This is a genomic window from Streptococcus oralis (genome assembly GCF_001983955.1).
Lineage (GTDB): Bacteria > Bacillota > Bacilli > Lactobacillales > Streptococcaceae > Streptococcus > Streptococcus jiangnanensis.
This window is the reverse complement of record NZ_CP019562.1, coordinates 1,666,405-1,781,747: the sequence shown is the minus strand read 5'-3', so window position 1 is coordinate 1,781,747 and position 115,343 is coordinate 1,666,405. Positions and strand designations below refer to the sequence as shown.

107 protein-coding genes, 12 tRNA genes, 3 rRNA genes and 1 riboswitch (2 of these 123 only partly in view) are annotated in these 115,343 nt (G+C 41.3%); of the genes, 102 read left to right on the top strand and 20 right to left on the bottom strand.

Annotation, left to right across the window (positions count from 1 at the left end):
• The 7 genes from BWR56_RS08810 to gap all read left to right on the top strand — a co-directional run.
• Positions 1 to 14: the 3' portion of a ribonuclease P gene (locus tag BWR56_RS08810; RefSeq protein ID WP_076984829.1), read on the top strand. Its footprint begins 610 nt before the window's first position; the window shows 14 of its 624 coding nt (coding positions 611-624); its start codon lies beyond the left edge, outside the window; the stop codon is at positions 12 to 14.
• A gap of 117 nt (positions 15 to 131) precedes the next feature.
• Complete coding sequence (gene tkt / locus BWR56_RS08805) at positions 132 to 2,108, top strand: transketolase (RefSeq protein WP_076984828.1); 1,977 nt, start codon at positions 132 to 134, stop codon at positions 2,106 to 2,108.
• Between the two features lie 117 nt (positions 2,109 to 2,225).
• Complete coding sequence (gene yajC, locus BWR56_RS08800) at positions 2,226 to 2,546, top strand: preprotein translocase subunit YajC (RefSeq protein ID WP_076984827.1); 321 nt, start codon at positions 2,226 to 2,228, stop codon at positions 2,544 to 2,546.
• Positions 2,547 to 2,593: 47 nt separating this feature from the next.
• Positions 2,594 to 3,037: a low molecular weight protein-tyrosine-phosphatase gene (locus tag BWR56_RS08795; RefSeq protein ID WP_076984826.1), complete on the top strand. Its 444-nt coding sequence runs from the start codon at positions 2,594 to 2,596 to the stop codon at positions 3,035 to 3,037.
• Positions 3,024 to 3,437, top strand: coding sequence for an MORN repeat-containing protein (locus tag BWR56_RS08790; RefSeq protein ID WP_076984825.1), 414 nt, complete (start codon positions 3,024 to 3,026; stop codon positions 3,435 to 3,437). The genes BWR56_RS08795 and BWR56_RS08790 overlap by 14 nt, the downstream gene beginning before the upstream one ends.
• Positions 3,438 to 3,732: 295 nt before the next feature.
• Positions 3,733 to 6,384: a bifunctional acetaldehyde-CoA/alcohol dehydrogenase gene (gene adhE, locus BWR56_RS08785; RefSeq protein WP_061421821.1), complete on the top strand. Its 2,652-nt coding sequence runs from the start codon at positions 3,733 to 3,735 to the stop codon at positions 6,382 to 6,384.
• Positions 6,385 to 6,704: 320 nt separating this feature from the next.
• Positions 6,705 to 7,712, top strand: a complete 1,008-nt coding sequence (gene gap / locus BWR56_RS08780) for a type I glyceraldehyde-3-phosphate dehydrogenase (RefSeq protein WP_000260679.1) — start codon at positions 6,705 to 6,707, stop codon at positions 7,710 to 7,712.
• A 67-nt stretch (positions 7,713 to 7,779) separates the two neighbouring features.
• Here the strand turns inward: gap and BWR56_RS08775 are convergent, their stop codons facing one another.
• Positions 7,780 to 8,655 carry an RluA family pseudouridine synthase gene (locus tag BWR56_RS08775; protein WP_076984824.1) on the bottom strand — a complete coding sequence of 292 codons (876 nt, stop codon included), beginning with the start codon at positions 8,653 to 8,655 and terminating at the stop codon, positions 7,780 to 7,782.
• An 86-nt stretch (positions 8,656 to 8,741) separates the two neighbouring features.
• On the opposite strand from BWR56_RS08775, the gene pbp2a reads away from it, so the two are divergent.
• The 31 genes from pbp2a to BWR56_RS08610 all read left to right on the top strand — a co-directional run bounded on the left by pbp2a (position 8,742) and on the right by BWR56_RS08610 (position 35,313).
• The gene (pbp2a, locus tag BWR56_RS08770) at positions 8,742 to 10,937 is read left to right on the top strand and encodes a penicillin-binding protein PBP2A (protein ID WP_076984823.1); all 2,196 of its coding nucleotides are present in this window, start codon (positions 8,742 to 8,744) and stop codon (positions 10,935 to 10,937) included.
• Between the two features lie 52 nt (positions 10,938 to 10,989).
• Positions 10,990 to 11,142, top strand: a complete 153-nt coding sequence (rpmG, locus tag BWR56_RS08765; RefSeq protein ID WP_001809375.1) for a 50S ribosomal protein L33 — start codon at positions 10,990 to 10,992, stop codon at positions 11,140 to 11,142.
• Between the two features lie 9 nt (positions 11,143 to 11,151).
• Positions 11,152 to 11,328 (top strand): preprotein translocase subunit SecE, encoded by a 177-nt coding sequence (gene secE, locus BWR56_RS08760; RefSeq protein WP_000505776.1) that lies wholly within the window; start codon positions 11,152 to 11,154, stop codon positions 11,326 to 11,328.
• A gap of 57 nt (positions 11,329 to 11,385) precedes the next feature.
• A complete protein-coding gene (gene nusG, locus BWR56_RS08755; protein ID WP_000376728.1) occupies positions 11,386 to 11,922 on the top strand; it encodes a transcription termination/antitermination protein NusG in 537 nt (178 codons plus the stop codon).
• Positions 11,923 to 12,042: 120 nt separating this feature from the next.
• A complete protein-coding gene (locus BWR56_RS08750; RefSeq protein WP_076984822.1) occupies positions 12,043 to 12,516 on the top strand; it encodes a transcriptional regulator in 474 nt (157 codons plus the stop codon).
• 63 nt (positions 12,517 to 12,579) lie between these two features.
• Positions 12,580 to 12,651: transfer RNA gene (locus BWR56_RS08745), tRNA-Glu, on the top strand.
• Between the two features lie 230 nt (positions 12,652 to 12,881).
• Positions 12,882 to 14,428, top strand: a 16S ribosomal RNA gene (locus tag BWR56_RS08735).
• A 51-nt stretch (positions 14,429 to 14,479) separates the two neighbouring features.
• Positions 14,480 to 14,552: transfer RNA gene (locus BWR56_RS08730), tRNA-Ala, on the top strand.
• 122 nt (positions 14,553 to 14,674) lie between these two features.
• A 23S ribosomal RNA gene (locus tag BWR56_RS08725) occupies positions 14,675 to 17,575 on the top strand.
• Between the two features lie 76 nt (positions 17,576 to 17,651).
• Positions 17,652 to 17,767: ribosomal RNA gene (gene rrf, locus BWR56_RS08720) — 5S ribosomal RNA — on the top strand.
• The 16S, 23S and 5S rRNA genes sit together here with 11 tRNA genes alongside, the layout of an rRNA operon.
• 105 nt (positions 17,768 to 17,872) lie before the next feature.
• A tRNA-Val gene (locus BWR56_RS08715) sits at positions 17,873 to 17,945 on the top strand.
• Positions 17,946 to 17,947: 2 nt separating this feature from the next.
• Positions 17,948 to 18,020: transfer RNA gene (locus tag BWR56_RS08710), tRNA-Asp, on the top strand.
• 24 nt (positions 18,021 to 18,044) lie between these two features.
• Positions 18,045 to 18,117: transfer RNA gene (locus BWR56_RS08705), tRNA-Lys, on the top strand.
• Positions 18,118 to 18,122: 5 nt separating this feature from the next.
• Positions 18,123 to 18,204 (top strand) — tRNA-Leu (locus tag BWR56_RS08700).
• 12 nt (positions 18,205 to 18,216) lie between these two features.
• Positions 18,217 to 18,289 (top strand) — tRNA-Thr (locus BWR56_RS08695).
• A 27-nt stretch (positions 18,290 to 18,316) separates the two neighbouring features.
• Positions 18,317 to 18,388: transfer RNA gene (locus BWR56_RS08690), tRNA-Gly, on the top strand.
• Between the two features lie 7 nt (positions 18,389 to 18,395).
• Positions 18,396 to 18,481: transfer RNA gene (locus tag BWR56_RS08685), tRNA-Leu, on the top strand.
• A gap of 11 nt (positions 18,482 to 18,492) precedes the next feature.
• Positions 18,493 to 18,566, top strand: a tRNA-Arg gene (locus BWR56_RS08680).
• Positions 18,567 to 18,581: 15 nt separating this feature from the next.
• Positions 18,582 to 18,655, top strand: a tRNA-Pro gene (locus tag BWR56_RS08675).
• 178 nt (positions 18,656 to 18,833) lie between these two features.
• On the top strand, positions 18,834 to 23,225 hold the full coding sequence (locus BWR56_RS08670; RefSeq protein WP_076984821.1) for a PolC-type DNA polymerase III: 4,392 nt from the start codon (positions 18,834 to 18,836) through the stop codon (positions 23,223 to 23,225).
• 229 nt (positions 23,226 to 23,454) lie between these two features.
• Positions 23,455 to 24,744 (top strand): ABC-three component system protein, encoded by a 1,290-nt coding sequence (locus BWR56_RS08665; RefSeq protein ID WP_225893247.1) that lies wholly within the window; start codon positions 23,455 to 23,457, stop codon positions 24,742 to 24,744.
• Position 24,745: 1 nt separating this feature from the next.
• A complete protein-coding gene (locus BWR56_RS08660) occupies positions 24,746 to 25,459 on the top strand; it encodes an ABC-three component system middle component 1 (protein WP_001084021.1) in 714 nt (237 codons plus the stop codon).
• Between the two features lie 4 nt (positions 25,460 to 25,463).
• The gene (locus BWR56_RS08655) at positions 25,464 to 28,163 is read left to right on the top strand and encodes an AAA family ATPase (protein ID WP_000702254.1); all 2,700 of its coding nucleotides are present in this window, start codon (positions 25,464 to 25,466) and stop codon (positions 28,161 to 28,163) included.
• A 148-nt stretch (positions 28,164 to 28,311) separates the two neighbouring features.
• On the top strand, positions 28,312 to 28,575 hold the full coding sequence (locus BWR56_RS08650) for a type II toxin-antitoxin system RelB/DinJ family antitoxin (protein ID WP_000047858.1): 264 nt from the start codon (positions 28,312 to 28,314) through the stop codon (positions 28,573 to 28,575).
• Positions 28,568 to 28,846: a type II toxin-antitoxin system RelE/ParE family toxin gene (locus tag BWR56_RS08645; protein ID WP_000913062.1), complete on the top strand. Its 279-nt coding sequence runs from the start codon at positions 28,568 to 28,570 to the stop codon at positions 28,844 to 28,846. The genes BWR56_RS08650 and BWR56_RS08645 overlap by 8 nt, the downstream gene beginning before the upstream one ends.
• Before the next feature lie 20 nt (positions 28,847 to 28,866).
• Positions 28,867 to 29,019 (top strand): hypothetical protein, encoded by a 153-nt coding sequence (locus BWR56_RS08640; RefSeq protein ID WP_000776613.1) that lies wholly within the window; start codon positions 28,867 to 28,869, stop codon positions 29,017 to 29,019.
• 21 nt (positions 29,020 to 29,040) lie between these two features.
• Positions 29,041 to 30,282, top strand: a complete 1,242-nt coding sequence (locus tag BWR56_RS08635) for an aminopeptidase (protein ID WP_076984820.1) — start codon at positions 29,041 to 29,043, stop codon at positions 30,280 to 30,282.
• 9 nt (positions 30,283 to 30,291) lie between these two features.
• The gene (locus BWR56_RS08630) at positions 30,292 to 30,522 is read left to right on the top strand and encodes a GlsB/YeaQ/YmgE family stress response membrane protein (protein WP_000901578.1); all 231 of its coding nucleotides are present in this window, start codon (positions 30,292 to 30,294) and stop codon (positions 30,520 to 30,522) included.
• Between the two features lie 231 nt (positions 30,523 to 30,753).
• Positions 30,754 to 31,476, top strand: coding sequence for a pseudouridine synthase (locus tag BWR56_RS08625; RefSeq protein WP_076984819.1), 723 nt, complete (start codon positions 30,754 to 30,756; stop codon positions 31,474 to 31,476).
• Between the two features lie 109 nt (positions 31,477 to 31,585).
• Complete coding sequence (gene pepC / locus BWR56_RS08615) at positions 31,586 to 32,920, top strand: aminopeptidase C (protein WP_076984818.1); 1,335 nt, start codon at positions 31,586 to 31,588, stop codon at positions 32,918 to 32,920.
• A gap of 164 nt (positions 32,921 to 33,084) precedes the next feature.
• On the top strand, positions 33,085 to 35,313 hold the full coding sequence (locus BWR56_RS08610) for an HAD-IC family P-type ATPase (protein WP_076984817.1): 2,229 nt from the start codon (positions 33,085 to 33,087) through the stop codon (positions 35,311 to 35,313).
• Between the two features lie 57 nt (positions 35,314 to 35,370).
• Here BWR56_RS08610 and BWR56_RS08605 read toward each other — a convergent pair whose 3' ends face one another.
• From BWR56_RS08605 to BWR56_RS08590, 4 genes are all read right to left on the bottom strand, one after another.
• Positions 35,371 to 36,282, bottom strand: coding sequence for a PTS system mannose/fructose/sorbose family transporter subunit IID (locus tag BWR56_RS08605; protein ID WP_076984816.1), 912 nt, complete (start codon positions 36,280 to 36,282; stop codon positions 35,371 to 35,373).
• Positions 36,283 to 36,296: 14 nt separating this feature from the next.
• Positions 36,297 to 37,109 (bottom strand): PTS mannose/fructose/sorbose transporter subunit IIC, encoded by an 813-nt coding sequence (locus BWR56_RS08600; protein WP_076984815.1) that lies wholly within the window; start codon positions 37,107 to 37,109, stop codon positions 36,297 to 36,299.
• Positions 37,110 to 37,184: 75 nt separating this feature from the next.
• Complete coding sequence (locus tag BWR56_RS08595) at positions 37,185 to 38,174, bottom strand: PTS sugar transporter subunit IIB (protein WP_076984814.1); 990 nt, start codon at positions 38,172 to 38,174, stop codon at positions 37,185 to 37,187.
• A gap of 282 nt (positions 38,175 to 38,456) precedes the next feature.
• A complete protein-coding gene (locus BWR56_RS08590) occupies positions 38,457 to 39,269 on the bottom strand; it encodes a Cof-type HAD-IIB family hydrolase (protein WP_076984813.1) in 813 nt (270 codons plus the stop codon).
• Between the two features lie 187 nt (positions 39,270 to 39,456).
• Here BWR56_RS08590 and BWR56_RS08585 point away from each other — a divergent pair, with 187 nt between their 5' ends.
• The 7 genes from BWR56_RS08585 to BWR56_RS08555 all read left to right on the top strand — a co-directional run bounded on the left by BWR56_RS08585 (position 39,457) and on the right by BWR56_RS08555 (position 46,689).
• The gene (locus tag BWR56_RS08585; RefSeq protein WP_049520591.1) at positions 39,457 to 40,875 is read left to right on the top strand and encodes an NCS2 family permease; all 1,419 of its coding nucleotides are present in this window, start codon (positions 39,457 to 39,459) and stop codon (positions 40,873 to 40,875) included.
• Between the two features lie 53 nt (positions 40,876 to 40,928).
• On the top strand, positions 40,929 to 41,630 hold the full coding sequence (locus tag BWR56_RS08580; RefSeq protein ID WP_076984812.1) for a CPBP family intramembrane glutamic endopeptidase: 702 nt from the start codon (positions 40,929 to 40,931) through the stop codon (positions 41,628 to 41,630).
• Positions 41,631 to 41,739: 109 nt separating this feature from the next.
• Positions 41,740 to 42,690 (top strand): dihydropteroate synthase, encoded by a 951-nt coding sequence (gene folP / locus BWR56_RS08575; protein WP_076984811.1) that lies wholly within the window; start codon positions 41,740 to 41,742, stop codon positions 42,688 to 42,690.
• Position 42,691: 1 nt separating this feature from the next.
• Positions 42,692 to 44,014, top strand: a complete 1,323-nt coding sequence (locus tag BWR56_RS08570) for a bifunctional folylpolyglutamate synthase/dihydrofolate synthase (protein WP_076984810.1) — start codon at positions 42,692 to 42,694, stop codon at positions 44,012 to 44,014.
• Entirely contained in the window at positions 43,995 to 44,549 is a 555-nt protein-coding gene (gene folE, locus BWR56_RS08565) for a GTP cyclohydrolase I FolE (protein ID WP_000380931.1), read from the top strand. The genes BWR56_RS08570 and folE overlap by 20 nt, the downstream gene beginning before the upstream one ends.
• A 42-nt stretch (positions 44,550 to 44,591) precedes the next feature.
• Positions 44,592 to 45,413, top strand: coding sequence for a 2-amino-4-hydroxy-6-hydroxymethyldihydropteridine diphosphokinase (gene folK / locus BWR56_RS08560; RefSeq protein WP_076984809.1), 822 nt, complete (start codon positions 44,592 to 44,594; stop codon positions 45,411 to 45,413).
• Positions 45,406 to 46,689: a hypothetical protein gene (locus BWR56_RS08555; RefSeq protein ID WP_049505203.1), complete on the top strand. Its 1,284-nt coding sequence runs from the start codon at positions 45,406 to 45,408 to the stop codon at positions 46,687 to 46,689. The genes folK and BWR56_RS08555 overlap by 8 nt, the downstream gene beginning before the upstream one ends.
• A gap of 50 nt (positions 46,690 to 46,739) precedes the next feature.
• Here the strand turns inward: BWR56_RS08555 and BWR56_RS08550 are convergent, their stop codons facing one another.
• Complete coding sequence (locus tag BWR56_RS08550; protein WP_049505202.1) at positions 46,740 to 47,057, bottom strand: DUF960 domain-containing protein; 318 nt, start codon at positions 47,055 to 47,057, stop codon at positions 46,740 to 46,742.
• Between the two features lie 204 nt (positions 47,058 to 47,261).
• Here BWR56_RS08550 and ccpA point away from each other — a divergent pair, with 204 nt between their 5' ends.
• Entirely contained in the window at positions 47,262 to 48,272 is a 1,011-nt protein-coding gene (ccpA, locus tag BWR56_RS08545; RefSeq protein ID WP_044020171.1) for a catabolite control protein A, read from the top strand.
• Between the two features lie 53 nt (positions 48,273 to 48,325).
• Here the strand turns inward: ccpA and BWR56_RS08540 are convergent, their stop codons facing one another.
• Entirely contained in the window at positions 48,326 to 49,288 is a 963-nt protein-coding gene (locus BWR56_RS08540; protein ID WP_049505201.1) for an asparaginase, read from the bottom strand.
• 65 nt (positions 49,289 to 49,353) lie between these two features.
• Between BWR56_RS08540 and BWR56_RS08535 the strand changes: the two genes are divergently transcribed.
• Entirely contained in the window at positions 49,354 to 50,739 is a 1,386-nt protein-coding gene (locus BWR56_RS08535) for a Cof-type HAD-IIB family hydrolase (protein WP_049505200.1), read from the top strand.
• Positions 50,740 to 50,775: 36 nt separating this feature from the next.
• On the opposite strand, the gene BWR56_RS08530 is transcribed toward BWR56_RS08535, so the two are convergent.
• Entirely contained in the window at positions 50,776 to 51,228 is a 453-nt protein-coding gene (locus BWR56_RS08530) for a universal stress protein (protein WP_000079162.1), read from the bottom strand.
• A gap of 167 nt (positions 51,229 to 51,395) precedes the next feature.
• On the opposite strand from BWR56_RS08530, the gene BWR56_RS08525 reads away from it, so the two are divergent.
• The 3 genes from BWR56_RS08525 (at position 51,396) to rpmH (ending at position 53,333) form a co-directional block, all read left to right on the top strand.
• Complete coding sequence (locus BWR56_RS08525) at positions 51,396 to 51,695, top strand: hypothetical protein (RefSeq protein WP_049505199.1); 300 nt, start codon at positions 51,396 to 51,398, stop codon at positions 51,693 to 51,695.
• A gap of 144 nt (positions 51,696 to 51,839) precedes the next feature.
• Entirely contained in the window at positions 51,840 to 53,054 is a 1,215-nt protein-coding gene (locus BWR56_RS08520; RefSeq protein ID WP_000666454.1) for a pyridoxal phosphate-dependent aminotransferase, read from the top strand.
• A 144-nt stretch (positions 53,055 to 53,198) separates the two neighbouring features.
• Complete coding sequence (rpmH, locus tag BWR56_RS08515; protein WP_000831905.1) at positions 53,199 to 53,333, top strand: 50S ribosomal protein L34; 135 nt, start codon at positions 53,199 to 53,201, stop codon at positions 53,331 to 53,333.
• A 181-nt stretch (positions 53,334 to 53,514) separates the two neighbouring features.
• On the opposite strand, the gene BWR56_RS08510 is transcribed toward rpmH, so the two are convergent.
• Positions 53,515 to 55,359, bottom strand: a complete 1,845-nt coding sequence (locus tag BWR56_RS08510; protein ID WP_071851912.1) for an APC family permease — start codon at positions 55,357 to 55,359, stop codon at positions 53,515 to 53,517.
• Positions 55,360 to 55,738: 379 nt separating this feature from the next.
• Between BWR56_RS08510 and BWR56_RS08505 the strand changes: the two genes are divergently transcribed.
• A complete protein-coding gene (locus BWR56_RS08505) occupies positions 55,739 to 56,110 on the top strand; it encodes a hypothetical protein (protein WP_070480161.1) in 372 nt (123 codons plus the stop codon).
• Positions 56,103 to 57,287: a hypothetical protein gene (locus BWR56_RS08500; protein ID WP_070480162.1), complete on the top strand. Its 1,185-nt coding sequence runs from the start codon at positions 56,103 to 56,105 to the stop codon at positions 57,285 to 57,287. The genes BWR56_RS08505 and BWR56_RS08500 overlap by 8 nt, the downstream gene beginning before the upstream one ends.
• A gap of 78 nt (positions 57,288 to 57,365) precedes the next feature.
• Here the strand turns inward: BWR56_RS08500 and BWR56_RS08495 are convergent, their stop codons facing one another.
• Entirely contained in the window at positions 57,366 to 57,698 is a 333-nt protein-coding gene (locus BWR56_RS08495) for a helix-turn-helix domain-containing protein (protein ID WP_070480163.1), read from the bottom strand.
• A 144-nt stretch (positions 57,699 to 57,842) separates the two neighbouring features.
• On the opposite strand from BWR56_RS08495, the gene BWR56_RS08490 reads away from it, so the two are divergent.
• The 20 genes from BWR56_RS08490 to pflA all read left to right on the top strand — a co-directional run bounded on the left by BWR56_RS08490 (position 57,843) and on the right by pflA (position 74,784).
• A complete protein-coding gene (locus BWR56_RS08490; protein WP_070567721.1) occupies positions 57,843 to 58,286 on the top strand; it encodes a hypothetical protein in 444 nt (147 codons plus the stop codon).
• Between the two features lie 54 nt (positions 58,287 to 58,340).
• A complete protein-coding gene (locus tag BWR56_RS08485) occupies positions 58,341 to 59,294 on the top strand; it encodes a hypothetical protein (protein ID WP_071851910.1) in 954 nt (317 codons plus the stop codon).
• A 191-nt stretch (positions 59,295 to 59,485) separates the two neighbouring features.
• A complete protein-coding gene (locus BWR56_RS08480) occupies positions 59,486 to 59,908 on the top strand; it encodes a LuxR C-terminal-related transcriptional regulator (protein WP_071851908.1) in 423 nt (140 codons plus the stop codon).
• 142 nt (positions 59,909 to 60,050) lie between these two features.
• On the top strand, positions 60,051 to 60,416 hold the full coding sequence (locus tag BWR56_RS08475) for a hypothetical protein (RefSeq protein WP_071851906.1): 366 nt from the start codon (positions 60,051 to 60,053) through the stop codon (positions 60,414 to 60,416).
• Positions 60,417 to 60,427: 11 nt separating this feature from the next.
• Entirely contained in the window at positions 60,428 to 60,994 is a 567-nt protein-coding gene (locus tag BWR56_RS08470) for a hypothetical protein (RefSeq protein ID WP_071851904.1), read from the top strand.
• 226 nt (positions 60,995 to 61,220) lie between these two features.
• The gene (locus BWR56_RS08465) at positions 61,221 to 62,072 is read left to right on the top strand and encodes a rolling circle replication-associated protein (RefSeq protein ID WP_076984808.1); all 852 of its coding nucleotides are present in this window, start codon (positions 61,221 to 61,223) and stop codon (positions 62,070 to 62,072) included.
• A 52-nt stretch (positions 62,073 to 62,124) separates the two neighbouring features.
• Positions 62,125 to 62,334, top strand: coding sequence for a hypothetical protein (locus BWR56_RS08460; protein ID WP_033585487.1), 210 nt, complete (start codon positions 62,125 to 62,127; stop codon positions 62,332 to 62,334).
• A gap of 62 nt (positions 62,335 to 62,396) precedes the next feature.
• Positions 62,397 to 63,536, top strand: coding sequence for a tyrosine-type recombinase/integrase (locus tag BWR56_RS08455; RefSeq protein ID WP_071851902.1), 1,140 nt, complete (start codon positions 62,397 to 62,399; stop codon positions 63,534 to 63,536).
• 133 nt (positions 63,537 to 63,669) lie between these two features.
• A complete protein-coding gene (locus BWR56_RS08450) occupies positions 63,670 to 64,449 on the top strand; it encodes a TatD family hydrolase (RefSeq protein ID WP_071851900.1) in 780 nt (259 codons plus the stop codon).
• Positions 64,446 to 65,021: a ribonuclease M5 gene (gene rnmV, locus BWR56_RS08445; RefSeq protein WP_000659980.1), complete on the top strand. Its 576-nt coding sequence runs from the start codon at positions 64,446 to 64,448 to the stop codon at positions 65,019 to 65,021. Before BWR56_RS08450 ends, rnmV begins: the two co-directional genes overlap by 4 nt.
• 49 nt (positions 65,022 to 65,070) lie before the next feature.
• On the top strand, positions 65,071 to 66,375 hold the full coding sequence (locus tag BWR56_RS08440) for a hypothetical protein (RefSeq protein WP_000790643.1): 1,305 nt from the start codon (positions 65,071 to 65,073) through the stop codon (positions 66,373 to 66,375).
• Positions 66,376 to 66,379: 4 nt separating this feature from the next.
• The gene (gene rsmA / locus BWR56_RS08435; protein WP_001216843.1) at positions 66,380 to 67,252 is read left to right on the top strand and encodes a 16S rRNA (adenine(1518)-N(6)/adenine(1519)-N(6))-dimethyltransferase RsmA; all 873 of its coding nucleotides are present in this window, start codon (positions 66,380 to 66,382) and stop codon (positions 67,250 to 67,252) included.
• 1 nt (position 67,253) lies between these two features.
• Entirely contained in the window at positions 67,254 to 68,132 is an 879-nt protein-coding gene (gene rsgA, locus BWR56_RS08430; protein WP_009013709.1) for a ribosome small subunit-dependent GTPase A, read from the top strand.
• A 10-nt stretch (positions 68,133 to 68,142) separates the two neighbouring features.
• Entirely contained in the window at positions 68,143 to 68,799 is a 657-nt protein-coding gene (gene rpe, locus BWR56_RS08425) for a ribulose-phosphate 3-epimerase (protein ID WP_042903152.1), read from the top strand.
• On the top strand, positions 68,762 to 69,424 hold the full coding sequence (locus BWR56_RS08420) for a thiamine diphosphokinase (protein WP_001001245.1): 663 nt from the start codon (positions 68,762 to 68,764) through the stop codon (positions 69,422 to 69,424). Before rpe ends, BWR56_RS08420 begins: the two co-directional genes overlap by 38 nt.
• A 1-nt stretch (position 69,425) precedes the next feature.
• Positions 69,426 to 70,682 (top strand): DNA recombination protein RmuC, encoded by a 1,257-nt coding sequence (locus tag BWR56_RS08415; RefSeq protein ID WP_071851890.1) that lies wholly within the window; start codon positions 69,426 to 69,428, stop codon positions 70,680 to 70,682.
• Positions 70,672 to 71,613, top strand: a complete 942-nt coding sequence (locus BWR56_RS08410) for a 3'-5' exoribonuclease YhaM family protein (RefSeq protein WP_071851888.1) — start codon at positions 70,672 to 70,674, stop codon at positions 71,611 to 71,613. The genes BWR56_RS08415 and BWR56_RS08410 overlap by 11 nt, the downstream gene beginning before the upstream one ends.
• Before the next feature lie 104 nt (positions 71,614 to 71,717).
• The gene (gene purR / locus BWR56_RS08405) at positions 71,718 to 72,545 is read left to right on the top strand and encodes a pur operon repressor (RefSeq protein ID WP_002874197.1); all 828 of its coding nucleotides are present in this window, start codon (positions 71,718 to 71,720) and stop codon (positions 72,543 to 72,545) included.
• Between the two features lie 66 nt (positions 72,546 to 72,611).
• A complete protein-coding gene (locus BWR56_RS08400; protein WP_049505191.1) occupies positions 72,612 to 73,868 on the top strand; it encodes a diaminopimelate decarboxylase in 1,257 nt (418 codons plus the stop codon).
• Between the two features lie 121 nt (positions 73,869 to 73,989).
• A complete protein-coding gene (gene pflA, locus BWR56_RS08395) occupies positions 73,990 to 74,784 on the top strand; it encodes a pyruvate formate-lyase-activating protein (protein WP_001288280.1) in 795 nt (264 codons plus the stop codon).
• A 73-nt stretch (positions 74,785 to 74,857) separates the two neighbouring features.
• Here pflA and yidC read toward each other — a convergent pair whose 3' ends face one another.
• The gene (gene yidC / locus BWR56_RS08390; protein WP_025168797.1) at positions 74,858 to 75,787 is read right to left on the bottom strand and encodes a membrane protein insertase YidC; all 930 of its coding nucleotides are present in this window, start codon (positions 75,785 to 75,787) and stop codon (positions 74,858 to 74,860) included.
• Positions 75,788 to 75,864: 77 nt separating this feature from the next.
• Positions 75,865 to 76,143 (bottom strand): acylphosphatase, encoded by a 279-nt coding sequence (locus BWR56_RS08385; RefSeq protein WP_001174609.1) that lies wholly within the window; start codon positions 76,141 to 76,143, stop codon positions 75,865 to 75,867.
• A gap of 33 nt (positions 76,144 to 76,176) precedes the next feature.
• Here BWR56_RS08385 and BWR56_RS08380 point away from each other — a divergent pair, with 33 nt between their 5' ends.
• The 11 genes from BWR56_RS08380 (at position 76,177) to BWR56_RS08330 (ending at position 84,966) form a co-directional block, all read left to right on the top strand.
• A complete protein-coding gene (locus BWR56_RS08380; protein WP_076984806.1) occupies positions 76,177 to 76,917 on the top strand; it encodes a TrmH family RNA methyltransferase in 741 nt (246 codons plus the stop codon).
• Between the two features lie 54 nt (positions 76,918 to 76,971).
• Positions 76,972 to 77,655: a Bax inhibitor-1/YccA family protein gene (locus tag BWR56_RS08375; RefSeq protein WP_001076863.1), complete on the top strand. Its 684-nt coding sequence runs from the start codon at positions 76,972 to 76,974 to the stop codon at positions 77,653 to 77,655.
• 109 nt (positions 77,656 to 77,764) lie between these two features.
• Positions 77,765 to 78,757 carry an aspartate--ammonia ligase gene (gene asnA, locus BWR56_RS08370; protein WP_000747998.1) on the top strand — a complete coding sequence of 331 codons (993 nt, stop codon included), beginning with the start codon at positions 77,765 to 77,767 and terminating at the stop codon, positions 78,755 to 78,757.
• Between the two features lie 64 nt (positions 78,758 to 78,821).
• Entirely contained in the window at positions 78,822 to 79,361 is a 540-nt protein-coding gene (rsmD, locus tag BWR56_RS08365) for a 16S rRNA (guanine(966)-N(2))-methyltransferase RsmD (protein ID WP_000706943.1), read from the top strand.
• Positions 79,351 to 79,839: a pantetheine-phosphate adenylyltransferase gene (coaD, locus tag BWR56_RS08360; protein WP_076984805.1), complete on the top strand. Its 489-nt coding sequence runs from the start codon at positions 79,351 to 79,353 to the stop codon at positions 79,837 to 79,839. The genes rsmD and coaD overlap by 11 nt, the downstream gene beginning before the upstream one ends.
• Positions 79,823 to 80,860 carry a SepM family pheromone-processing serine protease gene (locus tag BWR56_RS08355; protein ID WP_049501597.1) on the top strand — a complete coding sequence of 346 codons (1,038 nt, stop codon included), beginning with the start codon at positions 79,823 to 79,825 and terminating at the stop codon, positions 80,858 to 80,860. The genes coaD and BWR56_RS08355 overlap by 17 nt, the downstream gene beginning before the upstream one ends.
• Before the next feature lie 55 nt (positions 80,861 to 80,915).
• Positions 80,916 to 81,146, top strand: a complete 231-nt coding sequence (locus tag BWR56_RS08350; protein WP_076984804.1) for a DUF1146 family protein — start codon at positions 80,916 to 80,918, stop codon at positions 81,144 to 81,146.
• Positions 81,147 to 81,169: 23 nt separating this feature from the next.
• Positions 81,170 to 82,453, top strand: a complete 1,284-nt coding sequence (gene murA, locus BWR56_RS08345; protein ID WP_033629306.1) for a UDP-N-acetylglucosamine 1-carboxyvinyltransferase — start codon at positions 81,170 to 81,172, stop codon at positions 82,451 to 82,453.
• Positions 82,440 to 82,634: a DNA-directed RNA polymerase subunit beta gene (locus BWR56_RS08340; protein WP_000739700.1), complete on the top strand. Its 195-nt coding sequence runs from the start codon at positions 82,440 to 82,442 to the stop codon at positions 82,632 to 82,634. The genes murA and BWR56_RS08340 overlap by 14 nt, the downstream gene beginning before the upstream one ends.
• A 40-nt stretch (positions 82,635 to 82,674) precedes the next feature.
• Positions 82,675 to 83,499: a DNA/RNA non-specific endonuclease gene (locus BWR56_RS08335; RefSeq protein WP_061587302.1), complete on the top strand. Its 825-nt coding sequence runs from the start codon at positions 82,675 to 82,677 to the stop codon at positions 83,497 to 83,499.
• Between the two features lie 135 nt (positions 83,500 to 83,634).
• Positions 83,635 to 84,966, top strand: coding sequence for a hemolysin family protein (locus tag BWR56_RS08330; RefSeq protein ID WP_076984803.1), 1,332 nt, complete (start codon positions 83,635 to 83,637; stop codon positions 84,964 to 84,966).
• Between the two features lie 132 nt (positions 84,967 to 85,098).
• Here BWR56_RS08330 and BWR56_RS08325 read toward each other — a convergent pair.
• A tRNA-Cys gene (locus BWR56_RS08325) sits at positions 85,099 to 85,169 on the bottom strand.
• A 299-nt stretch (positions 85,170 to 85,468) separates the two neighbouring features.
• On the opposite strand from BWR56_RS08325, the gene BWR56_RS08320 reads away from it, so the two are divergent.
• The 5 genes from BWR56_RS08320 to BWR56_RS08300 all read left to right on the top strand — a co-directional run bounded on the left by BWR56_RS08320 (position 85,469) and on the right by BWR56_RS08300 (position 91,953).
• Positions 85,469 to 87,448 (top strand): peptide ABC transporter substrate-binding protein, encoded by a 1,980-nt coding sequence (locus tag BWR56_RS08320; protein WP_076984802.1) that lies wholly within the window; start codon positions 85,469 to 85,471, stop codon positions 87,446 to 87,448.
• A gap of 66 nt (positions 87,449 to 87,514) precedes the next feature.
• Positions 87,515 to 89,011, top strand: a complete 1,497-nt coding sequence (locus BWR56_RS08315) for an ABC transporter permease (RefSeq protein ID WP_049490242.1) — start codon at positions 87,515 to 87,517, stop codon at positions 89,009 to 89,011.
• Positions 89,011 to 89,937 (top strand): oligopeptide ABC transporter permease OppC, encoded by a 927-nt coding sequence (gene oppC, locus BWR56_RS08310; RefSeq protein WP_000103692.1) that lies wholly within the window; start codon positions 89,011 to 89,013, stop codon positions 89,935 to 89,937. Before BWR56_RS08315 ends, oppC begins: the two co-directional genes overlap by 1 nt.
• Positions 89,938 to 89,945: 8 nt before the next feature.
• Positions 89,946 to 91,013, top strand: a complete 1,068-nt coding sequence (locus BWR56_RS08305) for an ABC transporter ATP-binding protein (protein ID WP_076984801.1) — start codon at positions 89,946 to 89,948, stop codon at positions 91,011 to 91,013.
• Between the two features lie 10 nt (positions 91,014 to 91,023).
• Positions 91,024 to 91,953, top strand: a complete 930-nt coding sequence (locus BWR56_RS08300) for an ATP-binding cassette domain-containing protein (protein WP_001291308.1) — start codon at positions 91,024 to 91,026, stop codon at positions 91,951 to 91,953.
• An 88-nt stretch (positions 91,954 to 92,041) separates the two neighbouring features.
• Here the strand turns inward: BWR56_RS08300 and BWR56_RS08295 are convergent, their stop codons facing one another.
• Complete coding sequence (locus tag BWR56_RS08295; RefSeq protein ID WP_033629314.1) at positions 92,042 to 93,481, bottom strand: TrkH family potassium uptake protein; 1,440 nt, start codon at positions 93,479 to 93,481, stop codon at positions 92,042 to 92,044.
• A 3-nt stretch (positions 93,482 to 93,484) separates the two neighbouring features.
• Positions 93,485 to 94,834 carry a Trk system potassium transporter TrkA gene (trkA, locus tag BWR56_RS08290; protein ID WP_076984800.1) on the bottom strand — a complete coding sequence of 450 codons (1,350 nt, stop codon included), beginning with the start codon at positions 94,832 to 94,834 and terminating at the stop codon, positions 93,485 to 93,487.
• A gap of 400 nt (positions 94,835 to 95,234) precedes the next feature.
• Here trkA and BWR56_RS08280 point away from each other — a divergent pair, with 400 nt between their 5' ends.
• The 5 genes from BWR56_RS08280 to pheT all read left to right on the top strand — a co-directional run bounded on the left by BWR56_RS08280 (position 95,235) and on the right by pheT (position 101,214).
• The gene (locus BWR56_RS08280) at positions 95,235 to 95,738 is read left to right on the top strand and encodes a tRNA (cytidine(34)-2'-O)-methyltransferase (RefSeq protein ID WP_076984798.1); all 504 of its coding nucleotides are present in this window, start codon (positions 95,235 to 95,237) and stop codon (positions 95,736 to 95,738) included.
• A 40-nt stretch (positions 95,739 to 95,778) separates the two neighbouring features.
• Positions 95,779 to 96,013: riboswitch (FMN riboswitch) on the top strand.
• Between the two features lie 153 nt (positions 96,014 to 96,166).
• Positions 96,167 to 96,730 carry an ECF transporter S component gene (locus BWR56_RS08275; RefSeq protein ID WP_076984797.1) on the top strand — a complete coding sequence of 188 codons (564 nt, stop codon included), beginning with the start codon at positions 96,167 to 96,169 and terminating at the stop codon, positions 96,728 to 96,730.
• The gene (locus BWR56_RS08270) at positions 96,720 to 97,370 is read left to right on the top strand and encodes a phosphatase PAP2 family protein (protein WP_076984796.1); all 651 of its coding nucleotides are present in this window, start codon (positions 96,720 to 96,722) and stop codon (positions 97,368 to 97,370) included. Before BWR56_RS08275 ends, BWR56_RS08270 begins: the two co-directional genes overlap by 11 nt.
• A gap of 272 nt (positions 97,371 to 97,642) precedes the next feature.
• The gene (gene pheS, locus BWR56_RS08265; protein WP_076984904.1) at positions 97,643 to 98,689 is read left to right on the top strand and encodes a phenylalanine--tRNA ligase subunit alpha; all 1,047 of its coding nucleotides are present in this window, start codon (positions 97,643 to 97,645) and stop codon (positions 98,687 to 98,689) included.
• Positions 98,690 to 98,808: 119 nt separating this feature from the next.
• Positions 98,809 to 101,214 (top strand): phenylalanine--tRNA ligase subunit beta, encoded by a 2,406-nt coding sequence (gene pheT / locus BWR56_RS08260; protein ID WP_076984795.1) that lies wholly within the window; start codon positions 98,809 to 98,811, stop codon positions 101,212 to 101,214.
• A gap of 117 nt (positions 101,215 to 101,331) precedes the next feature.
• On the opposite strand, the gene BWR56_RS08255 is transcribed toward pheT, so the two are convergent.
• Positions 101,332 to 102,237, bottom strand: a complete 906-nt coding sequence (locus tag BWR56_RS08255) for an alpha/beta fold hydrolase (RefSeq protein ID WP_049505175.1) — start codon at positions 102,235 to 102,237, stop codon at positions 101,332 to 101,334.
• A gap of 327 nt (positions 102,238 to 102,564) precedes the next feature.
• Here BWR56_RS08255 and BWR56_RS08250 point away from each other — a divergent pair, with 327 nt between their 5' ends.
• The 4 genes from BWR56_RS08250 (at position 102,565) to rpsI (ending at position 105,722) form a co-directional block, all read left to right on the top strand.
• Positions 102,565 to 103,458, top strand: coding sequence for an ABC transporter ATP-binding protein (locus BWR56_RS08250; protein ID WP_049505174.1), 894 nt, complete (start codon positions 102,565 to 102,567; stop codon positions 103,456 to 103,458).
• The gene (locus tag BWR56_RS08245) at positions 103,455 to 104,654 is read left to right on the top strand and encodes an ABC transporter permease (RefSeq protein WP_049505173.1); all 1,200 of its coding nucleotides are present in this window, start codon (positions 103,455 to 103,457) and stop codon (positions 104,652 to 104,654) included. Before BWR56_RS08250 ends, BWR56_RS08245 begins: the two co-directional genes overlap by 4 nt.
• Positions 104,655 to 104,864: 210 nt before the next feature.
• Positions 104,865 to 105,311, top strand: coding sequence for a 50S ribosomal protein L13 (rplM, locus tag BWR56_RS08240; protein WP_001044624.1), 447 nt, complete (start codon positions 104,865 to 104,867; stop codon positions 105,309 to 105,311).
• 18 nt (positions 105,312 to 105,329) lie between these two features.
• Positions 105,330 to 105,722 carry a 30S ribosomal protein S9 gene (gene rpsI, locus BWR56_RS08235; protein ID WP_000075969.1) on the top strand — a complete coding sequence of 131 codons (393 nt, stop codon included), beginning with the start codon at positions 105,330 to 105,332 and terminating at the stop codon, positions 105,720 to 105,722.
• Positions 105,723 to 106,058: 336 nt separating this feature from the next.
• Here the strand turns inward: rpsI and BWR56_RS08230 are convergent, their stop codons facing one another.
• From BWR56_RS08230 to BWR56_RS08220, 3 genes are read right to left on the bottom strand one after another with little or no spacing between them, the layout of a single operon-like run.
• Positions 106,059 to 106,724: a hypothetical protein gene (locus tag BWR56_RS08230; RefSeq protein WP_049505172.1), complete on the bottom strand. Its 666-nt coding sequence runs from the start codon at positions 106,722 to 106,724 to the stop codon at positions 106,059 to 106,061.
• Between the two features lie 60 nt (positions 106,725 to 106,784).
• The gene (locus BWR56_RS08225) at positions 106,785 to 107,621 is read right to left on the bottom strand and encodes a VanW family protein (protein WP_049505171.1); all 837 of its coding nucleotides are present in this window, start codon (positions 107,619 to 107,621) and stop codon (positions 106,785 to 106,787) included.
• On the bottom strand, positions 107,605 to 108,141 hold the full coding sequence (locus BWR56_RS08220) for a YqeG family HAD IIIA-type phosphatase (protein ID WP_231110156.1): 537 nt from the start codon (positions 108,139 to 108,141) through the stop codon (positions 107,605 to 107,607). Before BWR56_RS08220 ends, BWR56_RS08225 begins: the two co-directional genes overlap by 17 nt.
• 156 nt (positions 108,142 to 108,297) lie before the next feature.
• Between BWR56_RS08220 and BWR56_RS10010 the strand changes: the two genes are divergently transcribed.
• From BWR56_RS10010 to BWR56_RS08195, 5 genes are all read left to right on the top strand, one after another.
• Complete coding sequence (locus tag BWR56_RS10010; protein ID WP_241012785.1) at positions 108,298 to 109,221, top strand: DUF6287 domain-containing protein; 924 nt, start codon at positions 108,298 to 108,300, stop codon at positions 109,219 to 109,221.
• A 239-nt stretch (positions 109,222 to 109,460) separates the two neighbouring features.
• Complete coding sequence (locus BWR56_RS08210) at positions 109,461 to 110,147, top strand: LexA family transcriptional regulator (protein ID WP_049505170.1); 687 nt, start codon at positions 109,461 to 109,463, stop codon at positions 110,145 to 110,147.
• A gap of 3 nt (positions 110,148 to 110,150) precedes the next feature.
• The gene (locus BWR56_RS08205; RefSeq protein WP_049505169.1) at positions 110,151 to 111,566 is read left to right on the top strand and encodes a Y-family DNA polymerase; all 1,416 of its coding nucleotides are present in this window, start codon (positions 110,151 to 110,153) and stop codon (positions 111,564 to 111,566) included.
• Positions 111,563 to 111,925 carry a hypothetical protein gene (locus tag BWR56_RS08200; RefSeq protein WP_049505168.1) on the top strand — a complete coding sequence of 121 codons (363 nt, stop codon included), beginning with the start codon at positions 111,563 to 111,565 and terminating at the stop codon, positions 111,923 to 111,925. The genes BWR56_RS08205 and BWR56_RS08200 overlap by 4 nt, the downstream gene beginning before the upstream one ends.
• A complete protein-coding gene (locus tag BWR56_RS08195; RefSeq protein WP_049505167.1) occupies positions 111,918 to 112,211 on the top strand; it encodes a DUF5960 family protein in 294 nt (97 codons plus the stop codon). Before BWR56_RS08200 ends, BWR56_RS08195 begins: the two co-directional genes overlap by 8 nt.
• Positions 112,212 to 112,570: 359 nt before the next feature.
• Here BWR56_RS08195 and BWR56_RS08185 read toward each other — a convergent pair whose 3' ends face one another.
• On the bottom strand, positions 112,571 to 115,343 hold the 3' end of the coding sequence (locus tag BWR56_RS08185) for an alpha-L-fucosidase (RefSeq protein ID WP_076984794.1). 3,197 nt of this gene lie beyond the right edge of the window; only the last 2,773 of its 5,970 coding nucleotides appear in the window; its start codon lies beyond the right edge, outside the window — the gene reads right to left on this strand; its stop codon occupies positions 112,571 to 112,573.

The following is a 115,343-nucleotide window of genomic DNA, read 5'->3' as shown; positions in this document are numbered from 1 at the left end:
TGACGAGGGAATAGAAAATCAAATGTGTTAGATGAACGCAAATTGTTTTATTGCTATTCTATGCATTTTTTCATATAATAGTAAAATAGGATGTGTGATTCATTAATCACCTCAAAGAGAAAGGAAATTCTATGTCAAATCTATCTGTTAATGCAATTCGTTTTCTAGGTATTGACGCCATCAACAAAGCAAACTCAGGTCACCCAGGGGTGGTTATGGGGGCTGCTCCAATGGCTTATAGCCTCTTTACAAAGCAACTTCGTATCAATCCAGCTCAACCAAACTGGATCAACCGCGATCGCTTTATTCTTTCAGCAGGTCATGGTTCAATGCTTCTTTATGCCCTTCTTCACCTTTCTGGTTTTGAAGATGTTAGCATGGATGAAGTCAAGAACTTCCGCCAATGGGGTTCAAAAACACCAGGTCACCCAGAATTTGGTCATACTGCAGGGGTTGACGCGACAACTGGTCCTCTAGGACAAGGGATTTCTACTGCTACTGGTTTTGCCCAAGCAGAACGCTTCTTAGCAGCCAAATATAACCGCGAAGGTTTCAATATCTTTGACCACTATACTTATGTGATCTGTGGAGACGGAGATTTGATGGAAGGTGTTTCAAGCGAGGCAGCTTCATACGCAGGCTTGCAAAAACTTGATAAGTTGGTGGTTCTTTATGATTCAAATGACATCAACTTGGATGGTGAGACAAAGGATTCTTTCACTGAAAGTGTTCGTGATCGCTACAATGCCTACGGCTGGCATACAGCCTTGGTTGAAGATGGAACAGACTTGGAAGCAATCCATGCGGCTATTGAAGCAGCTAAAGCTTCAGGAAAACCATCTTTGATTGAAGTGAAGACTGTGATTGGATACGGTTCTCCAAACAAACAAGGAACTAATGCCGTACACGGGGCTCCTCTTGGAGCAGATGAAACTGCAGCAACTCGCCAAGCGCTCGGTTGGGACTATGAACCATTTGAAATCCCAGCTGAAGTTTATGCTGATTTCAAGGAAAATGTTGCAGACCGTGGCGCATCAGCTTATCAAGCTTGGACTAAATTAGTTGCAGATTATAAAGAAGCGCATCCAGAACTGGCTGCAGAAGTAGAAGCCATTATCGACGGCCGTGACCCAGTTGAGGTGACTCCAGCAGACTTCCCAGCCTTAGAAAATGGTTTCTCTCAAGCAACTCGTAACTCGAGTCAGGATGCCTTGAACGTTGTCGCTGCCAAGTTGCCAACTTTCCTAGGTGGATCAGCTGACCTTGCTCACTCAAACATGACTTATATCAAAACGGACGGACTTCAAGACGACGCTAATCGCTTGAACCGTAACATTCAGTTTGGTGTTCGTGAATTTGCAATGGGAACGATTTTGAACGGAATGGCCCTTCACGGTGGACTTCGTGTATACGGTGGTACTTTCTTCGTCTTCTCTGACTATGTGAAAGCAGCGGTCCGTTTGTCAGCCTTGCAAGGACTTCCTGTGACTTATGTCTTTACCCACGATTCGATTGCAGTTGGTGAAGATGGTCCAACGCACGAACCAGTTGAACACTTAGCAGGTCTCCGTGCCATGCCAAATCTAAACGTTTTCCGCCCAGCAGATGCGCGTGAAACTCAAGCAGCTTGGTACCTTGCCGTGACAAGCGAAAAAACACCAACTGCCCTTGTATTGACACGTCAAAACTTGACTGTTGAAGAAGGAACAGACTTTGACAAAGTTGCGAAAGGTGCCTATGTTGTCTATGAAAATGCAGCAGACTTTGATACCATCTTGATTGCAACAGGTTCAGAGGTGAATTTGGCGGTCGCAGCTGCCAAAGAATTGGCTAGTCAAGGCGCAAAAGTCCGTGTAGTCAGCATGCCATCTACAGATGTCTTTGACGCACAAGATGCAGCTTACAAGGAAGAAATTCTTCCAAATGCAGTTCGCCGTCGTGTTGCGGTCGAAATGGGAGCAACTCAAAACTGGTACAAGTATGTTGGTCTTGATGGTGCAGTTCTCGGTATTGATACCTTCGGAGCATCTGCCCCAGCACCAAAAGTATTGGCAGAGTATGGATTTACAGTTGAAAATCTAGTCAAAGTCGTTCAAAACTTGAAATAATCACAAAAATCAGAGTGAAAACTCTGATTTTTTATAAGCATAAAAACAAGGCACAACCTTGTAAAAGTAGCTGAAATTTGATATAGTAGTCCTATGTAAAATACAAAGGAGAAAACAATGGATCCAAATATTACTTTTTTAATCATGCTTGTAGGGATGATGGCCTTGATGTTCTTTATGCAACGTTCTCAAAAGAAACAAGCACAAAAGCGTATGGAAAGCTTGAACAAGCTTCAAAAAGGCTATGAAGTCATTACAATTGGTGGACTTTACGGAACAGTGGATGAAGTAGATACTGAGAAAGGTACAATCGTACTTGATGTAGATGGGGTCTACTTGACTTTTGAATTGGCTGCTATCAAGACCGTTTTGCCACTCAAAGAAGCTGTGACACCAGAAGGAACAGTTGTTGACGAAGGCGGAGCAATCGAAGAATAAAACGGGACCTGTCACTCCCGTTTTTCTATGAGATGAGAGGAAAAGGGATGAAAAAAATAGTATTTGTGTGCTTAGGAAATATTTGCCGTAGCCCCATGGCAGAGTTTGTGATGAAGTCCATGACGAGTGATTATCAAGTTGAGAGTCGTGCAACTTCGTCTTGGGAACATGGTAATCCGATTCATAAGGGAACGCAAGGGATTTTCCAACAGTATCAGATTCCTTATGACAAAGACAAAACATCGCTTCAGATTGGCAGAGAAGACTTTGAGTCGTTTGATTATATTATCGGTATGGATGCTTCAAACCTTTCAGATTTGCGACAAATGTGTCCTCAAGAACAAGAGCACAAGATTTATGCTTTTGCATCTGAAAGTGTCCCAGATCCTTGGTATACAGGAGATTTTGAGGAAACCTATGCTCGTATTACAAGTGGATGTCAACGCTGGCTAGATCGATTAGAAAATGAGACTGACAATGGAAAAGCTTAAACAATTTTATGAGAAGTGTAGAGTTTACCTAACTCGTCCTAGGTTAGAACTCATTGCAGTTGTCGTAATGGTACTCTGTGCTCTTTCGATATTTCTGCTAAATACGCCTAAAAAGGGTGTCCTGACACTTGATGGTGGAGCTCTTGTTTATGATGGCACCTTGGTACGAGGGAAAATGAATGGTCAAGGGACCCTGACCTTTGAAAACGGAGACCAATATACAGGTGATTTCAATAATGGAGCCTTTAACGGGAAAGGAACTTTCCAATCAAAAGATGGCTGGAAATACGAAGGTGATTTTGTAAACGGTCAGGCTGAAGGTCAAGGGAAGTTGACGACAGAGCAAGAAGTTGTTTATGAAGGAATCTTTAAACAAGGCGTTTTTCAACAAAAACAGTAGTCTCCTAACTTGGAGACTATTTTCAAAATCTAAAAAGAAAACGCTTTCTGCTTTTGGATTCGATAACTAACTCTCAACTAGAAAAACTTTGTGAAATAAAAAAATTTTTTCCATAATTTCACAATCGTCTAAGCAAAACTCTGTTGCGTAGCCATATTGAGAAAAAAATCACAATCTTGGGGAATTTCTTTGTGAAATGTTTATGAAACTGTTTACAAAGCATAAAAAAAGAGTTATAATAAACTTGTGAAAAAATTAACAAAGGATAAAATCCTTAAAGGCTATGGAGGATAATATGGCTGATAAAAAAACAGTAACACCAGAGGAAAAACAACTTGCTGCTGAAAAGCATGTCGATGGTCTCGTGAAAAAAGCCTTGGTTGCGCTTGATGAAATGCGCAAGTTGAACCAAGAGCAAGTTGACTATATCGTGGCAAAAGCTTCGGTTGCAGCACTTGACGCACATGGTATCCTTGCACAACACGCAGTTGAAGAAACTGGTCGTGGAGTATTTGAAGACAAGGCGACAAAAAACCTATTTGCCTGTGAGCACGTAGTGAACAATATGCGTGGAGTTAAAACAGTTGGAGTTATCGAGGATGATCCAATTACAGGTTTGACAAAGATTGCGGAGCCTGTAGGGGTAATCTGTGGTGTCACTCCGACAACAAACCCAACTTCAACAGCGATTTTCAAATCCTTGATTGCTTTGAAAACACGTAATCCAATCGTGTTTGCCTTCCACCCATCAGCTCAAGAATCATCAGCACACGCAGCACAAATCGTTCGCGATGCAGCGATTGCAGCTGGTGCTCCTGAAAACTGTGTTCAATGGATTACAAAGCCATCTATGGAAGCAACTGGAGCGTTAATGAACCACGAAGGTGTTGCAACTATTCTTGCAACTGGTGGGAATGCTATGGTTAAAGCTGCATACTCATGTGGAAAACCAGCACTTGGGGTAGGTGCCGGAAACGTTCCTGCCTATGTAGAAAAATCTGCTGACCTTCGTCAAGCTGCTCATGACATCGTTATGTCTAAATCATTTGATAATGGGATGGTCTGTGCATCAGAACAAGCGGTTATCATTGATAAAGAAGTATATGACGAATTTGTAGAAGAATTCAAATCATATCACACTTACTTTGTAAACAAGAAAGAAAAAGCGCTTCTTGAAGAATTCTGTTTCGGAGTGAAAGCAAACAGCAAAAACTGTGCTGGTGCTAAACTAAACGCAAACATCGTTGGTAAACCAGCAGCATGGATTGCAGAACAAGCAGGATTTAGTGTTCCAGAAGGAACAAACATCTTGGCTGCGGAATGTGCAGAAGTAGGACCGAAAGAACCATTGACTCGTGAAAAATTGTCACCAGTTATCGCTGTCCTAAAAGCTGAAGATACAGAAGACGGTCTTACAAAAGCTCGTCAAATGGTTGAGTTTAACGGACTTGGTCACTCAGCAGCCATCCATACAAAAGACGAAGCTCTCGCTAAACGCTTTGGTACAGAAATCAAAGCAATGCGTATTATCTGGAACTCTCCATCTACTTTCGGTGGTATCGGTGACGTATACAATGCCTTCATTCCATCATTGACACTTGGATGTGGTTCATATGGACACAACTCAGTCGGTGATAATGTGAGTGCGATCAACCTTCTAAACATCAAGAAAGTAGGGAAACGTAGAAATAATATGCAGTGGTTTAAAGTTCCTTCAAAAATTTACTTCGAACGCAATTCTATCCAATACCTTCAAACATGTGAAGATATTGAACGCGTTATGATTGTTACAGACAAATCTATCGAAAAACTTGGCTTTGTTCAACGTGTTATCGATCAATTGAACGCACGTAGCAACCGTGTAACTATCCAAGTATTCTCAGATGTTGAACCAGATCCAGACATCACAACTGTAGAACGTGGTGCTGAAGTGATGAAAGCATTTGAACCAGATACAATCATCGCTCTTGGTGGTGGTTCTCCAATGGACGCGGCCAAAGTAATGTGGCTCTTCTACGAACAACCAGAAATCGACTTCCGTGACTTGGTTCAAAAATTCATGGACATCCGTAAACGTGCCTTCCGCTTCCCATCACTTGGTAAAAAAGCGAAGTACATCGGTATCCCAACAACTTCAGGTACAGGTTCAGAAGTAACACCATTTGCCGTTATCTCTGATAAGAAAAACAACCGTAAATACCCATTGGCTGACTACTCATTGACACCAACTATTGCCATTGTTGACCCTGCTTTGGTTGAGTCAGTTCCAGACTTCATCGCAGCTGATACAGGTATGGACGTCTTGACTCATGCTACTGAAGCCTACACTTCAAACTTTGCTAACGACTACACAGACGGTATCGCCCTTCAAACAATCAAACTTGTCTTTGAATGGTTGGAAAAATCTGTTAAGACAGCTGACCCGGAAGCACGTGAAAAAATGCATAATGCGTCTACAATGGCTGGTATGGCTTTCGCCAATGCCTTCCTTGGTATGAGCCACTCAATGGCCCACAAGATTGGTGGTGTTCACCATACTGTTCACGGACGTACAAATGCAATCTTGCTTCCATACGTTATCCGTTACAACGGTACTCGCCCATCTAAGACAACTACATGGCCTAAGTACAACTACTGGAAAGCTGATGAGAAATTCCAAGACATCGCGAAAATGCTTGGATTGCCTCACTCAACTCCAGAAGAAGCGGTTGAAGCGTATGCCAAAGCAGTTTACGATCTTGGTGAAGCAGTTGGAATCACAATGAACTTCAAAGGCTTTGGAATCGATGAAAAAGCTTGGAAAGACAGCTTGCATGAAATTGCCTTGCTTGCTTATGAAGACCAATGTTCACCTGCTAACCCACGCTTGCCAATGGTAGCTGACATGGAAGAAATCATGGCAGATGCTTACTATGGTTATGCAGAACGACCAGGACGTCGTAAATAATCGTTTATCAGCCTAGAGACAGGAGTTATCCTGTCTCTTTTTTTGTAAACTCTTAAAGAGTTGAAATTGGGGTTTCACCTTGATAATGAAGAGAATATGCAGATATTATAAAAGATTCTAGAGATATGCTTTGGAAATAAAAGAATGGATGAATAAAAAGGGGGAGAAAAAGTAGAAAAGCAGGAGAGAAAATCAACGCCCGTACTTGCAATTAAACTCAAATAGTTATATAATAGGTTTGTTGAAAGGTGATTTGTAGTGATTCAAGTTACTCTTTTCACAATAAAATTTTCATGATTTTCATAAGGAGGAAATCACTAATGGTAGTTAAAGTTGGTATTAACGGTTTCGGACGTATCGGTCGTCTTGCTTTCCGCCGTATCCAAAACGTAGAAGGTGTTGAAGTTACTCGCATCAACGACCTTACAGATCCAGTTATGCTTGCACACTTGTTGAAATACGACACAACTCAAGGTCGTTTCGACGGTACTGTAGAAGTTAAAGAAGGTGGATTCGAAGTTAACGGTAAATTCGTTAAAGTTTCTGCTGAACGTGATCCAGAACAAATCGACTGGGCTACTGACGGTGTAGAAATCGTTCTTGAAGCAACTGGTTTCTTTGCTAAGAAAGATGCAGCTGAAAAACACCTTAAAGGTGGAGCTAAGAAAGTTGTTATCACTGCTCCTGGTGGAAACGATGTTAAAACAATCGTATTCAACACTAACCACGACGTTCTTGACGGTACTGAAACAGTTATCTCAGGTGCTTCATGTACTACAAACTGCTTGGCTCCAATGGCTAAAGCTCTTCAAGACAACTTCGGTGTTGTAGAAGGATTGATGACTACTATCCACGCTTACACTGGTGACCAAATGATCCTTGACGGACCACACCGTGGTGGTGACCTTCGCCGTGCTCGCGCTGGTGCTGCAAACATCGTTCCTAACTCAACTGGTGCTGCTAAAGCTATCGGTCTTGTAATCCCAGAATTGAACGGTAAACTTGACGGATCTGCACAACGTGTTCCAACTCCAACTGGATCAGTTACTGAATTGGTAGCAGTTCTTGAAAAGAACGTTACTGTTGATGAAGTGAACGCAGCTATGAAAGCAGCTTCAAACGAATCATACGGTTACACAGAAGATCCAATCGTATCTTCAGATATCGTAGGTATGTCTTACGGTTCATTGTTTGACGCAACTCAAACTAAAGTTCTTGACGTTGACGGTAAACAATTGGTTAAAGTTGTATCATGGTACGACAACGAAATGTCATACACTGCACAACTTGTACGTACTCTTGAATACTTTGCAAAAATCGCTAAATAATTCTTGAGTCGATAAAAGCAAGGCCTTCTGGTCTTGCTTTTATTATATAGAAAAATGGATGATGCTATCATCCATTTTGTTTTAATTCTGTTTCGAAAGTATCTGAGAGGGCAGTAAAACTCAATTGTTCTAAGGTGAGTGGATGAGTAAAAGAAAGTCGAAAGGCATGAAGCATGAGCCTGCTTACTTTTGATCTAGAGTTATAGAGAGGATCGCCCAAGATAGGATGCTTGTGATGAGAAAGGTGAACACGAATCTGATGCGTTCGACCGGTCTTTAGTTTGCAACGGACAAGGGTAGTCTTGTTTGGAAATTGCTTTAATCGACTGATATGTGTTTCAGCATATTGTCCATTTTTGGCATCGACTATTCTTTTTCTACGATCGTGTCGATCACGACCAATTTTATCTCGAAAGACAAGTTCTTTACTCTCTACTCGCCCTTCTATAAGTGCCCAGTAATCACGAGCGATTTCCTTTTTTTCCAACAAACGATTGAGGATAGGTAAGATAAAAGGATTTTTAGCAAAAAGCACTAAACCGCTTGTTTCCATATCCAAGCGATGAACGACATAGCAGGTTTGGTCAACGTAGGCAGAGACGTGGTTGAGAAGGGCAATTTCACCAGGTTGATTTCCGTGAGTTTTCATTCCCTCTGGCTTGTTGACGATAATGAGATGTTGGTCTTGATAAACCTCTTGAACGAGGTCTGGGTTGCCCCAAAGGATTTCTTTTTTGGGATAATCTTCCTCGTCAAAAGTCAACTGACAAATGTCCCCTGGCTTGACTATCTCGTTCCAGTGAACTTCTTTGTGGTTAATTAAGATGTTCTTCTTTGTTCTCAAAAAATGGCGAATTTTTCTAGGGATGAGGAGTTGTTCCTCTAAAAATTGTTTGACCGTCATTTGAGGCAAGGATTCGGGTAGTGTAAATGTGAATTGCATACAGATATTGTAACAAAAAAAGCCCTATTTGGATAGGGAGTAGCTAAATTCTTGAGTTCCTATGGTGAAGATGATAAAATAAACGCATGAAATTAGATAAATTATTTGAGAAGTTTCTTTCTCTCTTTAAAAAAGAAACGAATGAATCAGCGGAGTCTGATTCGACTAGCATGCGTCGTTCACGGAGCGATAGAAAAAAATTGTCCCAAGTAGGCCCAATTCGGAAATTTTGGCGTCGTTATCATCTGACAAAGATCGTCATCATTTTAGGGTTAAGTGCAGGTTTGCTAGTAGGAACCTACCTATTTGCGATAGCCAAGTCGACCAATGTCAATGACTTGCAAAATGCCTTGAAAACGCGAACTCTGATTTTTGACCGCGAAGAAAAAGAGGCAGGAGCCCTATCAGGTCAAAAAGGAACCTATGTTGAACTGACAGATATCAGTAAAGACTTGCAGAATGCTGTCGTCGCGACAGAGGACCGTTCCTTTTATAAAAATGATGGGATTAACTACGGTCGTTTCTTTCTAGCCATCCTTACAGCAGGCCGTTCTGGAGGGGGGTCCACCATCACTCAACAGTTGGCAAAAAATGCCTACCTTTCTCAGGACCAGACCGTTGAACGGAAGGCCAAGGAGTTTTTCCTTGCCTTAGAGTTAACAAAAAAATACAGCAAGGAACAAATCCTTACTATGTACCTCAATAACGCCTACTTTGGAAATGGGGTATGGGGTGTTGAAGATGCAAGTAAGAAATATTTCGGTGTATCGGCTTCACAACTAACGCTTGATCAGGCGGCCACTCTGGCAGGGATGCTCAAGGGACCAGAATTGTATAATCCATTAAATTCTGTTGAGACTTCGACCAACCGTAGGGATACTGTTTTGCAAAATATGGTTGCAGCAGGCTATATTGATAAAAATCAAGAAACCGAAGCGGCTGGAGTAGATATGGCTTCTCAACTGCAAGATAAGTATGAAGGCAAGGTTTCAGATTATCGTTACCCGTCCTATTTTGATGCAGTTGTCAACGAAGCAGTTTCCAAGTACAATCTTACAGAAGAAGAGATTGTCAACAACGGCTACCGAATCTACACAGAGCTTGACCAAAACTACCAAGCAAACATGCAGGTTATTTACGAAAACACTTCGCTATTTCCAACAGCAGAAGACGGAACACATGCCGAATCAGGTAGTGTCGCTCTAGAACCCAAGACTGGTGGAGTGCGTGGAGTTGTTGGTCGTGTAGCTAGTGATGACAAACCAGGTTTTCGCAATTTCAACTATGCCACTCAGTCTAAGCGTAGCCCAGGCTCAACCATTAAACCTTTAGTCGTTTATACACCCGCAGTAGAAGCAGGGTGGGCCTTGAACAAGCAACTGGATAATCATACGATGCAGTACAACAGTTATCAAGTAGACAACTATGCAGGTATTAAGACATCTCCAGAAGTGCCTATGTATCAGGCCTTGGCGGAATCACTCAACCTGCCAGCTGTTGCGACTGTAAATGAATTAGGTATTGACAAAGCTTTTGACGCTGGGGAGAGATTTGGTTTGAATATGGAAAAAGTTGACCGAGTTCTTGGAGTTGCCCTTGGTGGAGGTGTGGAGACGAATCCTCTCCAGATGGCGCAAGCCTATGCAGCCTTTGCCAATGGAGGTCTAATGCCTGAAGCACATTTCATCACTCGTATTGAAAATGCCAGCGGCCAGGTCATCAAGAGTCATAAAAACTCCCAAAAACGAGTGATTGATAAGTCTGTAGCTGATAAAATGACCAGCATGATGCTAGGAACATTTACCAATGGTACAGGAATTAGTTCGTCACCAGCGGATTACGTTATGGCTGGTAAAACAGGTACGACTGAAGCTGTTTTCAACCCGGAATATACCAGTGACCAGTGGGTGATCGGCTATACTCCAGATGTTGTAATCAGCCACTGGCTAGGCTTCCCAACAACAGATGAGAGTCATTATCTAGCAGGTTCGACCTCAAATGGAGCAGCCCATGTCTTTAGAAGTATGGCTAATACCATTTTGCCTTACACTCCAGGTAGCACTTTTACAGTTGAGAATGCTTATAAACAAAATGGGATTGAACCTGAAAATACGAAAAAGCAGGTTGTTGAAAATGAGACAAACCAATCTGAGGACCCGATAGGAGATATTCGTAGTCGTGCACAAAATCTTGTAGATGAAGCAGGCCGTGCGATTTCAGAAGCTAAGATAAAAGAAAAAGCCCAGACAATATGGGACTCAATCCTTAATCTATTTCGTTAAGAGGCTTGTCAAAGCCTAGGTTTCTTGTTATAATAGATAAGATGGAGGCGTTATGGCACTAAAAAAAGCAAGCCTAGCTTGTGCAGTTTGTGGTTCAAGGAATTACTCAATCAAAATTAGTGGGAACCCCAAGCCAACACGACTAGAAGTAAATAAATTTTGTAAACATTGTGGAAAATATACGACACATAGAGAAACGAGATAGGAGAGAACGATGGGTTTTATTAAGGATATTTTTAAACTTCTTAAAGAAACAACTTGGCCAACTCGCAAAGAAAGCTGGAGAGATTTTCGCTCTATTATGGAATATACAGCCTTCTTTGTGGTCATCATTTACATTTTTGACCAGCTGATTGTATCAGGTTTGATTCGATTTATTAACATTTTTTAGAAGAAAAGTGGAGAACTTCTGCTAGCTTTCTTCTATATATGTATGAAAGGAAATATCATGGATAGTTTTGACAAGGGATGGTTTGTTCTACAAACTTATTCTGGCTATGAAAATAAGGTAAAAGAAAATCTATTGCAACGTGCGCAAACATATAACATGTTGGATAATATTCTTCGCGTTGAGATTCCAACACAAACCGTGCAAGTTGAGAAAAATGGAAAGAAAAAGGAAATTGAAGAGAATCGCTTTCCAGGTTATGTCCTTGTAGAAATGGTCATGACCGATGAAGCATGGTTCGTCGTTCGAAACACACCTAACGTAACAGGATTCGTCGGCTCACACGGTAACAGATCAAAACCAACTCCACTTTTGGAACAAGAAATCCGTGATATTCTGGTTTCAATGGGACAAACTGTTCAAGAGTTCGATATTGATGTTGAAGTTGGCCAGACAGTCCGCATTATTGATGGCGCTTTTGCAGACTACACAGGTAAAATTACTGAAATTGATAACAACAAAGTGAAGATGATTATCTCTATGTTTGGTAATGATACGATTGCAGAAGTGAATCTCAACCAAATTGCAGAATTATAACCCCAGAGAGGCTGTGCCTCTCTTTTTATGTGCCGTTGAGGGAGGAAGAAGTATAAAACAGAGGAAGTAGACCCATGGACTCGCGCATTTTGCTAAACTAAATGCAGAAAGGAGAGGTCTATGAATCTAAAAGACTTATATGAAGAAAGTAAGGGAATCGTCCATAAGTGTCGCAAAGATTATCATTTGCATCTGTGGGAGAAAGAGGACTGGGACCAGGAAGGCATGTTATGTCTGTATGAGCTGGTGAGTCGCAATCCAGAGTTACTAGAGGGGGAGCGCCATCGACTTTATGTCTGCTTTAAAACAAAGTTTAGAAATCGTATCCTAGATTACATCCGTAAACAGGAAAGCCACAAGCGCCGTTTTGACAAAGAACCCTATGAAGAGGTGAGTGAGATTAGCCATCGTCTAGGAGAAAAAGGACTCAGGTTGGACGATTATTATCTCTTTCACGAACTTCTAAAGAATTACAAATCAAAGCAGAGTATGGAAAAACAAGAATTAATAGACCGTCTCATGGGAGGGGAAGTCTTTAGAGGACGTAAAGCTCTCCTGAGAGAACTTTCCCCTATCTTTTCAGAATTTCGGTAAAGAGGAAAAAAGTCCTTGACAAAGGTAAAAAAGTAGGTATAATAGAAAGAGTTGAAAAGCTCAGGTCCGTTGGTCAAGGGGTTAAGACACCGCCTTTTCACGGCGGTAACACGGGTTCGAATCCCGTACGGACTATGGTGTATTGCGGTTAAAAAAACTTGAAAAAAGTTTAAAAAATCTGTTGACAGAGACAGGTAGCTGTGATATACTAATATAGTTGTCGCTTGAGAGAGAATGAGTGACAAAGACCTTTGAAAACTGAACAAGACGAACCAATGTGCAGGGCACTATAACTGAGGTTATAGTACTGAACAATGAAAAAACAATAAATCTGTCAGTGACAGAAATGAGTGAGAACTCAAACTTTTAATGAGAGTTTGATCCTGGCTCAGGACGAACGCTGGCGGCGTGCCTAATACATGCAAGTAGAACGCTGAAGGAGGAGCTTGCTTCTCTGGATGAGTTGCGAACGGGTGAGTAACGCGTAGGTAACCTGCCTGGTAGCGGGGGATAACTATTGGAAACGATAGCTAATACCGCATAAGAGTAGATGTTGCATGACATTTGCTTAAAAGGTGCAATTGCATCACTACCAGATGGACCTGCGTTGTATTAGCTAGTTGGTGAGGTAACGGCTCACCAAGGCGACGATACATAGCCGACCTGAGAGGGTGATCGGCCACACTGGGACTGAGACACGGCCCAGACTCCTACGGGAGGCAGCAGTAGGGAATCTTCGGCAATGGACGGAAGTCTGACCGAGCAACGCCGCGTGAGTGAAGAAGGTTTTCGGATCGTAAAGCTCTGTTGTAAGAGAAGAACGAGTGTGAGAGTGGAAAGTTCACACTGTGACGGTATCTTACCAGAAAGGGACGGCTAACTACGTGCCAGCAGCCGCGGTAATACGTAGGTCCCGAGCGTTGTCCGGATTTATTGGGCGTAAAGCGAGCGCAGGCGGTTAGATAAGTCTGAAGTTAAAGGCTGTGGCTTAACCATAGTACGCTTTGGAAACTGTTTAACTTGAGTGCAAGAGGGGAGAGTGGAATTCCATGTGTAGCGGTGAAATGCGTAGATATATGGAGGAACACCGGTGGCGAAAGCGGCTCTCTGGCTTGTAACTGACGCTGAGGCTCGAAAGCGTGGGGAGCAAACAGGATTAGATACCCTGGTAGTCCACGCCGTAAACGATGAGTGCTAGGTGTTAGACCCTTTCCGGGGTTTAGTGCCGCAGCTAACGCATTAAGCACTCCGCCTGGGGAGTACGACCGCAAGGTTGAAACTCAAAGGAATTGACGGGGGCCCGCACAAGCGGTGGAGCATGTGGTTTAATTCGAAGCAACGCGAAGAACCTTACCAGGTCTTGACATCCCTCTGACCGCTCTAGAGATAGAGTTTTCCTTCGGGACAGAGGTGACAGGTGGTGCATGGTTGTCGTCAGCTCGTGTCGTGAGATGTTGGGTTAAGTCCCGCAACGAGCGCAACCCCTATTGTTAGTTGCCATCATTCAGTTGGGCACTCTAGCGAGACTGCCGGTAATAAACCGGAGGAAGGTGGGGATGACGTCAAATCATCATGCCCCTTATGACCTGGGCTACACACGTGCTACAATGGCTGGTACAACGAGTCGCAAGCCGGTGACGGCAAGCTAATCTCTTAAAGCCAGTCTCAGTTCGGATTGTAGGCTGCAACTCGCCTACATGAAGTCGGAATCGCTAGTAATCGCGGATCAGCACGCCGCGGTGAATACGTTCCCGGGCCTTGTACACACCGCCCGTCACACCACGAGAGTTTGTAACACCCGAAGTCGGTGAGGTAACCTTTTAGGAGCCAGCCGCCTAAGGTGGGATAGATGATTGGGGTGAAGTCGTAACAAGGTAGCCGTATCGGAAGGTGCGGCTGGATCACCTCCTTTCTAAGGATAAGGAACTGCACATTGGTCTTGTTTAGTCTTGAGAGGTCTTGTGGGGCCTTAGCTCAGCTGGGAGAGCGCCTGCTTTGCACGCAGGAGGTCAGCGGTTCGATCCCGCTAGGCTCCATTGGTGAGAGATCACCAAGTAATGCACATTGAAAATTGAATATCTATATCAAATAGTAACAAGAAAATAAACCGAAACGCTGTAGTATTAAAAGAGTTTATGACTGAAAGGTCAAAAAATAAGGTTAAGTTAATAAGGGCGCACGGTGGATGCCTTGGCACTAGGAGCCGAAGAAGGACGTGACAAACGACGATATGCCTTGGGTAGCTGTAAGTAAGCGATGATCCAGGGATTTCCGAATGGGGGAACCCAACAGGTACTACCTGTTACCCGCATCTGTTAAGGATGTGAGGAGGAAGACGCAGTGAACTGAAACATCTAAGTAGCTGCAGGAAGAGAAAGCAAAAGCGATTGCCTTAGTAGCGGCGAGCGAAACGGCAGGAGGGCAAACCGAAGAGTTTACTCTTCGGGGTTGTAGGACTGCAATGTGGACTCAAAGATTATAGAAGAATGATTTGGGAAGATCAGCCAAAGAGAGTAATAGCCTCGTATTTAAAATAGTCTTTGTACCTAGCAGTATCCTGAGTACGGCGGGACACGTGAAATCCCGTCGGAATCTGGGAGGACCATCTCCCAACCCTAAATACTCCCTAGTGACCGATAGTGAACCAGTACCGTGAGGGAAAGGTGAAAAGCACCCCGGGAGGGGAGTGAAATAGAACCTGAAACCGTGTGCCTACAACAAGTTCGAGCCCGTTAATGGGTGAGAGCGTGCCTTTTGTAGAATGAACCGGCGAGTTACGATATGATGCGAGGTTAAGTTGAAGAGACGGAGCCGCAGGGAAACCGAGTCTGAATAGGGCGCCTTAGTATCATGTCGTAGACCCGAAACCATGTGACCTACCCATGAGCAGGTTGAAGGTGCGGTAAGACGCACTGGAGGACCGAACCAGGGCACGTTGAAAAGTGCTTGGATGACTTGTGGGTAGCGGAGAAATTCCAAACGAACTTGGAGATAGCTGGTTCTCTCCGAAATAGCTTTAGGGCTAGCGTCGACATCAAGATTCTTGGAGGTAGAGCACTGTTTGGGTGAGGGGTCCATCCCGGATTACCAATCTCAGATAAACTCCGAATGCCAATGAATTATGGTCGGCAGTCAGACTGCGAGTGCTAAGATCCGTAGTCGAAAGGGAAACAGCCCAGACCACCAGCTAAGGTCCCAAAATAATTGTTAAGTGGAAAAGGATGTGGGGTTGCACAGACAACTAGGATGTTAGCTTAGAAGCAGCTATTCATTCAAAGAGTGCGTAATAGCTCACTAGTCGAGTGACCCTGCGCCGAAAATGTACCGGGGCTAAAACAATTTACCGAAGCTGTGGATACCTTTATAGGTATGGTAGGAGAGCGTTCTATGTGTGAAGAAGGTATACCGTGAGGAGTGCTGGAACGCATAGAAGTGAGAATGCCGGTATGAGTAGCGAAAGACAGGTGAGAATCCTGTCCACCGTAAGACTAAGGTTTCCAGGGGAAGGCTCGTCCGCCCTGGGTTAGTCGGGACCTAAGGAGAGACCGAAAGGTGTATCCGATGGACAACAGGTTGATATTCCTGTACTAGAGTATGTAGTGATGGAGGGACGCAGTAGGCTAACTAAAGCAGACGAATGGAAGTGTCTGTCTAAGCAGTGAGGTGTGATATGAGTCAAATGCTTATATCTATAACATTGAGCTGTGATGGGGAGCGAAGTTTAGTAGCGAAGTTAGTGACGTCACACTGCCAAGAAAAGCTTCTAGCGTTTAAACATACTCTACCCGTACCGCAAACCGACACAGGTAGTCGAGGCGAGTAGCCTCAGGTGAGCGAGAGAACTCTCGTTAAGGAACTCGGCAAAATGACCCCGTAACTTCGGGAGAAGGGGTGCTGACTTTAGGTCAGCCGCAGTGAATAGGCCCAAGCAACTGTTTATCAAAAACACAGCTCTCTGCTAAATCGTAAGATGATGTATAGGGGGTGACGCCTGCCCGGTGCTGGAAGGTTAAGAGGAGTGCTTAGCGTAAGCGAAGGTATGAATTGAAGCCCCAGTAAACGGCGGCCGTAACTATAACGGTCCTAAGGTAGCGAAATTCCTTGTCGGGTAAGTTCCGACCCGCACGAAAGGCGTAATGATTTGGGCACTGTCTCAACGAGAGACTCGGTGAAATTTTAGTACCTGTGAAGATGCAGGTTACCCGCGACAGGACGGAAAGACCCCATGGAGCTTTACTGCAGTTTGATATTGAGTGTCTGTACCACATGTACAGGATAGGTAGGAGTCTATGAGATCGGGACGCCAGTTTCGAAGGAGACGTTGTTGGGATACTACCCTTGTGTTATGGCCACTCTAACCCGGATAGGTTATCCCTATCGGAGACAGTGTCTGACGGGCAGTTTGACTGGGGCGGTCGCCTCCTAAAAGGTAACGGAGGCGCCCAAAGGTTCCCTCAGAATGGTTGGAAATCATTCGCAGAGTGTAAAGGTATAAGGGAGCTTGACTGCGAGAGCTACAACTCGAGCAGGGACGAAAGTCGGGCTTAGTGATCCGGTGGTTCCGTATGGAAGGGCCATCGCTCAACGGATAAAAGCTACCCTGGGGATAACAGGCTTATCTCCCCCAAGAGTTCACATCGACGGGGAGGTTTGGCACCTCGATGTCGGCTCGTCGCATCCTGGGGCTGTAGTCGGTCCCAAGGGTTGGGCTGTTCGCCCATTAAAGCGGCACGCGAGCTGGGTTCAGAACGTCGTGAGACAGTTCGGTCCCTATCCGTCGCGGGCGTAGGAAATTTGAGAGGATCTGCTCCTAGTACGAGAGGACCAGAGTGGACTTACCGCTGGTGTACCAGTTGTCTTGCCAAAGGCATCGCTGGGTAGCTATGTAGGGAAGGGATAAACGCTGAAAGCATCTAAGTGTGAAACCCACCTCAAGATGAGATTTCCCATGATTTTATATCAGTAAGAGCCCTGAGAGATGATCAGGTAGATAGGTTAGAAGTGGAAGTGTGGCGACACATGTAGCGGACTAATACTAATAGCTCGAGGACTTATCCAAAGTAACTGAGAATACGAAAGCGAAGGTTTTCTTGGTATTTGATAGATATTCAATTTTGAGTAGGTATTACTCAGAGTTAAGTGACGATAGCCTAGGAGATACACCTGTACCCATGCCGAACACAGCAGTTAAGCCCTAGAACGCCGGAAGTAGTTGGGGGTTGCCCCCTGTGAGATATGGAAGTCGCTTAGCTCGAGGGAGTTTAGCTTAGTTGTAATTGAGAGGAAATCGAAATTACAATCGGCGGATGAGAGAAACGAAGTTTCTTACCGTTGGCTGAGCTAGACTCCGCCCTTTGGGAGTTTAGCTCAGCTGGGAGAGCATCTGCCTTACAAGCAGAGGGTCAGCGGTTCGATCCCGTTAACTCCCATAGGTCCCGTAGTGTAGCGGTTATCACGTCGCCCTGTCACGGCGAAGATCGCGGGTTCGATTCCCGTCGGGACCGTTTAAGATAACGGAAGTTATTTTAGACTCGTTAGCTCAGTTGGTAGAGCAATTGACTTTTAATCAATGGGTCACTGGTTCGAGCCCAGTACGGGTCATATTTGCGGGTTTGGCGGAATTGGCAGACGCACCAGATTTAGGATCTGGCGCTTAACGGCGTGGGGGTTCAAGTCCCTTAACCCGCATAATAGAAATCAGCCGGCTTAGCTCAGTTGGTAGAGCATCTGATTTGTAATCAGAGGGTCGCGTGTTCAAGTCATGTAGCCGGCATTTTTTTATATAGAATAAGAGGTCGATGCGAACGTAGTTCAGTGGTAGAACACCACCTTGCCAAGGTGGGGGTCGCGGGTTCGAATCCCGTCGTTCGCTTAGAGAGGCCGGGGTGGCGGAACTGGCAGACGCACAGGACTTAAAATCCTGCGATTGGTAACGATCGTACCGGTTCGATTCCGGTCCTCGGCATATATTGATGAGCACCCTTAGCTCAACTGGATAGAGTACCTGACTACGAATCAGGCGGTTAGAGGTTCGACTCCTCTAGGGTGCATTTTTTTATTTAACGCGGGAAGTAGCTCAGCTTGGTAGAGTACTTGGTTTGGGACCAAGGTGTCGCAGGTTCGAATCCTGTCTTCCCGATTGATTACGAGGATACTTAAGGGTATCTTTTTTTTTATTTACTAAGGAGATTCTGAGAGTCTTCTTTTTTTGTTTACGGAACAAATTTGTGTAAACTAGCAGTGCTTAAGGAATGGTACTAGTCATATATTTTCTTTAATTATGGTAAAATAGTAAGAGAATAATGTGAGGAAAATGAATGGCAAGTAAGTTTGAAATTTTAATGAATCAACTAGGAATCTCTGATCAATTGAGACGGGATCCTGCTCTTGTTGATGCCAGAATTGAGCGTGTTGTGGTTCATAAAATTAGTAAGATTTGGGAATTTCATTTTGTATTTTCTAATATTTTACCGATTGAAATCTTTTTAGAGTTAAAGAAAGGGCTTGGTGAAGAATTTTCTAAGACAGGAAACCGAGGTGTTTTCGAAATCAAGGCTCTTTCTCAAGAATTCTCTAATGAACTCTTGCAGGCCTACTATAGAGAGGCTTTTTCTGAAGGTCCATGTGCAAGTCAGGGGTTTAAATCTCTTTACCAGAATTTAAACATTCGTGCGGAAGGAAATCAACTCATTATTGAAGGCTCAGAGGCGATTGATAAGGAGCACTTTAAGAAGAATCATCTTCCTAATCTTGCGAAACAACTTGAAAGATTTGGTTTCCCAGTCTTTGTATGTCACATAGAAAAAAACGACGTCCTTACACAAGAGCAGAAGGAAGCCTTTCATACGGAGAATGAACAGATTGTTCAAGCTGCCAATGAGGAAGCGCTCCGGGCTATGGAGCAACTGGAACAAATGGCTCCTCCTCCAGTAGAAGAGAAGCCAGCCTTTGATTTTCAGGCTAAAAAGGCTGCGGCCAAGCCTAAACTAGATAAGGCTGAAGTTACCCAGATGATCGACGTGACGACTGAGGAAAATCGTCTGGTCTTTGAAGGGGTTGTTTTTGATGTGGAGCATAAAGTGACCAGAACTGGTCGCGTTTTGATCAACTTTAAAATGACAGACTACACTTCAAGTTTTTCAATGCAAAAATGGGTTAAGAATGAAGAAGAGGCTCAGAAGTTTGACATCATTAAGAAGAATTCTTGGCTCCGTGTTCGTGGAAATGTGGAGATGAATAACTTCACACGCGATTTGACAATGAACGTGCAGGACGTGCAGGAAGTTGTTCACTATGAGCGGAAGGATTTGATGCCAGAAGGGGAGCGTCGCGTTGAGTTTCATGCTCATACTAACATGTCGACTATGGATGCTCTACCAGAGGTAGAGGAGATAGTTGCGACAGCTGCTAAGTGGGGACACAAGGCGGTTGCCATCACGGACCATGGGAACGTTCAGTCCTTCCCACATGGCTACAAGGCAGCTAAGAAAGCTGGAATTCAACTGATCTATGGAATGGAAGCCAATATCGTGGAGGACCGTGTCCCTATCGTTTACAACGAAGTGGAGATGGACTTGTCGGAGGCAACCTATGTGGTCTTTGACGTGGAAACGACGGGACTTTCAGCTATCTATAATGACTTGATTCAGGTTGCGGCCTCTAAAATGTACAAGGGGAATGTTATTGCCGAATTTGATGAATTTATCAATCCTGGGCATCCCTTGTCAACCTTTACTACTGAGTTGACAGGTATTACAGATGATCATGTCAAAAATGCCAAACCGCTAGAACAAGTTTTACTAGAATTCCAAGAATTTTGCAGGGATACAGTCCTAGTTGCCCACAATGCTACCTTTGACGTTGGCTTTATGAACGCTAATTATGAGCGTCATGGTCTGCCTAAGATTAGCCAGCCAGTCATCGATACGCTCGAGTTTGCTAGAAATCTCTATCCTGAGTATAAACGTCATGGTTTGGGCCCTTTGACCAAGCGTTTTGGTGTTGCACTGGAACACCACCACATGGCCAACTACGATGCGGAAGCGACTGGTCGTCTGCTTTTCATCTTTATCAAAGAGGTAGCAGACAAACATGGTGTGACCGACCTAGCTAGACTAAACATTGATTTGATTAGTCCTGATTCTTATAAAAAAGCTCGAATCAAGCATGCGACTATTTATGTCAAGAATCAAGTTGGTCTAAAAAATATTTTTAAACTAGTTTCTTTGTCTAATACTAAGTACTTTGAAGGAGTTCCACGGATTCCGAGAACAGTTCTAGATGCCCATCGAGAAGGCTTGATTTTAGGGTCAGCTTGCTCTGAGGGTGAAGTTTTTGATGCTGTCGTTTCCCAAGGTGTGGATGCGGCGGTCGAGGTGGCCAAGTATTATGACTTTATCGAGATTATGCCACCAGCTATATATGCTCCTTTGATTGCCAAGGAGCAGGTTAAGGATATGGAGGAACTCCAGACTATTATCAGGAGTTTGATAGAGGTTGGGGACCGTCTTGGCAAGCCTGTTCTAGCTACTGGAAATGTCCATTATATCGAACCGGAAGAAGAGATTTACCGTGAAATTATTGTCCGTAGTTTGGGACAGGGGGCTATGATTAACCGAACCATCGGTCATGGTGAACATGCCCAACCAGCACCGCTACCGAAGGCTCATTTTAGAACGACTAATGAGATGTTGGATGAATTTGCTTTCTTAGGAGAGGAGCTAGCACACAAGCTAGTTATTGATAATCCCAATGCCTTAGCAGAAATTTTTGAACCTGTTGAGGTGGTTAAGGGTGACTTGTACACTCCTTTCATTGACAAGGCTGAAGAAACGGTTGCTGAGCTGACCTATAAGAAAGCTTTTGAGATTTATGGAAATCCGCTGCCAGATATTGTTGATTTGCGGATTGAGAAAGAATTAACATCCATACTGGGGAATGGATTTGCTGTGATTTATCTGGCTTCGCAGATGCTAGTGCAACGTTCCAATGAACGGGGTTACTTGGTTGGTTCCCGTGGATCTGTTGGTTCTAGTTTCGTTGCGACTATGATTGGGATTACGGAGGTTAATCCTCTCTCTCCTCACTATGTCTGTGGTCAGTGTCAGTATAGTGAGTTTATCACCGATGGTTCTTATGGTTCAGGTTTTGATATGCCTAATAAGGACTGTCCAAACTGTGGCCACAAACTCAGCAAGAATGGTCAGGATATTCCGTTTGAGACCTTCCTTGGTTTTGATGGAGATAAGGTTCCCGATATTGACTTGAACTTCTCGGGGGAAGACCAGCCTAGCGCCCACTTGGATGTGCGTGATATCTTTGGTGAGGAATATGCCTTCCGTGCAGGAACGGTTGGTACGGTAGCTGCTAAGACCGCTTATGGCTTTGTAAAGGGCTATGAGCGGGACTATGGGAAATTTTATCGTGATGCAGAAGTGGAACGCCTTGCTCAAGGCGCTGCTGGTGTTAAGCGGACAACAGGACAACACCCAGGAGGAATCGTTGTTATTCCTAACTACATGGATGTCTACGACTTTACTCCTGTTCAGTATCCAGCGGATGACGTGACGGCTGAATGGCAGACCACTCACTTTAACTTCCACGATATCGATGAGAACGTCCTCAAACTCGATGTGCTGGGTCATGATGATCCGACCATGATTCGGAAATTGCAGGATTTGTCTGGGATTGACCCTAATGAAATTCCTATGGATGATGAAGGCGTGATGGCCCTCTTTTCTGGGACGGATGTGCTTGGCGTGACGCCGGAGCAAATCGGGACGCCGACGGGTATGCTGGGGATTCCAGAATTTGGAACCAACTTTGTACGTGGGATGGTAGATGAGACGCATCCAACGACTTTTGCGGAGTTGCTTCAGCTGTCTGGTCTGTCCCACGGTACCGATGTGTGGTTAGGAAATGCCCAGGATTTGATTAAGCAAGGGATTGCGGACCTATCAACTGTTATCGGTTGTCGGGACGACATCATGGTTTACCTCATGCATGCTGGTCTCGAGCCTAAGATGGCCTTTACCATCATGGAACGGGTACGTAAGGGCTTGTGGCTGAAGATTTCCGAAGAGGAGAGAAATGGCTATATCGAAGCCATGAAGGCCAATAAGGTGCCAGAGTGGTATATCGAATCTTGTGGAAAAATCAAGTATATGTTCCCCAAAGCCCACGCGGCAGCCTACGTTATGATGGCCTTGCGTGTAGCCTACTTCAAGGTTCACCATCCCATTTATTATTACTGTGCTTACTTTTCAATCCGCGCTAAGGCTTTTGATATCAAGACCATGGGTGCGGGCTTGGATGCCATTAAGCGTAGAATGGAAGAAATCGCTGAAAAACGGAAGAATAATGAAGCCTCTAATGTGGAAATTGACCTCTATACAACTCTTGAGATTGTCAATGAAATGTGGGAACGTGGTTTCAAGTTTGGAAAGTTAGACCTATATCGTAGTGATGCGACTGAATTCATCATTGATGGAGATACCCTCATCCCACCATTTGTAGCAATGGATGGTCTGGGAGAGAACGTTGCTAAGCAGTTGGTGCGTGCGCGTGAAGAGGGTGAGTTCCTCTCTAAGACAGAACTGCGCAAGCGTGGTGGACTGTCATCAACCTTGGTTGAAAAGATGGATGAAATGGGGATTCTCGGCAATATGCCAGAGGATAACCAGTTGAGTTTGTTTGATGATTTGTTTTAAATAAAATTAGAAAAATAGCAATGCTTTTAAAAAGTTAAAGCTGGTAAGATTAACTATCTTGATTGAGGGGGCTTGAAAATGATGGGAATTGAGGACTTTGGAGTGTGTGATAGAATCAGAATTTGTTAACTAGCTTGATGACTTTAGGAATATTGATATATTTGTAGTGGTTGTTTTCTAAAGGCTATTATTTTAAAAGTGGAGTAAGATACAAGAGAAATTAATAGAGTTGAAGGATAAAGTAATGAATTATGATAGGCGAAATGCCACTTCAAGTTGGAGTGGGTATAACCATCAAGGAAAAGTTGGGATATTTTTGGCACTAACTGAACTTAGAAAACTTGTAGAAAAAGAGGAAGACTATAGCTCATATGAATTAATCCTTGAAAAAAATGGCGGTGAAGATGTTGAGATTTTTCAAGCTCAAACAGTAGTATCAAGACATCAAGTAAAAGCCAAAAAAGCTGGAAAGTATCCGAATGATTATGCTAATGTTAGAACAATAAATTCTAGACTTCATCCTACAGGATATCAAACCTCGGGTACGAACAGAAATAATAGATTTTTACATGTAATTTGTGAAGTTCGAGGCTGGGATATGGATAAGCAAACATTTCAGCAAACATATAAAAGAGCAGCTTATGTCCCTAATCAGAGTCAAGTTCAACTATATACCTATCCTGATGGTAAAAAATATTGTGATTTAGTAGTAGAGAATCAATCGCCTATTGATAATTTTTGCAAAAATGAAATTAAGGAGATTTTGAAATTTTCTAAAAGTTCTTTAGTAGATGATATTGAACATATAGAGGAGACACTGTCTGAGATTAAAGATTTAATTTCTAGACAGATTGTGCAATCACATAGTAATGGGAATGGTGCCTATTCGGTAATATCTTTTCAAGAGATTTTCAACATTATTACTTCGCAAGCGAAGCGCCAGAGACAATCTATTAGGAGAGCAAAGTTAAGTCTTGAAGTGTATTGGAATAACATTGTTGAAGATGATGTTGATACGACTGTTATAAATCAGATATTAAATTTACCTGATGACAAATTTGAACAATTGCTGATTGACTTGCATCCAGATGGCGATATTTCTGGTTCAAAAAGGCTGAACGATATTGGTAGATTAATTGATGAAATTAGCATTGAATATATTTTATATAATTTTCTTAAAACTTGTAAACAAGAAAGGCTTTCGTTAGACAGTTTACGGTATAATTTAAATCATGAGTCGCTCAGACTTAGCATGATTCATGCTCCTAAGGGCACAGAGAGTAGAGTTCGAGATAAAATTATGACTAATGAAAGCTTTATAAGAGCTAGCTTTGATACTGACTATTTGATTAATCTGTGTATCAATGGACAAAAGTTTTTTGAAGAGAAGCCAATTCATGAAGATGGAAAAGAAAAGTTGCTTGCAGAAGCCCTTGGAGAGGAAAAAAATAGAATATTTTCAAATAATTTAGAATATATTGATTATGTGAATACTGTTGAAAAATTGAAAGAGGATTGAAATGAATAGTTTTTTGCAACAAATCTTAGGACAACATAATTTTCATAAATGTGATGAACATTTAGAATTGTGGGGAGGGGACGGAAATGAATTTTTCCTTATTCAAGAATATAATAGGGAGGATTTTAAATCTAGCAGCGAAGGAGGGGTAGATTTTTTTACTTGTGAGCAAACAAATAAGTTGATATCTTGCTTTGAAGAACTTAATGATGAAAAAATTAAGAAAAATACCTCTTTATTTGTAACTATTAAAGTTGATGAACTGAAGCAATCATATGAAAGTCTTAGAAATATGATTATGAAAGTTGAGGAAGATGAATATTATTTTAGAAAATATGTCATCTTATATACCGAGGAAGGATTGAGTAGACTGAACTCGAATATTGAAGATTTACTAAATTATATTCAGTCTACATCTCCTGAGGGTGAGTCTTTATTTGATAAATTTGAGAGTGATATGTTTTTTGATACTGCTTACTTCATTGCTATACAACTAATTATTAAATTACCATTTGCTTCTCATCCTCATTCTGATAATCATTTTGAAATAGTTGAAAATAAAATCCAATCACGAATTGAAATGGAAGGTTTAAATGATCATAAAAAGCAGGTAGATGATATTTTAGAAATTTTTAATGGAGTTGATATTAGGAAACAACTTGAAAATGAAGCTAGTTTTTTGCTGGATAGTTTAAATCAAATTTTAGGAGACTGAACTTGTGAAGATTAGGAAAATTTTACTTTATAATTTCAAAAACTTTAGAAATGAAACAGTTATTGACTTTAGTGATGGGATAACATTTTTAGTGGGACCAAATGGTTATGGTAAAACAACGATTTTTGATGCAATTGAGTTAGGATTGACTGGTAATCTTTCTCGCATTAATAAAGTTACTGCTGAAAATATTGTATATAATAAGCCCTTCTTTCAGAATGAGATTGGTCAGCCGGTAATTATAAAATTGTGGCTAGAAAAAATGAATGGTGACCAACTTGTAATTGTAAGAAAATTAGTAAATAGTTTTACTGAAAGTAAAAACATATTTGCACCTTTAAAGTCTGCTAGTCAGTTTAAGTTATTTAGACAAGTGGAAGTGAGCGAGTCAAATTTTAGATCTACAGATAATATTAAGCTTGAAGACATTACTCAAAGTTCTATTGATACATTTTTAGGTATTAATGGGAAATATGAGATAGAAAAAATTTTCAATCTATTTAATTATATTCAACAGGAAGAAACAACTTTCTTTCTAAAGCAAACGGAATATGAAAGAGGCGATAGTTTATCTTTTTTAGTAAAAACGGATAAAATAGAGAAGAAAATAGAAAAGATTAATACAGTAACAAACGTTATTAGAAAAAAGATTAGTGATTTCAAGGGGCAATTACAAAACTTAAAACAGCAAGAACTATCAGATGTCTCTTATCATAGATTATTTAATCATAGGGAATTTGTATTTGATCGTGAAACTCCTTTTTCTATTGCTAATCTTGACAAATTATTAACTTATCAAAATACTTTACAAAATATTATTGATTTTAAGAAGAATTTCTCAATAGGGGAGTATAATAGAAAGACGGAAAGAGATAAAAGAAAAAAAGATATTGCTGGTGATAGGGCTATTAAACAAGCATTATATTTTTCAATGTTATCTCCAAATATTCTTAAATCAAATTCTCAATGGCTTTGGGAAAAGTATTCATTAGACAATCCAAAATTATTTGAATATGTGCTTTTAGAGAATTACCTACAATCATATGAGAGAGTTGTTCATGATTGCAATCGAAGAAAGCAACTAAATACCTACTTGACTAATTTATCATCGGATATTACTGAGATGACAGAACAGTCCATTACTTATACTCAAAATGATAGATTGTCAGGTGATTTTGAATTGCTTAAAATACAAGTGGTTAAATTCCAAAGTCTGAGGAATAATGCTAGCCAGGTAGACAAAAATTTAAGTGAACTACGACAATTAAGGAGTAACTTAGGCAATAAGTTTGACGAGTTGAGACATCGACATATTGATGAAAACAAATGTCCATTCTGTAATTCACAGTTCCAAACATTTGAAGAATTGAAGCAAGCTTATGATAGTTATAAAAATTATCTAACTGAAATTTCGTCTCAAAGTAGTCTGCAATTGCAAGAAGCTCAATTATTGCTGAATGAACGGATCCAGCAACTGAAGCAGAAAATCATTGATGAAATAAATAGCCTTTCAATAGATGTAGATAAAAATTTATTAGATAGATTACAAAAATTAAAAAATTCGTATCAAAGTTATTCTCAAAATGTCGAAGGTTTTAAAACTTTTATTCAGTCGTACACAATTATGGTGCCATATGAGTTGGGAAGGTTAGAATTTAAAGACTATAACCAGCAGCACCAGTTAAACTGGCAAGAATTTCAATCTAAATTAGTAGTTGATGATGATGTTTACAGTTTGCTAGATAATAATAGTTTGAGAAATATAAAGGAAGAACTGGAGGTCTTAAGGGAAGAATTTCCTGAACTGCAGTTTGAAACATACCAATTAGAATCAAGTTCATATTCGAAAATAAATATTGCGATGATTGATAGTCGATTGCTTGAATTAAAAAATGCTATTCACTCGGCAGTTGATAATAAATATGCTATTAATGAGAATCTGATAGCAGACACTGAGAACATATTTCCTACATATTTTCAAAGTAAAGTGGAAGTATTAGAGGATATTCGTATTGGAGATTTAGAGAATAAGAAACTTTATCTTGATAGACAGCATAAACTAGTTCAAAATCAGCAACTTCAAGATTTATCAAGTCAGATAGAAACATTGAGAATAACTGTGGAACGATTAGAAGAAATTAATACTATATATAAAGAAGAGGTAAAACAGTTCAAAATAGATATTGTTAAAAAGCTACGTATCCCATTCTTTATATACTCAGCAAAAATGTTACAAAATTATCAACAAGGTTTGGGAATTTTTCTAACGTATAACAAAACAACAATTGATAAAGAAGAAACGACGACTGATGAGGCAACAGGTAATCAAGTAAAAACGATTAAAAAGATAACAAAGACAATTATTAGGTTCAAGTCGGATTCTAATAATGATCATGATGCAATTAATCAACTAAGCACTGGTCAGTTAGCGGTTGTTTCACTAGCATTTACTCTTTCACTGAATACGATGTTCAAACTATCTGATAATTTGAATTTCTTAATGATAGATGATCCAGTTCAAGACATGGATGCTATGAATGTACTATCTTTTATTGAAATTTTACGTCATGGAATTATAGATAAGTATCAGATCATTTTATCAACTTATAGCGATTTAAATGCTTTGTTTATGGGTTATAAATTTGCAAATTCAAATTCGGAAGTAAATATAAAATATGAAAAGGTTAGTGACTTGCAAGTATAATATGTAAAACTCTTATTCTTTGTCTTGTTTTCTATGTGAATATTTTAGACTATCCTAATAATCAATGTTAAGAAAGCTAATGTATATCTAATAGATTTACATAAGCCTTCTTTTTTGTTAAAATAATAAATAGAAAGAAGGTGGGAATATGTCAAAGACGAGCATGAGTATTCGTTTGGATAGTGAGGTTAAGGAGCAGGCCCAACAGGTTTTTAATCATTTAGGAATGGATATGACAACAGCAATCAATATTTTCCTTCGTCAGGCAATTCAATATCAGGGTTTGCCTTTTGATGTTAGACTAGACGAGAATCGGAAGTTGCTTCAAGTATTAACGGATTTAGACCAAAATCGTAATATGAGCCAATCCTTTGAATCAGTCTCTGACTTGATGGAGGACTTGCGTGCTTAAGATTCGTTATCATAAACAGTTTAAAAAAGATTTTAAGTTGGCTATGAAGCGTGGTTTGAGGGCAGAATTATTAGAAGAAGTTTTGAATTTTCTGGTTCAAGAAAAAGAACTTCCTGCTAGATATCGTGATCATCAATTAACGGCATCTAAGCATTTTCAAGGAGTTCGTGAGTGTCATATCCAGGCGGATTGGCTCCTGGTCTATAAAGTAGACAAGGAAGAATTGATTTTAAACTTGCTTAGGACAGGTAGTCATAGTGATTTATTTTAAGATATTTTAAGGAGTTCAAGATGAAACTTAGAATCTTTGCGGAAGATAAACCTGCTGAAAAGATTTTTGACTATCAGCTAGAGCTGGCAGATGAAACAATTATTCTATCGACAGCACTCCTTTCAGGTGCTATTGCTTTGGCAGGATTATTTTCTGCTTTGAAAGAAAAATAAAAATAGAAAAGGGAAACACAAATGGTTTTACCAAATTTTAAAGAAAATCTAGAAAAATACGCTAAGCTTTTGGTTGCAAACGGTGTGAATGTGCAACCGGGTCACACCTTGGCTCTCTCTATCGATGTGGAGCAACGCGAGTTGGCTCACTTGATTGTCAAAGAAGCCTATGCACTGGGTGCACATGAGGTTATCGTTCAGTGGACAGATGATGTGATTAACCGTGAGAAATTCCTCCACGCGCCGATGGAGCGTCTGGACAATGTACCAGAATACAAGATTGCTGAGATGAACTACCTCTTGGGAAACAAGGCTAGCCGTCTAGGAGTTCGTTCATCTGATCCAGGTGCCTTGAACGGAGTGGATGCGGACAAGCTTTCAGCTTCTGCCAAAGCTATGGGACTCGCGATGAAGCCAATGCGCATCGCAACTCAATCCAACAAGGTTAGCTGGACTGTAGCAGCCGCTGCTGGACTTGAATGGGCTAAGAAAGTCTTTCCAAATGCTACGAGCGATGAAGAAGCAGTTGATCTTCTTTGGGATCAAATCTTCAAAACTTGCCGTGTCTACGAAGAAGATCCTGTTAAAGCTTGGGAAGAGCATGCTGCTATCCTTAAGAGCAAGGCAGAAATGCTTAATAAAGAGCAATTTTCAGCCCTTCACTACACAGCGCCAGGGACAGATTTGACACTTGGCTTGCCTAAGAATCACGTTTGGGAATCAGCTGGCGCTATCAATGCACAGGGAGAAGGATTCTTGCCAAATATGCCGACAGAAGAAGTCTTTACGGCTCCTGACTTCCGTCGTGCAGATGGCTATGTAACCTCTACAAAACCACTTAGCTACAACGGAAATATCATCGAAGGCATTAAAGTAACTTTCAAGGATGGACAAATCGTTGACATTACTGCTGAAAAGGGTGATCAGGTCATGAAAGACCTTGTCTTTGAAAATGCTGGTGCGCGTGCCTTGGGTGAATGTGCCTTGGTACCAGATCCAAGCCCAATTTCACAGTCAGGCATTACTTTCTTTAATACCCTTTTTGATGAAAATGCTTCAAACCACTTGGCTATCGGTGCAGCTTATGCGACCAGCGTTGTTGGTGGGGCAGAGATGAGCGAAGAAGAGCTTGAAGCTGCAGGACTGAACCGTTCAGATGTTCACGTGGACTTTATGATTGGTTCGAGTCAAATGGATATCGATGGTATCCGTGAGGATGGAACACGTGTACCACTCTTCCGCAATGGAGACTGGGCAATTTAAGGAGAAGCTATGCTTGGAAGTATGTTTGTTGGTCTCCTAGTGGGACTCTTGGCAGGTGCTTTGACCAATCGTGGAGAAAGTATGGGATGCTTTGGGAAAATGTTTCTCGGCTGGATTGGTGCTTCTTTGGGGCACCTGCTCTTTGGGACTTGGGGTCCAAACCTAGCGGGGATAGCTATTGTTCCAGCTGTTTTAGGTGCTATGGTTGTCTTAGCTATTTTCTGGAGACGAGGAAGTTAATTTCTTAAATCTGATACTCAATGAAAATCAAAGAGAAACTAGGAAACTAGCCGCAGGCTGCTCAAAGCACTGCTTTGAGGTTGTGTATAGAACTGACGAAGTCAGCTCAAAACACTGTTTTGAGGTTGCAGATGGACGTTGACGCGGTTTGAAGAGATTTTTGAAGAGTATGAAACGAAAAGGAGGTTGGTCATTGTACCAGCCTCCTTTTGAGTATGATATAATAGTTCTATGAGATTAGATAAATTTTTAGCTGCCTGCGCTGTAGGGAGTCGGACGGAGGTTAAAAACTTGCTCAAGGCTGGACGCGTGACGGTAAATGGTAAAAAAGAAAAGTCAGCTAAACTGCAGATTAATGAAGAAAGAGATGAGATTCGCTTTGATGGCCAAGTGCTGGAGTATGAAGAGTTTGTCTACTACATGATGAACAAGCCCCAAGGAGTCATTTCAGCGACTGAGGATTCTAAACACAGAACAGTGTTGGACTTGTTGGATGATATTGCTCGGACCAAGGAAGTTTTTCCAGTAGGGCGCTTGGATATTGACACGCATGGCCTCCTGCTTTTGACCAATGACGGCCAGCTTGCCCATGTTCTTCTTTCACCAAAACGTCATGTGGATAAAACCTATCTGGCTCAAGTCAAAGGTATTATGACCCAAGAAGATGTGGAGACATTTGCCAAGGGCATTCCGCTCAAGGACTTTACCTGCCAGCCAGCTAAGCTGGAGATTGTGTCGTTAGATTCAGTAAAGAATCAAAGTCTGGTTCGTGTGACCATTGCTGAAGGGAAGTTCCATCAGGTCAAGCGTATGGTGGCCTACTGTGGCAAGGAAGTGGTGGACCTACAACGTTTGACTATGGGAACTTTAGTCTTGGATGAGAACTTAGAACGAGGAGAATGGCGTCGCTTGACCAAGGAGGAGTTAGAGGAGCTCCTTGCTAGTATTGCTTAGTTTGGATTATGTTAGAAAAGGTGAGGAGAATGTCCTTACCTTTTTCGTTTTTCAGTTGCTTCCTTTGTGAAAAGAGTTATAATAGACAGTAGAATAAAAGGAGGAATCTATGAACGCAATTCAAGAATCATTTACTGATAAACTATTTGCTAACTATGAAGCAAATGTCAAATACCAAGCGATCGAAAATGCTGCCAGCCACAATGGGATTTTTGCAGCTCTAGAACGTCGCCAAAGCCATGTAGACAATACACCTGTTTTCTCATTGGATTTGACCAAGGACAAGGTTACTAACCAGAAAGCATCTGGTCGTTGCTGGATGTTTGCAGCTCTCAACACCTTCCGCCACAAACTCATCTCTCAATACAAACTGGAAAACTTTGAGTTGTCACAAGCCCACACCTTCTTCTGGGACAAGTATGAGAAATCAAACTGGTTCTTGGAGCAAGTCATTGCGACTGCAGACCAAGAATTGACGAGCCGTAAGGTTAGCTTCCTACTCCAAACTCCACAACAAGATGGTGGTCAATGGGATATGGTAGTGGCCCTCTTTGAGAAATACGGTGTCGTTCCTAAGTCTGTTTATCCTGAGTCTGTTTCATCTAGCAGCAGCCGTGAGCTCAATGCCATCCTTAACAAATTGCTTCGCCAAGATGCCCAAATCTTACGTGACTTGCTCGCTTCTGGTGCAGACCAAGCAACTGTTCAAGCTAAGAAAGAAGACCTCTTGCAAGAAATCTTTAACTTCCTTGCTATGTCACTAGGACTTCCACCACGTAAATTTGACTTTGCTTATCGTGATAAGGATGACAATTACCAAAGTGAAAAAGGAATCACACCACAGGAATTTTACAAGAAATATGTCAATCTTCCTCTAGAGGACTATGTTTCTGTTATCAATGCCCCAACTGCTGACAAGCCTTACGGCAAATCTTACACAGTTGAGATGTTGGGGAATGTGGTTGGTAGCCGTGCAGTTCGCTACATCAACGTTCCAATGGAGCGCTTGAAAGAATTGGCGATTGCCCAAATGCAAACAGGAGAAACTGTTTGGTTTGGTTCAGATGTCGGCCAGCTCAGCAACCGCAAAGCAGGAATCCTTGCGACAGATGTTTATGATTTTGAATCAAGCATGGATATCCAACTCACTCAAGACAAGGCTGGACGTTTGGATTATAGCGAAAGCTTGATGACCCACGCCATGGTCTTGACAGGTGTGGACTTGGACGAAAATGGCAAGTCAACCAAGTGGAAAGTTGAAAACTCATGGGGAGACAAGGTCGGTGCAGATGGTTACTTTGTTGCCTCAGACGCTTGGATGGACGAATACACCTATCAAATTGTTGTCCGCAAAGAATTGCTGACAGCAGAAGAACAAGCTGCCTATGAAGCAGAACCAATCGTACTTGCACCATGGGATCCAATGGGAGCCTTGGCAGAATAAAGCATAGAGAAAAGAGGTTAGGAAAATCCTAGCCTCTTTTTAAGTCCTTCTTAAAGTGGCGATAGATGATGCCTGCCAAGGGAATTCTTCTTATTTTGAGTCTTTAAGTGACAGAGAAAAAGATATGTGTTATTATAGTAGTACAAAAGGATATCGGAGTAGAAATGAAGTATTTAAGCAGTCAAGACATCAAGGATCGCCAACGAAACATCAGCGACATTAAACCCTACAAAACAACCAAGGAAATTGTCGTTTCAAATATTTTTACCTTTTTTAATGCCATGAACTTGGCTCTGGCAGTTCTAGTAGCCACAACCTTGCGATTCGAAAATATGCTCTTTTTAGGTGTGATTGCTATCAATACAGCCATCGGTATTTTCCAAGAAGTGCGTTCAAAAAATGCTTTGGAAAAGCTGAGTTTGCTTGGTAAGAGTAAGTACAGGGTCAATCGAGATGGTCAAACGATCGAGATTGATCCGGAGGATATTGTTTTAGGGGAGTACCTGCATCTCAATCTGGGAGACCAGGTACCTGTTGATGCGGAAGTCCTTGAAGGGAATATTGAAGTGGATGAGTCCTTGCTGACTGGTGAGAGTGATTCGGTCTTTAAAACAGTTGGTGACAAGCTGATGAGCGGAAGTAATGTCGTCAGCGGTACTTGTCTGGTTACGGCAACGGCTGTGGGTCCAGATAGCTATATTAACAAACTCGCAAAATCCAGCAAGGAATTTAAAAAATACCCTTCTCAACTACGCGATTACATGGATAAGATTTTAAAAATCGTTTCCATCTTGCTGGTGCCAGTTGCCATTCTGCTCTATGTAAGAGGTTTTAGTCTAGGACGGTCTTATGTTGAGATTGTCTTGGGAAGTTCAGGCGCCTTGGTCGGCATGATTCCAGAGGGTTTGATTCTCTTAGTCAGCGTTTCTCTAGCAGTAGCGGCCATGAAGCTGGCTAAAAAGAAGGTTCTGGTGCAGGAGCTATACTGTGTGGAAACTTTAGCGCGAGTAGATGTTCTTTGTTTTGATAAGACAGGTACCATCACGACTGGTAATATGAAGGTTCAAGAAATGGATGCTAATGTAGAAGAGAAACTGTCTTCTTATCTAGCCTATTTTGACGATGAAAATGCAACTTCCCGAGCTCTGAAGACTTACTTAACCTGTGAGAAAAAGTGGGAAGTTCAAGAAGTCGGTGCCTTTTCAAGCAAAAACAAGTATTCCTTTGTTCAAGTAAAAGATGGTGGGACCTATTTCTTCGGAGCCTATGAATTTCTAGGCTTTACCCAGCCGATGGATGCCTACTATGAGCATCTGAAACAGCAAGGTTTTCGAATCTTAACACTCGCTCATAGCAAGGACCAGATTACGAGTCCAGCTAATATGGAACTACTAGGCCACGTCGTTTTGTCAGATGAGATTAAGGACAATACCAAGGAAACCTTTGACTATTTCGAATCTCAAGGTGTTGAAGTGAAGATTATCAGTGGTGATAATCATGTAGCTGTATATGGGGTGGCTCGTAAGGCAGGTTTTAAGGAAGAAGCCCGTGCGATTGATATGACCAAGGTGAGTGAACAAGATTTTGAAAGAGTGGTCTTGGAACACGAAATCTTTGGACGTGTTACACCTGAACAGAAGCAAAAGATGGTATCTATTTTGCAAAATGCGGGTAAGACAGTTGCCATGAGTGGTGACGGGGTCAATGATGTTCTGGCTCTCAAGAAAGCAGCTATCAGTTTTGCTATGAATGGTGCTACTAGCGCAGCCAAAAGTGTATCCAATATTGTTTTTTTGACCGATGATTTTGCGGTATTTTATGATATCTTGATGGAAGGTCGCCGGGTCATCAATAACATCCAAAAGGTAGCCTCTCTCTTTCTGACAAAGACCTTCTTCTCCATCGTGTTTGCCATTTTGAGTGTGGTATTTGGTTTGGAATTTGCCTTTATCCCCATTCAGTTTACAATCATTTCAGCCATTACGATTGGGATTCCATCCTTCTTTCTAACTTTTGAGTCCAATAAAGAAAAGGTCAGCACACATTTTATGCGAGATATTTTGACCAATGCTGCGATTGGTGGTGGCATTCTAGTCGCTAGTGTACTCTTGACGAACTTCTTTATCACTGTCCCTGGTCAGGTCAAATTTATTTGCTTCCTACTAGCTTTAATCAATGGTCTGTGCCTAGTTGCCAAGGTCAGTCTGCCATTTAATCGATACAAACTAGTCTTGCTCATACTTTTGAGCCTTGCAGCCCTTGTTGGATTGCTTGTCAATACCTTTATCCTGCAAGGAGCGTCTGTGCCTTTAGAAACTACCCAAGTCGTCTATGTAGCCATCCTAGCAGTGGTGATTGGAGGCTTGCATTATCTGACTAGAAGAAAAAGTTGATACACAAAAAGAATCAGGTTTATTACCTGATTCTTTTTTATTTATATTCTCGATGGTTTACATGATACCGAAGTAACGAGCTGCGATACCTACTGCAAAGAGAGCAAGGATGATTAGGATTGGAGATACTTTTTTCTTAAGCAACGACATGCAAAGGAAAGTAAGGAGAAGTCCCATCAATCCTGGGATCAATGAGTTCAACTGACCTTGAAGGGTTTGTGGTTGAATCTTATCTAGGCTCAATCCTCCAAGTGCATCAGCAAGAATTCCTTTCAATTCAGCACCAGTAACAGCACCTTCTGGGAAGTTGATGTAAGCTCCTTCAGCCAATTGTTTACCTGGAAGGTTCACAGTAAAGTTGATAGATACCCAACGTTGTACAAGAACGGCAAGGATGAACATACCAAGGATAGATGCCCCTTTAGTGATGTCTTTCAAGATACCACCAGACATGTCTTTAGTGATTTCAGATCCAGCCCTGTAACCAAACTCTTGTGTTTGCAATAGGAAGGCCATACGGATTATATTCCATCCAAAGAAGAAGAGAAGGGGACCAACGATGTTACCAGTTGCAGCGAGTGATGCACCAAGAGCACCAAGGATAGGACGAACTGTGAACCAGAATACTGGGTCACCGATACCAGCAAGAGGTCCCATCATACCGATCTTAACCCCTTGGATAGCCGCGTCATCGATTTCAACACCGTTAGCGCGTTCTTCTTCAAGTGCAAGCGTAACCCCCATGATAGGAGCAGCTACGTATGGGTGAGTGTTGAAGAACTCAAGGTGACGCTCAAGAGCAGCGGCTTGTTCTTCTTTAGTAGTGTACAATTTTTTGATAGCTGGAATCAATGAGTAAGCCCAACCCAAGTTTTGCATACGCTCATAGTTCCAAGAACCTTGAAGGAATTGTGAACGCCACCAAACTTTTCGACGATCTGATTTTGTTAATTGAATTTTTTCAGCCATGATTGTTCCCCTTTCTAGTAGTCTTCTAGGATATCACCGATTGGGTCGTTAGAAGTCGCAGCTCCTCCGCCACCGTTTCCACCTTGTTTAGAAAGGTTAAGATAGATGAAGGCAAGGGCAACACCGATGACACCAAGGGCAATCAAAGTCAATTGTGAAATCGCTGCAAGAGCGAAACCGATTGCGAAGAATGGCCATACTTCACGAGTTGCCATCATGTTGATAACCATAGCGTAACCAACGGCAACGACCATAGCACCACCGACAGCCATACCACCGTTCAACCATTCTGGCATCAATTTAAGAGCATCTTGGACAGCAGAAGCTGGGATAGCGATAAGGAAGGCTGCAGGGATTGCGATACGAAGACCTTGAAGAACAAGAGCAAAGTAGTGAGCGCGTTCAACGGCAGCAAAGTTTGCGTCTTTAGCAGCAGCATCAGCTGAGTGAACCAAGACAACTGAGATTGTACGAACAATCATTGTCAAGAAAAGTCCAGCTACGGCAATAGGGATAGCTGTTGCAGTTGCAACAGCGATACCTTCAGTAGTAAAGTTTCCACCTTTGATCAAGATGATTGCTGCAGCAACAGATGCAAGAGCAGCGTCAGGAGCTACGGCAGCTCCGATGTTTGCCCAACCAAGGGCGATCATTTGAAGAGATCCACCAAGCATAACACCTGCTTCGAGGTTACCAGTTGCAAGTCCGATAAGGGTACATGCGACGATTGGTTGATGGAATTGGAATTGGTCGAGGATACCTTCAAGACCTGCAAGGAAGGCAACAACTACAACCAAGATAGCAGAAATGATTGAAATATCTGACATGGTTTTATTCCTTTTCTATTTAGTTTTAATAAAGTATTTAATCCTGTTTTCAAAAATGCTCGAAACAGATTAACATTATTGAACGTTTGCTTTCTTAATCAAGTCAAACAAATCTTTTTTCGTGTCGTTTGGTACTTTACGTACGTCAAATTCAACACCGAGGTCACGCATTTTTTCAAAGGTTGCAACGTCTTCTTTGTCCATAGACAAAACGTTGTTGATCATTGTTTTACCTGTTGAGTGAGCCATAGAACCAACGTTAAGGGTCTTGATTGGTACGCCACCTTCGATAGCACGAAGTGCATCTTGTGGAGTTTCAAACAAGATAAGGGCATGAGTTTCGCCGAAACGTGGGTCTTTTGCAACGTCGATCAATTTTTGAATTGGGACAACGTTGGCTTTTACTCCGTTTGGAGCTGCTTGTTTGATCAATTCTTTACGCAAATCGTCGTTTGCAACGTTGTCTGAAGCAACGATAATACGATCCGCTTTTGAATCTGGAGTCCAAGCAGTGGCAACCTGACCGTGAAGGAGACGAGTGTCTAGACGAGCAAGGTTGATTTTCAGTTTACCGTCACCGATAACTGTTCCTTCTGGAATAGCAGCTTGGGCAACTGGAGCAGCTGCAGTAGTTGCAACTTCCTCAACTGGGTTAAGCTCTTCTGGAAGAGCCTTGATGCCATCTTTGGCTTCTTTAATGATATTCGCAGCGACTTTATCCACACCTGCATTCGCGTCCATAAGGCGCTCTGTGTAGGCTTGGATCAACATCGGCAAGTTCAGTCCTGTGATGATGGCAAACTTACGTTCTGGATTTTCTCCCATTACGCGGCTAGCTTGGTTGAATGGAGATCCACTCCAAAGGTCAGCCAATACTAGAACCTCATCTTCTGCGTCAAATGCAGCCACAGCGTTGTTGAATTTAGCGTAAAGGTCATCTGGACCTTCATTTGGCATAAAGGTTACAACTTGAACCTTTTCTTGTTCACCAAAGATCATAGATCCTGACTGATGAATACCCGCAGCAAATTCGCCGTGGCTCGCAATAATGATTCCGATACTCATTATTGTCATTCCTCCTTATAAAATGTTTGACTGTATGTTTAAGAAAACTTTAAGCCTAACTTTAAGTATAAACCGTTTTCATATAAAAATCAACTACTTTTTCTAAAAAGATGTAAAAGTTTTCATAGAATGACTTTTTAAAAATATTAATATATCAATGTTTTTGAGAGATAAATGAAAATGGTAATAGAAAATTTAATATAAAAATACAGAAAACGAGGTGCTTTTGTGAAAACAGAATGAAAACAAAAAGGAAAGATTGCGACCATGCAATCTTCCCTTTTATAGGAATAAATTTTGTAAAGCGTGGGCAACTCCATCTTCTTCGTTGGTCAGAGGAAGTTGTTCGTCTGCATAGGGAAGCAAGTCCGGATTGGCGTTTTTCATAGCATATCCCTTGCCTGCAAATGCCAACATTTCAGTGTCATTATGCTCATCACCAAAGGCGATTAAGTCTTTTTTATCACGATTCATCACATTGAGCAAGTACTCTAGAGCAAAGGCCTTGTTTACCCCTTTGGGAGTACACTCGAGGATGTTGAGGGGGCCTCCCCAAGTATTGATGGATAGTTGGTGTTGATAAAAACGATTCATCTCGTCTGCCAGAGCGTATTTATCCTCAGCTCTTGTTTGCAAGAGGATGCAGTTGGGGTCCTTGGTCACCAGTTCAGGCTTGAATTGATTTTCTGGTTGGAAATTTTCCACACCAAATAATTTTGGATCTGCGATTTCTTTATTAGGAGCTGTAATGTAGAATTTCTTACGGTATTCTCCAGCAATAAAGTCAGCTTGGATATCCTCTTTGCGTTGGACCATGTCCAAAAGGTATTTTTTATCCAAGGTCAAGCACTTTTCATGCGCCCAAGTCTGTCCTGGTAGATGGGTAAGAGAACCATTAAAGTTAATCATGGGAGTATGCAATTCTAGTTCACGGTAGAAATCTTTTGCCATACGATACGGACGGCCTGTCGTGATGATGACATGGTGCCCTTTTTCTGAAATTTTTTTGATCGTCTCTTTGGTGAAATCGGAGAGCTTGCTTTCACTATTCAGCAGGGTTCCGTCCAAATCGACTGCGATAATTTTTTTAGTCATATAAACCTTCCTAGTCGTTTCCAGATAAGATGTCTTCTATTATATCAAAAAGAAGGAAGAAAAGCAGATAAGAACAAAAACTACAGTTGCTTTGATTTATTAAATAAATCAAACAAATATATTGAAAAGGTGAATGATAAATGATATAATACTAATATTGTTCGTAAAAAACAAAAGGAGATTAAAAATGGACAAACTATTTAAACTAAAAGAGCACGGGACAGATGTCCGTACAGAGGTGCTTGCTGGTTTAACAACATTCTTTGCAATGAGTTATATTCTCTTTGTAAACCCTCAAATGCTTTCCCAAACGGGTATGCCTGTTCAAGGTGTGTTCTTGGCAACGATTATCGGTTCTGTAGTCGGTACCTTGATGATGGCTTTCTATGCTAATTTGCCATACGCACAAGCACCAGGTATGGGACTAAATGCCTTCTTCACATTTACAGTTGTATTTGGGATGGGCTATACTTGGAAAGAAGCTCTTGGTATGGTCTTCATTTGTGGAATTATTTCACTGATTATTACCTTAACAAATGTTCGTAAAATGATCATTGAGTCTATTCCTACAACACTTCGTTCAGCTATTTCGGCTGGTATTGGTGTTTTCCTTGCCTATGTTGGAATTAAGAATGCTGGTCTCTTGAAATTCTCAATCGATCCAGGTACTTATACGGTAGCAGGTGAAGGAGCGGACAAGGCTCAAGCTGCACTTACTGCAAACTCAGCAGCTGTTCCAGGATTGGTAGACTTCAATACTCCAGCAGTATTGGTGGCTCTTGCAGGTCTGGCTATTACCATCTTCTTTGTTGTTAAAGGCATCAAAGGCGGAATCATTCTCTCTATTTTAACAACGACTGTCCTTGCCATTGCTGTTGGTGTTGTCAAATTATCAGGGATTGACTTTGCTAGCAACAATCTTTCATCAGCGGTTAATGATTTAGGAACTTTGTTTGGTGCCGCTCTTGGTTCAGAAGGTTTAGGATCTTTGATTTCAAACACTTCACGTTTACCAGAAACCTTGATGGCTATTCTTGCCTTCTCACTAACAGATATTTTTGATACAATCGGTACTCTTATCGGTACTGGTGAAAAAGTTGGTATCGTTGCGACAAGTGGGGAAAACCATGAGTCCGCTAAATTGGACAAGGCTCTTTACTCTGACTTGGTGGCAACTTCAGTAGGTGCCATTGCAGGTACTTCAAACGTTACAACCTATGTTGAGTCTGCGGCGGGTATTGGCGCTGGTGGACGTACTGGGTTGACAGCCCTAGTGGTTGCAATCTGTTTTGCTCTATCTAGCTTCTTTAGCCCACTTCTAGCGATTGTTCCGACAGCTGCAACAGCACCAATTTTGATCATCGTCGGAATCATGATGCTTTCTAACTTGAAAAATATCCCTTGGGATGATATGGCTGAAGCGGTTCCTGCTTTCTTCACATCTATCTTTATGGGATTCAGCTACTCTATCACACAAGGGATTGCTGTTGGTTTCTTGACATACACCTTGACAAAAGTTGTCAAAGGTCAAGCCAAGGATGTGCACGTAATGATTTGGATTTTGGATGCCTTGTTTATCCTTAACTATATCAGTATGGCGCTATAAATGGTATAATAGAAAAAGGGGAGTCTCCCCTTTTTCTTATAAGGAGGTACATCATGAAAGATAAGACAATTTGGCAAGAGATTTTGAACAGAGGAATGTGGGTCCTCATCCTTTTAGTGGCTTTAATTCTAGCGCAAGTTCCTTTAGGGCTATCTTTTTGGCTAGCTTCTAAACAATTTCCTCTTTTACAGTCAGGGCTCTTAGTCGGTGCCCTATCCATTGTTATTTTGGCTGTCTTTATTTTAGGTGCTAGAAAAACACAACTTGCTACTTTTAATCTGTCCTTTTTTAAGGCCAAAGACTTGGCTCGTTTGGTGTTGAGTTACCTAGTGATTTTTGCTAACAATTTGTTTGGTGCAGCTTTGCTTCGCATGACGAATGAGACGACAACTAGCAATCAATCAACTATTAACGGTCTGGTTGAAAATAGTTCCTTGATTGCCACTTTTTTCATACTAGTCTTGATTGCGCCGATTTGTGAGGAAATTTTGTGTCGTGGGATTATTCCTAAAAAAATCTTCCGAGGTAAGGAAAAACTTGGCTTTGTTGTTGGTGCAATCGTCTTTGCCTTACTCCATACTCCAACCAATCTACCTTCTGTACTTATTTATGGAGGGATGTCAACAGTTCTAACTTGGACAGCCTATAAGACAGAACGTTTGGAGATGTCCATTTTGCTTCATATGATTCTCAATGGTGTAGCCTTTTGTTTGATAGCTATATTAGTATTGATTAGTAGAAATCTGGGCCTATAATTCTAGACCATTGGCCTACTTGGAAAAGATGAATGCTTGCGTATCCATCTTTTTCTTTTTATGGTAAAATAGAGAAATAATGTGGTGAAAAACCTTGAGGAGTGACCCTATGTCAACTAAAGTAAATCATGCAAAGACAGCTATTTGCGGAATTATCAATGTAACCCCAGATTCCTTTTCGGATGGTGGTCAATTTTTTGCTCTTGAGCAGGCACTCCAGCAGGCTCGTAAATTGATAGCAGAAGGAGCCAGCATGCTAGATATCGGTGGAGAATCAACTCGCCCTCGCCCGGGCAGTAGCTATGTTGAGATAGAAGAGGAAATCCAGCGTGTTGTTCCAGTGATTAAAGCAATTCGTAAGGAAAATGATGTCCTTATTTCTATCGATACTTGGAAGAGCCAGGTGGCAGAGGCTGCTTTGGCTGCTGGTGCTAATCTAGTTAATGATATCACTGGTCTTATGGGTGATGAGAAAATGGCGGATGTGGTTGCTAAGGCTGGTGCGAAAGTAGTCATTATGTTTAATCCAGTCATGGCGCGACCTCAGCACCCTAGCTCGCTCATCTTCCCTCATTTTGGTTTTGGTCAAACCTTTACAGAAAAAGAGTTAGCTGACTTTGAAAAAATGCCAATTGAAGACTTGATGGAGGCTTTCTTTGACAGAGCCCTATCGAGAGCGGACGAAGCTGGAATCGCACAAGAAAATATCCTGTTGGATTCAGGAATCGGCTTTGGTCTGACCAAGAAAGAAAATTTGCTTCTTTTACGGGATCTGGATAAACTCCATCAGAAGGGCTATCCAATCTTTCTTGGAGTGTCGCGTAAGCGGTTTGTCATCAATATCCTTGAAGAAAATGGCTTTGAAGTTAATCCTGAGACCGAACTTGGTTTCCGCAATCGAGACACAGCTTCGGCTCATGTAACCAGTATCGCTGCGAGACAGGGTGTGGAAGTGGTACGCGTGCACGATGTAGCCAGTCACAGGATGGCAGTTGAAATTGCCTCCGCTATTCGTTTGGCAGATGATGCAGAAAATCTAGATTTAAAACAATATAAGTAAGATGAACGAAATTCAAAACAATCAGTGGATTGCCCACTATCGGACGGACCAACCACATTTTGGTTTGGAGCGAATGGTAGAACTCCTAGCTTTACGTGGCAATCCCCATCTCAAACTCAAGGTTATCCATATCGGCGGAACAAATGGTAAAGGTTCGACCATTGCTTTTTTGAAAGAGATGCTGGAAAAGCTAGGCCTGAGAGTAGGGGTGTTCAGCTCGCCCTATCTCATTCATTATACAGATCAGATTAGCATCAATGGGGAATCTATCCCCGAGGCTAGACTAGAAGCTCTCATGGCAGACTATGAGTCTTTGCTTGAGGGGGAGAAGAGCGCTGTTTTACAAGGAACGACCGAGTTTGAGATTATCACTGCCCTAGCCTATGATTATTTTGCTGCTGAAAAAGTTGATGTGGCCATCATGGAAGTCGGCATGGGTGGACTTCTGGATAGCACCAATGTCTGTCAGCCCGTCCTGACAGGAATTACGACTATTGGCTTGGACCATGTAGCTCTACTTGGTGATACTATAGAGGCCATAGCAGAACAGAAGGCTGGTATTATCAAACAAGGCATTCCTTTGGTGACAGGTCGCATTGCTTCAGAAGCCTTGGCTGTTATTGACCGCATTGCGGAAGGGAAAGAAGCACCGAGAATACGATATGGGAAAGATTATCAGGTCAGTTACCAAAAGAGTGTGGTGACAGGCGAAATCTTTGATTATACCAGTTCTGTCAGACAAGGTCGTTTTCAAACAGGTCTGCTTGGCTTGCATCAGATAGAGAATGCGGGGATGGCGCTTGCCCTCCTAGACACTTATTGCCAGGAGACTGGGCGAGAGTTAGCAAGTAATGACTTAATTGCTCAAGCTTTGAAAGAGACCAGATGGCCAGGGCGTTTGGAGGTCGTGTCTAGCGACCCCTTGTTGCTTTTGGATGGGGCCCACAATCCTCATGCTATCAAGGCTTTATTAGCAACCTTGCAAGAACGCTTTGCGGATTATCATAAGGAAATCCTCTTTACGTGTATTAAAACCAAGGCTTTGAAGGATATGCTGGATTTGCTAGAAACGGTGCCGGATAGCCAGCTGACTCTGACTTATTTTGATGATAGTCGGGCGACGGATGAAAGCGTGTTGAAAGGGACAGCCAAGTCTAGAAATCTCAATTACCAAAGTTGGCAGGATTTTCTAGAGCAGAAATTGACAAATAAAAATGAAGAGAAACAAACAGTTAGGATTGTCACAGGTTCCTTGTATTTCTTGAGCCAAGTGAGAGCCTATCTGATGGAGAGGAAGAACGAGAATGGATACACAAAAGATTGAAACGGCTGTAAAAATGATTATCGAGGCTGTCGGTGAGGATGCTAACCGCGAGGGCTTGCAGGAAACACCTGCTCGCGTAGCCCGTATGTACCAAGAGATTTTTTCAGGTCTTGGCCAAACTGCTGAGGAACACCTGTCAAAATCCTTTGAGATTATTGATGACAATATGGTAGTGGAAAAGGATATTTTTTTCCATACTATGTGTGAGCACCACTTCTTGCCATTTTATGGGAGAGCGCACATTGCCTACATTCCAGATGGACGTGTAGCAGGCTTGTCCAAGCTAGCTCGTACGGTTGAAGTTTATTCTAAAAAACCACAGATTCAAGAACGGTTGAATATTGAAGTGGCCGATGCCTTGATGGACTATCTGGGGGCCAAGGGAGCCTTTGTTGTCATTGAGGCGGAACATATGTGTATGAGCATGCGTGGTGTCAGAAAGCCAGGAACGGCAACCTTGACGACAGTAGCTCGTGGTCTATTTGAAACAGATAAGGACCTAAGAGATCAGGCTTATCGTTTAATGGGACTATAAAAAGAATCCGCTTTGGGCGGATTTTTCTAGAAAGGACAAGTTATGGATCAACTGCAGATTAAAGATTTGGAAATTTTTGCCTATCATGGTCTTTTCCCTAGTGAGAAGGAATTGGGGCAGAAGTTTGTTATTTCCGCAAGCTTATCTTATGATATGACCCAGGCGGCAACAGAATTGGATTTGACAGCTTCTGTCCATTACGGAGAATTGTGTCAGCAGTGGACGACTTGGTTTCAGGAAAGCACTGAGGATTTGATTGAAACGGTAGCCTACAAACTAGTTGAACGTACCTTTGAGACTTATCCTCTTGTCCAAGAGATTGAGTTGAAACTAAAAAAACCATGGGCTCCAGTGCATTTACCATTGGATACCTGCTCGGTGACCATTCGCCGTCGCAAACAACGGGCCTTTATCGCTCTGGGAAGCAATATGGGGGATAAGCAAGCAAACTTGGAACAAGCTATTGACAAACTGCGAGCTCGAGGTATCCATATTCTCAAAGAGTCCAGTGTCTTGGCGACAAAGCCTTGGGGTGGTGTGGAACAAGATAGCTTTGCCAATCAGGTGATTGAAGTAGAAACCTGGCTACCAGCACCAGTCTTGTTACAAACATTATTAGCCATTGAGTCAGAAATGGGACGGGTGAGAGAAGTGCATTGGGGGCCTCGCTTGATTGATTTGGACTTGCTCTTTGTGGAGGACCAAGTCATCTATACAGACGAGCTCATCTTGCCTCATCCTTATATAGCAGAACGCCTCTTTGTTCTTGAGCCGTTAGTGGAAATAGCTCCCCATTTTATTCATCCAATCCTAAAGCAACCAATTCGTTACTTGGTTGACCAGTTGGAGCAAGGAAATGCCTAAGCTTTCCGAGACCTATAGCAAGTGGAAGAGTATCGGGGAGGGACTACTTGCTATTGTTTTAGGGCTTCTCTTGATCCGATTTGGACAAGTTATTCCGCGAATGGGGTACCAGTTGCTGATGGGCTACTTTTCCTTGTCAGCAGTTTGGCACTTGTTGACTCGCTGGTTTCAAGATAAAAAACGTCGGGAAAATATCTTTGTAACCTTGGGCAAGCTGGTGGTTGCGGCTCTGGTGTTTGACTCTATCATCTTGCAAGACCTTGCCCTCTATCTCTTGGTCTTTATCATTGCGAGCTATCAGCTGTTTACGGGCATCATTAGTCTTGTGACATGGTCTCTCTATCGAAAAAATGCTATTCATCCTCGGCTCCATCATCTCTTCGATGCTGTATGGATGATAGGATTCGGTCTTTATAGCATCTCTCCGTTTCACGATGCAGCGAATTTTGAATTGTTCTTGCTTGGATTTTACTTGCTCATGCTAGGAGCCAGTAGCCTCCGGGACGGTTTCTTTTTTGAAAGGATAGAAAACAATCCCAAGCTGAAACGACGAATGCGAATGACTCTGCCAATCTTTGTGACAGCGCTGATCCCTATCAGCACCTTGCGCAAACTAAATGAGTGGCTGGCAAATCATGAAAGTCAAGAAGGAGAAGTTCATTCAGAAAGAAAAAACGATCAAACAGTTGATCTGGAAATTTTTGTCCATACCTCAGAAACCTCTTTCTTCCTTGCTATGGGACATGTGGATATTTGTTATCAAGGGATAGTTATTTCCTATGGTTCCTATGATCCCCACTCGGAGCGTTTATTTGGCATGGTCGGAGACGGTGTTCTGTTTAAGGCCAATCGGGAAAAATACATTGAACTCTGCAAGAGGGAAAGTCAGAAGACCTTGTTTGCTTACGGTCTGAGTTTGACGGACCAACAGAAAACAGCTATCCAAGCTCGTTTATCGGAGATAGAAGACCTGTTAATTCCTTGGGAACCAAGCTCGCAGTTGATGAAAAGAAGAGAGGGAGAGGTAAAGCACACCTACTCTTACCAACTAAAAGAGGAAGCAGATGCGACCCTCTATAAATTCAGCTCATCTGAGTTTAAGACCTACTTTGTTCTCAGTACCAATTGTGTTTTGCTGGCAGACTCTATCGTGGGAAAAGCTGGAACTGATATATTGAGTCCTCAAGGTTTCATTGTGCCAGGGACTTATCAGGATTACCTTGATTTAGAGTACACAAAACCCAATGGTCTAGTTGTTAGTCGCTCCATTTATTAGAAAAAGAAAACTCTAGTTCCTCAGCAGTTTACGCCAAGAAGCTAGAGTTTTTAAAATAGGTCATTTTCTTCAGGAAGGAGGATAGTTTCTTTACCATTCATGTCTAAAACAAGGACCCTAGGAGGGTAAAGGGGATCGAAAGGATGATTGAAATCAAAATCGATGCTAGTCGGAAGGTTTTGACTAGAGAAATGGAAGGTAATGGTCCCCGTATTGTTGAGCAGTTGAAACTCAAGTTCTTCTTCTAATTCAAAGACATTTTTCAAAAAATGATCGATAATGAACCATAAAGAGTCGATAACATCGTCGGGTAGACTGGTCACAACACCAAAACTGGCGGAACGTCTCTGTGTATTTGTAAAAGCCATGTTTCCTTCCTCCTTTTATTTTTCTTATCATACAGTAAAAAAGCTGAAAAATCAAGGAATTCTGCTTGTTTTTTCAAAATGGGAATAAACTGTGAAATTTTTTCAAAGTTTCTCTAAAAAATACTTGAAAGTGTTTACAATAAGTGATAAAATGGAGTAAGCAGATGCGTGAAAGCGAAATTTTCAATATAGAAAGGAAACGGAATGAACACAGATGATACAGTAACGATTTATGACGTTGCCCGTGAAGCAGGAGTTTCAATGGCAACAGTTAGCCGTGTCGTTAATGGCAACAAGAATGTTAAAGAGAACACTCGAAAAAAAGTCCTCGAAGTGATTGAACGCTTGGACTATCGTCCAAATGCGGTCGCTCGTGGTTTGGCTAGTAAGAAAACAACGACAGTCGGAGTTGTGATTCCTAACATTACCAATGGTTATTTCTCAACGCTTGCTAAGGGGATTGACGACATTGCTGAAATGTACAAGTATAACATTGTCCTTGCAAATAGTGATGAGGATGATGAAAAGGAAGTTTCAGTGGTTAACACTCTCTTTTCAAAACAAGTCGATGGGATTATCTTTATGGGCTATCACTTGACTGAAAAGATTCGTTCAGAGTTTTCTCGTTCACGGACACCGGTTGTTCTTGCTGGTACTGTGGATGTCGAACACCAACTTCCAAGTGTCAATATCGACTACAAACAAGCAACGATTGATGCTGTGAGTTACCTTCTCAAAGAAAATGAGAAAATTGCTTTTGTGAGTGGACCACTCGTCGATGATATCAATGGCAAGGTTCGTTTGATCGGTTACAAGGAAGCCTTGAAAAAAGCAGGACATTCTTATAGCGAGGGATTGGTCTTTGAATCAAAATACAGCTATGACGATGGTTATGCCTTGGCAGAACGCTTGATTTCATCACAAGCTACAGCCGCAGTTGTAACAGGTGATGAATTGGCAGCAGGTGTGTTGAATGGTTTGGCTGACCATGGCGTATCTGTGCCGGAAGAGTTTGAAATCATTACGACAGATGACTCTCAGATTGCACGATTCACTCGTCCAAACTTGACGACAGTTGCCCAACCTCTTTATGATCTAGGTGCTATCAGCATGCGTATGTTGACTAAGATTATGCATAAGGAAGAGTTGGAAGAACGTGAAGTTCTCTTGCCTCATGGTTTGACAGAACGTCGCTCTACACGAAAACGTAAATAGAAAAAATCAGGGAATCGCGAAGATTTCCTGATTTTGCGTTCTAGAGAAGAGGTTTATCCTTCCATATAGTCTTTCAAAGCCTGTCCTTTTAGTCCAGCATTAAGGGCAATTAATAATTTGAGGCGCGCTTTTTGAGCGTTGAGTTCTTTGACAAAGAAAACACCAGCTTGTTGCAACTGTACCCCTCCACCTTGGTAGGCGTAGACAGGTTCAGCAATGCCATTAAAGCATCGTGAGACCAAGGCGACTGGAATCCCTTTTTGGAGGAGATTTTCCAGCTTTTGAGCTGTTTCTTTGGGAATATTGCCTGCTCCAAAGGCCTGAATGACTAAGCCATCCAGCTGTTCCAAGTCTAACATATCAATTAGCTCGTCTGTCATACCTACATAGGCTGAGATGATGGGAACCAGACCTTGAATATGCTCAAGATCAAACCGGACACGAGGTTCAGCCGTTTTGAAGTAGAGGATTTCTTGCTTCATGATGAGGCCAAGTGGTCCATGTGTTGGGGTTTGAAAGGTGCTGACATTGGTCGTATGAGTTTTGGTAACATACTTGGCTGCGTGGATCTCGTCGTTCATGACGACCAGCACACCCTTGTCGGCTGCTTTGTCATCGCTGGCAACTCGCAAAGCGCTCAGATAGTTATAAACACCATCGCTACCAAGTTCGTTTGAACTACGCATGGCCCCTGTTAGAACGATGGGGATGGGCGGGATTTTCATGGTATCAAGGAAGTAAGCTGTTTCTTCTAAGGTATCTGTACCATGTGTGATGACAACTCCATCGTAGTTATCAGCTTCCTCTTTAATCTTATGATAGAGTGCAAGCATATGCTTGGGTTTGATATGAGGGCTTGGAAGATTAAAAAAGTCTAGGGCATGAACCTCAATCCCTTCAAGAGGATTGGACACATGGTTCATGGGATTGTCCTGACTAGTTACAACGGCACCAGTGGCGTCTGCTTGCATGGAAATAGTCCCACCTGTATGTAAAACAAGGATTTTCTTAGGCATGATTTAGTCACTCTTTCTGAAATGTGGTATAATCATTGTAACACAAAAGGGGAGAATGGGACAGGATGGAAGTCAAGGCTGTTTTTTTTGATATCGATGGAACGCTAGTCAACGATCGCAAGAGTGTTTTGAAATCCACTAAGGACGCGATTAAGATTGTCAAAGAGCAAGGAGTGCTTGTTGGAGTAGCGACAGGACGAGGGCCGTTTTTTGTCAAGGAATTGATGGAAGACTTAGACCTAGACTTTGCGGTGACCTACAATGGCCAATACATTTTTAATAAAGAAAAGGTGCTCTTTGCGAGTCCGATTGCTAAGTCAAGCCTGCGTCAACTGATTGCTTACGCTAAAAAGGAGCGTAAAGAAATCGCTCTTGGAACCGAGCATGCCGTTGTTGGTTCGAAAATTATGTCATTTGGTCTCGGGTCCTTTTCTCAACTGGTTAGTCGTTTTATTCCGACTGTGCTGACAAGAACTGTTAGTCGCTCTTTTAATCGGATGGTCAGCAAGGCAGTTCCTCAAAAGGAAGACGACTTGCTTAACTTGATTAATCAACCCATTTATCAAGTTTTGATGCTGATGACGCCAGAAGAATCTGAGAAGGTAGCAAGTGATTTTGACGACTTGAAATTAACTCGAAGCAATCCTTTTGCAGCAGATATCATTAACCAAGGAAATTCCAAACTAGAAGGCATTCGCCGAGTCGGGAAAGAATATGGTTTTGATCTCAACCAAGTCATGGCCTTTGGTGATTCAGACAACGATCTGGAAATGTTGGCGGGCGTTGGTATGTCGGTTGCTATGGGAAATGGCAGTAGCAGTGTCAAAGAAGTTGCCAAGCATATTACGGCAAGTAATCAACAAGATGGTATCCACAAGGCGCTCGAGCACTTTGGTGTTTTGGCTTCAGAAAAAGTGTTTGTCAGTCGAGACTACCACTTTAATAAGGTCAAGACCTTCCACCACATGATGGATGAACGAACTCAAGAAGAGCCACAGGCATGGGATGTTGAAGGTGCAACCCACCGCGCAGACTTTAAAATTGAAGAATTAGTAGAGTTTGTTCGCGCAGCAAGTTCTTCGGAGGAAGAATTCCAAGACTCCCTTGCAAGCATGCATGAGGCACTTGATAAAGCGGCAGAGAAAGTGGCGAAAAAGACACCTGCTAAGCAAAACTTGGTCGGTCAAGTGGATGCTTTGATTGACACACTGTATTTTACATACGGTAGTTTTGTTTTGATGGGAGTAGACCCAGAACGCATTTTTGATATTGTCCATGAAGCGAATATGGGGAAGGTTTTCCCTGATGGAAAAGCTCATTTTGACCCAGTTACACACAAGATTTTAAAGCCAGATGACTGGGAAGAAAAATATGCTCCAGAACCTGCCATCCGACAGGAACTACAACGTCAGTTTAAAGCTTATGAGCGACATAAAGAAAGAAAAAAATAGAAACAAAAAGGAGCCAGAGGCTCCCTTTTTTAATGATTACAATGTTTTTTCACTTTCTCTCACGACCAGCAAATCGACTTTTGCATGGCGGAGAATGTACTCAGATGAAGAGCCAACCAAGAGGCGTTCAAAGGCATTGAGCCCTGTTGCACCAACGAGAATCAGGTCAACATTTTCTGCGTCTGGAATAGTACGAGCAAGGAGGGTTTTTGGATTTCCCATTTCGATGACGATGTGAATATCGGTTACGCCAGCATCTCTTGCGCGCTTTTCGTACTCCTTCATCAGACTTTCAGCGTCGACTTGGAGTTCTTCGTAAACTTCAGCATCAAAGGTAGACACGCTTTGAAGAGCGCGTGTGTCAATAACATGGGCAATGGTGAGCTTGGATTCGTTGCGTAGAGCAGTGTAAACACCTTTAACGAAAGCCAAGTCCGCTTCTTTAGAACCATCAATTGCGACCATAACATTTTGGTAACGTTGTGCCATAATGAAACCTCCTGAAATTTTCTTACTGTTATTGTAACCCTTTTCACTAAAGAAGTAAAGTAAAAATCATATTTAAATAAATATTATCGGAGATTCGATTTGGTGGAGATATGTTACAATAAAAGAAAACGAGCTAGTAGGAAACACAGTAAAGGGGATGAGAAAGTATGAAAGGAACTGTTCAAGCTTCTAAAAAAATAAGTTTTCTTTATCATGGAATTATCCTTTCGTCGCTTGTAGGAGAAGTAGTGATGCTTTGGCAACTGGAGAGAGTCGTGTCCGTTCTCTATCCAGGTTTTATTGGATTTCTTCTCTTTCACCTAGTCTACGACATCATTTTATTTGTGATTGCAAAGAGAAGTGGTCGCTTGGACTATTTGGTCACGTGGGGCCTCTTTCTCATGTTTAATCTTTTGTATGACTCTTTTATAGCGCTGATCTTTCTAGGTTTGTCTTTTGGTATGTGAGAAAATACTTCTGTATTCTAGTTGTTTAGACGGTGAGAACCTAGTCGTTGTGATTTTTTTTCTTTGCTTGCTCATTTCAGGAAACTTGTCGCAATCCCTTTCTAGTGGTATAATGTTACTATCTCGATGAATTGAGGAAACAAGATGAAAGAATATAATAAGTCTAGTAAGTTAGAGCATGTTGCTTATGATATCCGTGGCCCTGTTTTGGAAGAAGCTATGCGGATGCGAGCAAACGGAGAAAAGATTTTACGTCTGAATACAGGAAATCCAGCAGAATTTGGCTTTACAGCGCCAGATGAGGTCATTCATGACTTGATTATGAATGCGCGTGATAGTGAAGGGTACTCTGATTCCAAGGGTATTTTTTCAGCGCGTAAGGCTATCATGCAGTATTGCCAACTGAAGAAATTCCCTAATGTGGACATTGATGATATCTACCTTGGAAATGGTGTCAGTGAGCTGATTGTTATGTCCATGCAAGGGCTTTTGGATAATGGCGATGAGGTCTTGGTGCCTATGCCAGACTATCCTCTCTGGACAGCCGCGGTCAGCCTAGCTGGGGGAAATGCCGTTCACTATATCTGTGATGAGGCTGCAGAATGGTACCCAGATATTGACGATATTAAGTCAAAAATTACTTCCAATACCAAGGCAATCGTCCTTATCAATCCGAACAACCCAACTGGAGCCCTTTATCCTAAGGAACTCTTGTTGGAGATTATTGAGATTGCTCGTCAAAACGATTTGATTATCTTTGCGGATGAGATTTATGACCGCATGGTGATGGATGGGCATGTGCATACGCCTGTGGCGAGCTTGGCACCTGATGTTTTCTGTGTCAGCATGAATGGTCTGTCAAAATCTCACCGTATCGCTGGTTTTCGTGTAGGCTGGATGGTCTTGTCTGGTCCTAAGCACCATGTCAAGGGTTATATCGAAGGGCTCAATATGCTGTCAAATATGCGCCTTTGCTCCAACGTTTTGGCCCAGCAAGTCGTACAAACATCACTAGGTGGGCACCAGTCAGTGGATGAATTGCTCCTCCCTGGTGGACGGATTTACGAGCAAAGAAACTTTATCTATAATGCCATTCAAGATATTCCAGGTTTATCTGCAGTCAAGCCTAAGGCGGGTCTTTATATCTTCCCTAAAATTGACCGTAATATGTACCGCATTGATGATGATGAACAGTTCGTTCTTGATTTCTTGAAGCAGGAAAAGGTTCTCTTGGTTCATGGTCGTGGTTTTAACTGGAAGGAACCAGACCATTTCCGTATCGTTTACCTTCCTCGTGTGGACGAATTAGCGCAAATCCAAGAAAAGATGACACGTTTCTTGAGTCAGTATCGTAGATAAGGCTTTCATAGGGAAAAGCAGGAAACATTTCCTTAGAGCTATTGACAAATAGGTCAGAATCAGATAGAATAGTAAAGTATGTTTAGTAACTGATCACTTTATAGCCGGCTAAACGAATACAAAATCTATGAGGAGGTATTCATCGTGAAACGTACTTATCAACCAAGTAAACTTCGTCGTGCGCGCAAACACGGATTCCGTAACCGTATGTCAACTAAAAACGGTCGTCGCGTATTGGCAGCTCGTCGTCGTAAAGGACGCAAAGTTTTGGCTGCATAATCCAAACGAATTCAACAAAGAAGTCAGTAGGAACTCGAGTCTACTGACTTTTCTTTTTATCTTAAAGGGTGCATTGTCCTTGAAATCGGTCATTTCAGATGAAATTCATGGAGGGCTCGTTTAAAAGGTCACATACAAAAAACTCAAAACCAGATATAAGTTACTGATTTTGAGTTTTTGTTTATTCTTTTAAGTGATAAGAGTAGCTAGCGATAACGACGTCTTCATGCCATCTGAGAGCGTATTTTAGTTTGAGGCTCATTTGATTGTGCAGGATATTTTGCCAAGGCTTGTTAGGGATAAACTGTGGGACAAGGACTGTAACAGTGTAGTTTTTTTGCTTAGCTTCTTGGGCGATTCGTTTGACATACTTAACGCTAGGGGTGATGATGTCGCGGTAGCTAGTATTGATATTCTTCAGAGTGATATTTGGGAAGTAATCGGCAAATTCCTGAAGAATTTCTTGGTCTTTTTCGGCCGTTTCTTTAGTAGAAATGTGCATGGCCAACACTTCGTCACCGATACTTTGAGCGTAGTTAATGGCTCCAACACTTACTCGAGTAACATTTCCTACTAGGACAAGGACAAGATTGCCGTCGTAAGTGCGCTTTTCAATTCCTTCGTAGAGTCGTAGTTGTTTTGCCACTTTTTGGTAATGGCTGTGAATGGACAAAAAGAGGAAAGTTAGAACTAGGATAATTGGGAAGAATGGCCAGATATCACCCAGTCTGAAGAGGAGTAAAATGAGGACAATAGCATAACAAATGATGGCCCCAAGGATATTAGCAAAGGCAGGTTTTAAGAAATTTGCTTCTTTTTCCTTTTTCCAATGACGAATCATCCCAGTCTGAGAAAGGGCAAAGGGAACGAAGACCCCGATAGTATAAAGAGGAATCAAGCGTTCAGTATTCCCGTTAAAAATGAGAAGAAGGATCATAGCTCCAAAAGCCAGAGTTAAGATACCGTTGGAGTAGCCAAGGCGATCCCCTTTTTCCATAAAGAGATGGGGCATGTACTTGTTTTTAGCCATATTGTAGGCCAACATAGGGAAGGCTGAAAAGCCAGTATTTGCAGCTACAGCTAGAATCAAGGCTGTTGAGAACTGGAAGAGATAGTAGCTAGCATGACCAAAGAATGAATCACCAAGAATGCCCTTGGCCATTTGCGAGAGGATGGTTTCTCCATTTTGAGGTGTGATGCCCATCCAGTAGTTTAGGAAGGTGATGCCTGCAAAAAGAAAACCTAAAATCAAGGACATGATGGTCAAGGTCTGAGCAGCATTCTTTTCTTTCGGAGTTTTGAAAAATGGTACCGCATTTGAAATAGCCTCAACCCCTGTCAGAGAGGCAGAGCCACTGGTAAAGGCTCTCAATAGGAGAACGATGGAAAGGCTCGGAACGGTTTGCCCAATGGTTGAAGTCGCCTGATAGTTTAGGGAACCTGTAAATAGTTGAAAGAACCCATAAAGCAAGAGAAAGACGGTACTGAAGATAAAGAGGTAGACGGGAATCATCAGAGAGCTGGCAGATTCTTTCAATCCTCTTAAATTCAAGAGCATGAGCAGGCAGACTAGGAAAATAGAGATATGAAGATTATAGGGATGGAGGGCAGGGATGGCTGCAGTAATAGCATCAGCTCCAGAAGCAACGGATACGGCTACTGTCAGCATATAGTCAACAAGGAGGCTGCCCCCTGCAATCAAGCCTAGTTCAGAGGAGAGATTTTCCCGAGTGACCATATAAGCCCCACCACCTTGAGGATAGGCGTGGATGATTTGACGATAGGAAATGGTCAAACTAGCGAGGAGTAAGAGAACAAAAATACCGATAGGGAGGCTCCACCAAATAGCGAGAGGAGAGAGACTGACTAAAACGAGAATGACTTGTTCAGGTCCATAGGCAATAGAAGACAGGGCATCACTGGATAACATTGCAAGTGCCTGCATTTTTCCAAGTAATCCCCCTTCACCATCTGTGAGAGACTTGAGTGGTCGACCGATAAAGGTATATTTTAATTTTCTAAACATTTTCTTTTCCTTTGATGAAAATTTCAATAAGTGTTATTATACTGCTTTGAAAAAAGGCAGTCAAGGGAGAATGATCGGTATTAGAATATTTTTACAAGCCGGGGGATGCTATTTTTGGTATAATAGATGGAAGAAAATGAGGTTAGAAGAGATGATTTTTGATACGCATATCTAGAGTGTTTGGAGTACAGTTTAAGGACTCTTGACATTATTAAGGTATAAATTAACCATAAAACTAACCAAAGGAAAGTTAAAGTAGCATAACGAAGAGGGAGATAAATCTCTCTTTTTATTTCACTATAATATTTGTAGATACTTGAAAACTTACTTTGCATAGAGTAAAATAATAATAGTTGGTTTTAATTTGAAGGGGAATTATATGTTGAAGTATGGTGAAGATTATCCAGATGCTTGTCCGCCATCTGAAGCAAAAGAGATGGAAGGTTCGTTTTATAGATTATGTAATAGTGAGGTTCCTGAAAAAGATGACTTTAAAACCCACGTAGATTTAGGTTTGAATTTTCCGCCCCCAAAATTATGTGAGGCCAAAGCTTTATCGTTTTTTGCATCAGAGCAAGCAATTGAAGAACTAAAAAAACGTTATCCTAAATTTAAAGATAAAGTTGCTGTGTTGATAAATATTTTACCTAGTCATGGTGTGGGACTGTTAGAAGGAGAACATTTAAATTTGTGGGAGTTTCAGGATGTGAATTTTCTTGATGCTCAGGAAGGAGGTATAGAAAATGAGTAGTATTTTGGATTTTGAATCAGTAGAATATCTTTATATTTTTGATTACTATGATATTCCATTGTCATTTATTACTAAGAAGATCGATGATAAATATTATTTTGTATATGCAATTGATTTTGATACATTTTTTGTAAAACCTCTTTCTATTAAGAATTTGAAAACTCTATTTTCTGATATTTCTACGAATACACTTCTTCAAGAGTTTTATTTAGAAGATGACTTTTCCATTCTAAAAAGAGAAAATAATAATAACTTTGTTAAATATGGTGTTAAAATTTTCGAATTAGAGAATAACATTAATGCGAGTGAGTATTTCCCTGAGGACGATTCAAAATTTGAGCGGGATTTGATTAGTGGAAAAAGTTTTAATATGCTATGTAGTGAATATGCCACAACATTTTCAGATATTTTAAATAATAAACAACTGACAATAAAGCTAGTTGATTCTTATAATTCACACTCAGCAGATTTAGATGTCGTTGCTAAAGCGATAAATTTGATGGAAAATTTTATAGAGGGATCAAAAGTATTTTTAAGGGAACATAATATATTTACTAATGGGAAACTTGTACTAACACCATTTACCCCCGGTTCATTCAATATAAATTTTGAAATAGTTCGTCCGGAAGAGGTTACTCTTTTTGAGGATGAATTTGAACTTTATTTTGATGACTTTATTGTTTTTACAGAATCTATAAATTACAAAGAGGCGTCGGATGTCTACTCAGATGTAATTTTTGAGAATAATAAAATAGTAAAATCTTTCGTTGAATTTTATAATGTCATAAAAGAAAACGGCCTTACTGTAACTTTGGAAAAGGACAAGAAAAAGTTATCCACTATTATTGTTAATGAACAAAGTGATAAATTTATTCAAGACTTAAATTCTCTAGTTCAAAAGCAAGATGATGCGGAAGTGTTTTCAGAAGAATTCGATTTTGAAGGAATAGTATCTAGTGCATCCAATGCTCGAAATAATGTCTCTATAAAAACTTTATCTGGAATAGTAAAGGCAAAGTTTTCTAGTGAATTATTTAGGGAAATTAAAAGAATGGATAGAACCATTTCGGTGTCAAGTGAAATACGAGGACGGTGGATAAAGCAAACTTTTTTGGATGAAAATAGAAATGTAATCTCTGAAAAATATGAAATTTTAAATTTTAATCAGAATAGTTAGAATCTATAAAGTAAAAAAGCTAACCAAAGGAAAGCTAAAGTAGCATACAAAAAGAGGAATTCATTGAGAGTTCCTCTTTTAATCTATATTTTTGACAATTTCATTGAACAAAGAAATTATTTTTAATTTTTTTGTGTGAGATAAATCTGAGATGTTATCAATCAATGTAGTTATAGGGACGTAATTATTTGAGAGTGGAAAATTAAAGAAGTCTTCTACGGTCAGTCCTAAAGCAGTAAGCACTTTTTCAAGTGTGTGTATTTTAAAATCATATTTCATATTCTCAATGTTTTGTATTGCTTTAACACCTAGTCCGGCTTGATTGGATAATTGTTCTTGGCTGAGATTCTGTTCTTTTCTACATTCTCTTATACGTTCTGCTATGTATTTTTGTAATTGATTAGCTTCCATCTGTAATTTCCTCTTTTGTACTATTCTACTATCCTTTATATGATTTTTTAAGTACAGTTAACTGTCCAAAATATCAATATAGTATAGCGAACGATACAATTTTGTGTTAAAATGGATAAAAAACAATACAATAGGAGTAGTGATATGACAGAAGAAATAGCTGTGTATAAATTACAAGAATGGGACATGGGAAATGGTGAGAAGAAATATTCTCAGTTAGGTAGCTTAGAAGCTCATTATTATTTTGCAAAAAATAATGGTGGAAAAGTTTTATTTACGACAAAAGACTTGTACCAGAGAAATGTTAGTTATTTGTTACTAACATTACCAAATGGAGAATACGGATTTCTTTCTAAAATTATTGAAAAAGGAATCTATCCTAAACTTCCAGAAGACCCCTCGTATATGGTTCCCACAGAGTGGAAAAATATAAATGAAACAATAGAAAAACAGTCCAATTTTAAATGGATTGCCTTAGAAGTTGTTTCAAATATTATTGAAAATATTGAGAATATACCTGAAATGCCTAGTCCTCAGTATATGTCAAAAGATGAATTTAAAAAATATATAAATAACAAAGATAATTAAGAGCTAAACACTGATTTTGTTTAAACAATAGAAAAAGTACGGAGAAGAGATATTATGAACAAGAAAAAAATTGGAAAAGAAAAAAAAGAAAATCAGAATGATAAGAAAACTAAAAAATTTAGTCTAGTGAAAGTTATATTACTTACGATTGTTATATTGGGAATCTTTGCTGCTGCAGGTATAAGTATATCTAATTATTTTTCTGAAAATTCATCAAGTGATAATTTATTTGATAAGAAGTGGGGTTCAGTAGGGCTTAAAACTAGTGTTTGGGAATTTTCAGGTTCAGAAAAATTAAAAATTGATTATATGCTAAAAAATAATGAAGTATTTAATTATGATGTAACTATTCATGATTCATATTCTGATTTTAAAAATATCACAAAAACTAAACTTTCGGAAGAAGATATAGTCAAATCATTTAAGGAAAATTTCGAGATATTAAAAAATAGCGATATCAAAAAAGAAGATTTGAAGTTTATTTCATTACTTGATAATAAAGACCAAGAACGTTACGGAAGAATCCTGTATAAGATAGATCAACATAAGATGGTATATCTTGATATAATTGGTGAGAATACATCTGTACCATATGAGTTAGTGCCATTAGTAAACACAAAAATTAGCGGAACTTATCGTGTTACGAAGGTTTATGGAACTAAAGGATCTGTGGAAGAAGATCAAAAAAATATAGATAGATTACCTAATATTAAATTTTCAAGTGATAGAATTATTGTAGGAGATAAGGTGATTTATTTAACTTCATATGAGTCATTTACTAATACTGTTAAGAATTTGAAAACAAAAGAACAAATTATCGCAATCATGGAAAGTAGAGGATATAAGATAAAGGATACAGAAAAAATATATGTTGATTTAGATAGAGTGCAATTCTATATCCCGGTTGAAAATGGTAAGAAAGTATTCATAGGATTTTTGAAGAATGATACCTCAAATGAAGAAAATAACGCAGTAATGGAACTAGAAAAAGTAGAACTAAAAGAATAATTGAATAAAAAAATAAATAGAATATAGATTTGGCTCTAAAAAATGCATAGCAGTTATACGATTTTGTATAACTGCTATTTTTTATACATCTGACTGTTTTTATCTAAAATGACTACTAAGTTTTTTCCACTGACGGTAGCGTGAGAAGACAAACTCTGTATGGTTGGTAAATCCCCAGGAGGTACCAACATATGGTAGATTTAACAAAAGTAGAACAACGTAGAGAAGAAGCAATTAAAAAAGCTGTATTATCTGGTGATTGGGCTAAGGTAGATAACTTATTAAACCAGTCCTATGAGAATTCATGTAGAAAAGATCGATCTTATGGTCTTTGTAGTTTAGATAGTAGATCAGGTGACACAGGTTCTTTATTAGATACGATAGCAGATTATAATGACCCATTGTCTTTCTTAATAAAAAAAGAAGAAATTGCTATTATAAACGATACTATTAAGAGTTTGCTGAGTGAAAGAGATAGAAAAATTCTATATGGAGTGGTTGAAGGTAGATCGTACTTAAGTCTTGCAAAGGAGGTTAGACTTAGTGACAAAACTGTAAAAAGACACTATGAGCGTATTGTAGAGATTCTACGAAAAGAATTAAAAAATTTATAATCTCCTCCGATTTCTGTTGAAATTTCTCCTAATAGATAAGGAGGTGTAATTTCAAACGTTGTTATCTGTAATCGTCACAGTGTTTATTTGATTAAAAGTAGACGATTTGCTTTTAAGTCTAGCTAGAAAGAAGGTTTTAATTATGGCACTTAAAAATTTATCACATTTTACTGAGTTTAATGCTCAGTTGTTTCTTTCTCTCAAAGAGTTACGCTATGTTTCTTCCACAAGGTGGACAGAAAAAAGTGAGACTGGTTCAGAAATTGAAAAAGGAGTAAAAGTGGGAGTAATTATCTTTTCTGATGAAAGCGACTATCCAAACGAAAAAAATAATATTGGAGAGCAACTCACTGTAAAAGTTCCACTTGCAACGATGAAGGATTATGACTCGTTTCAACCAATGCTGACATCTGTAGAAATTGTAGACATTGAGAAAGCAATTGTATACGGAGAATATCGTAACCAGCTTAGTTTGACTGCAAAAGTCATTGAAGTTGTTGCACTTTAAAGGAGGCAAATATGCCATCGATTATCGAAGAATTACCTATGAAGATTTTTGAAGGTGCTAAGGAAGTTTATCATCTTTGTAGTAGAAAACTTCAGGAGTACCAGAGGAAAGTCCAGATAGAAGAAAATCAAAAAAACTGGAATAGATTTCTAGATTCTACGCAAAATGTATTGGTAGAATTAGTGAAAGAAAATATTCAGGAAAATCAGTTTGCATATACACTAGTTCCAATTTACGAAGCTCAGGAAGTTGTTCAAGCCGATGGAAGCAAGTCGGTCCAGAGAGTGCACGTAGCAGATGAAAGAGTTCCTTTATGTGCAATTGATAACCATGGGATTCGAGAATTCGGAGTTAGTTGTGTAGTTTTTCGGTTTCAGGTTTTTGGAGAGATAGATTCAGACGTTCTATTAAGAATAAAAGATACTTGGATCTTTCATTTGCACAAATATTCTCTTCATGGTATCGCTGATCTATATGTAAAGAATGGGTTGCGCTATCTAGTATTCATCATATGTAATGAATCAGATAGACGAACGATTAAAGGGGGGTTGTTCAAATTGAAACATCCGTGGTCTTAGATGGTTAAATTCTTTATGCCGTGAAAGTTGTTGACAGTAGGCTAAGATAGATTAGACTGGTTGGGGCGGTGCGGTCGAACTTTGTTCGCCGTGCCGACACAATCAGTTTTATAATCTTAGGGTCCCTATTGTCAATAAATCATGGAATAAATCTGAATTTAATCATCGATAGTGCGACGCCTTAACTTGATAAGCGTCAAACAAAAGCACAATGAAAGGAGACATTATGAATCAAATTTTTCCCAATAAATTGGTTAAAGCATATGTTTATGGTGATACCGTAGAAATGACTACAGCCAACGGCCAACAAGAACAAATTATCAAAGTGATTGAAGGCAAGCGTTACGTAAATCTTGAGACCGGAGAAATTCACGCTATGGATACTTCCAGTAGTACACGACTCGATAATTTGAAGTCTACTAAACAGACTATGAAAAAACTACGCCGTCTAGTATCTCATAATTTTACGGGAGGTATCAACCAGTTATGGATAACGTTGACTTATCGAGACCATGTTACCGATCCGGCTATAGTTTACATGGATTTCAAAGCGTTCATTCGACGCATTCGTAATCAGTTTGGAAATGTTGATTATATTACGGTCATTGAACCACAAGCTAGTGGAAGGTGGCATTTGCATGTGTTATTAAAGAACGATTCCGAACTAACAATTCCTAACAATGACCTTGCTAAGATGTGGGGGAAAGGTTTTACAAAGACCAAGAGGTTAAAGAGAGCTGATAAGGTTGGGAATTATTTGATTGCTTATTTATCTAATTTGCAGATAGGTGATGAGGGTTCACAAAATAAATCTATTGTAAAAGGAGCTCGTTTATACATGTATCCAAAAGGAATTCGTATTTATCGTACAAGCAGAGGAATTGAAAAGCCTTTAGAAATTACAACAACAAAGGCTGAACTTATGAAGACTTATAAAATTAACAGTCCTCCAACTTTTTCACGTACCACAAAACATGAAACTCATTATGGCGTGAAAGAATATACTACCGAGTTTTACGATAACATAAAAAGCTTGTCAGACACTTTTGGCGGAGCAACTGACAAGCTAAGTAGGTAATAAAAGAGAATGTCTTTTACCATCCCTATTATATCAAAAATAGGAGAAATTTATGAAAAATATATATAAAAGCAAGAAAGGGATTACGGAATTATTTGATGTTCCGTTAAAAACCTTAAACAATGATCTAACAGAAATGCGAAGAAATGAAAAATTCCAAGGATACATTTTGAAGCCTTCTCATAAGAGAGTATATATAAACGTTGAAGGTTATAAGGAATTTCTGCTTTATAAACAAAAGAAATATGAGGAAGCTATGTAGTTATGTTATAATTAAGCTATGCTACATAGCTTTCCTTTGCTTTAAAAGTACAAGGAGAAGAAATGTTTTTTAAAAAATTGGATAATGGGAAATACCGTTATTATGAGAAATTCTATCATGAACGAGAGGGAAAGTGGAAGCAAGTCTCTGTGACTCTAAAATCAAAATCTAGAGTTTCTCAAGCAGAAGCAAAACGTCGTTTAGCGCTAAAAATCGAAAAACTTCTAACCGCCCCTACAAAAGAGGAAGTTGAAAAGAAACAACTAGAAGAAATGATTTTTAGTCAACTATTGGAAGCATGGAAAACGATTCGTTCCAGTGAGATAAAATCTTCTAGTTATAGAAGTGAGATGAAAAGTTTAGAGCTTTTCATGGGAGCAGTAGGAAATTTGAGAATATCAGATTACACTACTCAGATAGTTCAAACATATCTAATGAATTTGAATGTTCAAAATTCAACAAGAAAAAATCGAAAAATATACTTGAATGGTATCTTTGATTATGCTGTAAAGGTCGGATATATTTCTGACTCACCAGTTAAAGGGGTGGTAATTCCGAAGCAGAAAGCGGACTATGAGAAGTTGCAAAAAGCAAAGGATAATTTCATTAGTAGAGAGGAACTAGGACAGGTTTTATCGTATTGTGAAAGTCACAATAAAGATAAGCGTTATGCTTTGGCAATGGAATTTATCTTTTTAACTGGTCTTCGTTTTGCAGAGTTTATAGGGGTTCGCTATCAAGATGTAAACTTCAAAGAGAATCTTTTAACAATTGATCATACAATAGATTATGTTGCTCATGGATATGATGAGAGAATCTTACAGACAACGAAAACAGTAGGTTCTGTCAGGACGATAGTACTAAGTGAACGTTGCTTGGATATTATCGAGTACTTTCGTAGTAACTGTTTTGATGATGAGTTCATCTTTGTGACTGAGCAAGGTAACATTATGAGACAGCCTTTGTTATATAGATTTATCAAAAATATTTGTGAAGTAGTGTTGGGTGGGCACAGATCCTATAATATTCACATGCTTAGACATTCGCATATTAGTTTATTGGCTGAACTAGGGATACCCATAAAGGCTATTATGGAGCGAGTTGGACATAGAGATGAATCTATCACTTTAAGGATCTATAGTCATGTAACAAAAAATATACAAGATGAATTGAGAGAGAAACTTAATCAAATTCATCTGTAGATGCTAACCATAGAACTAACCAAGTACTAACCAAAGTGAATAGAAACTAGAGGAAATATAGGGAAGTATGGAAGAAAGAAATTCTTTTCTTCTGGTAGTTAAGGAACATTGAGGAAAGAGAAGGAAAAATAGTATGGATATTTTTGATACGCACACACATTTAAATGTAGAAGAATTTGCAGGACGTGAGGCAGAAGAAATCGCCTTGGCTGCTGAGATGGGTGTGACACAGATGAATATTGTTGGTTTTGATAAGCCAACCATTGAGCGAGCCCTAGAGTTGGCAGATGAGTATGAGCAACTCTACGCAACTATTGGCTGGCATCCGACGGAAGCAGGGACTTACACAGATGAGGTCGAAGCTTACTTGCTTGAAAAGCTAAAACATCCCAAGGTTGTTGCCTTGGGGGAGATTGGTCTGGACTATCACTGGATGACAGCACCTAAGGAAGTACAGGAGCAGGTTTTTCGTCGTCAGATTCAGCTGTCTAAGGACTTGAATTTGCCCTTTGTGGTCCACACTCGTGATGCGCTAGAAGATACTTATGAGATTATCAAGAGCGAGGGCGTTGGTCCTCGTGGTGGAATTATGCATTCATTTTCAGGCTCTTTGGAGTGGGCTGAGAAGTTTGTCGAGCTTGGCATGATTATTTCTTTCTCAGGTGTAGTGACCTTTAAGAAAGCGACGGATATTCAAGAGGCTGCTAGGGAACTTCCTTTGGATAAAATCCTCGTTGAGACAGATGCCCCTTACCTAGCTCCTGTTCCTAAACGTGGCCGTGAAAACAAAACAGCCTATACTCGCTATGTGGTGGACTTTATCGCCGACTTGCGTGGGATGACGACAGAAGAATTAGCTGCTGTGACAAGTGCCAATGCCGAGCGTATTTTTGGATTGGAAAAACAATCATGAAAGAGAAAATTTCCCAAGTCATCGTGGTCGAAGGACGGGATGATACAGCCAATCTCAAACGTTACTTTGATGTAGAGACCTATGAAACACGAGGTTCCGCAATAAATGACCAGGATATAGAGCGGATTCAGCGCCTGCATGAATTGCATGGAGTCATTGTCTTTACAGATCCAGATTTTAATGGGGAACGCATTCGACGCATGATTATGACGGACATTCCAACAGTGCAGCATGCCTTTCTCAAGCGAGATGAGGCTGTTCCCAAATCCAAGTCCAAGGGGCGTTCTCTGGGAATTGAACACGCCAGCTATGAAGATCTAAAAACAGCGCTGGCTCATGTGACAGAGCAATTTGAAAACGAGAACGAGTTTGACATCAGTCGTGGTGACTTGATTCGCCTAGGTTTCCTAGCGGGAGCAGACAGCCGTAGGCGCCGAGAGTATCTAGGCGAACAGCTCCGCATCGGTTATTCCAATGGGAAACAGCTGCTCAAGCGGTTGGAGTTGTTTGGAGTAACTTTGGCAGAAGTGGAAGAGGTTATGGAAAGTTATGAGAAAGACTCTAAAGTGTAGAGAATTATGTTAAAATGAAGGTAGTGTATTTAAGTTAATAGGAGGCTGTATGAAAAATAAGGATGGTAAATTATTGTTGAGTTTTGCTGCAGTCGGAGTTGTGATTGTTGGTATTATTTTATATATGAATAATCTTTTTGAGGGTAAGAATTTAATTCTTAATAGTTTATCCCAAGGAGAAGTATTAGCGGGCATAGTTATTGCGTTGCCGACATTAGTTACTTGGAATCAAGCTATTGAACAAAGTAAAGAAAATAAGAAAAATACTGTGTCTGATAATGTTAGAGACACTGTGAAGTATTATGATAAGCAACTTACAGAACTTGTTGCAGATATTAGTAAGACCAAAGAGTTACCCTTTTATAAGGCGGGAAAAATTGAATATATCATTGATACGTATAATAAATTATTAAAGGAATGGAATGAGATATTAAAATTAGATATTTCTCTTGACTTTGTTCAAGTATTGTCTACAATTTGTTCAATAAAATATCCAAAAGGAATAGAGAATCCTGGGAATGAGTTGGCGGAGAACTGGAAATATAATTTGAGCACAGCACTGAAACCAGTTATGAGAGAAATAATATCTTTGAAAAAGGAAGAAATATTTGGTTCCAAGGAAGTTAAATATTTCAGTTATGTTGAATTTGGTGTTACTGGATATGAGATTGAAAAAGTAAAGTTTAAAGACAAAAGCTTTGTAGAGTGTACTTTTTCTGCTGATTTTTTTGCTTCAAATTCATTTGAAGCATGTGAATTTATCAACTGTAGTATCAGTACTGGTGAGTTATCTGAACAAAAAGTGAAAGAATTACTAAGTGATAGTAATACGATTATAGGAACATTTAAAGACTCTAATGAGGATGATTTTGCTGAGCAATTTTATTCTACATCTGTTTCAGAATATGGAACTGTATTTGATGCCCGAGAAGGGATTATAGCTGATAACTATATTTTAGGAAACAAGTTTTTTGAAATTGATTCTAAGTCAGAAAATAGGGAAGAAATTTATAAGGATATTATTAATGGGTTGGTATCGTACGGCATAGGAGTTGATGAAAAAAGAAATAACAAAAAAATAAGTATCAGTAAAAATTATATAACGGAGGAAAACAAATCCAGCTATATTGCTGGAAGTTTATTCTCTGGTTGGAATAGTCTATTTTCAGAGAAAATACAAAAGTCTAATAATTTCAAATATTATATATTTTGTATAAAGAATGAAAATGTTTATAATACAATAGTTTTTGAAAATGATAGCTTTACTAGATTTTTAAAGAAAAAGAATATAGATAAGGCAGGAAAGTATAATTTTTATTTTACTGGTTTTAATAGTAATGTGGAAAAAGAGTAGATAAATGAGAATTGCAGATTATAGCGTGACCAAGGCAGTGCTGGAGCGTCACGGTTTTACCTTTAAAAAATCCTTTGGGCAAAATTTCCTGACGGATACCAATATTCTTCAAAAAATCGTGGATACAGCTGAGATTGATGATCAGGTTAATGTCATTGAAATCGGTCCAGGAATTGGTGCCTTGACAGAATTTTTGGCTGAGCGTGCGGCAGAGGTCATGGCTTTTGAGATTGACCACCGTTTGGTACCGATTTTAGCGGATACCCTGCGTGATTTTGATAATGTGACCGTAGTCAACGAGGACATTCTCAAAGTTGACTTGGCGCAGCATATCCAGAATTTCAAAAATCCAGACCTGCCCATTAAGGTGGTAGCCAACTTGCCTTACTACATTACGACGCCTATTCTCATGCACTTGATTGAAAGTGGCATTCCTTTTAGTGAGTTTGTCGTTATGATGCAAAAAGAAGTGGCAGATCGTATCTCCGCTCAACCCAATACCAAGGCTTACGGTAGTTTGTCGATTGCTGTCCAGTATTACATGACAGCCAAGGTTGCCTTTATCGTGCCTCGTACGGTCTTTGTGCCAGCCCCAAACGTGGACTCGGCTATCCTGAAAATGGTACGCCGTCCAGAACCAGCCGTAGCAGTGAAAGATGAACAATTTTTCTTTAAAGTTTCCAAGGCTAGTTTCACTCATCGTCGCAAGACCTTGTGGAACAACTTAACAGGCTACTTTGGCAAGACTGATGAAGTCAAGGAAAAGTTGACCAAGGCTTTGGATCAGGCAGGCTTGTCTCCATCTGTGCGTGGGGAAGCACTTAGCTTGGAAGAATTTGCCAGTCTGGCAGATGCGCTTAAAGGACAAGGACTCTAAGATGCAGGGACAAATTATTAAAGCCTTGGCAGGATTCTACTATGTAGAGAGTGGTGGTCAAGTTTACCAGACACGTGCGCGTGGGAATTTCCGTAAAAAAGGGCACACGCCCTATGTTGGGGATTGGGTAGACTTTTCTGCCGAGGAAAATTCTGAAGGTTATATCCTTAAGATTCATGAACGGAAAAACAGTCTGGTCCGTCCTCCTATTGTCAATATTGACCAAGCCGTGGTGATCATGTCCGTCAAGGAACCTGATTTTAATAGCAATTTGCTGGATCGGTTCTTGGTTCTTCTGGAACACAAGGGCATCCATCCTATCGTCTATATTTCCAAAATGGACTTGCTGGAGGATAGGGGAGAACTGGATTTTTACGAACAAACCTATCGTGCCATTGGTTATGACTTTGTGACCAGTAAGGAGGAACTCCTGCCCCTGTTGACAGGAAAAGTGACGGTCTTTATGGGGCAGACAGGTGTTGGAAAATCAACCCTCCTCAATAAAATCGCACCGGACCTCAATCTTGAAACAGGAGAGATCTCAGACAGTCTAGGTCGTGGTCGCCATACCACTCGAGCTGTTAGTTTTTACAATCTCAATGGGGGTAAAATCGCGGACACGCCAGGATTTTCATCACTGGATTATGAAGTGTCAACGGCTGAAGACCTCAATCAGGCCTTTCCAGAGATTGCCAGTGTCAGTCGAGACTGTAAATTCCGTACTTGTACCCATACCCATGAACCGTCCTGTGCGGTTAAGCCAGCTGTAGAAGAAGGAACCATTGCAACCTTCCGTTTTGACAACTACCTGCAATTTCTCAGTGAGATTGAAAATCGCAGAGAAACCTACAAAAAAGTCAGCAAAAAAATTCCAAAATAAGGAGAAACAGATGTCTCAATACAAGATTGCTCCGTCAATTCTGGCAGCAGATTATGCCAACTTTGAACGAGAAATTAAACGTCTAGAAGCAACTGGGGCTGAATATGCCCATATCGATATTATGGATGGTCACTTTGTACCACAAATCAGTTTTGGTGCCGGTGTGGTTGAAGCTCTTCGCCCCCATAGCAAGATGGTCTTTGACTGCCACTTGATGGTCGCTAATCCAGAGCATCATTTAGAGGACTTTGCGCGTGCAGGTGCAGATATCATCAGTATCCATGTGGAAGCAACGCCTCATATCCATGGGGCTCTTCAAAAAATTCGTTCTCTTGGTGTCAAACCTTCTGTTGTCATTAACCCTGGTACGCCTGTGGAGGCAATCAAGCACGTTCTTCACCTAGTTGACCAAGTCTTGGTCATGACAGTGAATCCTGGCTTCGGTGGGCAAACTTTTCTGCCTGAAACCATGGACAAGGTTCGTGAGTTGGTTGCCCTTCGTGAGGAAAAAGGTTTGAACTTTGAGATCGAAGTCGATGGTGGGATTGATGATCAAACCATTTCTCAAGCTAAAGAAGCTGGTGCTACAGTTTTTGTAGCAGGGTCTTATGTCTTTAAGGGAGATGTCAATGAACGAGTGCAAACTCTCAGAAAACAATTGGACTAGGGTTGCCGTTTTTGCCGGCGGGGATCGCGGTCATTATCGGACGGATTTTGATTGCTTTGTCGGTGTGGATCGCGGTTCGCTCTGGGTCTTGGAAGAAGATCTGCCTCTCACTCTAGCAATTGGGGATTTTGATTCGGTGACTGCAGACGAACGCCAGTTGATTCAAAAACGTGCCCAACATTTTGTTCAAGCTCAGCCAGAAAAGGATGATACGGATCTGGAATTGGCTCTCTTGACCATCTTTGAGCAAAATCCTCAAGCCCAAGTGACCATTTTTGGGGCTTTGGGTGGTCGTATTGATCATATGCTGGCTAATGTCTTTCTGCCTAGCAATCCCAAGTTGGCACCCTATATGCGCCAGATAGCGATTGAGGATGGGGAAAACTTGATTGCCTATTGTCCAGAAGGGAGCAGTCAGCTTCAACCCCGTTCAGACTACGATTATCTAGCCTTTATGCCAGTTCGGGATAGCCAGCTGACTATTCTTGGTGCCAAGTACGAATTGACAGAGGAAAATTTTTTCTTTAAAAAAGTGTACGCTTCTAACGAATATATAGATAGGGAAGTTTCGGTAACTTGCCCAGATGGCTATGTCGTCGTGCTGCATAGCAAGGACAGGAGGTAGGATGGAGACTGTATTACTACTATTATTAATTGCCAACCTAGCTGGACTCTTTCTGATTTGGCAAAGGCAGGATAAGCAAGACAAGTACCTAGCCAAGAGTTTGGAGGATCAAGCAGACAATCTTTCAGATCAACTGGATTACCGCTTTGAACAAGCCAGACAAGCCAGTCAGCTGGATCAAAAAGATTTGGAAGTGGCTGTCAGCGACCGTTTGCAGGAAGTGCGAATGGAGTTGCACCAAGGCCTGACGCAAGTCCGTCAAGAAATGACAGATAATCTTTTACAAACTAGGGACAAGACCGACCAACGCCTTCAAGCCTTGCAGGAGTCCAATGAGCAACGTTTAGAACAAATGCGCCAAACGGTCGAGGAAAAGCTAGAAAAGACCTTGCAGACGCGCTTGCAGGCTTCCTTCGAGACAGTTTCCAAACAACTGGAGTCGGTCAACCGAGGTTTGGGAGAAATGCAGACAGTTGCCCGCGATGTCGGTGCACTTAACAAAGTTCTCTCTGGAACCAAGACGCGAGGGATTCTGGGCGAATTGCAACTGGGGCAAATCATCGAAGACATCATGACACCTGCCCAGTACGAACGAGAATTTGCAACGGTTGAGAACTCCAGTGAACGAGTAGAGTATGCCATCAAGTTACCTGGCCAAGCCGATCAAGAATATGTCTACTTACCGATTGACTCGAAGTTTCCACTGGCAGATTATTACCGCTTAGAAGAAGCTTATGAAGCAGGCGATAAGGACGAGATTGAACGTTGTCGCAAGTCACTCCTAGCCAGTGTTAAGCGATTTGCCAAGGATATCAAGAGCAAGTACATAGCGCCACCTCGGACGACCAATTTTGGAGTCTTGTTTGTTCCGACAGAAGGACTTTACTCAGAGATTGTTCGCAATCCGGTCTTCTTTGATGATTTGAGACGGGAGGAGCAGATTATTGTCGCTGGTCCAAGTACCCTATCAGCCCTGCTTAACTCTCTATCAGTTGGCTTCAAGACTCTCAATATCCAAAAGAGTGCCGACCATATCAGCAAGACTCTTGCCAGCGTCAAGACCGAGTTTGGCAAGTTCGGAGGCATTCTGGTCAAGGCACAAAAGCATCTCCAACATGCCTCTGGCAATATTGATGAATTATTAAACCGTCGTACCACAGCTATCGAGCGGACGCTCCGTCACATTGAATTATCAGAAGGTGAGCCTGCGCTTGATCTACTCCATTTCCAAGAAGATGAGGAAGAATATGAAGATTAGTCACATGAAAAAAGATGAGCTGTTTGAAGGCTTTTACCTGATCAAGTCAGCTGACCTGAGACAGACGCGTGCTGGGAAAAACTACTTAGCCTTTACCTTCCAAGACGATAGCGGCGAGATTGAAGGGAAGCTCTGGGATGCCCAACCTCATAACGTTGAGGCCTTTACCGCAGGGAAAGTCGTCCACATGCAGGGACGTCGAGAAGTTTATAATAATACACCTCAAGTCAATCAAATTACTCTTCGCTTGCCTCAGCCTGGGGAACCCAATGATCCAGCTGATTTCAAGGTCAAGTCGCCGGTTGATGTCAAGGAAATTCGTGACTACATGTCGCAAATGATTTTCAAGATTGAAAATCCTGTCTGGCAGCGTATCGTTCGTAGTCTCTACACCAAGTATGATAAGGAATTCTACTCCTATCCGGCTGCCAAGACCAACCACCATGCCTTTGAAACGGGTTTGGCTTTTCACACGGCAACCATGGTGCGTTTGGCAGATGCCATTAGCGATATCTATCCTCAGCTCAACAAGAGCCTGCTCTATGCTGGGATTATGCTACACGACTTGGCTAAGGTTTTAGAACTCAGTGGTCCTGATCAGACGGAGTACACAGTGCGAGGCAATCTCCTTGGCCATATCGCCCTCATCGATAGTGAAATTACTAAGACAGTCATGGAACTAGGCATCGATGATACTAGAGAAGAAGTGGTGCTACTGCGCCATGTCATCCTCAGTCACCATGGCTTGCTAGAGTATGGAAGTCCAGTCCGTCCACGCATTATGGAGGCAGAGATTATTCATATGATCGATAATCTAGATGCCAGCATGATGATGATGACAACAGCTCTTGCTTTGGTGGATAAAGGAGAAATGACCAATAAAATCTTCGCTATGGACAATCGTTCCTTCTATAAACCAGATTTAGATTAATGATTTAAGAAAAACGAGCATTTTTTACGCAATAATGTTCGTTTTTTTATGTGAATGTGGTATAATGGATAAAATATCAAAATTAAATGGAATGGTAAATAAAAATGAAATTAAGAAGAAGTGATCGGATGGTTGTCATTTCCAACTATTTGATTAATAATCCATACAAACTAACAAGTCTCAACACCTTTGCAGAAAAGTACGAATCTGCTAAATCATCTATCTCAGAGGACATCGTGATTATCAAGCGTGCCTTTGAGGAAATCGAAATCGGCCATATCCAGACTGTGACTGGAGCGGGTGGTGGTGTTATCTTTACACCATCAATCTCTAGCCATGAAGCCAAAGAAATGATCGCAGACTTGCGTGACAAACTTTCAGAAAGTGACCGTATCTTGCCAGGTGGCTATATCTACCTGTCTGATTTACTCAGTACGCCTGCCATTTTGAAAAATATTGGACGCATCATTGCCAAGAGCTTTATGGACCAAAAAATCGATGCCGTTATGACAGTAGCAACTAAAGGGGTTCCGCTTGCAAATGCAGTTGCCAATGTCCTCAATGTTCCATTTGTCATTGTGCGTCGTGACTTGAAAATTACCGAAGGTTCAACGGTCAGCGTCAACTATGTTTCAGGTTCAAGCGGTGACCGCATAGAGAAAATGTTCCTTTCAAAACGTAGCCTCAAGGCAGGCAGTCGTGTCTTGATCGTGGATGACTTCTTGAAAGGTGGGGGAACTGTCAATGGGATGATCAGTCTCTTGCGTGAGTTTGATTCGGAACTAGCTGGTGTCGCAGTTTTTGCAGACAATGCCCAAGAAGAACGTGAAAAGCAGTTTGATTACAAGTCACTCTTGAAAGTAACCAATATTGATGTTAAGAACCAATCCATCGATGTTGAGATTGGAAATATCTTTGACGAAGACAAATAAGAGATAGAACTAAAGGTTGGAACGATTGTCCCAGCCTTTCTTTGCAAACAGAATAGAAGGAAGCTTATGAAAACACCATTTATCAGCCGAGAAGATTTAGAAACGATTGTTGCAGAGTTCCCGACTCCTTTTCACTTATATGACGAGAAGGGAATTCGCGAAAAAGCAAGAGCGGTCAACAAAGCCTTTTCCTGGAACAAGGGCTTTAAGGAATATTTTGCAGTTAAGGCTACTCCAACCCCAGCCATCTTGAAAATTCTCAAAGAGGAAGGTTGTGGTGTGGACTGTTCTAGTTATGTGGAGCTTTTGATGAGCCATAAACTGGATTTTCCTGGTTCTGAGATCATGTTCTCTTCTAACAATACCCCAGACCAAGAGTACGCCTATGCGCGTGAATTAGGTGCAACCATTAACTTGGATGCTTTTGAAGACATTGAACATCTGGAGCGAGCGGCAGGCATTCCAGAAATCATCTCTTGTCGTTACAATCCTGGTGGCGTTTTTGAACTGGGGACAGACATCATGGACAATCCTGGAGAGGCCAAGTTTGGCATGACCAAGAATCAACTCTTTGAAGCCTTTGCGATTTTGAAGGAAAAAGGAGCTAAGACTTTTGGGATTCACTCTTTCCTAGCATCCAATACTGTCACCCATCTCTATTATCCAGAGTTGGCACGTCAGCTCTTTGAATTGGCTGTTGAAATCAAGGAAAAGTTGGGCATTTCGCTAGACTTTATCAATCTTTCTGGTGGTATTGGTGTCAATTACCGTCCAGACCAGGAGCCAAATGATATTGCGATGATTGGTGAAGGTGTGCGTAAGGTTTATGAAGAAGTCCTTACGCCAGCAGGTCTTGGTCAGGTCAAGATTTTTACCGAATTGGGTCGTTTTATGTTAGCCCCTCACGGAGCTTTGGTCACAAGAGTCACTCATAAGAAAAAAACTTACCGTACCTATCTAGGTGTGGATGCATCAGCAGTCAACCTCATGCGCCCAGCCATGTATGGAGCCTACCACCATATCACCAATCTGACCCATACAGATGGACCAGTTGAGGTGGTAGATGTGGTTGGTTCACTCTGTGAAAACAATGATAAATTTGCAGTGAACCGCGAACTGCCTCATACAGAAATCGGTGATTTGCTAGTGATTCATGATACAGGTGCACATGGATTCTCCATGGGTTACCAGTACAATGCCAAACTACGCTCGGCAGAAATCCTCTATACCGAAGAAGGCAAAGCCCGCCAAATCCGCCGTGCAGAGCGCCCTGAGGACTATTTTGCAACCTTGTATGGTTTTGATTTTGAATCGGATCAGTAAAAGAAATTGAAAATGAAAGTGAAAAACAGATTGCTTTCTAAAAAATAGACAAAAAAACCTTGTTTTTCACCTTACTCGTGATATAATAAAACTATAAAACGGTTTCAAGGAAGGTGACGATATGTCTGAAGAAACAATTGACTATGGACAAGTGACAGGAATGGTGCATTCGACAGAGAGTTTTGGGGCGGTAGATGGCCCTGGGATTCGGTTTATTGTCTTTTTGCAGGGCTGTCACATGCGTTGCCAGTACTGTCATAACCCCGATACATGGGCTATGGAGACCAATAAATCACGCGAACGGACAGTAGACGATGTCTTGACAGAAGCCCTTCGCTACCGTGGTTTCTGGGGAGACAAGGGAGGAATCACTGTCAGTGGTGGAGAGGCCCTCTTACAGATTGATTTCCTAATTGCCCTCTTTACCAAGGCCAAGGAAAAAGGAATCCACTGTACCTTGGATACCTGTGCCCTTCCGTTCCGTAATAAACCACGTTATCTCGAAAAGTTTAATAAACTCATGGCGGTGACAGACTTGGTTCTCCTGGATATCAAGGAAATTAACGAAGAACAGCACAAGATTGTCACAAGCCAAACCAATAAAAACATCTTGGCCTGTGCCCAGTACCTATCAGATATTGGGAAGCCTGTTTGGATTCGCCATGTGCTGGTTCCGGGATTGACAGATAGAGATGACGACTTAATCGAACTCGGTAAATTCGTCAAAACCCTCAAAAATGTTGACAAGTTTGAAATCCTACCTTATCATACGATGGGAGAATTCAAGTGGCGTGAACTTGGGATTCCTTATTCGCTCGAAGGGGTCAAACCTCCAACAGCAGACCGTGTTAAGAATGCCAAGGAGTTGATGGATACAGAAAGTTACCAAGATTACATGAAACGTGTTCATGGATAAAAAAAGAAGCCCGATGGAGACATCGGGCTTTTGTGATGCATAAAAAGCCTAGCCTCTCAGCTAAGCCTTTTTCTTATTTTCTAGAATGTTGTTTACCAGCATTGCGTTTTTTATGTTTCTTATTAGTCATGATCGCAGTTGCTTGGTTTGGAGTGACATCTTTACGTCCGCCTCCAGTTGAAAATGAACTTGCTTTTGGTGGATTTTTGGCAAATTCTTCACGAACTTTTTTGCGGAGTTTTGGACGAACAACATAGTTAACGATGAACTGTTGGAGAATCATCATGAAACCACCGACAACCCAGTAAAGCGTCACACTGGCTGGTGCGAAGAAGGAGAAGAAGACAATCATGAGTGGGCTCATGTAAATCATTTTCTTGAGCTGTTCTCTTTGCATTTCATCTTCTACTCCGTGAAGTGAGAGGAGCGATTGAAGATAGTAAAGGACACCAGCACAGGCAACCAAAATCATACTTGGAGACCCTAGAGGAATTCCTAGGTAGCTTGCTTGAGCAACTCCATCAGTATGTTGGGCAGCAAAGTAGATAGCAGAGAAGAAAGGCATTTGAATGAGGATAGGGAAACATCCTACACCACCGAGCATGCTGATACCATGTTCTTTTTGGGCAGCAAAGAGAGCTTGTTGCGCTTCTAGTTTTTCTTCCTGAGTTGTTGCTTCTTTGAGACGGGTTTGATGTGGTTCAAGCACATGTTTGAGAGCGTTCATCTTTTCAGAGTGAAGTGTCGCCTTCCATGATTGGTAGATACCGAGTGGCAAGATAATCAAACGAACGATAATGGTGACGATAATGATAGCGACCCCGAAGCCTAGACCTTTATCAGTAGCGAAGTACTTGATAGCTTCTCCCATCGGAGCACCCAAGAAATCCCAAACGGGACCAATTGGCTTACCTGTTGCATTATCAATCTGAACGCAACCTGTCAAGACGAGTAGCATAGCCACTCCCATAGCAGAGAGGGCAAAACGTTTAATAGATTTCAATGTTTTCATTCCTTCTTTAAAAATTATACCTTTCTATTCTACTGTTTTTTTGTAAAATATACAATAGTTCTAGAGACCTAATTTGCGACTTTGAAGTCCGAATAGGATGAAAAGTTGCTCATTTGTACATCTAGATAGGTAACTTTTGAAAAAGGTGTCGGACCTTTTCGGATTTCTTGGATAAATTTTGCCATAGTGGCAGAAGAGTCTGCCTGAGCAAGAATTTCCACTGTGCCATCGTCGTTATTCCAGACACGACCAGTTATGCCACCGATTTCAAGAGCTAAAGTAACAACACCCCAACGGAAACCAACACCTTGCACCCTGCCTTGGGCAATCATTCTAACCTTTTGCATACCAAACCCCTTTGATTGTGTTATAATATTTCTATGACTATTATAACCTCAAAAGCCAATTCTGTGGTAAAAAATGCCAAGAAATTGCATCAAAAAAAATATCGAAAGTCTACCTATTTGATTGAGGGCTGGCACTTGTTTGAAGAAGCTGTTCAAGCAGGGGTGACGATTGAAAAGGTCTTTGCCCTAGAAAGTTACCTAGATCAGCTAGCGGCTTTTCCACAAACAGTCTGGGTTTCAGAGGAGATTTTGCTGGATTTGGCAGATACGCAAACTCCTCAAGGGATTGTTGCAGTGATTCAAAAAGAAGAAGTGGGTCTGCCTGATTTTCGTCAGGGCAAGTATCTATTTTTAGAGGATGTTCAAGATCCTGGGAATGTAGGTACCATGATTCGGACTGCGGATGCTGCAGGTTTTACAGGGGTTATTGTCTCAGACAAGTCAGCAGATATCTACAGTCTCAAGACTCTGCGTTCCATGCAAGGAAGTCATTTTCACTTGCCTATCTATCGTATGCCTGTTGCCACCTTTGTAGTAGAGGCAAAAAAGAGCAATTTGCCCTTTCTAGCAACGACCTTATCGAGAGATTCAAAGGATTATCGTGAGCTTTCTTCACTAGAGAACTTTGTTTTAGTCATGGGAAATGAAGGGCAGGGGATTAGTTCTGTCATGGCTGAGAGTGCTGATCAGCTGGTTCATATAGGCATGAAAGGCCGAGCAGAAAGTCTCAACGTGGCAGTTGCAGCAGGCATTTTGATGTTTTATTTCAGCTAATTTATAAAATCTTTGTTATAATCAAGACATATTTATAAAAAAAGGAGAATCAGAATGAATCAAACGATTATTCAAGAACGTTCAGGCCTCAATCAATTTTACGCCAAGGTTTATGCCTTTGTGGGACTTGGGATTGGTCTATCGGCTCTCGTGTCAGCTTTGATGTTGACAGTCTTTCAGGCTCAATTGGTCTACTTTTTAATGCATGGCCGTCTCTGGTTGATGATTGCAACTTTTGCAGAACTTGCTCTGGTCTTTGTTGCAAGTAGCATGGCTGCAAAAAATAGCCCAGCAGCTCTCCCAGTATTTTTAGTTTATTCTGTTTTAAATGGCTTTACGCTCAGCTTTGTCGTAGCCTTCTATACACCTGGGACCGTCTTATCAGCCTTTGTATCCAGTGCCCTTCTATTCTTTGTCATGGCGGCAATCGGGATTTTCACTAAGAAAGATTTGAGTGGAATGGGCCGAGCTTTGATGGCGGCGCTTGTTGGTCTCATCATTGCTATGGTTGTGAATCTATTTTTAGCCAATAGTTTCTTTGACTACATGATTAGTATTGCCATGGTCTTGGTTTTCTCAGGTTTGATTGCTTGGGATAACCAAAAGATTCGCTATGTTTATGAGCAGTCAAGAGGACAAGTAGCGACAGGTTGGGTCATTTCAATGGCGCTCAGCATCTATCTAGACTTTATCAACCTCTTCCTTAGCATCTTACGAATCTTTGGTCGAAACGATTAATGAATAACTGAGTCAGTGTTCAAAAGAGCACTGACTTTTTCTTATTTACTCTTTTCTTTTCTTGGAAATAGGTGTATAATGCTTTTAACTAATTTTTGAGGAGCTGTTTATGAAGAAAAGTTTTATTCATCAACAAGAAGAAATTTCCTTTGTGAAGAACACTTTTACCCAGTATTTGAAAGATAAGTTAGAAGTTGTTGAAGTTCAAGGTCCTATCTTGAGCAAGGTCGGGGATGGGATGCAGGACAACCTGTCAGGTGTCGAAAATCCAGTATCTGTCAAGGTTTTGCAGATTCCAGATGAAACTTATGAAGTCGTTCACTCACTTGCCAAATGGAAACGCCACACCTTGGCTCGTTTTGGTTTCGGTGAAGGTGAGGGTCTGTTTGTTCACATGAAGGCCCTTCGTCCAGACGAAGATTCGCTCGACGCGACCCACTCAGTTTATGTGGACCAGTGGGATTGGGAGAAGGTTATCCCAAACGGTCAACGCAATATCGCCTATCTCAAAGAAACTGTTGAGAAGATTTACAAGGCTATCCGTCTGACAGAGCTAGCCGTAGAAGCCCGCTATGATATCGAATCCATCTTGCCAAAACAAATCACCTTTATCCATACAGAAGAGTTGGTGGAACGCTATCCAGACCTAACACCGAAAGAGCGTGAAAATGCGATCTGTAAAGAGTTCGGTGCAGTCTTCTTGATTGGTATCGGTGGCGAGTTGCCTGACGGAAAACCTCATGATGGCCGTGCACCTGACTACGATGACTGGACAACAGAGTCTGAAAATGGCTACAAGGGGTTGAATGGCGATATTCTCGTTTGGAACGAATCTCTTGGTTGTGCCTTTGAACTTTCCTCAATGGGGATTCGGGTAGATGAGGATACCCTTCGTCGCCAAGTGGCTCTTACAGGAGACGAAGATCGTCTTGAGCTGGAATGGCATAAAGCCTTGCTTAACGGCCTTTTCCCACTGACAATTGGTGGAGGTATCGGACAGTCTCGTATGGCCATGTTCCTTCTTCGTAAGAAACACATCGGAGAGGTTCAGACCAGTGTCTGGCCTCAAGAAGTCCGCGATACGTACGAAAATATTTTGTAGAGAATCGAACCGCAAGGTTCGGTTTTCTTTCTCTTTTTGCCTATAATTTGGTATAATAAACGGTATGAAAATCGTATCAGGAATCTACGGAGGGCGTCCCCTCAAGACGCTAGAAGGCAAGACGACGAGGCCGACATCAGATAAGGTGCGTGGAGCTATCTTTAACATGATAGGTCCCTATTTTGAGGGTGGTCGTGTCTTGGATCTCTATGCTGGCAGTGGTGGTTTATCCATTGAGGCAGTCTCGCGTGGGATGTCCCATGCTGTCTTAGTGGAACGGGATCGAAAGGCGCAAGCTATCATCGCTGAAAACATCCAAATGACCAAGGAAGTTTCCAAATTTCAGCTCTTAAAGATGGAGGCTGAACGGGCCTTGGAGCAAGTGAAAGGTCCCTTTGACCTGGTCTTTTTAGACCCGCCCTATGCCAAGGAACAAATCGTTGCAGATATCGAAAAAATGGCAGAAAGAAACCTTTTCTCCGAAGAGGTCATGGTTGTCTGCGAAACCGATAAGTCTGTAGAACTTCCAGAAGAAATCGCCTGCTTAGGCATCTGGAAGGAAAAAATATATGGGATTAGTAAGGTGACAGTCTATGTCAGATAAAATTGGATTATTTACAGGTTCATTTGATCCGATGACAAATGGACATCTGGATATCATTGAACGTGCCAGCAAACTCTTTGATAAGCTCTATGTCGGGATTTTCTACAATCCCCACAAACAAGGCTTTCTCCCTGTTGAAAATCGCAAACGAGCAGTCGAAAAAGCGGTGGCGCATTTAGATAATGTAGAGGTGCTGGCTTCTCATGACCAACTAGTCGTCGATGTTGCAAGAAGACTGGGTGCTAAGACCCTTGTCCGTGGCTTGCGAAATACCACCGACTTGCAATACGAGTCTAGTTTTGATTACTACAATCATCAACTGGCTCCAGAAATCGAAACCATTTACCTATATAGTCGCCCAGAGCATCTTTATATTAGCTCTTCGGCCGTGAGAGAACTTCTGAAGTTTGGTCAGGAGATTCAGCAATATGTCCCAAACAGTGTTGTGGAGGAATTAGAACATGAAGAAAAAAACTAGATGGCCCTTATATGTCATCCTAGCACTAGTATTGACTTTTTTAGCCTTTGTAGTACCTTTACCATACTACATAGAAGTTCCAGGTGGAGCGGAAGATATTCGTCGCGTTTTGAAAGTCAATGAAACAGAAGACACAGAAGCAGGAGCTTACCAGTTTGTGACAGTCGGTATTCGACACGCAACCCTATCGCATCTTGTCTATGCTTGGTTAACGCCTTTCACGGATATTAGAAGTGCCAAGGAGACTACGGGTGGCTCTACTGATGCAGAATTTATGCGGATCAATCAGTTCTACATGCAAACGTCCCAAAACATGGCCAAGTATCAAGGATTGAAGACGGCTGGAAAGGATATCGAACTCAAGTATCTGGGAGTTTATGTCTTGACCGTGACGGACAATTCAACTTTTAAGGGCATTCTGAACATTGCAGATACCGTGACGGCTGTTAATGACAAAACATTTGACAGTTCAAAAGACTTGGTCGACTATGTCAACTCTCAACAATTAGGGGATACGGTCAAGGTAACCTATGAAGAAGACGGAAAAGTCAAGTCTGCAGAAGGTAAAATTATCACTCTCGAAAACGGGAAAAACGGGATTGGGATTGGCTTGATTGACCGTACGGAAGTGACCAGTGATGTTCCAATTCGCTTTTCAACAGCTGGTATCGGCGGACCAAGTGCCGGTCTCATGTTTAGTCTAGCTATTTACACCCAGATAGCAGATCCAGGACTTCGTAATGGTCGCGTCGTTGCGGGAACGGGAACCATTGATCGCGATGGAAATGTTGGCGACATCGGTGGAATTGACAAAAAAGTGGTTGCAGCCTCTCGTCAGGGAGCCAACATCTTTTTTGCTCCTGACAATCCAGTCACTGAGGAAGCAAAAAAAGCAGATCCAAATGCGAAAAGCAACTATGAAACAGCCCTAGAAGCTGCTAAAACGATTAAAACAGAGATGAAAATCGTTCCCGTTAAGACTTTGCAGGATGCAATTGATTACCTTAAAAACAATCCCTAATTCGTAGAAAAATCGAAAACTAGCGCGCAAGCGGATAAGATGGTATAATAGTCAAATGGTTCAATTATTATTCACTCTAAGTAGTCATATACTCTTTATTTATTTGAGTTTTTACCTTTTGAAGGATCTTGTGAGATGGGAAAAGGTGTTAAAAGTAAGTGCTACGAATACAAAAAAAGTTCGTTTGTTGGTAGGCTTCTTTAGTATTGTAATGGGCTACATATTGAGTTCATTCTTTATTAGTTTGTACCAACTGTGGCAAGAAGCACTTAGAGGACTATTATAAAATCAAAAGTAAAGGAAGCAACTATGGAAAAAATTGTGGTTCAAGGCGGTGATAATCGTCTGGTCGGGAGTGTGACCATTGAGGGAGCAAAGAATGCCGTCTTGCCCTTGTTGGCAGCGACTATTCTAGCAAGCAAGGGTAAGACAGTCTTGCAGAACGTCCCGATCTTGTCAGATGTTTTCACCATGAATCAAGTGGTTCGAGGTCTGAATGCCAAGGTGGACTTTGATGAGGAAGCACATGTTGTCGAGGTCGATGCGACTGGTGATATAACGGAGGAAGCTCCATACAAGTATGTCAGCAAGATGCGTGCATCGATCGTTGTCTTGGGACCAATCCTTGCTCGTGTAGGCCATGCCAAGGTATCCATGCCAGGGGGCTGTACCATCGGGAGTCGTCCCATTGACCTCCACCTCAAAGGTTTGGAAGCTATGGGGGCAAAGATTACCCAGACAGCTGGTTACATCGAAGCCAAGGCAGAACGCCTGCATGGTGCTCATATCTACATGGACTTCCCAAGTGTTGGCGCAACACAAAACCTGATGATGGCAGCGACTCTAGCTGATGGTGTGACGGTCATCGAAAATGCTGCGCGTGAGCCGGAAATTGTTGACCTTGCTATTCTCCTTAATGAAATGGGAGCCAAGGTCAAGGGAGCTGGTACCGAAACCATCACAGTGACTGGTGTTGAGGAACTCCATGGTACGACCCACAATGTGGTACAGGACCGTATCGAAGCCGGAACCTTTATGGTGGCTGCAGCTATGACTGGCGGAGATGTCCTCGTTCGCGATGCAGTCTGGGAACACAATCGCCCCTTGATTTCAAAACTCCTTGAAATGGGCGTTGAAGTGACAGAGGAATCAGAAGGCATTCGTATTCGTTCTCAACTTGAAAATCTCAAGGCTGTTCATGTAAAAACCTTACCACATCCAGGATTCCCAACAGATATGCAGGCGCAATTTACAGCTCTTATGACAGTCGCAAAAGGGGAATCCACCATGGTGGAAACGGTGTTTGAGAATCGCTTCCAACACTTGGAGGAAATGCGCCGTATGGGCTTGCACTCAGAGATTATCCGTGACACAGCTCGTATTGTTGGGGGACAGGCTTTACAGGGGGCAGAAGTTCTATCAACGGACCTTCGTGCTAGTGCGGCCTTGATTCTGACAGGTCTGGTAGCGCAAGGAGAGACAGTTGTTGGTAAATTAGTCCACCTTGACAGAGGTTACTACCGCTTCCATGAGAAGTTGGCTCAGCTAGGAGCGAAGATTCAGCGGATTGAGGCAAATGATGAAGAAGAATAAAAATATACGTTATGTACTCCGTCGCTTACTGTTGATTTTTATTGTACTCTTGCTGGGATTCCTTGCCTTAGGAATCGGCTTGATGATTGGCTACGGGATTCTAGGAAAGGGACAGGATCCATGGGCGATTTTGTCTCCAGCGAAATGGCAAGAATTGATTAGTAAATTTACAGGAAATTAGACTGGGAGGCCAGTCTTTTTCTAGAGATATAAGGAGAAAAATGGACAAAAAAACAAGACAAGCTCTGATAGGGTTACTTCTATTCTTACTCTTGGCTGCTGGAAGCTACTACATCAAGCAGATGCAGACAGCGCCAAACACCCCTAGAACCAAGGTTAGTCAGAAAAAACAAGCTTCAGAAGCTCCCAGTCAGGAGCTGGCTGAAAGTGTCTTAACTGAGTCAATCAAAAATCAAATCAAGGGGGGGCTCGAGTGGAATGGAGCAGGGGCCTTCATTGTCAATGGCAATAAAACCAATCTAGATGCCAAGGTTTCCAGCAAACCCTATGCGGATAATAAAACAAAGACAGTGGGAAAAGAAACAGTTCCAACTGTTGCCAATGCCATCTTATCCAAAGCGACTCGGCAGTATAAGAATCGTGAAGAGACTGGAAATGGCTCAACCTCTTGGACGCCACCAGGATGGCATCAGGTTAAGAATCTAAAGGGAGCCTACACACATGCAGTTGATAGAGGACATCTGCTGGGCTATGCCTTGATAGGTGGTTTGGATGGTTTTGATGCCTCTACCAGCAATCCCAAGAATATTGCAGTTCAGACGGCTTGGGCAAACCAAGCACAGGCTGAAGATTCGACAGGTCAGAACTACTATGAGAGTTTGGTCAGAAAAGCCTTGGACCAAAATAAGAGAGTCCGTTATCGGGTGACGCTCCACTATGCGACAAATGAGGACTTAGTTCCATCCGCTTCACAAATCGAAGCCAAGTCTTCAGATGGCGAATTGGAATTCAATGTCCTAATCCCCAATGTTCAAAAGGGAATCCAGCTTGATTACCAAACGGGTCAAGTAACAGTGACGGACTAGAAACAATAGATACTATAAAAACAGCTCCTTTGTCTTCTAGAGGCAGGGGAGTTGTTCTTTAAATGAAAAATAATGTGAATCCTGAGGGATTTTATGATATAATGGAACACAAGATACTATTTTAGGAGAAGGACTATGGAAGACCCGAGCAGTCAGAATTTGTTGCTACAGTTTGTATTGTTATTTATCTTGACCTTGTTAAATGCTTTTTTCTCAGCCACTGAAATGGCGATGGTGTCACTAAACCGTTCCCGAGTGGAGCAAAAGGCAGAAGAGGGAGACAAACGTTACATTCGTTTGTTAAAGGTACTTGAAAATCCTAACCACTTTTTATCAACCATTCAAGTCGGTATCACCTTAATCACGATCTTATCAGGGGCAAAATTGGCAGATACACTTGGACAAGTAATTGCATCTTGGATGGGGAATGGAGAAACAGCTTATGCCATTGCAAGTTTCCTCTCTTTGGCATTCTTGACCTACATCTCTATTGTTTTTGGTGAACTCTATCCTAAACGGATTGCCCTTAATCTAAAAGATGCCTTAGCCATTCGCTCTGTTCCGCTTATCATTGGGCTTGGGAAGGTTGTCAGTCCCTTTGTCTGGTTGTTATCTGCTTCAACCAATCTCTTGAGTCGTTTAACACCAATGACCTTTGATGATGCGGATGAAAAAATGACTCGAGATGAAATTGAGTACATGTTGACCAAAAGTGAGGAAACTTTGGATGCAGATGAGATTGAAATGCTACAGGGAATCTTTTCACTAGATGAACTGATGGCTCGTGAGCTAATGGTGCCTCGTACAGATGCCTTTATGGTAGATATTCAGGATGACAGTCAAACGATTATCCAAAGTATTCTAAAGCAAAATTTCTCACGTATCCCTGTTTACGACGGGGATAAGGACAATGTGATTGGTTTGATTCATACCAAGCGTTTGCTAAACGCCGCCTATGCAGATGGCTTTGAAAATATTGTCTGGAAACGAATCCTCCAAACACCACTATTTGTGCCTGAGACCATCTTTGTGGACGACCTCCTTAAAGAGCTTCGAAATACCCAAAACCAAATGGCCATCTTACTAGACGAATACGGTGGTATGGCTGGTTTGGTAACTCTGGAAGATCTTCTAGAAGAGATTGTCGGTGAGATCGATGACGAGACGGATAGGGCAGAAATCGAAGTCCATCAAATCGGTGAGGACACCTATATTGCACAGGGAACCATGAATCTTAACGACTTCAATGACTACTTTGGTGTCGAACTAGAAAGCGATGATGTGGATACCATCGCCGGCTATTATTTGACGGGTGTTGGTACGATTCCAACAACTGAAAAAATCAGTTATGAACTGGTCAGTCAAAACAAACAAATCGTCCTGACCAATGATAAGGTGAAAAATGGACGTGTTACCAAGGTAAAAGTTCAAATTACAGAACTAGAACCTGAAGAAGAAACAGAATAAAGCAGTGACTTGAGTCACTGCTTTTTGTAAATCTATATGGTAGGTACAGTTATCCCCACTTATTAGGAATAACAAAAAGCCCGATTTTACGGGCTTTTCATTTGGTTAATTCCTGTTAATTCAGGTACTGAAAGGCGGTAGACGGATTTGAACCGACGATCAAGCTTTTGCAGAGCCGTGCCTTACCACTTGGCTATACCGCCTCAACGTTTATTATTATACCTTGAAAATCATTTCCCGTCAATAGTTTCTTATTCTAAAATCCAATTTAGGAAAACAGATGATGATCGAAGAAGTGAGAAAAAGCTTTTAAAAATCCCGTTCTAAAGAGGGTCGGACTAGAAAGTATTTCTTGCAGAAACAAACAAAGAATGCAAGAATTTTGACAAATAGAAGTTTTTTGAAGAAATGCGCCTAAATATTCTGAAAATTCGTTTACTTTTTAAAAGATATATGTTATAATTTCCAATAAGCCTAAATTTTTCAAAGAGGAGTTAACAATATGAAAAAAAGTAGAGTATTTGTCGCAGCAGGAATTGCCCTATTAGCAACTGGCGTTTTAGCTGCTTGTGGTTCTTCAAAATCATCTGATTCTACAGCGCCAAAAAATTATGGCTATATTTATTCAGCTGACCCAGAAACTTTGGATTACCTCATTTCAGGGAAACAAAGTACTAAGGTTGCCACTTCAAATGGTATCGATGGTCTTTTCACAAACGACAAGTATGGGAACCTAGTCCCTGCAGTTGCAGAAGACTGGTCAGTTTCAAAAGATGGTTTGACTTATACCTACAAGATTCGTAAGGGTGTCAAATGGATGACATCAGATGGCGAAGAGTATGCTGAAGTGACAGCTAAAGACTTTGTAAATGGCTTGAAACACGCAACTGATAACAAGTCTGAAGCACTTTATCTAGCAGAAGATTCAGTTAAAGGTCTAGCTGACTATAAAGCTGGAAACAATAAAGATTTTGCTTCAGTCGGTGTAAAAGCAGTTGATGATTATACCCTTGAATACACTTTGAACAAACCAGAACCATACTGGAACTCTAAGCTAGCCTACTCAATCTTCTGGCCATTGAACGAAGATTTTGAAAAATCAAAAGGGGCTGACTTTGCCAAAGCAACTGACCCTACATCATTGCTTTACAATGGTCCGTTCTTACTGAAAGGTTTGACTGCTAAATCTTCTATTGAATTCGCTAAGAATGAAAATTACTGGGACAAAGATAATGTTCACATTGATAAAGTAACCCTTGCTTTCTATGATGGATCAGACCAAGAGTCAATTGAACGTAACTTTACAAGTGGAGCCTATAGCTATGCTCGTCTCTTCCCAACAAGTTCAAACTACTCTAAGGTAGAAGAAACATACAAAGACAATATCTACTACACTCCATCAGGACCTGGTATTGCTGGTTTGGGTGTGAATATTGACCGTCAAGGTTACAAATACACTTCTAAAACAACTGATGAAGAGAAGACTTCTACCAAGAAAGCCCTTCTTAACAAGGACTTCCGTCAGGCTTTGAACTTCGCCTTTGAGCGTACTTCTTACTCAGCACAAATTAATGGTAAAGAAGGTGCTCCTCTTGCAGTTCGTAACCTCTTTGTGAAACCAGGTTTTGTCTCTGCAGGTGAAAAAACTTTCGGTGACTTGGTAACTGAAAAGATGGCTGCTTACGGTGATGAGTGGAAGAATGTTAACTTTGCGGATGGTCAAGATGGACTCTTCAACGCCGATAAAGCCAAAGCTGAATTTGCCAAAGCTAAGACTGCTTTGGAAGCAGAAGGTGTGAAATTCCCTATCCACTTGGATATTCCAGTTGACCAAACAAATAAGGGTCTTATTGCTCGTATTCAATCCTTCAAACAATCCGTTGAAACAGTACTTGGTGAAGGAAACGTAGTCATTGATATTCAACAAATTTCTAAAGATGAGTTGCACAATATCACATACTATGCCGCAAACGCTGCAGCAGAAGATTGGGATCTCTCAGGAGCAGTTGGATGGAGCCCAGACTATGAAGATCCATCAACTTACCTTGATATCTTGAAAACAACTAACAGCGAACAAACAAAAACTTACATGGGTTATGATGATCCAGCAAATGCAGCAGCTGCCCAAGTTGGTTTGAAGGAATACGATAAGTTAGTTGATGAAGCTGCAAAAGAAACCAATGACTTGAATGTGCGTTATGAAAAATATGCGGCTGCTCAAGCTTGGTTGACAGACAGCTCCCTCTTCTTGCCAGCTATGTCATCAAGTGGTGCTGCACCATTCATTTCTCGTGTTGTACCATTCACAGCATCATACAGCCAATCTGGAGATAAGGGCTCAGACGTATACTTCAAGTATATTCAGTTACAAGATAAGGTTGTAACAAAAGCTGACTATGAACAAGCTCGTGAAAAATGGCTCAAAGAGAAAAAAGAATCAAACGAAAAAGTTCAAAAAGAATTGGCTAATCACGTTAAATAAATAACTCTCAAGAGAACTTTCTCTCCATGAGGAGAAGGTTCTTTTGGGATTTTAAAAGGAAACGATATGAAGAAATATATTTTTATGCGTGTATTGCGTTCATTGTTGTCTATTTTCTTGGTGACAACCTTGACCTACACAATTATTTATACGATGGTTCCTCGAAAACTGATTTTCAAGCAGGATACCAACTATAACAAGATTGCAACGACGCCGGACAAGCGGGATAATTATGAAAATACCGTTTATGAACGGATGGGCTATATCGAGTACTACGATACCAAAGAGTTGCAAGAAAGAGCGAGCACAATGGACTCATCTGTAACAGTGGATGCCAATGATACCAATAAGGCAATCTATGAAAAATACATCAACCAACTAGGAAATGGTTGGACACTCGGTGTGTTCTCAGAAAGTGGTCAATTCTATGCTACGCGTGAAATTCCAATTTTTGAACGTGTTTTCAAATTCTATTCCAACTTGATTGATATTGATCATCCAAACAAGATTCAAGACCCTGAAAATCCAAACTTGCAACGTTATCTTCGTTTTGAAAATGATCCTGCTATTGGTTGGTCATTGGTTGGTTCAGGTACAAAACATAAATACCTTTTGTATTTCAACAATCAATTCCCATTTGTACACCAAAACTTTGTGAACATTAACTTGGGAGATTCTTACCCAACTTATGCAAACACACCAGTGCTTCAAGTTATCACACAAGGTCAGGGACAAACTAAGACATCAGAAGTTCAATTCCCTATGGGTAAAAAGACTTCATCTGTAGATATTTACTCTCGTACCTACAAATCTCCAAGTCAAGCAGATGCGCGTGAAGTAGCCAACTATGGTAAAGACGATCCATATACAGCTACAGAAAGCAATTACCAATATCCATCAATGATTGCAAGCTCAGCGGTTGCTGGTTTGATCGGTTTGATTATTTCGTATGCGATTGCGATTCCACTTGGATCTGCTATGGCTCGCCACAAGAATACTTGGATTGATAGCTTCTCGACAGGTGCTCTAACCTTCTTGCTTGCCCTTCCAACGATTGCCTTGGTTTACATCGTTCGTTTGATTGGTTCATCTATTGGTCTGCCTGACTCATTCCCTATTTTGGGTGCTGGAGATTGGCGTTCTTATGTCTTGCCAGCAGTCATTCTAGGTTTGCTGGGTGCACCAAGTACAGCTATCTGGATTCGTCGTTACATGATTGACTTGCAATCCCAGGACTTTGTACGTTTTGCTCGTGCTAAAGGTTTGTCTGAAAAAGAAATTTCAAATAAACACATCTTTAAAAATGCCATGGTTCCATTGGTTTCAGGTATTCCTGGTGCCGTAATCGGAGTTATTGGTGGTGCAACATTGACAGAAACAGTCTTCGCTTTCCCAGGTATGGGTAAAATGTTGATTGACTCTGTTAAGGCATCAAACAACTCAATGGTAGTTGGTCTCGTCTTCATCTTTACATGTATTTCTATCTTCTCACTCTTTGTAGGAGATATCTGGATGACCATGCTTGATCCACGTATTAAATTGACAGAGAAAGGAGGCAAATAATGTCAACAATCGATAAAGAAAAATTTCAGTTCGTAAAACGTGACGATTTTGCCTCTGAAACAATTGATGCTCCTGCCTATTCATACTGGGGTTCTGTATTTAGACAATTTCTAAAGAAAAAATCAACCGTCTTTATGCTAGGAATTTTGGTTGCCATTATTTTGATGAGCTTTATTTACCCAATGTTCTCAGATTTTGACTTCAACGATGTAAGTAAGGTCAATGACTTTTCTGCTCGTTTTATCAAGCCCAATGCTGAACATTGGTTTGGTACAGATAGCAATGGTAAATCCTTGTTTGATGGGGTTTGGTTTGGTGCGCGTAATTCAATTCTTATCTCTGTAATTGCCACTTTTATCAACCTTGTGATCGGGGTTATTGTTGGTGGAATTTGGGGTATTTCAAAATCCGTTGACCGCGTCATGATGGAAGTTTATAACATTATTTCAAACATTCCATCTCTCTTGATTGTCATTGTCTTGACTTACTCAATTGGTGCTGGTTTCTGGAATTTGATTTTTGCCATGAGTGTGACAACTTGGATTGGGATTGCATATATGATTCGTATCCAAATCATGCGTTACCGTGACTTGGAATACAACCTTGCTTCTCAAACACTTGGAACACCAACCTTTAAAATCATTGTTAAAAACATCATGCCACAATTGGTATCTGTTATTGTTTCTACAATGACCTTGATGTTGCCAAGCTTCATCTCTTATGAAGCCTTCCTTTCCTTCTTTGGATTGGGATTGCCTGTAACAGTGCCAAGTTTGGGACGTTTGATCTCAGATTACTCACAAAACGTTACGACCAACGCTTACTTATTCTGGATTCCATTGACAACCTTGATCTTGGTATCCCTATCTCTTTTCGTTGTTGGTCAAAACCTAGCGGATGCTAGTGATCCACGTACACATAGATAGGAGTAGACATGACAAAAGGAAAAAATGTAATTTTGACTGCTCGTGATATTGTCGTGGAATTTGACGTTCGTGACAAAGTTCTGACGGCTATCCGAGGAGTTTCTCTGGACCTGATTGAAGGAGAAGTTCTTGCCTTGGTAGGTGAGTCCGGTTCTGGTAAATCTGTTTTAACAAAAACCTTTACAGGGATGTTAGAAGACAATGGACGTATTGCCCAAGGAAGCATCGACTATCGTGGACAAGACTTGACTGCTCTTACTTCTAACAAGGAATGGGAGAAGATTCGTGGAGCTAAAATTGCGACCATCTTCCAAGACCCTATGACAAGTTTGGACCCAATCAATACAATTGGTAGCCAAATCACTGAAGTAATCGTTAAACACCAAGGAAAAACAGCCAAGGAAGCCAAAGAGATGGCAATCGACTATATGAACAAGGTCGGAATTCCAGACGCTGAAAAACGTTTTGATGAGTATCCTTTCCAATATTCTGGAGGGATGCGCCAACGTATCGTTATTGCGATTGCCCTTGCCTGTCGTCCAGATATCTTAATCTGTGACGAGCCTACAACTGCCCTTGATGTAACCATTCAAGCGCAAATCATTGATTTGCTTAAAACCTTGCAAAATGAGTACCACTTTACCATTATCTTTATCACCCATGACCTTGGTGTGGTAGCAAGTATTGCCGATAAGGTAGCGGTTATGTATGCTGGTGAAATTGTAGAATACGGTACTGTTGAGGAAGTCTTCTACGATCCACGTCATCCATATACTTGGAGTCTCTTGTCTAGCTTGCCACAGCTTGCTGATGATAAAGGGGAATTGTACTCTATCCCAGGAACACCACCGTCTCTTTATACTGAGTTGAAAGGTGATGCCTTTGCCCTTCGTTCAGATTATGCGATGCAAATTGATTTTGAAGAGAAAGCACCTCAGTTTTCAGTCACTGATACCCACTGGGCTAAGACTTGGTTGCTTCATGAGAATGCTCCTAAAGTTGAAAAACCTGGAGTCATTGCAGATTTGCATGACAAAATTCGTGATAAAATGGGCTTTGCTCATCTAGAAGACTAGGAGGAAGGAAATGTCTGAAAAATTAGTAGAAATTAAAGATTTAGAAATTTCCTTCGGTGAAGGAAGTAAGAAGTTTGTTGCGGTTAAAAACGCCAACTTCTTTATCAATAAGGGAGAAACATTCTCTCTTGTAGGTGAGTCTGGTAGTGGGAAAACAACGATTGGTCGTGCCATTATTGGTTTAAATAATACTAGTAAAGGTGAAATCATCTTTGATGGTCATAAAATTAATGGGAAAAAATCTCATAAGGAATCATCAGACTTGATCCGTCGTATCCAGATGATTTTCCAGGACCCTGCAGCTAGCTTGAATGAGCGTGCGACAGTTGACTATATCATCTCTGAAGGTCTTTACAACTATCACTTGTTTAAAGATGAAGAGGATCGAAAAGAAAAAGTTCAAAAGATGATTCATGAAGTTGGACTTTTGAAAGAACACTTGACCCGTTACCCACACGAGTTTTCTGGTGGTCAACGTCAGCGTATCGGGATTGCCCGTGCCCTTGTGATGGAGCCTGATTTCGTTATTGCGGATGAGCCAATTTCAGCCTTGGACGTATCAGTACGTGCGCAAGTCTTGAACTTGCTCAAGAAGTTCCAAAAAGAGTTGGGATTGACTTATCTCTTCATCGCGCATGACTTGTCAGTTGTTCGCTTTATCTCAGATCGTATCGCGGTTATCTATAAGGGAGTAATCGTCGAGGTGGCGGAGACAGAGGAGTTGTTTAACAATCCTGTCCACCCATACACTCAAGCACTTCTATCTGCTGTACCGATTCCAGATCCAATCTTGGAACGCAAGAAGGTCTTGAAAGTTTACGATCCTGACCAACATGACTATGAGACAGATAAGCCATCTATGGTAGAAATTCGTCCAGGTCACTATGTTTGGGCCAATCAAGCAGAACTTGCTCGTTACAAGAAAGCTCTTAAAGAATAAACAAATTAAGAGAGGACCGAAAGGTCTTCTCATTTTTAATAGAAAAATTCCCCTTCTACGAACTTGTAAAAGGGGGATTGTATTATCATTAGCGTTTAGACCAGGTACGTTTCATAAAGAGTAGCAAAATGGGGTATATCTCTAAGCGACCTGCAATCATTGCAAAGGAGAGGAGGATTTTAGAGATAGGACTAAAGATGGAAAAACTCGAGGTTGTACCTAGAATAGGTCCGATATTGTTAAAACAGCTGAAGACCGCACTGGTTACGACTAGAAAATCATTGCTATCAAGACTGACGATAAAGATGAGAGAGAGAATAATCATCATATAGATAGCAAAATATTTAAGAATTTTGTGCTGGGTATCCTTATCAATCACAGTTTTATTGACGTGTAGAGTCAAAACACGGTGAGGGGATAAAGTGGACAAAATCTGATTTTTTGCGATTTTAGAGAGGATAAGTCCTCTGATCACCTTAAGACCACCTGCAGTTGAGCCAGCTGATCCACCGATTCCCATGAGGAAGAGGAGGATAAATTGGGAGAAGAGGGGCCAGTTGGTAATATCTCCGTAACCAAAACCTGTTGTCGTGATGATATTGGAAACCTGGAAGAAGGCCATTTCAACACTCTTAGAGACACCTTGATAGAGGTGGAGTGTATTAAGCGTAATCAAGCCGGTAGAAACTAGAACAATGATGATATATGCTCGTAATTCTTCATCTCCAAAGAAAGCCTTAACCCGACGGAGCATGAGGTAGTAGTAGAGATTGAAGTTAACCCCAAAAACCAGAACGCCGATACTAACTAGATAGGTGATGAGTGAGCTACCGTAGTGGGCAATTCCGTCGTTATAGACGGTAAAGCCCCCAGTTCCTGCCGTTCCCATAGCGATGACAAAACTATCATAGAGAGGCATGCCTGCTAGATAGTAGATAACCACAAAAAGGGAGAAGAGAGCCAGATAAAGCAGATAGAGAATCTGGGCAGTGTTTTTTAGCTTGGATACGACCTTGCCAAAGACAGGTCCAGGGACCTCAGCCTTCATCACCTCCAAGTGACTATTCTTGGCATTGTCCATAATGGCAAGTGCAAAGACGAGTACCCCCATCCCTCCGATTAAGTGGGTGAAACTTCGCCAGAAGAGGAGGGAACGAGTGAGAACGGAAACATCGTTCAGAATAGTTGCTCCTGTAGTCGTAAATCCAGAACTGATTTCAAAGAAGGCATCAATAATGCTGGGGATTTGTCCTGAAAAGACAAAGGGGAGGCCTCCAAAGAAAGACCAGAGAATCCAACAGAGGGCAACAATTAAGACCCCTTCCTTGGCATAAATCCGTTGATTTTTCGGTTTCCGTAAAACGCCTAGACCACCGAGAAGGACTAAAATGCCAATCGTAGAAAAGAGAGCGATAAATACTTGACTGGATTCTTGGTAATAGATCGCTACACTAACAGGAACTAGGAGAAGAACAGCCTCAATCAAGAGAAGTTTTGAGAGGAGGTAACGAATCATACTTTTATTCATTTTTTACCTCTCAATCAAATCATAAATTTTGGTGATATTTGGCAATAAGGTCGTCACGAGTAACTTGTCTCCCACCTCAAGCATATCCTCTCCAGTAGGGAAGATTGTTTTTCCTTTTCGGATAATAGCTGCGATGAGAACCCCTTTTTTCAATTTCAACTGTGATAGAGGTTTGGCAGTCATTTTATTAGCTTCCTTGATTTGGAATTGGAGAGTTTCAATTTGACCGTTTGCTAGATGGTGCATGGCTTGAAGGTCTGAATACTGAGCGTTTACTCGACCACGGATAAAGTGCATAATGGTATCCACTGCGATGCTTTTTGGTGTGATGATACTTGAAAAATCAGGCGCGTGGATAATCTCTAAAAGGCTTGTTCGGTTGACCTTGGTGATATTCTTATGGACACCAACTCGGTCAAGAAACATAGAGGTGATGATATTTTCCTCATCAACTCCAGTCAAGGTTGCGACTGCATCATAGTGGGGAGCACTTTCTTCCAGCAAAATGTCTTTTGCAGTTCCATCTCCTTGGACAATATAGAGATTGGGAAACTTTTCACTGAAGAAACGAGCTCTTTCAGGATTGATCTCGATAATCTTGGTATCAATGCGACTGTCTTTTAAAATTCCGAGTAGATAATAAGCGATCTTTCCAGCCCCGACGATAAGCAAGCTTTTCACTGTACGAGATTTAAAATAGTTATGGAAAAGCATCATATCTACACGATTTCCCGTAACAAAAATCCTATCCTTGTCTTGGATAGTAACATCACCACTTGGAATCATCAGTTGATGATCTCTCTCCATAGCACAGACGATAACATTACCAAATTTTTTACGGAAGTCTGAGATTGGCATTTGACAAAGACCGCTAGAATCCTTGACAACAAACTCCATGAGACTGACCCGGCCTCCAGCAAATCGTTCGACAGAGAGGGCATTAGGGAAATCAATGATATTTGAGATCGCACGCGCTGCTAGGAGTTCTGGATTAACAATAAGTGAGAATCCAAGAATATTTTTCTCTTTAAAATAGGCATTGGAGTATTCAGGATTTCGTACCCGAACGATGGTTTCTTTAGCGCCCATTTTTTTAGCAAGTACCGCTGAAATCATATTTACTTCATCGTATTCGGTTAGAGCGATAAAGATATCACACTCTTGAACACCGGCTTGCTCCAAGATGGCAAAGTCAGCACCATTTCCAAGGAGACCTATGATATCAAAGCGACTGACAATGTGATTGAGGACAGCCTCATCTTGTTCGATGAGGACAACGTCATGGTTTTCTGCAACCAGTGAACGACAGAGGGCGAAACCAACTTTCCCTCCGCCAACAAGGACAATTTTCATATAAAAAACCTACTTTTTCATGATGTAACTATCATACCCTTTTTTAGCAAAAAATGCACTTGCTAAGGCGATTTTTAAGGGAAGAAAGGCCTTTTTCACGTTTTGAAGATACATTTGCTTAATTTCTATAACGATGTCTCCGATTTGGAGTGATATTACTCTCTTACTATCCCTTTTCAGAAAGGGAATGACCAAACATGAAAATATCATTAAAAAAAGTAAAAAAATCAAGTCATTTCTATTGACAATGATTCTGAAAGTGTTATACTAAGGAAGTAGTTTCGCTGATTTACTTCAAACCTGTTGTGAGGTAAGTTAACGATGCCTTAACCACGCTGTTTGCTGAGCTTGACTCCGGGCAGTGTGGCTATTTTTTTGCAATGATAAAAGGAAGCCAGTCATGACAAATCACATTGTATTATTTGAACCTCAGATTCCACAAAATACAGGTAACATCGCGCGTACTTGCGCTGCGACCAATTCTCCCCTCCACATCATCAAACCGATGGGATTTCCGATTGATGACCGCAAGATGAAGCGAGCTGGTTTGGACTACTGGGATAAGTTAGAGATTTATTTTTATGACAGCTTGGAAGATTTCATGTCTCAGATGAAGGGGAAACTCTATCTGATTTCGAAATTTGCTGAGAAGGTGTATTCTGAGGTAGATTTATCGACTGACGAGGACCATTATTTTCTCTTTGGACGTGAAGACAAGGGCTTGCCTGAGGACTTTATGCGAGACCATCCTGAGAAAGCTCTCCGTATTCCTATGAACGATGAACATGTCCGCAGTCTCAATGTTTCGAATACCGTCTGCATGATTGTTTATGAAGCCCTCCGCCAGCAGAACTTTGCAGGTCTTGAGCTTGTTCACACCTATGAAGCAGATAAATTGAAATAAACAAAATGCTTGCACTTGCAAGCGTTTTTTGTTATGATAAAGGGGTCTTCAGGGCTGGGTGAGATTCCCGACCGGCGGTGACTTTAACTAGGAAATGATCTTTTCCTTTTATACTTTGTTGACAAGCTTTGCCTAACCAGAAGTTATGCCTACAGCTTGTCGCCTAGTCTAAAAGAAAAATCTCAATTTCCATTCTCTTAAAGAAGTCCGCGAGCGCAAGCTGATGTGGTGCGATTCCACAACCGACAGTATAGTCTGGATGGGAGAAGACGAAAGAATGGCCTTGTCTGTTCGGATGAGTTTATAGATGAATTGCAACCGCTTGCTCAAAAGAGTGAGAGGGAACTTTTGGGATATAAAAAGTGAGAATAGATAGAGGGATCCTTTCCAACTTCTTCTGATTTTATAGAAAATTGGAGGAACCTGTTATGACAAACACACGTCGAATTTCGACCATTGCGATTTTATCAGCCATTTCATTTGTGCTGATGTACTTTGACTTTCCGCTCTTGCCAGCGGCAACCTTCCTCAAGATCGAGTTTAGTATCTTGCCAGTCCTTGTAGGCTTGGTGGTGATGGATTTGCCAGCTGCTCTAGGAATTCTCTTGATGCGCTCACTCTTGAAGTTGCTTCTGAATAGCCAAGGAGTGAATACCTACATTGGCTTGCCAATGAATATCGTAGCTTTGGGAGTTTTTGTTATCGTCTTTGGTTTGATTTGGAAAAAGGAACGTAGCACCCTTCGTTTCCTACTAGCATCTCTAGCGGGAACTATCGGCTTGACTTCTGCCATGTTGGTTCTCAACTATGTCTATGCGGTTCCTTTATACGCGCAGTTTGCCAACTTTGATATTAGAGAAATTATAGGACTTTCTAACTACTTGATGACCATGGTTTTACCTTTTAACCTGATTGAAGGTTTAATCTTTGCCGTTTCATTCTGGTTGTTATATGTCCTCTTGAAACCAACCTTAAAACATTATGAGAGATAAACAAACATTTTTAATGAAGGGCAGTTTTGCCCTTTTACTTTTCGTCCTTCTTGGCTATATGGTTAAGTTCTATCCTGAAACGCTGGTCGGTTTTGATCAACCGCTTCAGACAGCTATTCGTGGGGACTTGCCAGATTATTTGACAGTTCTGTTCCGAGCCCTTACGCATTTGATTGATATCCCAGTAATCATCACCTGGGTTGCCATCGCAGCCTTTATCTTTTATCGTAAGCAGTGGAAGATAGAAAGCTACTTCATGGCGGGTAATCTAGCCTTAGCTGGTCTTTTAATCGTGACCTTTAAAAATATCTACCAGCGCCCACGGCCAGCTATTTTACACTTGGTAGAGGAGAAGGGATTTTCTTTTCCAAGTGGGCATTCTCTGGCGGTGACGCTGATGGTAGGGACTTTGATTGTCATTCTCAGTCAACGGATTAAAGATCCGGTTTGGAGAAAAATTGTGCAAATCGTCCTTGGCTTCTACCTCGTCAGTGTACTGTTATCTCGGATCTATCTGGGAGTTCATTACCCATCAGATGTTCTTGCCAGTCTCTGTGTGGGCTTGGGAGTCTTGTTTATCGAATTTCCTTTCTATGACAAGCTTCGCTTCCAATGGCGATTTAAAGGAAAGCAGAAGTGAGATAGGTCTTGCAAGAATGGTAAAAATCTGATAAACTAAGTAGTAATTGAATAGGAATCCGCAAGACTAGTAACTCAAGGGAAGTATATCAGGGAGGAGAGCCGTGACTGCAAGCTCTCTATATGAAAGCTGGGTGAATTCACTTGCGCATGGATTTAGAAATGAAGGTCTGACTTGTCAGATGAAAACGGATGGTACCGCGTGTCAACGCTCCGAGTGGAGTTTTTGGCATGTGGTTTTCTTTTTATCTACGAGAGACTGATGGAGGAATTATGTCAACTATTGAAGAACAATTAAAATCGCTTCGCGAAGAAACGCTGGCTAGCTTGAAGCAGATTACTGCTGAAAATGAAAAAGAGATGCAAGATTTGCGTGTCTCTGTCCTTGGTAAAAAAGGGTCGCTTACGGAAATCCTCAAAGGGATGAAAGATGTCTCTGCTGAGATGCGCCCAATCATCGGGAAACATGTTAATGAAGCTCGTGATGTTTTGACCGCAGCCTTTGAAGAAACAGCTAAGCTCTTGGAAGAAAAGAAAGTTGCTGCACAATTAGCAAGCGAGAGTATCGATGTAACGCTTCCAGGCCGCCCTGTTGCGACTGGTCACCGTCACGTTTTGACACAAACCAGTGAGGAAATCGAAGATATTTTCATCGGGATGGGTTACCAAGTCGTGGATGGTTTTGAAGTGGAGCAAGACTACTACAACTTTGAGCGTATGAATCTTCCAAAAGATCACCCAGCTCGCGATATGCAGGATACTTTCTACATCACAGAAGAAATCTTACTCCGTACTCACACGTCACCTGTTCAAGCGCGTGCTATGGATGCTCATGATTTTTCAAAAGGTCCTTTGAAGATGATCTCACCAGGACGTGTGTTCCGTCGTGACACAGACGATGCGACCCATAGTCACCAATTCCACCAAATCGAAGGATTGGTTGTTGGAAAAAACATCTCTATGGCTGACCTTCAAGGAACGCTTCAGTTGATCGTCCAAAAGATGTTCGGTGAAGAGCGTCAGATCCGTTTGCGTCCATCTTATTTCCCATTCACAGAGCCATCTGTTGAGGTGGATGTTTCCTGCTTCAAGTGTGGTGGAGAAGGCTGTAACGTATGTAAGAAAACAGGTTGGATCGAGATTATGGGTGCCGGTATGGTTCACCCACGTGTCCTTGAAATGAGTGGTATCGATGCGACTGTTTACTCTGGCTTTGCCTTTGGTCTTGGACAAGAACGTGTCGCCATGCTTCGTTACGGAATCAACGATATCCGTGGATTCTACCAAGGAGATGTTCGCTTCTCAGAACAGTTTAAATAAGATTGAAACCTGAAATACACTCCTAGTCATTTTCTCTCGATGAGAATGGTGAGGACTGACTCGAAGAAAAAGAAAGGAATTGAAAAGGTCTTACTCGGTGAGATCTTACAATCAGAATTATGCTTGTATCTTATAAATGGTTAAAAGAATTGGTGGACATTGATGTGCCATCACAAGAGTTGGCTGAGAAAATGTCAACTACAGGGATTGAGGTCGAAGGTGTCGAATCACCAGCTGCCGGTCTCTCAAAAATTGTCGTCGGTGAGGTCTTGTCTTGCGAAGATGTGCCAGAAACACACTTGCATGTCTGTCAGGTTAACGTTGGCGAAGAAGAAGCCCGTCAAATCGTTTGTGGTGCCCCAAATGTGCGCGTAGGCATCAAGGTTATGGTGGCTCTTCCAGGTGCTCGCATTGCGGACAACTACAAGATTAAAAAAGGAAAAATCCGTGGTTTGGAATCACTCGGAATGATCTGCTCACTTGGTGAATTAGGGATTTCTGACTCCGTTGTACCTAAGGAATTTGCAGATGGGATCCAAATCTTGCCTCAAGATGCTGTTCCTGGGGATGAAGTCTTCTCTTATTTAGACTTGGATGATGAAATTATTGAACTTTCCATCACGCCTAACCGTGCAGACGCTCTTTCTATGCGTGGGGTAGCTCACGAAGTAGCAGCTATCTATGACAAGGCAGTCAACTTTAAGGAATTCAGTTTAACAGAAACAGACCAAGCCGCAGCAGATGCCCTTTCTGTCAGCATTGAAACAGACAAGGCGCCTTACTATGCGGCCCGTATCTTGGACAATGTGACCATCGCACCAAGTCCACAATGGTTGCAAAACCTTCTCATGAACGAAGGGATTCGTCCGATTAACAATGTCGTAGACGTAACCAACTACATCCTGCTTTACTTTGGTCAACCGATGCATGCCTTTGACTTGGATACCTTTGAAGGGACTGACATCCGTGTGCGTGAAGCGCGTGCTGGTGAAAAATTGGTGCCCTTAGATGGTGAAGAGCGTGACTTGGAAACAAATGACTTAGTCATCACTGTCGCTGACAAACCAGTAGCCCTTGCAGGTGTCATGGGGGGTCAAGCAACAGAAATATCTGAAAATTCTAGTCGTGTTGTCCTTGAAGCGGCTGTTTTCAATGGTAAATCCATCCGCAAGACTAGCGGACGCCTTAACCTTCGTTCGGAATCATCTTCTCGCTTTGAAAAAGGGATCAACGTGGCAACTGTTAATGAAGCCCTTGATGCGGCGGCTAGCATGATTGCTAATCTTGCAGGTGCGACAGTGCGTAAGGGCATCGTTTCAGCAGGAGCGCTTGATACTTCTGATGTGGAAGTTTCTTCGACTCTTGCAGACGTCAACCGTGTCCTTGGTACGGAACTTTCATATGCTGATGTCGAAGATGTCTTCCGTCGTCTTGGCTTTGGCCTTTCTGGCAATGCTGAAGCCTTTACAGTCAGCGTACCCCGTCGTCGTTGGGATATCACCATCGAAGCGGACCTCTTTGAAGAAATCGCCCGTATCTATGGTTATGATCGCTTGCCAACTAGTCTTCCAAAAGATGATGGTACAGCTGGCGAATTGACTGCGACACAAAAATTGCGCCGTCAAGTTCGTACCATCGCTGAAGGAGCAGGTTTGACAGAAATCATCACCTACGCTCTGACAACTCCTGAAAAAGCAGTTGAGTTTACGGCTCAACCAAGTAACCTTACAGAACTCATGTGGCCAATGACAGTGGACCGTTCTGTCCTCCGTCAAAATATGGTCTCAGGTATCCTTGATACCGTTGCCTACAACGTGGCTCGTAAGAACAAAAACTTGGCTCTTTACGAGATTGGAAAAGTTTTTGAACAAACAGGCGATCCAAAAGAAGAATTACCAAACGAAATCAACAGTTTTGCCCTCGCCTTGACAGGCTTGGTTGCTGAAAAAGACTTCCAAACAGCAGCAGTTCCAGTTGATTTCTTCTATGCTAAGGGAATCCTTGAAGCGCTCTTTACTCGCTTGGGACTAGAAGTGACTTATACAGCAACAGCTGAGATTGCTAGCCTTCACCCAGGACGTACAGCCGTGATTTCACTCGGTGACCAAGTTCTTGGTTTCCTTGGCCAAGTGCATCCGGTCACTGCCAAGGCTTATGATATTCCAGAAACGTATGTAGCGGAGCTCAACCTTTCAGCCATTGAAGCTGCCCTTCAACCAGCTGATCCATTTGTGGAAATCACAAAATTCCCAGCAGTCAGCCGTGACGTGGCCCTACTTCTCAAGGCAGAAGTCACTCACCAAGAAGTTGTAGACGCAATCCGAGCTGCCGGCGTGAAACGTTTGACAGATATCAAACTCTTTGACGTCTTCTCGGGCGAAAAACTGGGAGTTGGCATGAAGTCAATGGCCTATAGCTTGACCTTCCAAAATCCAGAAGACAGCTTAACGGACGAAGAAGTCGCACGCTATATGGAAAAAATCCAAGCATCACTCGAAGAAAAAGTCAATGCAGAAGTACGTTAACTCATCAATCCATCCTTCGGGGTGGGTTTTTTAGTAGAAAAAATCATCAAGCTTTAGCCTGATGATTGAATCAAATTGACGGGGAAACAACTCCTTTTTAATACTGTTACAAGATGATCAGACATCGATATTTTTTGTCATCCAATCAGCTATGAAGTGATAGGTATCGTTTCGATTATTCTCGTTTAGAATTTCGTGACGAGCCTCTTCAACTAATCGGAGACTTACTTTCGAATGTGAAGCCTTTAGGAGTTTTACAAATCTTTCTATACCTTTACCATTTTCGCCTAGAGGGTCTTCTTGTCCCGAAATCACAAGAATTGGGAGTTGGGTTGGAATCTCATCGATTACTTGTTTACTCGCTACTTGGTTAGAAAAGTAAAAAATAGATCGGTACATGGGAATAGTAGGTATGAATTGACAGAATGGATCCTTCAGATAAGCTTGGTTGGATTCTTCATTTTTTGAGAGCCAATCGACAGATGTTTTAGGATTTTTAATAGTTCGATTAAAGCTATCAGTTGATAGATAAGTCAAGAGTTTACTACGGTGTTTATTCCCTTTTATAAGTCGAATGCATTCTGTTAAGATAAGAGCGAATCGAGTCAGAAATTGAGGTTGTTGGCCAGTTCCCATGATGATCAAGGCATTGATAGGTGGTTTTCTTTTAGCTGCATAATAGCGACACATAAGAGACCCCATAGAATGCCCTAAAAGGACGATTGGGAGTCCTGTATAACTTTCTTGAATGAAGGAGGTCACTCTTTCAATATCATCGATGAGTTCCTCGGGAGATTCAGGAAAGACTCCGAGTTGACTTGGATTTTGAGCAGTATAGCCGTGGCCGAGATGATCATGGCCGATAACAGTAAAGCCTTCTTTATTCATAGCTAGAGCAAATTCTTCATATCGTTCTACGTATTCTACCATGCCATGTACAATCTGAAGAACGGCTTTTGGCTGTTCAGCTTCCCAAATGATTAAGTTATTGTTGTTTGGTTCGAGTTTAAGTCTTTTTTTCATATCAGATTCCTAGCCTATGATAATCTATAGTCTATCAAAATTATACAATAAAATAGTACGATAAGCTAGGCAGAATGATGAAGATTAGTAGCAACAATTCGGGACTAAAAATGAACATTTGAGGACATAGCCAACGGATTTATCAAGAAATGAGTATAATAAATTTATCACTTAAAATCTGGAGGACTAAAATGCTTGGTGATAAGCTAATAAAGTTCCTATCCAGAAAATATCCTTCTTGAAATCAAAATTTAAAAATGGACATAAATCGTTGTAAAGGCTATCAAAAAGGAGTATAATAAGTGCAACATATTTCGGAGGTGGAAGATGCTAGAAGTAAGAAATCTAGAGAAAAGTTTCGGTTCCAAGCAAGTCTTGTTTGGTGTCGATTTTCAGGCAAGTCCAGGACGAATTCTAGGGCTGGTCGGAAAAAATGGTGCTGGGAAAACAACGATTTTCCACAGTATTTTGAAATTTTTGGAGTACCAAGGAGAGATCAGTCTGGATGGGCAGGAGATTCGTCAGGAAACCTACGCTCGGATAGGTTATTTGCCTGAAGAACGCAGTCTCATGCCCAAGTTGACAGTCCTTGAGCAAGTTCGCTACCTGGCTACTCTGAAAGGCATGGATGCCAAGGAGGTCAAGGAAAAACTCCCTCAATGGATGGAAAAACTAGAAGTTAAGGGGAAATTAACAGACAAGATCAAGAGTCTCTCAAAAGGGAATCAGCAGAAAATCCAACTGATTATTACTCTAATCCATGAACCAGACTTGATTATTCTGGATGAGCCTTTTAGTGGACTGGATCCAGTCAATACTGAGTTGCTCAAGCAGGTCATCTTAAAAGAAAAAGAGCGTGGTGCAACCATTATCTTTTCAGACCATGTCATGACCAATGTCGAGGAGCTTTGCGATGATATTCTCATGATTCGAGATGGGCGTGTAGTCTTGCATGGACCGGTCCAAGAAGTTCGCAATCAATACGGGAAAACGCGTCTCTTTGTTTCAAGTGAACGAAGCAAGGAAGAATTGGAAAATCTTCCTCATGTCAAACAGGTGAGCTTGACCAAGCAAGGTAGTTGGAAATTGATCCTAGATGATGAAAGTGCTGGAAGGGAACTCTTCCCAATCCTCACTCAAGGTCAATATATTGCGACCTTTGACCAACAGGCTCCAACAATCGATGAAATCTTTAAACTAGAATCAGGGGTGGAAGTATGAGAAATATGTGGGTTGTAATGAAGGAAACCTATCTTCGACATGTCAAGTCGTGGAGTTTCTTCTTTATGGTGATTTCGCCGTTCCTCTTTTTAGCCTTATCTGTAGGAATCGGCTTTCTCCAAGGGTCTTCTATGGCCAAGAATAGCAAGATAGCAGTAGTAACAACTGTGCCATCTGTGGAAGAAGGGCTCAAGGGTACCAATGGTATCAACTTTGATTATAAGGATGAAGCCAGTGCCCAGGCTGCTATCAAGGATGAGAAAATCAAAGGTTACCTAACCATTGACCAAGAGGACAGTGTCCTCAAGGCCGTCTATCATGGTGAAACTTCTCTTGAAACAGGCATCAAACTAGCAGTAACCAATAAGTTAAACGAACTGCAATACCAACTCAATCGTTCGGCAGCCAATTTGTCTCAAGAACAGGAAAAACGCCTGAGTCAAACTGTTGATTTTACTGAGAAGATTGATGAATCTAAGGAAAACAAAAAAATTGTTCAAACCATTGCGGCCGCAGGGCTTGGTTTCTTCCTTTATATGATTTTGATTACCTATGCTAGTGTCACTGCTCAGGAAGTAGCTAGCGAGAAAGGAACCAAAATCATGGAGGTGGTCTTCTCTAGTATCCGAGCTAGTCATTATTTCTACGCTCGCATGCTAGCTCTACTTCTTGTGATTTTGACTCATATTGGCATTTACGTCGTAGGTGGACTTGCTGCCATTCTGCTCTTTAAAGATATCCCTATCTTGGCACAATCTGGGATTTTAAATCATCTAGGAGAGGCCTTCTCGCTCAATACCTTATTGTTTGTCTTGGTTAGCCTCTTTATGTACGTTGTTTTAGCAGCCTTTCTAGGCTCTATGGTTTCTCGCCCTGAGGATTCAGGAAAGGCCTTGTCGCCATTGATGATCTTGATTATAGCAGGATTTGTCGGAGTGACTGCTCTAGGTGCTGCTGGGGATAATTTAGTTCTGAAAATTGGTTCCTATATTCCTTTCATCTCGACCTTCTTTATGCCATTTAGAGCTATAAATGGGTATGCGAGTGGTCTAGAAGCTTGGATTTCCCTTGCTATAACGGTTGTCTTTGCAGTTACTGCGACAGCCTTTATCGGCCGCATGTATGCTAGTCTAGTCCTTCAAACAGATGATTTGGGAATCTGGAAAACCTTTAAACGTGCCTTAGCTTATAAATAGGAGATCCTCGCAAAAGCGAGGTTTTTCTAGATGTTAAACACTGAAATCGGCAAAAATATTTTTCATATCTATTGACTTTTAGTAGTAAAATTTGGTATGATAGTAGACGGTATTGTTTACCCCATTTGTAAGGCCCCGGAACCTTTCAAATACCCCGCGGACCGGAACATCCGCCCTGTAAACAAAAACGATATTCATATAGGAGAAATCATGAACAAAACTACATTCATGGCTAAACCAGGCCAAGTAGAACGCAAATGGTACGTTGTTGACGCAACTGATGTACCTCTTGGACGCCTTTCAGCAGTTGTTGCTAGCGTACTTCGCGGAAAAAACAAACCAACATTCACACCACACACTGATACAGGTGACTTCGTAATCGTTATCAATGCTGAAAAAGTTAAATTGACTGGTAAAAAAGCAACTGATAAGATCTACTACACTCACTCAAACCACCCAGGTGGATTGAAACAAATCTCTGCTGGTGAACTTCGTTCTAAAAATGCAGTACGTTTGATCGAAAAATCAGTTAAAGGTATGCTTCCACACAATACTCTTGGCCGCGCTCAAGGTATGAAATTGAAAGTATTCGTTGGAGCTGAGCACACTCACGCTGCACAACAACCAGAAGTTCTTGATATTTCAGGACTTATCTAAGGAAAGGAACAATAAAGTATGTCACAAGCACAATATGCAGGTACTGGACGTCGTAAAAACGCTGTTGCACGCGTTCGCCTTGTTCCAGGAACTGGTAAAATCACTGTTAACAAAAAAGATGTTGAAGAGTACATCCCGCACGCTGACCTTCGTCTTGTTATCAACCAACCATTCGCAGTTACTTCAACTGTAGGTTCATACGACGTTTTCGTTAACGTTGTAGGTGGTGGATACGCTGGTCAAGCAGGAGCTATCCGTCACGGTATCGCTCGTGCCCTTCTTCAAGTAGACCCAGACTTCCGCGATTCATTGAAACGCGCAGGACTTCTTACACGTGACTCACGTAAAGTTGAGCGTAAGAAGCCAGGTCTTAAGAAAGCTCGTAAAGCATCACAATTTAGTAAACGTTAATTCGAGAGAATTACTATACTTACAGAGAGCACCTTCCGAGGTGCTCTTTTTTTTATACTTTCTTACTAAATTGGTGCAATTGACACAGTTGTTGCGACTTTAGTCGCTTACAAATGTGGCTGCAATCTGACAAAGTCAGTTGCCTCAAAACGTTAATCAATACGATACTATCAACGTTTCAAAGCACTCAAGAGTTATCTCTTGATTTTTTTAATGATTGCTAGTTTAGAATTATAATAATTGAATTATCGGAGTAAAATAAAAATTACCTTCCAAAAGTCAGATATAAAAATCTAATTTCTGGAGGGTAAATTCACTCTGAAAATCTATTTTAAATTATCTACCTATATAATCACAAACATTATTAATCTGCTTATGAATATCAGATCCAAATTTTTCTTCAAAAAATGCACTGCCAACTGTAAAGGCCCATGGATTCGTTTCTATTACTTCATCCAAACGTTCATAACAATCAATACTTCCAGCTAAACAAACTGGTGCTTGAATTTCTTGGACAAAAGCTTTACTCAATGCTACTGGATCACCAGTGTATCGATAACCTAGCAAATCGATACCGTAGACACCTTTTTCAAGGTATTCTCTCGCTTGTGCAATCATACTTTCTATGGAACCTTCAAGAACAGATGGACGTCCAGTGATTTGGCCAACAAATGGCATATATTTGATTTGGTTATCTTTGCAAAACTGGTTGATAGAATCAAAGAAAACTGTTCCCATCAACACATCACACCCACATTCTTTTGCAATCTGTGCACCGTGAAGTCCACTTTCTTCATCATACTCAACAACTTCAAGAAAAGTAGTTTTACCACAAGCCTTCATTTCTGAAAATAGAGCCTTCATTTCTGAAATTGGGAGAGGTCTTTCTTTAAAACCCCAACATTGAGCCTTAGAATTCTTACATACTTCGAAGATGTCACGTGCATTTTCAATAGTGTGATCATTATGCGTCAGCATAACAATTAATTTAGGTGAGTTCATAAAAGTTCCTTTTTAACTTTTAATCTGAATACTATAGATTGGAAAATAAAAGGATTCAGATTATTGTTTAATCATTTCTTTAGGGATAAGATCAGGATCATACATTACTTTTGAATGATTTTTCAGAACAAGCTCTTTTTCCAAAGTCTGTTCAGTGATACGGTCCAGTTTTTCACGATAAATCAAAGAGTTACGATAGTAATGGTCCCCTTCTTTTTTGAAGTGGTGATTTTCTTCAACAATTTGATAAGTGAAGGGGAATTGTGATTCGCTACGTAATTCTCCAAATAGAATTTCATTTTCTACCCATATTCGTAGCTGAATGATTTGTTCAGTGTTGTTTTTGAAACGATAGTCCTGATGATTATATTGAACAGACGTTCCGTTAGAAAATGGTTTTCGTGTGTCCTTGTCTGGATCCAGTGCATCCGAATGAGCATGGAATTCCGTAATTTCCATAGGGCTATGGACGATTAAAAGATGAAGTAGGTTAGCTAAATTGCATAGACCTCCTCCAATGCCAGATTGTACTTTCTCGTTGACAATTACTCGTCCCTCTTGGTAACCTTTTCTCTTTGTTATATTTCCAACTAAACTCCAAAAAGAAAATTCTTCTCCAGGATAAATCATAATATGATTTAAAGTTTGGGCTGCAATTTGAATGTTAGTTGCTTTCCCTTTTTGAAGGTTGATATCAATACCTGGGCCATGTTTTATTAACTGAGTAGAGTATGATGATACCAAGTTAGGTAGAAGTTTTTCTTGACGTACTTTTGAAAATTTTTTACCTTGCTTGAAGTTTTGAATATGTCGTTTGAGATTTTCTTTCTTGAGAGAAATTTTATATGTGATGGGACTAATCTCACAAAACAAAAGATCTTTATTCCAAAAAACCATGTGGATTCTCCTTCTTGAGTAAATCTAGATCTGTATTTTTTTGTCTTAAAAGAGGATAAGTCGATAGTAGAAGTTTTTCCACCCATCGTTTTTTACCAATTCCTCCCTCTTTAGGATCATATAAAAAATCAACTAAGATAGTAGGTATATTAGCTCGGCTAGCACCTAACACATCTGTAAAAAGTTGATCTCCAATCATCACTGTTTCAAAAGACTCTAGATTCATAATTTCAAGAGCTTTTATGAAGTTTTTTGGATTGGGTTTTTCTGATATAGGAATATAAGGGACGGCAAGATGTTGATTGAATTCGGATATTCTTTCTTCGTCGTTATTTGACAAAAGAAAGAGATGGAAACCAAGGTTTTTCAGTTTTTGGAAAAGTTCAATAACCTGTTCTGTTGCAGGAGCGCCATGCATCACAAGAGTTTGATCTATATCGAAAATTAATCCTTTAAAACCAATTTGATATAATCTTTGATAGGGAATATCAAAGACGGTTTTTGCTCTTGCTGCAGGCATAAATGGGAACATATAGTGCATAGCCTCTCATTGTGTTTATATATTAATAATTCTAGCACATATGCTTCGGGAGGTCAACCAGTCTAGAAGTAGCCGAGTTTGGTTTTTAAGCTTTATATGATACAATTAAGGAAAAATAATATAAAGGTGTTAGAAATGAAAATAGGAAAGATAATTAAAAGAACTGAAGATACTGTTTATATTGGTTATAATAATGGAAGTTTTCAAAAGTCTGCTATTGAGAATTGTGAATTTGAGCCCAAAATCGGGGATATTGTTCATATCTATGAGGATTTAGTTGTAAAACTTGAAGCTAAAAATGCTGCTTTTACTTATAAACCGAAGCATAAGATCATTAGTATTGAAGATGGGCTTGCTAGAATACAGCTGAATACAGGGGATGAACTACTTATTCCAATTCGTGAGCTGAATTTTCAACCTAAATTAAATCAATTAGTTGAGATTTATCAGGATGCTGATGAAATTATTGTTCTACGATCGAAAAAAAAAGGCATCAACTGGCTGTTGCTTTTGTCATGTTCCTTAATTCCTATAGTACTGATAAGTTTTATGTTCTTCTTTAATCATAAGAAGCAAGATACAGAAGCAGTAAGTACTACAACAGAACAGGTTTCTACTAGTAGTACGACAACGACAAGTACAACAAGTGCAACAACGACTACTAGTTTAACAACTACTCAAGATAGTGTTACGACTACGGAGGAAAAACCTTCGACACAAGAAGAGCAAACGAATGCTGAGTCACAAAAAATAGATGAGCAAGCCATTCTAAATGGAGATTTCTCTACTCTAGTCGGAACTTGGAGAAATGAGCTTGGACAAGAGTTTACATTCGATAAAAATGGATTAGTAAACAGTGGAAATATTGAGAAAGTGAGCATGGGTAACGATGGAAGTATTAATTTCAGTATTAGAGCAGGTTCCTCAGGGTATGGAATGAGTATTTATCCTGCAGGGAGCACTATGAAGTGGGTTGATTCTGATTCAAGTAAAAACAGGCTTATTGCTGGGCAAGCTGCTCCAACTAGCTCAGAACAAGTTTTTTATAAAGTAGACTGAATGATTAACCATCTCATCAAATTTGAGATGTTTTTCTTCTTTATTTGTAAGTCATGATCATTTTATGAAGCTGAAGCAAGTAGGGTTTAAAGTGGGATTTTCCCACTAGACAATCGTCCACTTTTTTTATATAATAAAACTAAACCGAATTGGTTGAGTTTTAGAGATGTAAGCTTAACCGTCGATTTGTTTTTCTAAGAGAGATATTCTCAATAAAACATCACACTAGGGGGTGAATCATGTACCAACCAGAAAAACTCAAGGCTCGTAGGAAAGAGCTAAAACTGACACAAAAAGAGATTGCAGAGGAATTAGGGATTAGTTTTCAGGCTTACTCGGCTTGGGAACGTGGAATTAAGGAACCATCCAAGGAGAAGGTTGCCCAGCTAGAAAATATTTTAAAGGTGGCAAAGGGATATTTCACTCAGATCGAGATTGTTCGCCTCTACAATAGCCTCTCCAAGCAAGGGAAGGACAAGGTTGTGCTCTATGCTCGCAACCTGGCTCAAGAAGAACAAACTCAGAAGGTGGCGACCATGCCAGAGCGCCTCTACGAGTATCGTGTCTATGAACGCATGTCAGCAGGGATCGGGGCTTCGGTATATGACGATAGAAATTTTGATACCGTTTACTTTAATGAAGAACTAGCCCACGATTTTGCTTCCTGGGTGGCTGGGGACTCTATGGAACCTAAATATCAAAATGGTTCCGTGGCTTTGATTCGAGAGACCGGATTTGATTATGATGGGGCGGTTTATGCAGTGGTTTGCAACAACCAGACCTATATTAAACGGGTCTATCGGGAGGAAGATGGTTTGCGTCTGGTTTCTATCAATCCTAAATACAAGGACATTTTCATCTCCTATGAGGAAGATCCTCGGATTGTGGGGATTATCGTTGGGAATTTTGTGCCGATGGAGGGTTAGCCTATGGGCTACTTTGATTATTCCAGAGAGCCCAAAAGTGATATTGCCTTTGTCGATATGAAATCTTTTTATGCTAGTGTTGAGTGTGTGAAAAGAGGCTTGCATCCGCTGAAGACCTCGCTTTGTGTCATGAGTCGCGCGGATAATTCTACCGGCCTTATCCTAGCTTCCTCTCCCATGTTTAAGAAGATTTTTGGCAAGTCCAATGTTGGCCGGGCCTATGATCTGCCTTTTGATATCAAAACGCGCAAATTTTCTTATTACAATGCTCGAAAGCAAGGCTTGCCTACTGACTCAGACTATGTTCGCTACATCGAAGATTGGGCTCAAGTGACTTTGGTTGTGCCACCTAGGATGGATGAATACATAGCGGTCAATATGGAAATCCAGCGAATCTTTCAAAATTATGGCAGTCCAGATGATATTTATCCCTACTCTATCGATGAGGGCTTTATCGATCTGACCAGTTCGCTCAACTACTTCATCCCAGACAAGAGTCTCTCTCGCAAAGACAAGCTGGATCTGCTTTCTGCTCGCATCCAGAGGGATATTTGGAGGCAGACAGGGATCTACTCTACAGTGGGTATGTCCAATGCCAATCCCTTACTGGCTAAATTGGCTCTGGATAATGAGGCTAAGCACACCCCGACCATGAGGGCCAACTGGTCTTACCAGGATGTGGAAGAGAAGGTTTGGGCCATTCCCAAGATGACGGACTTTTGGGGGATTGGCAGGCGGATGGAGAAACGCTTGCATGCTCTGGGGGTTTTTTCCATCAGAGAATTGGCCACCAGTAATCCAGACCAGCTACAGAAAGCTCTCGGTCAGGCTGGCCTGCGTTTGTGGTTTCATGCTAACGGGATTGATGAGAGCAATGTTCACAGGCCCTATAAAGCCAAGTCTCAAGGGTTAGGAAATTCTCAAATCTTGCCGAGAGACTACGTGAAGCTACGGGATATCGAAATTATTCTTCGAGAAATGGCGGAGCAGGTGGCTATTAGACTGAGAAGGGCGGGCAAGAAAACAACTCTTGTCTCTATCTATGTTGGTTTCTCTAAGCAGGAGGTCAGGCCGTCTATTCACACACAAATGAAGGTCGAACCGACCAATAATACAGCTGTCTTAACGGATTATGTTTTGAAGCTATTTCATAATAAATACACTTCTGGAGCAGTCAGAAGTGTCGGAGTCAACTATTCAGGATTTGTGGACGAGTCCTTTAGCTTGATCTCCCTCTTTGATGATGTTGACAAGTTAGAAAAAGAAGAAAGGCTCCAGACGGCTATTGATGCCATTCGGGAACAATTTGGTTTTACCTCCCTCTTAAAGGCCAACGCACTGGAAGAAGCCTCTAGGAGTCTTGCCAGAAGCAAGCTGATTGGGGGGCATTCTGCTGGAGGATTAGATGGACTAAAATGATTGATCGTTCTTATTTACCCTTTCAATCTGCGCGTGACTATCAAGATCCAGGGATGCAGAAGTGGATGGGCTTTTTCCTCTCAGAGCATACTAGTTCACTCGGTGAAGAAAGAAATCGGGTTGCTTTTTCGACAGATTTGAATTCCGTTGAGAAGTTACTCTTGCTTTCGCAGCTGTATGTCGGGCAACTAAAGGGATACTTTGTGGTCAAGGAAAAGAAGCAGAAAACCACGATCATCGGCGAGGTGAGTGAATTATCACCTCAAACTCTATCTATTAGGACCAATGAGGGCTATAGGCTGGTAGAGGTAGCAGATGTCCTCGAAATTCGACTGTGGGAGGAGGGAGTGTATGACTAGAAAAGAGTTGTATGAAAACAAACTGCAGATGAATTATTTTTCAGAAGCCTATATTCGTTTTGAAGAGGATTTTCAAAAATACTCTGCTATGAATGTGCCTTTGACTTTTTTGATCGATGACATCCTACGAACCATGGCGATGAATCAGAAAAACTACTTTGTCTTAAACAAGGAAAATGCCAAGGATGGGCGGGAGCATCGCTTTTATTTTAGGGTAGTGACGGAAAAAGAGTGTCCCAGAAATCGAACCTATGCATACGCTGGACTCAAAAATAGTAGTCAGTGACTAGGTGTGGAAGAGGGAAGTTTGATTTAGGAAAGATGGCTTGTGAACGTCAGAAAATCTCATGGTATTGGAATTCGAAATACCATCTTATATTTGTGGAGTTCTTGCAGAAACTTATGATGGTAGTTCTGATGAGATAAGACAAGGGGACTCTCTTTTTTGGATGAGCGTTTATTTGAAATTGTAGTTGACTTTGAAAATACCTATCCTCAATGATAACCTTATTTTAGAATTTTATACTAAAACATCCATGTATATTTGTGGATGTTTTTTAATTTTACAGATAGAAAAAGAGAAGACCAAATGGTCTTCTCAACGGGGGAACTGAATCATTAGAAAGAATCAATCAAAGAGGGTTATTAGTCTTTGAAATTCTTTTGGAAGATGAGGAGAGACAAGATAGAAGTAATGGCTGCCAAGAAGAGGAAGGCACTTGCTTCTTGTTCCCCAGTTGCAGGGAGTAGTCTTTCCTTGTCTTCTTTGACTGTAGCTGTAACAGGAGCTTTTTCATCTTTTGATGATGAATTATCTGTTACGGCTGGCGCAGGTTTTTCAGTCTCTCTTGGTAGAACATACTCAGGAAGAGTCACAACTGGTGGCGCTTCTGTTCCAACTGAGCTTTGTTTGCTACCTACCTCAATCACTCGATCTTGAGCTGGAGTTGCTTCTGTCTGGAGAACCTTGCGATTGTCACCGTCCACTTCAACATACTCGACTAAGAGACCGTCTTTCCCTTCTGATAGAACTTGCACTTTTCCTTTGTCTAATTGTGGGTTTTCGCGACGAATCGTCTTGAACGGTACGACCTTATTGACGATTTCCAAGTTTGGAAGTGTAAAGACAAGGTCTTTAACCCCTTCCTCAGGAGTTGAAGAAGTAATTGGTTTCTCAGGTTGCGCTGGAGTTTCCGGTTGAGTCGGTTTCTCAGGTTGAGTCGGTTTCTCAGGTTGCGCCGGTTTCTCAGGTTGAGTCGGATTCTCAGGCTGAGCTGGCTTTTCAGGTTGAGCAGGTTTTTCGGGCTCAGCAGGTTTCTCAGGTTGCGCTGGAGTTTCCGGTTGAACTGGTTTCTCAGGCTGAGCCGGTTTTTCAGGTTGAACTGGATTTTCAGGTTGCGCCGGTTTCTCAGGTTGAGTCGGATTCTCAGGCTGAGCTGGCTTTTCAGGCTCAGCAGGTTTTTCGGGCTCAGCAGGTTTCTCAGGTTGCGCTGGAGTTTCCGGTTGAACTGGTTTCTCAGGCTGAGTCGGTTTTTCCGGTTGAACTGGCTTTTCAGGCTGAGCCGGTTTTTCCGGTTGAACTGGTTTCTCAGGTTGAGCTGCTTCGAGTTTGTTGATTTGTTCGAGAGCGGTTTCTAGTGCTTGATTGACTGCTTCCTGAGTTTTAGCTTCTTGGATGGCAGCAATGGCTTGGTCGGCAATTTCTAATAATTTCTTCTTAGCTTCCTTGTTGGATCTAAGCTCAGCGACTTTTTTCTCGATAGCTTTTGTCAAGCTGTCCATAGCCTTATCGTACTCAATTTCCGGTTGTTTTGGTTGAGCTGGTTGTTCAGGCTGGTCAGGTTTCTCAGGTTCTTCTGGCTGTTCTGGTTGCTCTGGACTAGGCTCCTCTTGGCCTCTTTGATAGTTCTCATCCTTGGATAGGATATCTTGTAGGGCACTGACCGTCAACATGACTTCTTGAACATCCACTGCATCAGTACTGAGTTGGTTTCTCAATTTTTCTAGATTTGCTTGGAAAGCTTGGCGTGCAGTAGCCGTATTTTTCAAGCCTGCTGGGTCAAAGTTGGACAAATCATCCTTCCATTTAGAGATAGACTGGATGATATCTGCCTTGCTGTAGAGTTCGCTGCCTTCGCCACGAGTGATAAATTGGTCTACCTGAATACCGATATTTCGAGACAAATCGTTTCGATCAGGATCGAGTTGAAGGGTGACTGCGTGCAAGTTTTCGTCCAGACCTTTTAGGCTAACCAGCGTTTGATTGCCTTGGCGTTGGGTTGCATGACCGCTAAAGTATTTCTTGCCCTCAATAGTTGACGCATTTCCCATGCCCTCTTGGTAAGGAACTTCTTTGCCATCTAGGAAGACTTTGTAGATACCATGATTTGGATCGACATAGCCCTTGATATCAAGTCCAGTACCGTAGAAGTAGGCTGTGACAGTTGTCTTTTTCTTTTGCTCATCAGTTAAGCGACCAAAGGAAGCCCAAGACTCAGTCTTTTGGTACTTGTCTGCCGAATTGGTTTCATGGTGCCAGCCAGGACTGTAATCCAACTGACTAGCTTGGTCATCATAACTTGTTTGATCCTTGATCAGCAATTCAGCTTTCATCACTTGGATGGTTGCATCGGTAGCAAAACCGAGCAAGGCACCATCAGAAACAGAAGTGAGCTTGGCTTTGAAGTCAAAGACAGAGTCGGCTTGTTCTGTAAAGTCAATCGTTGGGATGGTAACAGTCTTTTCTGTTTCTCCATCTTTAAAGGTCACATCTTGAGTTGTATCTTGGTAAACTTTACCGTGAACCCCAGTTCCAGGTTCTGTGATGAAGCGAACAGTAGCAGCCCCCTTGCTTCCACCAACACGTTTAATCTTAACAGTGACTGGTTTTCCTTTTTCGACTTCGTAGTTGGTAGACTCGAGTTCAAACATTCCTTTGCTATCATTGTTTAGGGTGTAGATTCCTTCTGTAGCAATTGGTTCGCCTGTTTTGTTTACAAGAGTAATAGTGTGTTGGCCTGGTGCTAAATCGCCTGTCTCAAAGACTTTTTGGCTGCGTTTACGGCTAGCATTCTTAGTTTGGACATCGGCAACCTTTTGACCATCAACGTAGACGGACATTTCTCCATGACCAGGATCGACTGTAGAGACGACATAGGCCTTGGTTCCTGTGAAGGTATAGCTTACTTTGGCATCTTTTTGATTGGTCCACATAGAAGTGCCACGAACACCTTCAGATTCATTGTACCAAGTTGTTCCGGCTGTATCTGCCGTTGTGTTTGAGTGGTATTCCAGTCCAAGAGGGTAGCCATCTGTCTTTTCAATGCTGCTTGGTGTCTTGTAGACTGAGAAGTTGGTCAAGATTGGAGTTGCTTGAGCACCAGTGATGGTTACACGAATTTTTTGTGCCTCTACAGGC

What these genes read in the sequence shown, in the direction of transcription:
- BWR56_RS08270 (WP_076984796.1), top strand. Translation starts at nt 96,720, where the DNA reads ATGAGAGATAAACAAACATTTTTAATGAAGGGCAGTTTTGCCCTTTTA.
- BWR56_RS08295 (WP_033629314.1), bottom strand. Translation starts at nt 93,481, where the DNA reads ATGAATAAAAGTATGATTCGTTACCTCCTCTCAAAACTTCTCTTGATT.
- purR (WP_002874197.1), top strand. Translation starts at nt 71,718, where the DNA reads ATGAAATTAAGAAGAAGTGATCGGATGGTTGTCATTTCCAACTATTTG.
- adhE (WP_061421821.1), top strand. Translation starts at nt 3,733, where the DNA reads ATGGCTGATAAAAAAACAGTAACACCAGAGGAAAAACAACTTGCTGCT.
- BWR56_RS08490 (WP_070567721.1), top strand. Translation starts at nt 57,843, where the DNA reads ATGACAGAAGAAATAGCTGTGTATAAATTACAAGAATGGGACATGGGA.
- BWR56_RS08790 (WP_076984825.1), top strand. Translation starts at nt 3,024, where the DNA reads ATGGAAAAGCTTAAACAATTTTATGAGAAGTGTAGAGTTTACCTAACT.
- BWR56_RS08205 (WP_049505169.1), top strand. Translation starts at nt 110,151, where the DNA reads ATGGGCTACTTTGATTATTCCAGAGAGCCCAAAAGTGATATTGCCTTT.
- BWR56_RS08465 (WP_076984808.1), top strand. Translation starts at nt 61,221, where the DNA reads ATGAATCAAATTTTTCCCAATAAATTGGTTAAAGCATATGTTTATGGT.
- BWR56_RS08200 (WP_049505168.1), top strand. Translation starts at nt 111,563, where the DNA reads ATGATTGATCGTTCTTATTTACCCTTTCAATCTGCGCGTGACTATCAA.
- pheS (WP_076984904.1), top strand. Translation starts at nt 97,643, where the DNA reads ATGTCAACTATTGAAGAACAATTAAAATCGCTTCGCGAAGAAACGCTG.
- BWR56_RS08530 (WP_000079162.1), bottom strand. Translation starts at nt 51,228, where the DNA reads ATGGCACAACGTTACCAAAATGTTATGGTCGCAATTGATGGTTCTAAA.
- rpsI (WP_000075969.1), top strand. Translation starts at nt 105,330, where the DNA reads ATGTCACAAGCACAATATGCAGGTACTGGACGTCGTAAAAACGCTGTT.
- yajC (WP_076984827.1), top strand. Translation starts at nt 2,226, where the DNA reads ATGGATCCAAATATTACTTTTTTAATCATGCTTGTAGGGATGATGGCC.
- BWR56_RS08400 (WP_049505191.1), top strand. Translation starts at nt 72,612, where the DNA reads ATGAAAACACCATTTATCAGCCGAGAAGATTTAGAAACGATTGTTGCA.
- trkA (WP_076984800.1), bottom strand. Translation starts at nt 94,834, where the DNA reads ATGAAAATTGTCCTTGTTGGCGGAGGGAAAGTTGGTTTCGCCCTCTGT.
- rnmV (WP_000659980.1), top strand. Translation starts at nt 64,446, where the DNA reads ATGAAAGAGAAAATTTCCCAAGTCATCGTGGTCGAAGGACGGGATGAT.
- BWR56_RS08315 (WP_049490242.1), top strand. Translation starts at nt 87,515, where the DNA reads ATGAAGAAATATATTTTTATGCGTGTATTGCGTTCATTGTTGTCTATT.
- BWR56_RS08585 (WP_049520591.1), top strand. Translation starts at nt 39,457, where the DNA reads ATGGACAAACTATTTAAACTAAAAGAGCACGGGACAGATGTCCGTACA.
- BWR56_RS08230 (WP_049505172.1), bottom strand. Translation starts at nt 106,724, where the DNA reads ATGAACTCACCTAAATTAATTGTTATGCTGACGCATAATGATCACACT.
- BWR56_RS08600 (WP_076984815.1), bottom strand. Translation starts at nt 37,109, where the DNA reads ATGTCAGATATTTCAATCATTTCTGCTATCTTGGTTGTAGTTGTTGCC.
- BWR56_RS08570 (WP_076984810.1), top strand. Translation starts at nt 42,692, where the DNA reads ATGAACGAAATTCAAAACAATCAGTGGATTGCCCACTATCGGACGGAC.
- rsmA (WP_001216843.1), top strand. Translation starts at nt 66,380, where the DNA reads ATGAGAATTGCAGATTATAGCGTGACCAAGGCAGTGCTGGAGCGTCAC.
- folE (WP_000380931.1), top strand. Translation starts at nt 43,995, where the DNA reads ATGGATACACAAAAGATTGAAACGGCTGTAAAAATGATTATCGAGGCT.
- BWR56_RS08350 (WP_076984804.1), top strand. Translation starts at nt 80,916, where the DNA reads ATGGTTCAATTATTATTCACTCTAAGTAGTCATATACTCTTTATTTAT.
- BWR56_RS08630 (WP_000901578.1), top strand. Translation starts at nt 30,292, where the DNA reads ATGCTTGGAAGTATGTTTGTTGGTCTCCTAGTGGGACTCTTGGCAGGT.
- BWR56_RS08525 (WP_049505199.1), top strand. Translation starts at nt 51,396, where the DNA reads ATGAAAGGAACTGTTCAAGCTTCTAAAAAAATAAGTTTTCTTTATCAT.
- BWR56_RS08355 (WP_049501597.1), top strand. Translation starts at nt 79,823, where the DNA reads ATGAAGAAAAAAACTAGATGGCCCTTATATGTCATCCTAGCACTAGTA.
- BWR56_RS08590 (WP_076984813.1), bottom strand. Translation starts at nt 39,269, where the DNA reads ATGACTAAAAAAATTATCGCAGTCGATTTGGACGGAACCCTGCTGAAT.
- tkt (WP_076984828.1), top strand. Translation starts at nt 132, where the DNA reads ATGTCAAATCTATCTGTTAATGCAATTCGTTTTCTAGGTATTGACGCC.
- rsgA (WP_009013709.1), top strand. Translation starts at nt 67,254, where the DNA reads ATGCAGGGACAAATTATTAAAGCCTTGGCAGGATTCTACTATGTAGAG.
- coaD (WP_076984805.1), top strand. Translation starts at nt 79,351, where the DNA reads ATGTCAGATAAAATTGGATTATTTACAGGTTCATTTGATCCGATGACA.
- BWR56_RS08635 (WP_076984820.1), top strand. Translation starts at nt 29,041, where the DNA reads ATGGTTTTACCAAATTTTAAAGAAAATCTAGAAAAATACGCTAAGCTT.
- oppC (WP_000103692.1), top strand. Translation starts at nt 89,011, where the DNA reads ATGTCAACAATCGATAAAGAAAAATTTCAGTTCGTAAAACGTGACGAT.
- BWR56_RS08795 (WP_076984826.1), top strand. Translation starts at nt 2,594, where the DNA reads ATGAAAAAAATAGTATTTGTGTGCTTAGGAAATATTTGCCGTAGCCCC.
- BWR56_RS08375 (WP_001076863.1), top strand. Translation starts at nt 76,972, where the DNA reads ATGAATCAAACGATTATTCAAGAACGTTCAGGCCTCAATCAATTTTAC.
- BWR56_RS08535 (WP_049505200.1), top strand. Translation starts at nt 49,354, where the DNA reads ATGGAAGTCAAGGCTGTTTTTTTTGATATCGATGGAACGCTAGTCAAC.
- BWR56_RS08775 (WP_076984824.1), bottom strand. Translation starts at nt 8,655, where the DNA reads ATGCAATTCACATTTACACTACCCGAATCCTTGCCTCAAATGACGGTC.
- BWR56_RS08580 (WP_076984812.1), top strand. Translation starts at nt 40,929, where the DNA reads ATGAAAGATAAGACAATTTGGCAAGAGATTTTGAACAGAGGAATGTGG.
- BWR56_RS08275 (WP_076984797.1), top strand. Translation starts at nt 96,167, where the DNA reads ATGACAAACACACGTCGAATTTCGACCATTGCGATTTTATCAGCCATT.
- BWR56_RS08595 (WP_076984814.1), bottom strand. Translation starts at nt 38,174, where the DNA reads ATGAGTATCGGAATCATTATTGCGAGCCACGGCGAATTTGCTGCGGGT.
- BWR56_RS08450 (WP_071851900.1), top strand. Translation starts at nt 63,670, where the DNA reads ATGGATATTTTTGATACGCACACACATTTAAATGTAGAAGAATTTGCA.
- BWR56_RS08460 (WP_033585487.1), top strand. Translation starts at nt 62,125, where the DNA reads ATGAAAAATATATATAAAAGCAAGAAAGGGATTACGGAATTATTTGAT.
- BWR56_RS08475 (WP_071851906.1), top strand. Translation starts at nt 60,051, where the DNA reads ATGGCACTTAAAAATTTATCACATTTTACTGAGTTTAATGCTCAGTTG.
- BWR56_RS08640 (WP_000776613.1), top strand. Translation starts at nt 28,867, where the DNA reads ATGAAACTTAGAATCTTTGCGGAAGATAAACCTGCTGAAAAGATTTTT.
- BWR56_RS08455 (WP_071851902.1), top strand. Translation starts at nt 62,397, where the DNA reads ATGTTTTTTAAAAAATTGGATAATGGGAAATACCGTTATTATGAGAAA.
- BWR56_RS08330 (WP_076984803.1), top strand. Translation starts at nt 83,635, where the DNA reads ATGGAAGACCCGAGCAGTCAGAATTTGTTGCTACAGTTTGTATTGTTA.
- BWR56_RS08380 (WP_076984806.1), top strand. Translation starts at nt 76,177, where the DNA reads ATGACTATTATAACCTCAAAAGCCAATTCTGTGGTAAAAAATGCCAAG.
- BWR56_RS08280 (WP_076984798.1), top strand. Translation starts at nt 95,235, where the DNA reads ATGACAAATCACATTGTATTATTTGAACCTCAGATTCCACAAAATACA.
- secE (WP_000505776.1), top strand. Translation starts at nt 11,152, where the DNA reads ATGGGTTTTATTAAGGATATTTTTAAACTTCTTAAAGAAACAACTTGG.
- rplM (WP_001044624.1), top strand. Translation starts at nt 104,865, where the DNA reads ATGAACAAAACTACATTCATGGCTAAACCAGGCCAAGTAGAACGCAAA.
- BWR56_RS08610 (WP_076984817.1), top strand. Translation starts at nt 33,085, where the DNA reads ATGAAGTATTTAAGCAGTCAAGACATCAAGGATCGCCAACGAAACATC.
- BWR56_RS08660 (WP_001084021.1), top strand. Translation starts at nt 24,746, where the DNA reads ATGAATAGTTTTTTGCAACAAATCTTAGGACAACATAATTTTCATAAA.
- BWR56_RS08300 (WP_001291308.1), top strand. Translation starts at nt 91,024, where the DNA reads ATGTCTGAAAAATTAGTAGAAATTAAAGATTTAGAAATTTCCTTCGGT.
- BWR56_RS08340 (WP_000739700.1), top strand. Translation starts at nt 82,440, where the DNA reads ATGAAGAAGAATAAAAATATACGTTATGTACTCCGTCGCTTACTGTTG.
- nusG (WP_000376728.1), top strand. Translation starts at nt 11,386, where the DNA reads ATGGATAGTTTTGACAAGGGATGGTTTGTTCTACAAACTTATTCTGGC.
- murA (WP_033629306.1), top strand. Translation starts at nt 81,170, where the DNA reads ATGGAAAAAATTGTGGTTCAAGGCGGTGATAATCGTCTGGTCGGGAGT.
- pepC (WP_076984818.1), top strand. Translation starts at nt 31,586, where the DNA reads ATGAACGCAATTCAAGAATCATTTACTGATAAACTATTTGCTAACTAT.
- ccpA (WP_044020171.1), top strand. Translation starts at nt 47,262, where the DNA reads ATGAACACAGATGATACAGTAACGATTTATGACGTTGCCCGTGAAGCA.
- BWR56_RS08540 (WP_049505201.1), bottom strand. Translation starts at nt 49,288, where the DNA reads ATGCCTAAGAAAATCCTTGTTTTACATACAGGTGGGACTATTTCCATG.
- BWR56_RS08670 (WP_076984821.1), top strand. Translation starts at nt 18,834, where the DNA reads ATGGCAAGTAAGTTTGAAATTTTAATGAATCAACTAGGAATCTCTGAT.
- rsmD (WP_000706943.1), top strand. Translation starts at nt 78,822, where the DNA reads ATGAAAATCGTATCAGGAATCTACGGAGGGCGTCCCCTCAAGACGCTA.
- folP (WP_076984811.1), top strand. Translation starts at nt 41,740, where the DNA reads ATGTCAACTAAAGTAAATCATGCAAAGACAGCTATTTGCGGAATTATC.
- BWR56_RS08505 (WP_070480161.1), top strand. Translation starts at nt 55,739, where the DNA reads ATGTTGAAGTATGGTGAAGATTATCCAGATGCTTGTCCGCCATCTGAA.
- BWR56_RS08250 (WP_049505174.1), top strand. Translation starts at nt 102,565, where the DNA reads ATGCTAGAAGTAAGAAATCTAGAGAAAAGTTTCGGTTCCAAGCAAGTC.
- BWR56_RS10010 (WP_241012785.1), top strand. Translation starts at nt 108,298, where the DNA reads ATGAAAATAGGAAAGATAATTAAAAGAACTGAAGATACTGTTTATATT.
- pheT (WP_076984795.1), top strand. Translation starts at nt 98,809, where the DNA reads ATGCTTGTATCTTATAAATGGTTAAAAGAATTGGTGGACATTGATGTG.
- BWR56_RS08550 (WP_049505202.1), bottom strand. Translation starts at nt 47,057, where the DNA reads ATGGCTTTTACAAATACACAGAGACGTTCCGCCAGTTTTGGTGTTGTG.
- BWR56_RS08605 (WP_076984816.1), bottom strand. Translation starts at nt 36,282, where the DNA reads ATGGCTGAAAAAATTCAATTAACAAAATCAGATCGTCGAAAAGTTTGG.
- BWR56_RS08520 (WP_000666454.1), top strand. Translation starts at nt 51,840, where the DNA reads ATGAAAGAATATAATAAGTCTAGTAAGTTAGAGCATGTTGCTTATGAT.
- BWR56_RS08410 (WP_071851888.1), top strand. Translation starts at nt 70,672, where the DNA reads ATGAAGATTAGTCACATGAAAAAAGATGAGCTGTTTGAAGGCTTTTAC.
- BWR56_RS08650 (WP_000047858.1), top strand. Translation starts at nt 28,312, where the DNA reads ATGTCAAAGACGAGCATGAGTATTCGTTTGGATAGTGAGGTTAAGGAG.
- gap (WP_000260679.1), top strand. Translation starts at nt 6,705, where the DNA reads ATGGTAGTTAAAGTTGGTATTAACGGTTTCGGACGTATCGGTCGTCTT.
- BWR56_RS08625 (WP_076984819.1), top strand. Translation starts at nt 30,754, where the DNA reads ATGAGATTAGATAAATTTTTAGCTGCCTGCGCTGTAGGGAGTCGGACG.
- BWR56_RS08510 (WP_071851912.1), bottom strand. Translation starts at nt 55,359, where the DNA reads ATGTTTAGAAAATTAAAATATACCTTTATCGGTCGACCACTCAAGTCT.
- BWR56_RS08255 (WP_049505175.1), bottom strand. Translation starts at nt 102,237, where the DNA reads ATGAAAAAAAGACTTAAACTCGAACCAAACAACAATAACTTAATCATT.
- BWR56_RS08385 (WP_001174609.1), bottom strand. Translation starts at nt 76,143, where the DNA reads ATGCAAAAGGTTAGAATGATTGCCCAAGGCAGGGTGCAAGGTGTTGGT.
- BWR56_RS08420 (WP_001001245.1), top strand. Translation starts at nt 68,762, where the DNA reads ATGAACGAGTGCAAACTCTCAGAAAACAATTGGACTAGGGTTGCCGTT.
- BWR56_RS08485 (WP_071851910.1), top strand. Translation starts at nt 58,341, where the DNA reads ATGAACAAGAAAAAAATTGGAAAAGAAAAAAAAGAAAATCAGAATGAT.
- folK (WP_076984809.1), top strand. Translation starts at nt 44,592, where the DNA reads ATGGATCAACTGCAGATTAAAGATTTGGAAATTTTTGCCTATCATGGT.
- rpe (WP_042903152.1), top strand. Translation starts at nt 68,143, where the DNA reads ATGTCTCAATACAAGATTGCTCCGTCAATTCTGGCAGCAGATTATGCC.
- BWR56_RS08220 (WP_231110156.1), bottom strand. Translation starts at nt 108,141, where the DNA reads ATGCCTGCAGCAAGAGCAAAAACCGTCTTTGATATTCCCTATCAAAGA.
- rpmG (WP_001809375.1), top strand. Translation starts at nt 10,990, where the DNA reads ATGGCACTAAAAAAAGCAAGCCTAGCTTGTGCAGTTTGTGGTTCAAGG.
- BWR56_RS08480 (WP_071851908.1), top strand. Translation starts at nt 59,486, where the DNA reads ATGGTAGATTTAACAAAAGTAGAACAACGTAGAGAAGAAGCAATTAAA.
- pbp2a (WP_076984823.1), top strand. Translation starts at nt 8,742, where the DNA reads ATGAAATTAGATAAATTATTTGAGAAGTTTCTTTCTCTCTTTAAAAAA.
- BWR56_RS08225 (WP_049505171.1), bottom strand. Translation starts at nt 107,621, where the DNA reads ATGGTTTTTTGGAATAAAGATCTTTTGTTTTGTGAGATTAGTCCCATC.
- BWR56_RS08320 (WP_076984802.1), top strand. Translation starts at nt 85,469, where the DNA reads ATGAAAAAAAGTAGAGTATTTGTCGCAGCAGGAATTGCCCTATTAGCA.
- BWR56_RS08500 (WP_070480162.1), top strand. Translation starts at nt 56,103, where the DNA reads ATGAGTAGTATTTTGGATTTTGAATCAGTAGAATATCTTTATATTTTT.
- BWR56_RS08555 (WP_049505203.1), top strand. Translation starts at nt 45,406, where the DNA reads ATGCCTAAGCTTTCCGAGACCTATAGCAAGTGGAAGAGTATCGGGGAG.
- BWR56_RS08470 (WP_071851904.1), top strand. Translation starts at nt 60,428, where the DNA reads ATGCCATCGATTATCGAAGAATTACCTATGAAGATTTTTGAAGGTGCT.
- BWR56_RS08495 (WP_070480163.1), bottom strand. Translation starts at nt 57,698, where the DNA reads ATGGAAGCTAATCAATTACAAAAATACATAGCAGAACGTATAAGAGAA.
- BWR56_RS08335 (WP_061587302.1), top strand. Translation starts at nt 82,675, where the DNA reads ATGGACAAAAAAACAAGACAAGCTCTGATAGGGTTACTTCTATTCTTA.
- BWR56_RS08305 (WP_076984801.1), top strand. Translation starts at nt 89,946, where the DNA reads ATGACAAAAGGAAAAAATGTAATTTTGACTGCTCGTGATATTGTCGTG.
- BWR56_RS08750 (WP_076984822.1), top strand. Translation starts at nt 12,043, where the DNA reads ATGAATCTAAAAGACTTATATGAAGAAAGTAAGGGAATCGTCCATAAG.
- BWR56_RS08195 (WP_049505167.1), top strand. Translation starts at nt 111,918, where the DNA reads ATGACTAGAAAAGAGTTGTATGAAAACAAACTGCAGATGAATTATTTT.
- BWR56_RS08210 (WP_049505170.1), top strand. Translation starts at nt 109,461, where the DNA reads ATGTACCAACCAGAAAAACTCAAGGCTCGTAGGAAAGAGCTAAAACTG.
- asnA (WP_000747998.1), top strand. Translation starts at nt 77,765, where the DNA reads ATGAAGAAAAGTTTTATTCATCAACAAGAAGAAATTTCCTTTGTGAAG.
- BWR56_RS08440 (WP_000790643.1), top strand. Translation starts at nt 65,071, where the DNA reads ATGAAAAATAAGGATGGTAAATTATTGTTGAGTTTTGCTGCAGTCGGA.
- pflA (WP_001288280.1), top strand. Translation starts at nt 73,990, where the DNA reads ATGTCTGAAGAAACAATTGACTATGGACAAGTGACAGGAATGGTGCAT.
- BWR56_RS08415 (WP_071851890.1), top strand. Translation starts at nt 69,426, where the DNA reads ATGGAGACTGTATTACTACTATTATTAATTGCCAACCTAGCTGGACTC.
- BWR56_RS08245 (WP_049505173.1), top strand. Translation starts at nt 103,455, where the DNA reads ATGAGAAATATGTGGGTTGTAATGAAGGAAACCTATCTTCGACATGTC.